General features: G+C 39.1%; 88 protein-coding genes (1 of these 88 running past the window's edge). 41 read left to right on the top strand and 47 right to left on the bottom strand.

The genetic code is table 11. The features are described from left to right. From GD597_RS12165 to GD597_RS12175, 3 genes are all read right to left on the bottom strand, one after another. Positions 1-744 (bottom strand): hypothetical protein (locus GD597_RS12165; protein ID WP_216368579.1); only part of this gene is annotated, 744 nt, incomplete at its 3' end. A gap of 6 nt (positions 745-750) precedes the next feature. Next, positions 751-1,317 (bottom strand): T9SS type A sorting domain-containing protein, encoded by a 567-nt coding sequence (locus GD597_RS12170; protein ID WP_171608144.1) that lies wholly within the window; start codon positions 1,315-1,317, stop codon positions 751-753. A gap of 544 nt (positions 1,318-1,861) precedes the next feature. After that, positions 1,862-2,692, bottom strand: a complete 831-nt coding sequence (locus GD597_RS12175) for a glycerophosphodiester phosphodiesterase family protein (RefSeq protein ID WP_171608145.1) — start codon at positions 2,690-2,692, stop codon at positions 1,862-1,864. Positions 2,693-3,062: 370 nt separating this feature from the next. Here GD597_RS12175 and GD597_RS12180 point away from each other — a divergent pair, with 370 nt between their 5' ends. From GD597_RS12180 to GD597_RS12225, 10 genes are all read left to right on the top strand, one after another. Beyond that, on the top strand, positions 3,063-4,148 hold the full coding sequence (locus GD597_RS12180) for an efflux RND transporter periplasmic adaptor subunit (RefSeq protein ID WP_171608146.1): 1,086 nt from the start codon (positions 3,063-3,065) through the stop codon (positions 4,146-4,148). Beyond that, entirely contained in the window at positions 4,145-5,404 is a 1,260-nt protein-coding gene (locus tag GD597_RS12185) for an ABC transporter permease (protein WP_171608147.1), read from the top strand. Before GD597_RS12180 ends, GD597_RS12185 begins: the two co-directional genes overlap by 4 nt. A gap of 1 nt (position 5,405) precedes the next feature. After that, the gene (locus GD597_RS12190) at positions 5,406-6,083 is read left to right on the top strand and encodes an ABC transporter ATP-binding protein (RefSeq protein WP_171608148.1); all 678 of its coding nucleotides are present in this window, start codon (positions 5,406-5,408) and stop codon (positions 6,081-6,083) included. A 523-nt stretch (positions 6,084-6,606) separates the two neighbouring features. Beyond that, on the top strand, positions 6,607-7,368 hold the full coding sequence (locus tag GD597_RS12195; protein ID WP_171608149.1) for a phosphosulfolactate synthase: 762 nt from the start codon (positions 6,607-6,609) through the stop codon (positions 7,366-7,368). A 9-nt stretch (positions 7,369-7,377) separates the two neighbouring features. Further along, positions 7,378-8,115: a shikimate dehydrogenase family protein gene (locus GD597_RS12200; RefSeq protein ID WP_171608150.1), complete on the top strand. Its 738-nt coding sequence runs from the start codon at positions 7,378-7,380 to the stop codon at positions 8,113-8,115. Between the two features lie 151 nt (positions 8,116-8,266). Beyond that, a complete protein-coding gene (eat, locus tag GD597_RS12205; RefSeq protein ID WP_171608151.1) occupies positions 8,267-9,607 on the top strand; it encodes an ethanolamine permease in 1,341 nt (446 codons plus the stop codon). Then, positions 9,600-10,970, top strand: coding sequence for a glutamine synthetase family protein (locus tag GD597_RS12210; protein ID WP_171608152.1), 1,371 nt, complete (start codon positions 9,600-9,602; stop codon positions 10,968-10,970). Before eat ends, GD597_RS12210 begins: the two co-directional genes overlap by 8 nt. Before the next feature lie 188 nt (positions 10,971-11,158). After that, positions 11,159-12,310, top strand: a complete 1,152-nt coding sequence (locus tag GD597_RS12215; RefSeq protein ID WP_171608153.1) for an iron-containing alcohol dehydrogenase — start codon at positions 11,159-11,161, stop codon at positions 12,308-12,310. Positions 12,311-12,317: 7 nt separating this feature from the next. Further along, positions 12,318-13,031 (top strand): gamma-glutamyl-gamma-aminobutyrate hydrolase family protein, encoded by a 714-nt coding sequence (locus GD597_RS12220; RefSeq protein WP_171608154.1) that lies wholly within the window; start codon positions 12,318-12,320, stop codon positions 13,029-13,031. Then, on the top strand, positions 13,028-14,392 hold the full coding sequence (locus GD597_RS12225; protein WP_171608155.1) for an aldehyde dehydrogenase family protein: 1,365 nt from the start codon (positions 13,028-13,030) through the stop codon (positions 14,390-14,392). The genes GD597_RS12220 and GD597_RS12225 overlap by 4 nt, the downstream gene beginning before the upstream one ends. 115 nt (positions 14,393-14,507) lie before the next feature. Here GD597_RS12225 and GD597_RS12230 read toward each other — a convergent pair whose 3' ends face one another. The 3 genes from GD597_RS12230 to GD597_RS12240 form a co-directional block, all read right to left on the bottom strand. After that, on the bottom strand, positions 14,508-14,945 hold the full coding sequence (locus GD597_RS12230; protein ID WP_171608156.1) for an acyl-CoA thioesterase: 438 nt from the start codon (positions 14,943-14,945) through the stop codon (positions 14,508-14,510). Beyond that, positions 14,926-15,531 carry an RdgB/HAM1 family non-canonical purine NTP pyrophosphatase gene (gene rdgB / locus GD597_RS12235; protein ID WP_171608157.1) on the bottom strand — a complete coding sequence of 202 codons (606 nt, stop codon included), beginning with the start codon at positions 15,529-15,531 and terminating at the stop codon, positions 14,926-14,928. The genes GD597_RS12230 and rdgB overlap by 20 nt, the downstream gene beginning before the upstream one ends. 123 nt (positions 15,532-15,654) lie before the next feature. Next, positions 15,655-16,197, bottom strand: coding sequence for a hypothetical protein (locus GD597_RS12240; RefSeq protein WP_171608158.1), 543 nt, complete (start codon positions 16,195-16,197; stop codon positions 15,655-15,657). 70 nt (positions 16,198-16,267) lie between these two features. Here GD597_RS12240 and GD597_RS12245 point away from each other — a divergent pair, with 70 nt between their 5' ends. The 3 genes from GD597_RS12245 (at position 16,268) to rpsG (ending at position 18,344) form a co-directional block, all read left to right on the top strand. After that, positions 16,268-17,332 (top strand): branched-chain amino acid aminotransferase, encoded by a 1,065-nt coding sequence (locus tag GD597_RS12245; protein WP_171608159.1) that lies wholly within the window; start codon positions 16,268-16,270, stop codon positions 17,330-17,332. 136 nt (positions 17,333-17,468) lie between these two features. Beyond that, positions 17,469-17,852 carry a 30S ribosomal protein S12 gene (gene rpsL, locus GD597_RS12250; protein WP_171608160.1) on the top strand — a complete coding sequence of 128 codons (384 nt, stop codon included), beginning with the start codon at positions 17,469-17,471 and terminating at the stop codon, positions 17,850-17,852. A gap of 24 nt (positions 17,853-17,876) precedes the next feature. Then, on the top strand, positions 17,877-18,344 hold the full coding sequence (rpsG, locus tag GD597_RS12255) for a 30S ribosomal protein S7 (protein WP_171608161.1): 468 nt from the start codon (positions 17,877-17,879) through the stop codon (positions 18,342-18,344). Between the two features lie 401 nt (positions 18,345-18,745). Here rpsG and GD597_RS12260 read toward each other — a convergent pair whose 3' ends face one another. Next, the gene (locus GD597_RS12260) at positions 18,746-20,734 is read right to left on the bottom strand and encodes a choice-of-anchor X domain-containing protein (RefSeq protein WP_171608162.1); all 1,989 of its coding nucleotides are present in this window, start codon (positions 20,732-20,734) and stop codon (positions 18,746-18,748) included. A gap of 536 nt (positions 20,735-21,270) precedes the next feature. After that, positions 21,271-23,487, bottom strand: coding sequence for a DUF4954 family protein (locus tag GD597_RS12265; protein ID WP_171608163.1), 2,217 nt, complete (start codon positions 23,485-23,487; stop codon positions 21,271-21,273). A gap of 263 nt (positions 23,488-23,750) precedes the next feature. On the opposite strand from GD597_RS12265, the gene GD597_RS12270 reads away from it, so the two are divergent. Both GD597_RS12270 and GD597_RS12275 read left to right on the top strand, forming a co-directional pair. Next, entirely contained in the window at positions 23,751-24,332 is a 582-nt protein-coding gene (locus GD597_RS12270; protein ID WP_216368583.1) for a Crp/Fnr family transcriptional regulator, read from the top strand. Between the two features lie 95 nt (positions 24,333-24,427). Beyond that, entirely contained in the window at positions 24,428-25,012 is a 585-nt protein-coding gene (locus tag GD597_RS12275; RefSeq protein ID WP_171608164.1) for a YceI family protein, read from the top strand. 430 nt (positions 25,013-25,442) lie between these two features. On the opposite strand, the gene GD597_RS12280 is transcribed toward GD597_RS12275, so the two are convergent. The 5 genes from GD597_RS12280 to GD597_RS12300 all read right to left on the bottom strand — a co-directional run bounded on the left by GD597_RS12280 (position 25,443) and on the right by GD597_RS12300 (position 38,874). Beyond that, positions 25,443-26,999: a CotH kinase family protein gene (locus GD597_RS12280; protein ID WP_171608165.1), complete on the bottom strand. Its 1,557-nt coding sequence runs from the start codon at positions 26,997-26,999 to the stop codon at positions 25,443-25,445. Positions 27,000-27,185: 186 nt separating this feature from the next. Further along, positions 27,186-30,554 carry a T9SS type B sorting domain-containing protein gene (locus GD597_RS12285; protein ID WP_171608166.1) on the bottom strand — a complete coding sequence of 1,123 codons (3,369 nt, stop codon included), beginning with the start codon at positions 30,552-30,554 and terminating at the stop codon, positions 27,186-27,188. Positions 30,555-30,856: 302 nt separating this feature from the next. Further along, the gene (locus GD597_RS12290; protein WP_171608167.1) at positions 30,857-34,411 is read right to left on the bottom strand and encodes a VCBS repeat-containing protein; all 3,555 of its coding nucleotides are present in this window, start codon (positions 34,409-34,411) and stop codon (positions 30,857-30,859) included. Between the two features lie 243 nt (positions 34,412-34,654). Next, positions 34,655-34,990, bottom strand: coding sequence for an RNA recognition motif domain-containing protein (locus GD597_RS12295; RefSeq protein ID WP_171608168.1), 336 nt, complete (start codon positions 34,988-34,990; stop codon positions 34,655-34,657). A 581-nt stretch (positions 34,991-35,571) separates the two neighbouring features. Next, positions 35,572-38,874 carry a T9SS type B sorting domain-containing protein gene (locus GD597_RS12300; protein ID WP_171608169.1) on the bottom strand — a complete coding sequence of 1,101 codons (3,303 nt, stop codon included), beginning with the start codon at positions 38,872-38,874 and terminating at the stop codon, positions 35,572-35,574. A gap of 243 nt (positions 38,875-39,117) precedes the next feature. On the opposite strand from GD597_RS12300, the gene GD597_RS12305 reads away from it, so the two are divergent. After that, positions 39,118-39,828, top strand: coding sequence for a CPBP family intramembrane glutamic endopeptidase (locus GD597_RS12305; RefSeq protein WP_171608170.1), 711 nt, complete (start codon positions 39,118-39,120; stop codon positions 39,826-39,828). Positions 39,829-39,964: 136 nt separating this feature from the next. Here the strand turns inward: GD597_RS12305 and GD597_RS12310 are convergent, their stop codons facing one another. Beyond that, positions 39,965-41,524: a sensor histidine kinase gene (locus GD597_RS12310; RefSeq protein ID WP_171608171.1), complete on the bottom strand. Its 1,560-nt coding sequence runs from the start codon at positions 41,522-41,524 to the stop codon at positions 39,965-39,967. A gap of 250 nt (positions 41,525-41,774) precedes the next feature. Between GD597_RS12310 and GD597_RS12315 the strand changes: the two genes are divergently transcribed. The 4 genes from GD597_RS12315 to GD597_RS12330 all read left to right on the top strand — a co-directional run bounded on the left by GD597_RS12315 (position 41,775) and on the right by GD597_RS12330 (position 45,636). Then, positions 41,775-43,400, top strand: coding sequence for a CotH kinase family protein (locus GD597_RS12315; protein WP_171608172.1), 1,626 nt, complete (start codon positions 41,775-41,777; stop codon positions 43,398-43,400). 178 nt (positions 43,401-43,578) lie between these two features. Continuing rightward, a complete protein-coding gene (locus GD597_RS12320) occupies positions 43,579-44,352 on the top strand; it encodes a polyphosphate polymerase domain-containing protein (protein WP_171608173.1) in 774 nt (257 codons plus the stop codon). Beyond that, entirely contained in the window at positions 44,327-44,929 is a 603-nt protein-coding gene (locus tag GD597_RS12325; protein ID WP_216368580.1) for a DUF4956 domain-containing protein, read from the top strand. The genes GD597_RS12320 and GD597_RS12325 overlap by 26 nt, the downstream gene beginning before the upstream one ends. Before the next feature lie 5 nt (positions 44,930-44,934). Beyond that, positions 44,935-45,636, top strand: coding sequence for a DUF2490 domain-containing protein (locus GD597_RS12330; protein WP_171608174.1), 702 nt, complete (start codon positions 44,935-44,937; stop codon positions 45,634-45,636). Positions 45,637-45,857: 221 nt separating this feature from the next. Here the strand turns inward: GD597_RS12330 and GD597_RS12335 are convergent, their stop codons facing one another. The 6 genes from GD597_RS12335 to GD597_RS12360 form a co-directional block, all read right to left on the bottom strand. Then, complete coding sequence (locus tag GD597_RS12335) at positions 45,858-46,280, bottom strand: response regulator (protein ID WP_171608175.1); 423 nt, start codon at positions 46,278-46,280, stop codon at positions 45,858-45,860. Further along, on the bottom strand, positions 46,277-50,425 hold the full coding sequence (locus GD597_RS12340; protein WP_171608176.1) for a PAS domain S-box protein: 4,149 nt from the start codon (positions 50,423-50,425) through the stop codon (positions 46,277-46,279). The genes GD597_RS12335 and GD597_RS12340 overlap by 4 nt, the downstream gene beginning before the upstream one ends. A gap of 9 nt (positions 50,426-50,434) precedes the next feature. After that, positions 50,435-50,878, bottom strand: coding sequence for a response regulator (locus tag GD597_RS12345; RefSeq protein ID WP_171608177.1), 444 nt, complete (start codon positions 50,876-50,878; stop codon positions 50,435-50,437). 204 nt (positions 50,879-51,082) lie between these two features. Next, positions 51,083-53,359 carry a PAS domain-containing sensor histidine kinase gene (locus tag GD597_RS12350; RefSeq protein ID WP_171608178.1) on the bottom strand — a complete coding sequence of 759 codons (2,277 nt, stop codon included), beginning with the start codon at positions 53,357-53,359 and terminating at the stop codon, positions 51,083-51,085. A gap of 486 nt (positions 53,360-53,845) precedes the next feature. After that, entirely contained in the window at positions 53,846-55,123 is a 1,278-nt protein-coding gene (locus GD597_RS12355; protein ID WP_171608179.1) for a sugar MFS transporter, read from the bottom strand. 17 nt (positions 55,124-55,140) lie between these two features. Continuing rightward, positions 55,141-55,959, bottom strand: coding sequence for an N-acetylmuramic acid 6-phosphate etherase (locus GD597_RS12360; RefSeq protein ID WP_171608180.1), 819 nt, complete (start codon positions 55,957-55,959; stop codon positions 55,141-55,143). A 356-nt stretch (positions 55,960-56,315) separates the two neighbouring features. Here GD597_RS12360 and GD597_RS12365 point away from each other — a divergent pair, with 356 nt between their 5' ends. After that, entirely contained in the window at positions 56,316-58,346 is a 2,031-nt protein-coding gene (locus tag GD597_RS12365; protein WP_171608181.1) for a beta-N-acetylhexosaminidase, read from the top strand. A gap of 149 nt (positions 58,347-58,495) precedes the next feature. On the opposite strand, the gene GD597_RS12370 is transcribed toward GD597_RS12365, so the two are convergent. Next, a complete protein-coding gene (locus GD597_RS12370) occupies positions 58,496-59,308 on the bottom strand; it encodes an alpha/beta hydrolase (protein WP_171608182.1) in 813 nt (270 codons plus the stop codon). A gap of 124 nt (positions 59,309-59,432) precedes the next feature. Here GD597_RS12370 and GD597_RS12375 point away from each other — a divergent pair, with 124 nt between their 5' ends. Further along, on the top strand, positions 59,433-60,389 hold the full coding sequence (locus tag GD597_RS12375; RefSeq protein WP_171608183.1) for an ATP-grasp domain-containing protein: 957 nt from the start codon (positions 59,433-59,435) through the stop codon (positions 60,387-60,389). A 102-nt stretch (positions 60,390-60,491) separates the two neighbouring features. Next, the gene (locus GD597_RS12380) at positions 60,492-61,598 is read left to right on the top strand and encodes a carboxylate-amine ligase (protein ID WP_171608184.1); all 1,107 of its coding nucleotides are present in this window, start codon (positions 60,492-60,494) and stop codon (positions 61,596-61,598) included. Positions 61,599-61,819: 221 nt separating this feature from the next. Here the strand turns inward: GD597_RS12380 and GD597_RS12385 are convergent, their stop codons facing one another. The 5 genes from GD597_RS12385 to GD597_RS22085 form a co-directional block, all read right to left on the bottom strand. Further along, entirely contained in the window at positions 61,820-66,112 is a 4,293-nt protein-coding gene (locus GD597_RS12385; RefSeq protein ID WP_171608185.1) for a PAS domain S-box protein, read from the bottom strand. Positions 66,113-66,402: 290 nt separating this feature from the next. Further along, positions 66,403-67,689, bottom strand: coding sequence for an MFS transporter (locus GD597_RS12390; RefSeq protein ID WP_171608186.1), 1,287 nt, complete (start codon positions 67,687-67,689; stop codon positions 66,403-66,405). A 128-nt stretch (positions 67,690-67,817) separates the two neighbouring features. Next, the gene (uxaC, locus tag GD597_RS12395; protein WP_171608187.1) at positions 67,818-69,218 is read right to left on the bottom strand and encodes a glucuronate isomerase; all 1,401 of its coding nucleotides are present in this window, start codon (positions 69,216-69,218) and stop codon (positions 67,818-67,820) included. 35 nt (positions 69,219-69,253) lie between these two features. After that, complete coding sequence (uxuA, locus tag GD597_RS12400; RefSeq protein WP_235954286.1) at positions 69,254-70,447, bottom strand: mannonate dehydratase; 1,194 nt, start codon at positions 70,445-70,447, stop codon at positions 69,254-69,256. A 105-nt stretch (positions 70,448-70,552) separates the two neighbouring features. Further along, positions 70,553-70,684 carry a hypothetical protein gene (locus GD597_RS22085; protein WP_262888857.1) on the bottom strand — a complete coding sequence of 44 codons (132 nt, stop codon included), beginning with the start codon at positions 70,682-70,684 and terminating at the stop codon, positions 70,553-70,555. A gap of 131 nt (positions 70,685-70,815) precedes the next feature. Here GD597_RS22085 and bioB point away from each other — a divergent pair, with 131 nt between their 5' ends. After that, positions 70,816-71,814: a biotin synthase BioB gene (bioB, locus tag GD597_RS12405; RefSeq protein WP_235954287.1), complete on the top strand. Its 999-nt coding sequence runs from the start codon at positions 70,816-70,818 to the stop codon at positions 71,812-71,814. 173 nt (positions 71,815-71,987) lie between these two features. On the opposite strand, the gene GD597_RS12410 is transcribed toward bioB, so the two are convergent. Together GD597_RS12410 and GD597_RS12415 are read right to left on the bottom strand one after the other, a co-directional pair. Beyond that, the gene (locus GD597_RS12410) at positions 71,988-72,812 is read right to left on the bottom strand and encodes an energy transducer TonB (protein WP_171608188.1); all 825 of its coding nucleotides are present in this window, start codon (positions 72,810-72,812) and stop codon (positions 71,988-71,990) included. Between the two features lie 322 nt (positions 72,813-73,134). After that, the gene (locus GD597_RS12415) at positions 73,135-73,728 is read right to left on the bottom strand and encodes a hypothetical protein (protein ID WP_171608189.1); all 594 of its coding nucleotides are present in this window, start codon (positions 73,726-73,728) and stop codon (positions 73,135-73,137) included. A gap of 262 nt (positions 73,729-73,990) precedes the next feature. Here GD597_RS12415 and GD597_RS12420 point away from each other — a divergent pair, with 262 nt between their 5' ends. Next, positions 73,991-75,403 (top strand): MBL fold metallo-hydrolase, encoded by a 1,413-nt coding sequence (locus tag GD597_RS12420; protein ID WP_171608190.1) that lies wholly within the window; start codon positions 73,991-73,993, stop codon positions 75,401-75,403. 286 nt (positions 75,404-75,689) lie between these two features. Here GD597_RS12420 and GD597_RS12425 read toward each other — a convergent pair whose 3' ends face one another. Then, positions 75,690-76,571 (bottom strand): lysophospholipid acyltransferase family protein, encoded by an 882-nt coding sequence (locus tag GD597_RS12425; RefSeq protein WP_171608191.1) that lies wholly within the window; start codon positions 76,569-76,571, stop codon positions 75,690-75,692. Positions 76,572-76,770: 199 nt separating this feature from the next. Beyond that, on the bottom strand, positions 76,771-78,396 hold the full coding sequence (gene nadB, locus GD597_RS12430) for an L-aspartate oxidase (protein WP_171608192.1): 1,626 nt from the start codon (positions 78,394-78,396) through the stop codon (positions 76,771-76,773). Between the two features lie 456 nt (positions 78,397-78,852). On the opposite strand from nadB, the gene GD597_RS12435 reads away from it, so the two are divergent. From GD597_RS12435 to GD597_RS12445, 3 genes are all read left to right on the top strand, one after another. Further along, positions 78,853-80,715, top strand: a complete 1,863-nt coding sequence (locus GD597_RS12435) for a carboxypeptidase-like regulatory domain-containing protein (protein ID WP_171608193.1) — start codon at positions 78,853-78,855, stop codon at positions 80,713-80,715. Positions 80,716-80,801: 86 nt separating this feature from the next. After that, a complete protein-coding gene (locus tag GD597_RS12440; protein ID WP_171608194.1) occupies positions 80,802-81,131 on the top strand; it encodes a hypothetical protein in 330 nt (109 codons plus the stop codon). Positions 81,132-81,171: 40 nt separating this feature from the next. Then, positions 81,172-81,426: a hypothetical protein gene (locus GD597_RS12445; protein WP_171608195.1), complete on the top strand. Its 255-nt coding sequence runs from the start codon at positions 81,172-81,174 to the stop codon at positions 81,424-81,426. A gap of 201 nt (positions 81,427-81,627) precedes the next feature. Here the strand turns inward: GD597_RS12445 and ispG are convergent, their stop codons facing one another. The 5 genes from ispG to GD597_RS12470 form a co-directional block, all read right to left on the bottom strand. Next, positions 81,628-83,652 (bottom strand): (E)-4-hydroxy-3-methylbut-2-enyl-diphosphate synthase, encoded by a 2,025-nt coding sequence (gene ispG, locus GD597_RS12450; protein ID WP_171608196.1) that lies wholly within the window; start codon positions 83,650-83,652, stop codon positions 81,628-81,630. A gap of 230 nt (positions 83,653-83,882) precedes the next feature. Beyond that, positions 83,883-84,692 carry a hypothetical protein gene (locus tag GD597_RS12455; RefSeq protein ID WP_171608197.1) on the bottom strand — a complete coding sequence of 270 codons (810 nt, stop codon included), beginning with the start codon at positions 84,690-84,692 and terminating at the stop codon, positions 83,883-83,885. 18 nt (positions 84,693-84,710) lie between these two features. Further along, positions 84,711-85,307, bottom strand: a complete 597-nt coding sequence (locus GD597_RS12460) for a tetratricopeptide repeat protein (protein WP_171608198.1) — start codon at positions 85,305-85,307, stop codon at positions 84,711-84,713. 117 nt (positions 85,308-85,424) lie between these two features. Continuing rightward, complete coding sequence (locus GD597_RS12465; RefSeq protein ID WP_171608199.1) at positions 85,425-86,432, bottom strand: VWA domain-containing protein; 1,008 nt, start codon at positions 86,430-86,432, stop codon at positions 85,425-85,427. A 158-nt stretch (positions 86,433-86,590) separates the two neighbouring features. Beyond that, positions 86,591-87,622 (bottom strand): GntR family transcriptional regulator, encoded by a 1,032-nt coding sequence (locus GD597_RS12470; protein ID WP_171608200.1) that lies wholly within the window; start codon positions 87,620-87,622, stop codon positions 86,591-86,593. 373 nt (positions 87,623-87,995) lie between these two features. On the opposite strand from GD597_RS12470, the gene GD597_RS12475 reads away from it, so the two are divergent. Beyond that, positions 87,996-88,430, top strand: coding sequence for a DUF3592 domain-containing protein (locus GD597_RS12475; protein ID WP_171608201.1), 435 nt, complete (start codon positions 87,996-87,998; stop codon positions 88,428-88,430). Between the two features lie 78 nt (positions 88,431-88,508). On the opposite strand, the gene GD597_RS12480 is transcribed toward GD597_RS12475, so the two are convergent. Next, positions 88,509-89,672: a hypothetical protein gene (locus GD597_RS12480; RefSeq protein ID WP_171608202.1), complete on the bottom strand. Its 1,164-nt coding sequence runs from the start codon at positions 89,670-89,672 to the stop codon at positions 88,509-88,511. A 352-nt stretch (positions 89,673-90,024) separates the two neighbouring features. Here GD597_RS12480 and GD597_RS12485 point away from each other — a divergent pair, with 352 nt between their 5' ends. Then, positions 90,025-91,380: a pyridoxal-phosphate dependent enzyme gene (locus tag GD597_RS12485; RefSeq protein WP_171608203.1), complete on the top strand. Its 1,356-nt coding sequence runs from the start codon at positions 90,025-90,027 to the stop codon at positions 91,378-91,380. Between the two features lie 149 nt (positions 91,381-91,529). Here the strand turns inward: GD597_RS12485 and GD597_RS12490 are convergent, their stop codons facing one another. The 7 genes from GD597_RS12490 to msrA all read right to left on the bottom strand — a co-directional run bounded on the left by GD597_RS12490 (position 91,530) and on the right by msrA (position 98,937). Continuing rightward, entirely contained in the window at positions 91,530-92,552 is a 1,023-nt protein-coding gene (locus tag GD597_RS12490; RefSeq protein ID WP_171608204.1) for a WD40/YVTN/BNR-like repeat-containing protein, read from the bottom strand. Between the two features lie 433 nt (positions 92,553-92,985). Beyond that, positions 92,986-94,065, bottom strand: a complete 1,080-nt coding sequence (locus GD597_RS12495; RefSeq protein ID WP_216368581.1) for an ATP-grasp domain-containing protein — start codon at positions 94,063-94,065, stop codon at positions 92,986-92,988. Between the two features lie 57 nt (positions 94,066-94,122). Further along, complete coding sequence (locus GD597_RS12500) at positions 94,123-95,262, bottom strand: NAD(P)/FAD-dependent oxidoreductase (RefSeq protein WP_171608205.1); 1,140 nt, start codon at positions 95,260-95,262, stop codon at positions 94,123-94,125. A gap of 288 nt (positions 95,263-95,550) precedes the next feature. Continuing rightward, positions 95,551-96,249 (bottom strand): methyltransferase domain-containing protein, encoded by a 699-nt coding sequence (locus GD597_RS12505; RefSeq protein ID WP_171608206.1) that lies wholly within the window; start codon positions 96,247-96,249, stop codon positions 95,551-95,553. Continuing rightward, positions 96,246-97,328, bottom strand: a complete 1,083-nt coding sequence (locus GD597_RS12510) for a type III polyketide synthase (RefSeq protein WP_171608207.1) — start codon at positions 97,326-97,328, stop codon at positions 96,246-96,248. Before GD597_RS12510 ends, GD597_RS12505 begins: the two co-directional genes overlap by 4 nt. Beyond that, positions 97,321-98,184, bottom strand: coding sequence for a UbiA family prenyltransferase (locus tag GD597_RS12515; protein WP_235954288.1), 864 nt, complete (start codon positions 98,182-98,184; stop codon positions 97,321-97,323). Before GD597_RS12515 ends, GD597_RS12510 begins: the two co-directional genes overlap by 8 nt. A gap of 96 nt (positions 98,185-98,280) precedes the next feature. Further along, positions 98,281-98,937, bottom strand: a complete 657-nt coding sequence (msrA, locus tag GD597_RS12520; RefSeq protein WP_171608208.1) for a peptide-methionine (S)-S-oxide reductase MsrA — start codon at positions 98,935-98,937, stop codon at positions 98,281-98,283. A 344-nt stretch (positions 98,938-99,281) separates the two neighbouring features. Here msrA and GD597_RS12525 point away from each other — a divergent pair, with 344 nt between their 5' ends. Further along, positions 99,282-100,181 carry a TraB/GumN family protein gene (locus tag GD597_RS12525; protein ID WP_171608209.1) on the top strand — a complete coding sequence of 300 codons (900 nt, stop codon included), beginning with the start codon at positions 99,282-99,284 and terminating at the stop codon, positions 100,179-100,181. 34 nt (positions 100,182-100,215) lie between these two features. On the opposite strand, the gene GD597_RS12530 is transcribed toward GD597_RS12525, so the two are convergent. Further along, positions 100,216-100,632, bottom strand: a complete 417-nt coding sequence (locus GD597_RS12530; protein WP_171608210.1) for a nucleoside-diphosphate kinase — start codon at positions 100,630-100,632, stop codon at positions 100,216-100,218. Between the two features lie 402 nt (positions 100,633-101,034). Here GD597_RS12530 and GD597_RS12535 point away from each other — a divergent pair, with 402 nt between their 5' ends. The 9 genes from GD597_RS12535 (at position 101,035) to GD597_RS12575 (ending at position 108,456) form a co-directional block, all read left to right on the top strand. Next, entirely contained in the window at positions 101,035-102,042 is a 1,008-nt protein-coding gene (locus GD597_RS12535) for a DHH family phosphoesterase (protein ID WP_171608211.1), read from the top strand. A gap of 6 nt (positions 102,043-102,048) precedes the next feature. Next, positions 102,049-102,981 (top strand): FKBP-type peptidyl-prolyl cis-trans isomerase, encoded by a 933-nt coding sequence (locus GD597_RS12540; RefSeq protein WP_171608212.1) that lies wholly within the window; start codon positions 102,049-102,051, stop codon positions 102,979-102,981. 224 nt (positions 102,982-103,205) lie between these two features. Next, positions 103,206-103,442, top strand: coding sequence for a 50S ribosomal protein L28 (gene rpmB / locus GD597_RS12545; RefSeq protein WP_171608213.1), 237 nt, complete (start codon positions 103,206-103,208; stop codon positions 103,440-103,442). A gap of 27 nt (positions 103,443-103,469) precedes the next feature. Beyond that, complete coding sequence (rpmG, locus tag GD597_RS12550; RefSeq protein WP_171608214.1) at positions 103,470-103,652, top strand: 50S ribosomal protein L33; 183 nt, start codon at positions 103,470-103,472, stop codon at positions 103,650-103,652. 2 nt (positions 103,653-103,654) lie between these two features. Beyond that, the gene (locus GD597_RS12555; protein ID WP_171608215.1) at positions 103,655-103,828 is read left to right on the top strand and encodes a DUF4295 family protein; all 174 of its coding nucleotides are present in this window, start codon (positions 103,655-103,657) and stop codon (positions 103,826-103,828) included. Positions 103,829-104,290: 462 nt separating this feature from the next. Continuing rightward, a complete protein-coding gene (gene ftsY, locus GD597_RS12560; protein WP_171608216.1) occupies positions 104,291-105,256 on the top strand; it encodes a signal recognition particle-docking protein FtsY in 966 nt (321 codons plus the stop codon). 263 nt (positions 105,257-105,519) lie between these two features. After that, on the top strand, positions 105,520-106,347 hold the full coding sequence (locus tag GD597_RS12565; RefSeq protein WP_171608217.1) for a M57 family metalloprotease: 828 nt from the start codon (positions 105,520-105,522) through the stop codon (positions 106,345-106,347). A 252-nt stretch (positions 106,348-106,599) separates the two neighbouring features. Next, complete coding sequence (locus GD597_RS12570; RefSeq protein WP_171608218.1) at positions 106,600-107,421, top strand: M57 family metalloprotease; 822 nt, start codon at positions 106,600-106,602, stop codon at positions 107,419-107,421. 213 nt (positions 107,422-107,634) lie between these two features. Then, positions 107,635-108,456 (top strand): M57 family metalloprotease, encoded by an 822-nt coding sequence (locus GD597_RS12575; protein ID WP_171608219.1) that lies wholly within the window; start codon positions 107,635-107,637, stop codon positions 108,454-108,456. Between the two features lie 324 nt (positions 108,457-108,780). Here GD597_RS12575 and GD597_RS12580 read toward each other — a convergent pair whose 3' ends face one another. Then, a complete protein-coding gene (locus GD597_RS12580) occupies positions 108,781-111,474 on the bottom strand; it encodes an alpha-L-rhamnosidase-related protein (protein ID WP_171608220.1) in 2,694 nt (897 codons plus the stop codon). Positions 111,475-111,766: 292 nt separating this feature from the next. On the opposite strand from GD597_RS12580, the gene GD597_RS12585 reads away from it, so the two are divergent. Continuing rightward, positions 111,767-113,935 carry an outer membrane protein assembly factor BamB family protein gene (locus GD597_RS12585; RefSeq protein ID WP_171608221.1) on the top strand — a complete coding sequence of 723 codons (2,169 nt, stop codon included), beginning with the start codon at positions 111,767-111,769 and terminating at the stop codon, positions 113,933-113,935. A gap of 78 nt (positions 113,936-114,013) precedes the next feature. On the opposite strand, the gene GD597_RS12590 is transcribed toward GD597_RS12585, so the two are convergent. After that, positions 114,014-114,868, bottom strand: a complete 855-nt coding sequence (locus GD597_RS12590) for an MBL fold metallo-hydrolase (protein WP_171608222.1) — start codon at positions 114,866-114,868, stop codon at positions 114,014-114,016. Positions 114,869-114,870: 2 nt separating this feature from the next. Next, positions 114,871-115,343, bottom strand: partial view of a cobalamin-independent methionine synthase II family protein gene (locus tag GD597_RS12595; RefSeq protein ID WP_171608223.1) — the 3' end only. 556 nt of this gene lie beyond the right edge of the window; 473 of the gene's 1,029 nt are visible here — the last part of the coding sequence; its start codon lies off the right edge, out of view; the stop codon is at positions 114,871-114,873.

The raw sequence follows: 115,343 nt of genomic DNA on the forward strand, positions 1-115,343 counted from the left end.
AGCATAAGTGCTAAGCATAGCCGCAGTATCTGAGATGTTCAATTTATTAACTACCAGATTATTAATGCCTGCTGTTTTTGCATAGGGGCTTAACATATCAGCGGTATCGCTGATATTTAATTTGCCCGCAGTGACATTTGCAAGATTTTCTTTAGAAGCATAAGCGCTTAACATGGTTGCTGTATCAGAAGTGTTTAGCTTGCTATTAATTAACGAAACAACCACATCAGTTAATTTTACAAGTCCTACGCTTCCATCAGCTATTTTATTGGAGGTGATAGCATTGTTTGCAATGGTTGGTGCAGGGTAAGTGCCGCTTAAATCGCCGTGTGCATTACCGGATGGCGTTGCACTTAAAGCATAAGCTACACTTTGTAATTGTGTTATACCTGCAAGTCCAAAATTATTTAGCCCATTGGGATCTATTTCCAGCTTAATGTATTTTTTACCGGTAGACCAGTTTACACTTTCAACAGAGCCAATCAAATCTGTGGCGCCGTTGCTGCCTATCACAATATTAAATAGGCCCGCATAATTGGTTAATACCCTCCTTGTTTCACGATATGCAATCTGTCCATTAGTAGCACTGTCAATAATTGACAGTCTAACAGTGATGTTTTGATAGGCAATTGGGCTGCCTGTTGCATTGCGGGCAATGCCCTGGTAATTTAATTGTTGGGGCACCTGCGCTTTTGCAATGACAAAAAAACTCATCATCAAAGCAGTGAATAGGATGTTTTTCATAAGTGGTTATTTGATTTTGTCTACTTTAAATGAACCTTGTTTTAATACATCACCTTTGGGTGACGTTAGGAGTATTTTGAAGTAATATAATCCGGAAGCATAGCTGGTTAAATTCCATGTTACAGTGTTATTGCCACTGTATTGGAAGAATTCTTTTACACCCAGAAACTTGCCATCACGGGAATATAATTGAACAGAAATTTTTCCCGGTGCAACAGTTCTGAAATTAATGGATACAAAGTCTTTGGCAGGTACAGGATATAACCTTATTTCCTGGTTGGTCCAGTTGGGTATCAATGGATTAAAAATAATATGTGTATTATCGTATGGCTGCAATATACCGCTGGTTAAATTCCAACGGTTACCAACAACCGTATTGGGTACTGCATTTAAACCATAAAATGTTTCTATTATGGTAGACTCGCCAATACTCCAGTCTATAATAAAATCTGCAGTAATGGCGTGTGTGCCTCCACCCATATTTACGGTGGATTGGGTATTGGGTGCCACCTGGGTTTGAGCAATTGCCTGCATGCCAAAAAGCATAAATCCGCCTAGTAAAATTTTTCGCATATACCAGTTTTTACGGGGGTAATGATTGTTATGGTTTTTCGAAAATAGCTATGGTGTAGTATGCCTTTTTGTGAGTTAAAGGCATTACATCATTTTACGGGCAGCACAAATTTGCGTTTTGTAAATTGCTCATAGGATAAGGTAGTTTATGTTGTTAGGAATACGGATATTGTACAAACATATATTAATGAAAAATGAATATTTGTAGACTTATTACTACAAATTGCAATATTTAAAAAATTGTAGTTTTTTATACAAAATGCTTAAACAAAAAATTCGATTTATTTGATGCAGTTGTTACAATAATCCATTTAAAATAATAAGTGCTGCATGTGGATATGGCGTACTTGTGTGCAACGTAAGTAAAGCAGATAATTTAACAGAAAGCAGGGCCAATAATATCTTTTAAAAATTTGTTGATCCAGGCATTTAAATTCAATTCAACATCCTTGCGTCGCACACTTCTACTGCAGTAATGCTTTGCAACAAATACAATATAGATTGAGTTTTTGGGTTTGATTTATTTGATAAGATATTTTCAGTATTAACGCAATCCTTTTTTTATAAGAAAGTTAATTAAAGCTTTTGGATGATCTGTTTGCAGACCGGGAAAACCCAATGCCAGTGCCTTGTTCCAGCTTTCTTCATTTTCATTGGCAGATTGTATATCAGCCCAAATGGGAATATGTTTTTCTTTGGCAGCCATAACAGTTGCCGGTGTATAATCATCAGCATCGCCATCTAAAACATCTATTTGCAGCGAGTCTAATAATTGAAACATTTCTTCCTTTGTTTTAACTGCTTTGGGCAAGCTTATCATTAATGGCATTTGCGGTGCTATGTTGCGCCAGCTGCTAAACTGTGCCGGCTGATTGATATATACCACTATGTTTTTTTCCATGCCTGCATTACATATTTCCTGATAAGCTGTTACAACAGCAGCTTCCTTATAATCCAGATAAATATTTATTTTTCCCTTACATAAAGCTAATACCTGTTTAAAGGTGGGAATGGGTTGCGTACCCCATTCGGCATGTTGTGGTTGGGTTAGTTGAATGGTTTGTAATTGGGCAAGTGTAAAATCCTTAACAAGTCCTTTATTGCCTGTCATTCTATCAACAGTGGCATCATGCATTATAACCAGTGCACTGTCTTTAGTAGTGCGTAAATCTATTTCTACAAAATCTGCACCTGCATCAATAGCATTTTGACAGGCAGCCAGACTGTTTTCAGGCGCGTTAGTATGATCTCCACGGTGTGCTATAATTACCATTTTATTTTTGCTGGCGGGCAGGGGGCGTGTTTGTGTAAAAGCATTCATGGAGATTAGAATAAATGCCAATGGCAGGAATAGTGAACTAAGAAAAGCTTTCATAGCATATTTTATTCAGCAAAATAATACAACAATTGTTTGGGTAAATTATTTTTAAATGAAGTTTGTTTTATTATGTTGGTTTTTACGAATATGACCACACTTGCGTGTTAAATGTAGTTGGTGCACCTCCTCAATGGTTTGCAATATGTATGCTGCATTTGGTTGTGTAGTACAAGTGTGCGACGCAAGTAAAGCCCAGTAAGTGATTACGGCCGGGCTTCAAAAATTAAGCATAATAATTTGTATACGCTAATTATGCCGTATCAATGCACCAGGTGGTATAAGTTTGATTAGCTTTAATATGATATTAGTCATAGCCCCCTGGCTAATATATTTGTACTTTCATTTTTTATTATAAGCACAACAGGATATGACACGAACAGCCCTTTGGAGCAGCTTTGTTTTATTAGTGCTCTTCTCTTGCAAAAGCAAACAGGAATCGATACAACCGGTAGAAGAAAAAATAACGGCATCGGTCTATGCTTCTGGGATTGTAAAAAGCAATAACCAGTACCAGGTATTTTCATCGGCGAATGGCATTATTGCAGCAGTGTTGGTTAAAGAAGGCGATGAAGTAAAAAAGGGTGATGCACTTATGCGCCTTACCAATACCACTGCGAGGTTAAATGCCGAAAATGCTACTATTGCCGCAGATTATGCCGCTGTTACCGCTAATACAGAAAAATTACATGAGCTTGTTTTAAATGTTGATTTGGCTAAAACCAAAATGGATAACGATGCTTTATTACTGCAACGCCAACGCAATTTGTGGGATCAGCAAATTGGTACGCGTAATGAGCTGGACCAACGGGAACTGGCATACAAAAGCTCCACAAGCGCCTGGGAGGCCGCTAAACTGCGTTTGGTTGATTTGCAAAAACAAATCAGCTTTCAGGAAAAACAATCCAAAAAGAATGTAGAAATTTCTACCACCATTGCCGGTGATTATACTATAAAAAGTGAGGCAGATGGCAAAGTATATAGCCTGTTGAAAGAAAAGGGCGAAATGGTAAACACCCAAACACCTGTAGCATTAATTGGTGATGCCAGCGTTTTTATGCTGGAATTGCAGGTGGATGAATATGATATTACCAAAATTGTCATCGGACAAACCGTATTGTTAAATATGGATAGTTATAAGGGGCAAGTGTTTGAGGCGGTAGTTACCAAAATAAATCCCAGCATGAATGAGCGCTCAAAATCTTTTACCATTGAAGCAGCTTTTAAACAGGCACCGGCAGCTTTATACCCAAATCTAACATGTGAAGCCAATATTGTTATAAACGAAAAGGCAAAAGCTATTACCATTCCCCGCAACTACCTGCTAAGTGGCGATTATGTGCTTTTGGAGAATAATGAAAAAAGAAAAGTAGTCACGGGTTTAAAAGACTACCAGAAAGTTGAAATAATTAGTGGGTTAACAGTGAACGATCATATTCTTAAGCCCATACAATGAACCTTAGCTTAATTATCAGCATTGCCAAATCACTTTTATTGGCACGGTGGAAACAAACACTGGTGGCCGCTATTGGCGTTACTTTTAGCATTACGATGTTTATTACATTGCTTAGCTTTATGACGGGTTTAAACGACTTACTGGATGGATTAATTTTAAACCGCACACCGCATGTGCGTTTATACAATGATATTAAACCCAGTGAGCACCAACCAATAAATATGGATACTGCTTACAGCGGGGGGCATAATTTTATACAATCCATTAAATCGGGTAATAGCCGGCAGGAGATTTATAACAGTGCCACCATAATGCGCACCCTTAATAATGATACCCGTGTGGCTGGCTATGCGCCAAAGATAATTACGCAGGTGTTTTTTAATGATGGCAGTATAGATATTTCCGGCGTAGTGAATGGTATTGATGTTGAAGCAGAAACCCGGCTTTTTCATTTTGCAGATTATATTATTGCAGGTAATGCGGCTGATATTTCAAGGCAGGCCAACAGTATTGTTTTGGGTAAGGGGCTTGCCGATAAATTACTGGTAAATATTGGAGATGTGGTGCAGGTAACCACTGCTAAGGGCGAATTGTTCCCATTAAAAGTAGTAGGCTATTTTCAATCCGGGTTACAGGAGCTGGATAAGGTGCAGAGCTATGCTTCTATTGCCACCGTACAAAAACTAATGGGTAAACCCGGCAATTTTATAACCGATATTCAAATAAAATTAACCAACCTGGAAATAGCGCCTCCCGTAGCAAAAGAATATGCCAGCCTGTTTAATGTAGATGCCGAAGATATACAAACTGCCAACTCGCAATTTGAAACAGGTAGCTCAATACGTACCCTTATTTCATATGCTGTTGGCATTACTTTATTAATTGTGGCAGGCTTTGGCATTTACAATATTTTAAACATGATGATTTATGAAAAAATGGATTCTATTGCCATTTTAAAAGCTACCGGTTTTTCGGGCCGTGATGTAAAAAGAATTTTTATTGTAATTGCAATTAGCATTGGCTTTTTTGGCGGACTGGTAGGTCTGCTGTTTGGGTTTGGCTTGTCGTATGGCATTGATCAAATTCCATTTAATACAGCATCATTGCCTACAATAAAAACTTATCCTATCAATTACAATCCCATGTTTTATGTAATAGGGTCTTCGTTTTCTTTAATCACTACTTATATGGCCGGTTGGTTTCCATCACGTAAAGCCAGTAAAGTAGATCCTGTAGTAATTATAAGAGGAAAATAAAATGGGCAATACAATACTCGAGGCAAAAAATATCAATAAGGAGTTTCACGATCCCATAACAGTGCAGGTATTAACAGATATAAATTTTTCCGTTAATAAGGGAGATTTTGTTGCCATTACCGGTAAATCGGGTTGCGGTAAGTCTACGCTTTTGTATATCCTTTCTACCATGGATACAGATTATACCGGAGAGTTACATATTGATGGCGAAGCCATGGGCAATAAAAAAGAGGCAGAGCTGGCCCGGGTGCGTAATGAGAAAATTGGTTTTGTATTTCAGTTTCACTATTTGTTAAACGAATTTTCGGTTATTGAAAATGTTATGCTACCCGGCTTAAAACTAAATAAATTTAACAGACAGGAAGTAGAACACCGTGCCATGGAGCGACTAAAGATGCTGGATATTGGCCATCTTGCCCTAAAAAATGCCAATCAGGTTTCTGGCGGTGAAAAACAAAGGGTTGCCATTGCAAGGGCCCTCATCAACGATCCTTTTATCATTATGGGCGATGAGCCAACCGGCAACCTGGATAAAAAAAACAGCGAACTGGTTTTTGATATTTTTAAACGCCTTGCTGAGGAATTTAATCAAACCCTGTTAATTGTAACCCACGACCAAAGTTTTGCCCAGCGTACCCATCGCATCATTCAAATGGAGGATGGTAAAATAATTGCATAACTGTATTTTGTTACCGGCTTTTCTACTACTATATAGCATCGTTGTGTCACTCCCTTGTACTGCATAACCAATTTCAGCAGTCCTCAAACATAGTTGGTAAACAGTTTTTATCGTGTTTAGCTGTTCTGATAAGCAATTATTTTAAAGGTATTGGCGTACGGCCTAACAATGTATTGTGGTTGTCTATTACATCAGTAGACTATTTCCCCAATGGCATATAGCCTATAAAATAATCCGTGTATATTTTGGGGCAAATGCTGCCTTAATGCCGTGTATAGTGTAGTAAATTGTTGTTTTTGCAATTAATGGTTTTATGCTGCTGGTAGCTGCTAAGTGTTATACAGCACAAGTGTGCGACGCAACCGGGATGCCATAAATAACCCTTAGCCGGGCCCATAAAGCACATTTTTCTTCTTAAACTGTGAGAAACTAAAAATGGAGATGTATAATTAGTTTTTACTTTTGCGTGCACAAAATTGGTGGTAATGCTAATTTTGCAATCTTTAACAACAATCATATACAGATGAATTTCAACTTGTCTCAAATGCCGCAAAGGAATGTAAGACCACGTACAGATGGTATTACAATGATCATGGATAAAGGCCTTAGCATAGCAGAAGTACATAATTTCATTAGCGTTGCCGAGCCTCATATTGATATTGTTAAACTGGGTTTTGGTACCTCTTATGTTACGCCCAACCTGCGTGCAAAAATTGAAGCTTATCAGAGTTATGGCATTCCGGTATATTTTGGCGGCACCCTGTTTGAAGCCTTTTTAATACGCAACCAGTTTGAAGATTATATTGCCATGTGTAAAGATTACCAGATTACACATATGGAAGTAAGTGATGGATCTATCATAATACCCCATACCGAAAAATGTGGTTATATAGAAAAACTTACCAAATACGGCACCGTATTAAGCGAAGTAGGTAGTAAAGATGCTGCCCATATAATACCACCCTATAAATGGATTGAATTAATGAAAGCTGAGCTGGAAGCCGGTTCTACCTACGTAATTGCCGAAGCCCGTGAAGCCGGTAATGTTGGTATTTACCGCGGCAGCGGCGAGGTACGCGAAGGACTGGTACAGGAAATACTTACCCAAATACCCGGTGAGAAAATTTTATGGGAAGCGCCACAAAAAGCACAGCAATTATACTTTTTAGAATTACTGGGCTGTAATGTAAACCTGGGTAATATTGCTCCATCAGAAATATTGTCTTTAGAAGCCATGCGTATAGGTTTACGTGGCGATACTTTTGATTTGTACTTAAACAAATAACCCGTTTATATGCGTGAATATGGGTTAATAGGTTATCCTTTATCGCATTCTTTTTCTCAAAAATATTTTACAGAGAAATTTATCCGCGAAGGAATTGCAGATGCTGTTTTTCATGCATTTGCAATTCCTTCTATTACGGATTTGCCGCCTACCCTGCAATCCCATCCTGCCTTACAAGGCTTTGCTATTACTATTCCATATAAGCGGGCTATAATACCCTACCTGCATCAGGCGCATGGCGCAGTAGTAGAAATGGATGCTTGTAACTGCGTAAAAATAATCAATGGCCAATTGTATGGTTATAATACAGATGTAATTGGTTTTGAAAAATCCTTTCTTGAAAAGCGGCTGCCACAACACAATAAAGCCCTGGTTTTAGGTACCGGTGGGGCAGCATCAGCGGTGGCTTTTGTGTTAAACAAGCTGAGTATCCCCTTTCAGTATGTTTCAAGAACAGCAAATATTAGTACCGGCACACTTGCTTATGGTGATATTACTGCTGATATCATGGCCCAGTTTAATATCATCATCAATTGCACGCCATTGGGCACTTATCCGCAAATAGACACTGCGCCGGATTTGCCTTATCATTTATTAAACGCCTCCCATTATTTGTTCGATCTGGTGTATAATCCATCCAAAACCAAATTCCTTCAATTAGGCGAAGCACAGGGTGCCACCATAAAAAACGGCTACGATATGCTAGTATTACAGGCCGAAGAAAACTGGATTATCTGGAATAGTTAAATGTATTGGCCCAGCTTCAAAGCCATAGGCAACTTTACTTGCGTCGCACACTTGTACTTTCTAACAGAAATGCAGCAAATACTATCAAAATTTATGTATAACATCACTACGCATAAATCAAATAGTTATCTTTAAGGCTTAACCAAATTTAATGCAGCAAACTACCAGCTCCGGTTCTTCCACTCCACATTTAGAAAGAACGCTTGGCCCGCTTATGTTATGGGGTTTAGGTGTAGGTTATGTAATCTCAGGTATGTATTTTGGCTGGAACCTGGGCCTAGCCGAAGGTGGTACACTAGGCCTGGCAATAGCCACGGGTTTTATCATCATCATGTACATTACCTTCACTTTTTCTTATACAGAATTGGCCTGTGCCATACCCAAAGCCGGCGGCGTGTTTGATTATGCCACCAGGGCACTGGGCAAAGAATGGGGCTTTATTGCGGGCATGGCCCAAATAATTGAATTTGTGTTTGCACCACCTGCCATTGCTGCTGCTATTGGCGCTTATTTTCATATTTTCTTTCCGGGTATATCCGTTACCACTATTGCTATTGCCGCCTATTTTGTGTTTACTGTGCTCAATATATCCGGTTTAAAAGCCGCCGCCACTTTCGAATTAATCATCACCGTTTTTGCTGTATTTGAATTATTACTTTTTTGCGGGGTAACGCTGCCACATTTTAGCGTGGCTAACTTACAACACAATGCATTTCCAAATGGCTGGGAAGGTGTTTGGGCATCTGTACCATTTGCCATCTGGTTTTTTTTAGGCCTGGAGGGTGTTGCCAATGTGGCCGAAGAAACAGTAAATCCGCAACGCAATGTGCTAATTGGTTTTGGTTCTGCATTGCTTACCTTAATTGTATTATGTGTGCTGGTATTCATAGCTTCTGTAGGTGTTGGTGGTTGGGAAGCAGTGGTTTATCCCAGCCCTGGAGCTGCCCCTTCGGATAGTCCATTGCCCATGGCTTTGGCACAAATCACCGGTAACAGCGGATTGTTATACCATTTGCTTATTACCATCGGACTAATGGGTTTGGTAGCATCATTTCATGGCCTAATTCTGGCCGCCAGCCGGGCTACATACGAGTTTGGCAGAATAAAGTGTATACCTCAGGTATTTGGTAAGGTGCACCCTAAATTTAAAACACCTGCCAATGCATTAATTGTAAATATGGTGGCAGGTATAATTGCTTTGCTTTCGGGTAAAACAGCAGAAATTATTACCATCGCCTGTTTTGGTGCAATTTGCCTGTATATTATTGCTATGGTGGCCATGTTGGTCCTTAGAAAAAAAGCACCCGAAATGCCCAGACCGTTTAAAGTACCTTTTTACCCCTACTTCCCTATAATAGCTTTAGTTATTGCATCGGTAAGTTTGGTGGCAATGGTAAAATTGAATATAAATTTATCGCTCATATATTTTGCAATTCTTGCTGTTGCTTATATTTGGTTTCACTTCTTTGTAAAAAATTCACTCGATGTCTGATAAAAATTATGCCGCCGAAATAGTTCAGTTACTGGCAGATAAAGGAACTGAAAAGGTGAAATTGGCCATTACCGATATTGATGGTATTCTGCGTGGTAAAATGGTAAGCTTTGAAAAATTTGCTTCCATTGTTGAAAAGGGTTTTGGCTTTTGTAATGTGGTTTTTGGATGGGATGCTGCCGATGTAGCCTATGATAATGTAACCATTACCGGCTGGCATTCTGGTTATCCTGATGTGAATGCCGTAATTGATTTAAATACCTTTCGCGAAATACCATGGGAGAATAATGTACCCCTCTTTCTGGCTGATTTCAGAGATGAAAACGGTGGTGATTTACCAGTTTGTCCAAGAAGTTTATTAAAGAAAATTATTCAGCAATGTACCGATGCCGGCTATATTCCTTTTTGTTCGCAGGAGTTTGAGTGGTTTAATGTTGAAAATAATGTAGACCAATTGTATGCCGGTAATTTTCGGAATATAAAACCGATGACGCATGGTATGTTTGGCTACAGCGTGCTGCGTTCCTCACAAAAGAATGATTTTTTCCAGGATCTTTTTGACCAGCTAAAAAAATTCAAAGTACCACTCGAGGGGCTGCATACTGAAACCGGCCCCGGCGTTTACGAAGCTGCCATTACCTACTCAGGCATTTTAGAAGCTGCTGATAGAGCGGTACTCTTTAAAACAGGCACCAAACAAATTGCCCATCAGCATGGTGTAATTGCCACTTTTATGGCAAAGTTTAACGAGAACCTGCCCGGTTGTAGCGGCCATGTACACCAAAGCCTTTGGAGTGCCGATAAAAAGCAAAACCTTTTTTACGATAAAAAATCAAAAACGGGTATCAGCCCTTTAATGCAACAATATATTGCCGGCCAGTTATATTGCCTGCCATATATTTTGCCTATGGTGGCACCCACTATAAACAGTTATAAACGATTGGTAGAAGGCGCATGGGCGCCCACTACTTTAACCTGGGCAATAGATAACAGAACCACTGCATTGCGTGTATTGCCCGGCAGCGCAACTGCCACCAGGTTAGAAACCAGGGTGGTAGGCAGCGATAGTAACCCATACCTTGCCATGGCCGCTTGCCTGGCTGCAGGTTTGTATGGTATAAAAAACAAGTTGAAATTAAAAGTGCCGGCTACTATTGGTAATGGATATGCCGATAAAGGCAATGGCATTTTACCCCGCAATTTATGGGAAGCCACACAGGCTATGAAAGAATCGGCTGTAGCAAAGGAATTGTTTGGAGATGCCTTTGTACAACACTTTACCGCAACCAGGGAATGGGAGTGGAGACAGTTTGCCAAAGTAGTAACCGATTGGGAACTAAAAAGGTATCTGGAAATTATTTAAAACTATTGTCCCGGCAGTAGTATAGGTGGCTGGCTTTACTTGCGTCGCACACTTGTACTGTTGAATAGGGGGCGGCAAAAATAAATTGGAAAAAAGCTTTGCTGCACAAAGCGCCAAACGCACAAGAGTGCGACGCAACGGATGCTTAATTGGAAATAAATAGTTGGGTTCAAAAAATATATAATCGTATGACAGATTTTAATATCGTTAGGCAGTATAATTTCCCCACCGTTATTCGTTTTGGGGCAGGTGCAATAAAAGAATTACCACAGCACCTGGCATCTATGGGTTTTTCTAAGCCGCTATTGGTTACTGATCCTATTGTTGCCGGCCTTGATTTTTTTAAGGACATAAAAAACAGCCTTAGTGCAAAAGGTTTATCGGTAGAAGTATTTGCTGATATTCATAAAAATCCGGTAAAAAGTGATGTATTAAAAGGAGGTGATGTTTTTGCTGAAACGCACCGGGATTGCGTTGTAGGTATTGGTGGTGGTGCTGCCCTGGATGTAGCACGTGCCATTGTGCTAAGGGTAAACCACCGCAGGGATTTATTTGATTATGATGACCTTATTGGTGGCGATCAATATGTAACAGAAGAAGTGCCTTATTTTGTAACGGTACCTACTACCAGTGGTACCGGAAGTGAAGTTGGCCGCAGCGCTATAATTTCTGAAGACGATACACATAGAAAGCGAATTTTATTCGCCCCCAAATTATTGGCTAAAATTGTATTTGCAGATCCATTACTAACTATGGAATTACCTGCTTTTGTTACGGCGGCCACGGGCATGGATGCATTAACGCATAATATGGAAGCCTATATAGCCAAAGGGTTTCATCCAATGGCCGAGGGTATTGCATTGGAAGGTATGGCTTTGATAAACAGTGCCATTGCAGATGCAGTTAACAAACCCGATCTGGCATCTAGAAGCAAGATGATGATTGCATCGCTTATGGGAGCTGTGGCTTTTCAAAAAGGCCTTGGGGTGGTGCATTCACTGGCACATCCATTGTCTTCCTTACTGGACACACATCATGGTTTGGCAAATGCAGTAAATCTGCCCTACGGAATGCGTTACAATGCACCCGGTTTGGAAACACAGTTTAAACGCATGGCTATGGCCATGGATATTACTGATACCACGGGTGAAGGGGTAGTGCAACATTTATTTGCATTAAACCAGCAATTAGGCCTGCCCTTACATTTAAGAGATATTGGGGTTAAGGAGGAACATATAGAAACGCTGAGTGATTTGGCATTGGCAGATTTTTGCCATCCCAATAATCCCAAGCCCGTAAGCAGGGAAGATTTTAAGCAATTGTATCTGGAAGCATTATAAGCCAATTATGAAAATAGGATTAACGCATACAGGTACCGAAGAAAAGCATCAGAATTATATTCGGTGGTTGCAAAGTTCGCCAGGGGTAGAGGTAATTACTTTGTCAGCCGAAACACAGGTGGATGATGAGGTTTTTGGTTCTTTGGATGGTATTGTCATCTCGGGTGGTGTAGATGTGCACCCTTCCTTTTACAAAATGCAAACAGGCTATGCCAACCAACCCGATACATTTAATGAATCAAGAGACCGTTTTGAAACCCGGCTTTTTGAATTTAGTCAGGCAAAGCAGATTCCTTTATTAGGTGTTTGCAGGGCATTACAATTAATCAATTGTATACTGGGTGGTACCTTAATACAGGATATAGGCGAAACCGCAAATGCAATTCACCGGTTTGATGTAAATGATAAAGCGCATGGCGTTTCAATTATCCCTAATACGCTGTTGCATACTATTGCCGGCAAAGAAAGGCTGGTAACCAATAGCGCACATCACCAGGCAATTGGCCGTTTGGGTAGTGGACTAAAAGTTAACTGTACTTCTGATGATGGTTTAATTGAGGGAATTGAATGGGCAGACCCCTTAAACCGAGTTTTTTTTCTCGCAGTACAATGGCACCCGGAACGTTTGTTTAAATGTGGTTTGGAGGACGGGCCATTGTCAAGAAATATCAGGGAGTATTTTATAAAAGTAATTGAACAATCAAAGAAAGCAGATTTATGAAGATAATTAACCCGGCAACTGAGGCCGTTATCACAGAATTAGCCGAAGACACCAGCACCAGCATTAATGAAAAATATCAATTATTAAAGGAGGGGCAGGCCGCCTGGGCAATGGTGCCTTTAGCTGAGCGCATAGCTTGTATTGCAACATTCTACGATTTGCTGGACACAGAGAAAGACGAGCTGGCTAGAACTCTTACCAGCGAAATGGGTAAACCCCTGCAACAGGCCTATAACGAAATTAACGGGGCACGTGGCCGTATAAAATTTTTTATCGACCAATCAGCAAAATACCTGGCAGAAGAATGGATAATCACCGAAGGTGCTACCAAAGAAAAAATTGTTTACGAGCCATTGGGCATAATTGCCAATATATCGGCCTGGAACTATCCTTTTTTGGTTGGGGTAAATGTATTTATTCCTGCATTAATAGGTGGCAATGCTGTTTTTTATAAACCTTCTGAATATTCTACACTTACCGGTTTACACATACAACGCTTATTATTAAAAGCGGGTATTCCCGATAATTGTTTTCAAACAGCAATAGGTAAAGGTGCTGTAGGAGAGCAATTGCTGCAATTGCCTTTAGATGGGTATTTCTTTACAGGCAGTTATCGTACAGGTAAATATATTGCAGAAAGGGTTGCCTCAAAATTAGTGCCCTGCCAGCTGGAACTGGGTGGGAAAGATCCCCTGTATGTAATGGATGATGTGGCAGATATTGCCAATGTAGCCGCCAATGCATTAGAAGGGGTAGTGTATAATAATGGACAAAGCTGTTGCGCGGTAGAGCGTATATATGTACATGAAAAAGTGTATGATGCATTTGTAGCCAGCTATGTAGCGCAATTACAAAAATTGGTGGTGGGCGACCCTTTGGATGCAGCTACCGATATTGGCCCTCTCAGCCGTAAAGAGCAAATGGAATTTTTGATTTCCCAGATAAATGATGCAGAAGATAAGGGCGCTACCGTTTTAGCAGGTGGTAATATGCTCGACAGGGAAGGCTATTTTCTGGAACCAACCGTATTGGTAAACGTAAACCATCATATGAAAATAATGATGGAAGAAAGCTTTGGCCCTGTAGTTGGTATTCAAAAAGTAGCAGATGATGCAGAAGCAATTAGCCTGATGCAGGACACAGAATATGGATTAACCGCTTCTATTTATTCCGCCACCTACGAAAGGGCAGAAGTATTAATGAAACAGCTAAATACAGGTACCGTTTATTGGAACTGTTGCGATAGGGTGAGTGCCAACCTGCCCTGGAGTGGCCGTAAAAGCTCAGGATTGGGAAGTACACTTTCCTATCAGGGCATACGTGCATTTGTACAACCCAAAGCCTATCATATACGAGGCTAATACCAATTACAAAATAGTAGGTAAATTTTATAGACCAGGCTAAAGCCCTATCCCGGGCTTTACTTGCGTCGCACTCTTGTACAGCAACAATACTATGCAGCATTGGAGCTTTACATTATATCGCGGAAGAAAATAGCCCGATAGTTTTCTCAGAAATTGGCATCAATTTCTTATTGTTATAATCATAACAAAGCATGGCAGTTTTTGCTTTGCAGGCTAAAATAATAGTATCAGCTTTGCTTACTTCCAGCTTGTAAAAAATATCAAAACCATATTTGTCAAATCCGTTGGCGGCTACAGATATTTTTACAATATCTCCATAACTTAATTCCTTTTTATATTCAAGGGCGGCATCAGCAAGTATTAAACCATAGCCATCAAAATTTAATTCACTGCAGCCGTAGTGTAATAAAAACTGTTGTCTGGCTTCATGTATTAAAGAAAGAAATACATCATTACCAACATGACCACCATAATTCAAATCGGTAATGCGAATGGCAATTTGGGTGCTAAAGGGGAACGTGGCTGGTAAGTTAACTTTCACTCGGTCCATAAGTGTAATTATTTAAAAATGCGATTAATGCATCGGTAGCTTTACGCCTGTGACTAAATGTATTTTTTTCTTCTATGCTCATTTCAGCAAATGTTTTATCGCTGCCAACAGGTATAAAAACCGGATCGTAACCAAAACCTTGTAAGCCCTGCTGCTTTTCAATAATATAGCCTTCGCAGATGCCTTCAAAAAAATAGGTTTTGCTATTGATGATAAGGGTAATTACCGTTCTAAACCTTGCATTTCTATTGCTGTGCGATGTAAGATTAGCAATAAGTTTATCAATATTTGCCTGAAAATCCCGGCCATCACCAGCATAACGGGCACTTTTAACACCTGGTTCGCCGTTTAAAGCTGCTACTTCCAATCCGGTATCTTCACTAAAACAGTTTTGTTGGGTAAGGTTATAAATGGTTTCAGCTTTTTCCTGTGCGTTGGCTTCCAGGGTATCGTGTGGTTCCGGAATATCAATATCAATACCTGCTTCTTTTAAGGTGATGATGTTGAAATGATCTCCAATTACCGAACGTATTTCTGTTACCTTATGCTGGTTGTTGGTAGCAAAAATGAGTATTGGCTTTTGCATGGTTGGTTAGGTATTTGATTTTTTGGTGGTTGTAATAATTACAGGTTTTTGCTGCCATTGGTTAAGCAGTACAAGAGTGCGACGCAAGTAAAGCCACATATTTAACTGATGCCGGGCTAATAATTAAATATTAAAAATAATTTTTAGTTTATCCCATAGCTTTCTTTTTTCGGCCTTTGTAGCATCGTCTGTGGCTTCGCTAAGCGTATTAGCCTGGGCGGCCATAAAAGTACAGCCTGCATGGTTGTATACCTGATAATCGGGAATTACAAAAGGTAATTGCAGGTCTTTGGCACTTACACTAAACAGGAATACTTTTTGAGGAGCCAATTGTTCTTTTATTTGACTGAAGCTTGCCGGGTTCTGATGCATATTTACGATGGCCACCGCGCCAATATTAAGTTTACAGGCAGATAATAATTTACCTAATGTGGCCAGCCAGGTGTCGTTTATATAGAGTGCAGATGCATCGTTGATAACAATGGTGATATGATTATTATTGTCACCAAAAAACCATTTTTTGGATGGGGTACTGGCTGCGGGTGCTTGTTTTTCTTTTTTGTTTGTAACTTGCTGGCGATTTACGGGTGCAGTGGTATCTTCTATTAATACCAAACTGTTTTTGTACAATCCTGCAATTACAATATCTGGCAATTGTGTTTCCATTTATATAAGAATGAAGTTAACCGTTGTTAGTTTTCTCTATTTATAGTTTATTTGCAACAAATTTAGCGATATGACAGCAGCACTTGACATTAATGTTACGAAGGCAGAACAAAGTAAGCTAAGCAATTTGAATTTGGAGAATTTGCCTTTTGGTAAGTTTTTTACCGATCATATGCTGGAAGCTGATTATGAGGATGGGGAATGGAAAAGTATTGAGATTAAGCCTTACCAGCCTTTGTTGCTGGATCCGTCACTTTCTGCTTTACATTATGGCCAATCTATTTTTGAAGGCATTAAAGCCTATAAGGATGAAAATGGTAATCCATTTATATTCAGGCCATATGATAATTTTAAACGTTTTAATACATCAGCTGCAAGGATGAATATGCCCGAAGTACCCGAGGAGATTTTTATGGAAGGTATGCGCAAGTTAATTGCACTGGATAGTAAGTGGATACCGGCTATAAAGGATCATTCCTTATATATAAGGCCATTTATGTTTGCAACAGATCCTATGCTGGGCGTAAAACCATCCGGCACCTATAAGTTTTTAATTATTCTAAGCCCGTCTGGCCCCTATTATGCTACACCCATGAAGATTGCAGTAGAAGAAACCTATACCAGGGCAGCACCCGGTGGAGTAGGATTTTCCAAGAATGCAGGTAACTATGGTGGCAGCATGCTGGCTGCTACGGTGGCCAAAGAGCATGGATATGATCAGGTATTGTGGACAGATGCTTTTGAGCATAAATGGCTGCAGGAAGTGGGTATGATGAACGTATTTTTTAAAATTGATGATATTATTATCACACCCTCTTTAGAAGAAGGCACCATATTGGCTGGCGTTACCAGAAGCAGCGCTATAACTGGTTTAGAGGAAATGGGATTTAAGGTAGAAGAGCGCAAAATAAGTATTGACGAGTTAGTAGAAGCCCATAAGGCCGGTAAATTGCAGGAAGTTTTTGGAACCGGCACCGCCGCTACCATTGCTTATATAAAAGAATTGAAATATAAAGACTATATCATGGAGTTTGATATTGCAGCTTTAAAAACAGCTACTGCCATTAAAAACTGGTTAGCAGCCATTAGGGAAGGAAAAACCGCCGATAAATATGGCTGGATCTATAAAATTTAAATAGTTAGGTACAAAAACAAAGTTCAAATCATAAAAAAGACGGTTTTCTGGGTAATTCTTGTAAAATTTTTTATTTTAATTTTCCTTTTTACAATATAGACCCTTACCTTTGCCGTCCCAAAATAATTGGTATAGAATGCCTACAATACAACAGTTAGTAAGAAAGGGCCGTGAAATAATCAGGGCAAAAAGTAAATCCAGGGCACTGGATGCATGTCCTCAAAGAAGAGGCGTATGTACAAGGGTGTATACAACAACTCCTAAAAAGCCGAATTCTGCGTTACGTAAAGTAGCCAAAGTTCGTTTAACCAATAAGATTGAGGTTATTGCTTACATTCCGGGAGAAGGTCATAACCTGCAGGAACACTCAATTGTACTTATACGTGGTGGTCGTGTTAAAGATTTACCAGGTGTACGTTATCATATTGTACGTGGTAGCTTAGATACTGCCGGTGTAAAAGACCGTAAAAAGAGCCGTTCTAAATACGGTACCAAGAAAGAAAAAGCAAAGAAAAAATAATTCATAAAAGTAATCTTCTGAGATATGCGTAAAGCGCAAGCCAAAAAACTACCGTTAGCACCGGATCCTCGTTTTAACGACAAACTGGTTACCCGTTTCATTAACAATTTAATGTGGCAGGGTAAAAAAAGTACGGCTATCATCATTTTTTATGATGCAATAGATAAAGTATCAAAAATCACTAATGAGGATGGTTATGAAGTGTGGAAAAAAGCACTTTCTAACGTTACTCCTGGTGTTGAGGTACGTAGCCGCAGAATTGGTGGTGCAACATTCCAGATTCCGTCTGAAGTTCGTCCTGACAGGAAAATTTCCTTAAGTATGAAATGGATGATTCGCTACAGCCGCGATAGGAACGGTAAAACAATGGCTGATAAACTTGCCAACGAAATCATCGCAGCAAGTAAAGGTGAAGGTGCTGCTTTCAAAAAGAAAGAAGATACCCACCGTATGGCTGAAGCTAACAAAGCTTTCTCCCACTTTAAAATCTAATTACAGATTATATAAGTAAAGCCGCTTGTAACAACAAGCGGCTTTTTTGTTTGGCCCAAAGCCATCGTATTTAAATGTTTACCAGAAATGCATTGTTTGGCCAGGCTTGAGGTAATCTATATGGCTTTACTTGCGTCGCACTCTTGTACGTTCATATCCTTACCCGGCAGTGGGTTGCTATGGCTTGTGTTGCAGCTGGTTTGGTAATGCACTATTAATACAATCCATTAAGTATGGTTGTTAATGAATTATGAATTGTATTGCCGGGGATTATTCCGTACCTCAAAGTGTGCGACGCAAGTAAAGCTGCGTTATGTACTATTGCCCGGTACAAAAGAGTATAAATGAAAAAGCCGCTTTATTGGAATAAAGCGGCTTTTTAAATGTAATTATCTTGGCTATTAATGCACCATAGAAGTTGGCTGATACATTAACTGATTTCTAATTGCAAAAGGCGTCGTACAGGTAGTAATAGAGAAATCCTTAAGATCTCTGGCCCTTCTAAGTATATCGTTAAACATACGTAGTGTTGGATTTGATGCGGGTCTTAAAGCTGCATCCCTCATCATAAAGCTATCATTCTCAGGAATAAAATCAAAATCAATAGCACCACCAGCGCCGGCCCTTCCGGATAAGAAACCTGATAAACTTGTTTCTGTACCAAAGAATACAGGATCTACATGGGTGTAATGTGTTTGTAATTCACCAGCATGACAACCTGTGCAGGTATTTAATGAAAATACGTGACGGGCAGTGGTGTTTTTAATAAAGTAAGGTGTATTTCTTTGCTCTGTACCATCCCAGAACCAAAGATTGGTTAAGCCAACAGGCTCTGCCAGTATATGTGCGGCTCCTGCTACAAAAGGCACATTGTTAAATGTATCTGGTACAGTATAGTTATCTTTTATAATGTTTTTTCTTTCCTGGTTAACATAAAGCACCATGGTTGCTACATCAGGATTGCCAACACCCCTTCCATTAAATTTGTCAGCAGGTATTTGAGAACATGTTGTTTCAATAAAATTACCTGTTATTGCATTTAATCTAAACTCCCTGAATTCAGCAGTATCACCAAGTGTTAAAGCCCTGTCATTTGTTCTTACTGTACTTAGAGAGCTTTGGTTGGTTTTATTTCTGTTAGAGCCAGATTTTGAGAACTGATCGGTGATGTTTTGTAAAGCTGCATTGTAGGCAGGTGTTCCCAAATCGTAGTTTTTTAAATTAAACCATTGGTCGGCCCATGAATGTAAAGAATCACATTTGTTGGGTTTAGGAATGGAATATTCCACAATCATAGTGAAATTCTCTTTATCTGTACAGTCGGCATTTATTAAACAGAAAGTAAACCTGCACTCACCTGCGGGAATACCTGCAAATCGGTCTCTTAAATCGAAACGGTTAAGTATAGCCGTTAATTTAAAAGGTGCAAACTTCATATCCAGTTGACCAGTAGGGCCTCCAGCTGCTTCACTTTTGGCAATCCAGGGGTTTAAAATTTTGTCTAATACCAATGGTCTTGGATTTACTGTATCACCATTAATGATTCTTCTAACTGCATAGTTAGTAAGCCATATTTTTATAAAATCTGATAATTCAGCATCGGTAGCTATATTTTGAGGAGTAGTTGAAGCCAACTGCCTGAATATCTCTCCAAAAGTCCATGGACCATTTACTACACCTGTTTGGGTGCAGGGATTCCAGGTTCTTGTGGGGTCCTCTACTACATTTAAATCTGTAATGAAAATACAATTTCTTCTTACAGAGTCAATTAACTCACTATTTAATACAGCGCCGGTGGCTGCTATAGATACTGGTTGAAATGCATCAAATTTGGCTGCATTAAAAGGTTCAGCAGCATCTGCATCAGCAGTAATCATACGATTTACAAATTTGTATGAAGCACCTGTTTTCTTTTGTTCAAGCGCCATTTTTACTGCCTGCTTTCTAAAGTCTGCAACATCAGCATAAATTTTGGCAGTATAAATACCGTCACCAGCTTTTTTATCATCGCCGATGCCATTGTCTTTTAATTCAATCTGGTTTTCGTCATCACCAATTACAATACTTGATTCTTTAAAAGATTCTTTTGAGTAAAAAGCCATTATTAAAATATGACTGTTGTCTCCCGGAATTCTTTGTACCAGCACATCTTCGGCTGCGGGAATCCTTTTTTTATTAGTTTTATCGGTATAGCTATACCAGTCAGCATTTGCTTCCAGGGCACTTAATTCCTGATCTGATAAGTTTTCATTATCATTCCAGTGATGGATAGCCAGCTTATTAGCGGCATTATTGCCGGTAATGGGGAACGCAAATTTGTTCCATGAAAGTAGCAGAGTTGTGAGGGCTACAACTGCAAAGACTGCCAGGGTTTTTGTTGTAAATTTCATAGTTGATGTTTATTACTTTAAAAATGTATTTATTCAATTTGGAAATTAGATCTTAATGAACGTAAATTTTAATGTTTAGGTTTTGAAAAGACTATACTAAAATGAATAATCGCACCGGAAAATTAGTTAAAAAAATGCATTTGGTAGGAATCTGAAAGAGGTATTAATAATAGATTAAACCAATTGAACTTGATTAAGGTATGTTTTTTAATGTCACACCTTTTATTAGGGTAATTAAAACCTCAAATGTGAAATAAGTTAAACTGATTTTAGGCTTATTTATGAAACAGGTTTGATTTTTAGGGCATTAACTTAAACAAAGCGTATTTAAAGTAGTATTATGTTTTTTAGATATTTATAAAATGCAACCCTAAAAATTAAGTAATTTTTAAATGAGATTTTTGGCTATTTTTTTCACTTTTTGGCTTTTCTCTGCCTTATGTGCCTGTATAAATTGATGTTAATTAGACAGTTGTTATGCAGTACAAGTGAGTGACACAACGATGCATCATAGTAGCAAAGCAGCTGATTTACTATTAATCTAACACCTTATGCAACTGGGCTATTTTTTTTGCATAGAGCTTTAATTGCGCCTTTTGTTCTTTTATAAAGCTATTTCCACCAAGATTACCTACTACTTTTTCCATTTCTTCTGGCGTATCATACACCATCTTTCTAAAATGGCTGCTAAAGTCTTTGGCCTTTGAATCGTAAATGCTTTTAACCATCCAGCTTTTGGTATCCAGGGCTTCCTGCAACAAGTCTTTTATTTGCAGGCTGCTCAACTTCTTTAAAGTTTGCCCGTTAATTTCGGCCAAACTGCTTAAGGCATGTTGCCTTTTTTGTTCCTGATAGCTACTTGCTTCTGTTTCATAAATCGCATGCAACATTTCCCATGATTTTATTTTTCCTGCTTTTACCTTAGTTTTTATAATATTTACGGCCGTTTCTTTAATAAGCTGTCCGCCAATATTGATCCAATTGGTTCGCATTTTACGGTTGGGAAGTATTTGCAACAGATGGTTGGCATCTCTTATGGGATTTAATTCCATACAATCTATAAGTGCAGAAATGCCGTAAAAACGGATCATTTGTATAAAAAGGTCATATGATTGCTGAATTTTTATAATTATCGTTTTGCGTTTGGCATTTTCAAAACCATCAGCAATTATTTCCAGTGAATTGATAATAGTGTCTTTATTTGCTAGTAATTGCCGCCCTTTTTCCATACAGGCTTCATCGGAGAACTTTTTGCCGGGATTTTCCCTTGTATAAAATGCTTTGCCGGTAAACAGTTCAAATAAACCAATGGCTGTAAACATTTCATTAATGGTATCGGGCGCCAAATAATCATATTCCATATGTTGAATGGGCTTAATACGTTTATCCCGGTCGGCATATTTCCAAGAGTTTCTTGCCAGCGCATACATATTATACATAAACCAGTAAGCAGGCATAATTACCAGCTTGTCATTGGCAATATCAATACTTACCAGTGAAAAGGGAATGGGAATATCGAGCTCGTAACTATAATCAGCCTTGGCCAAAATGGTAAAACTGGCAAACCTTGAATTGTGTTTTAAGCTAACACATAAGCCTGGCCAAAAGCCCCGGCCGGCAATAATTTCCCCATCGGCACCACGTGAGTTATGGTTAGAGCCAATGGTTGCCCCGGCAGGTATATTACTTTGACCCATTATAAGGGCAGCACATAAAAATGAATTATTATGGTGCTGCTCATGGGCTGGAAAAATCAGGGAGTTAAGCACCTCGCAGCAGGAAATGGTGGCGTTATTGCCCAAATACGAGTTAATTAAACGTGCCCCATATTTTAATTGTGAATTAGAACCCATTATAAACCTTACAGCTTTTACCCCATAAAAAACCCTGCAGCCAAAACCAATAATACCATTTACAATTTCGCAGCCTTCCCCAATTTGAGATTTGCCTTCAGGGCTTGAATTTATAGTGAGGTTCTTAAGTTTGTTAGCACCCTTAATATAGGCATCGCTGCCAATCCACACATCTTTTATAATAGCCGTGTTTTTAATTACGGTGCGATCGCCAATTTTACCGTAATAACCACGTTCTTTTTTAAACTCCTGCTCTGTTAATAACTTAAACTGCTGCAACAGGGCTTCATCATCGCGGTATTTACTCCAAAGCCAGGCATCGCCGGGCAGCATGCCATTAAAAGGAATTACACTGCGGCCACCATTTTCGTTGCATATTTCTAACCAAATACGTAACGATTCGGGTTCCCCTTCCTTAATAATACCATTGCCAAACTTAGCATGATCTGATGTGGCCAATTCATTTACATTAAATATAATTACCTCATTACCAATTACATAATTGGATAAATGGTTTACATTACTAATTACCACATTATCCCCTAAATCGCTGCTAATAATGGTTGAATTGTATAAACCCACAGCCAGTTTTATATCACTAAATTCCAGGCAGTAGGGTTCCAGTTTGCCAATACGTACCAATCCAAAAAACTTACAGCTCTTAACCAGTTCGGGGTTAAATGCATCGCTCACCAAAATTTTATTCCAATCGTCGCTGCTATTATTATTTCTAACCAATAACTCAATTTCGTAAGCAGATAAATGGCGGTAATTAATGCCACTGCGGTTTTGTATATTTCTCAGGTAATATTCATCTTTTCCGGCAGGTAAATATTCAGGCTTTATAAAATTATAGCCCAGCTGGTCTATGGGGCTTTTTTTTATCTGGTTTTCGGCCATATAATACGGATTTTATGTAAAACGAATGTATGTATTAACTTTTATATCAGGCTTATATAACAATTACCCGGTTTAGCCATAGTAGCAAAAGGCAAATTTGTTTATTATTAGCCCGGCTCTGGAAATAATAATTGAGCCCGGTTGCGTCGCACTCTTGTACGCCATAACTTATGGCAGCAAAAAACCACCTGCTGCAAGTATTCCCAAACAGGCTAAGCGAACAATAATCCAACTCTTAGGGTTATTTTTGCGTTGTGGAAAAAATGAATGAGATATTCGATTTGTTGTTTAAAAAAGTAAATGAAAAAGTAAGCCTTTCTGAAGCTGAGCAGGAAATATGTAAGAGCTTTTTTATTTATAAAAAGATACGCAAAAGGCAATACCTGCTGCAGGAGAGTGAGGTATGTAAATACACTGCTTTTGTTGTAAAGGGTAGTTTGCGTTTATATACAGTGAACGAAAAAGGGGCGGAGCATGTACTGCAGTTTGCGCTGGAAGGCTGGATCATTGCCGATTTATATAGCTTTATTACAGGGGAGCCATCATCCTATAATATAGATGCACTGGAAGATACGGAAGTACTTTTATTAAGTAAATCCGCGCAGGAAGAAATGGTGCAGCTGGTACCAGCCATACAACAATACTATTATTTGCTTATGCAAAATGCCTATGTGGCACTGCAAAGGCGTATGACCATTGCCATAAGCCAAACTGCTGACGAAAAATACAATAATCTGCTGGCCACCTACCCCGAGATTATTCAAAGGGTGCCACAGCATATGATCGCTTCTTATCTGGGTTTTAAACCCGAAACACTAAGCCGTATCCGCAGAAAAAATTTATAAGCGTTTTCTTGACAAATGTCAATGCTTTTTCTTGCGTATTCTCAATTGCCTGTAAATTAGATGTATGTACATTTGTATTATAAAATTACAAAACGATGAAAAAAGCACTAGTACTTGCTGTGATAGCATTCATAAGTACCTCAGTATTTGCACAAACAAAATGGACAGTTGATGCAGTACATTCTTCAGTAAAATTTACTGTAACGCACCTGGTTATTTCTGAAGTAGAAGGATCTTTTAAAAAGTTTGATGGTAGCATTACCGCTGCAAAACCCGATTTTACTGATGCCTCAATTAACTTTACTGTTGATGTTAATAGTATTAGTACCGATAACGATATGCGTGACAAGCACCTGAAATCAGACGATTTCTTTAATGCAGAAAAATTTCCGGCCATGACTTTTAAAAGCACTGGCTTTAAAAAACTAACCGCCAATAAATATGCATTAAGTGGTAACCTTACCATTCGCGATGTTACTAAACCTGTTGTGTTTAACGTTGTATATGGCGGTACAGTAAAAGATGGTTATGGTAATACAAAAGCAGGTTTTAAAGCAACTGCAGCTATTAACCGTTTTGATTATAATTTAAAATGGAATGCCTTAACAGAAGCTGGTGGTGCCACTGTAGGTAAAGATATTAATATGGAAATTCGCCTTGAATTTGCACAGGCAAAATAGTTTGGACATGAGAATTGTAAAAGCAGATGCCTGGCATCTGCTTTTTTTGTGGATATAACCCAAAGTTTTACGATTTACCTGCTATTTTAATCAGGCAGAGGTGTATGGGTATAAGTTTTTTTATAAAAATATCCACCGCAAATATTTCCGCAAACGTTACCGGTTTTTAGAAATGGCTTTACCATGTTTTTTATGTGGAACTAATATTATTTTTATTTGAGCAAAGCATTTACAATAATATTATTTACATAATTCTCATAGGCAGGCTTTCATAAAGTTGCTTAACGGGTCTATCTTTCCAGATTGACCCTCATTTTTTTTAAGGCCTTTGCTGCCATGAAAGTGGAACCATGAACCGAGCGTGGCAAGTAAAGCCTAATGGTAGTTCTACTGCTTTGGCCACAAAAAATAGCAATTCTTGTTATTGGTATTATTTAAATCTGTCTCCGTTAAACTGGAAATCTAACCAGGTAATTCTATTGGTGAGAAATGTTTTTAGATAAGCTACTTCTGCCTCGTACGAACCTGCCACCTGAAAATTGAGATACACATTGGTTTGTAAAATTGGCCAGGCAATAAAATTGGTTTTTTGAGAAATGGATAGTTTGGCTGCCAGCTCATCAACATAGGCTGTTATCGTTTTTACCTTATCGGTTTTAACTGCATTCCAACGGTTGCGAATGGCAATGCGAAAAGCGGGGTCTTCCATTAAGCGCCGTATCCATACTTTGGGTTCGTGCGCCACATCTATCATTAAGGCATTTACCACATTACCCAAACGAATATCGTTATTGGCGGCAATATCAAAATCCCATACCGGGCCGGTATATATTTTTGCATTATCCCTGTCTTTATACATATAGGTACTCCAAAACGTATCGGGGTTGGCAATAATTTCATTCACCAGGTACCAGTTAATATAAGAATCAATATCAAAATACTGTTTATAGCCTGTTGCGGCATTATCAAATCCAGCGGAGAATAAGCTGTTTTCGAACATGCCTACATAATTGGTTATATAGTTACGCTGGACATCGTTTATGTCTTCATCATCCGGGTAGTGAACGGTAACCCCCATGCCTAAGGGTGTTAAAAAATTTACCGGCTCTGCATAAGAAAAACCATCCATTTCAAATAAATAACCACCACTAATGCCTGGCAATGTAGTAGTAGCTATATCCTGTTCGGCAATATTTACCTTGTCATCATCTACATCTATTTGTTCCACCAGTTCATAGTTGCCAATATACTTGCCATTTAAAATCACATCGGCATAGCGACTATCGGTAGTATAAGCCAGCCCTAAACGCCGGCTAAGTTCAAATGCCACTTCGTTACGCATTAATGTTTTATCGGCATAGTTGGCCAATAAAACCCATTGTTTACTGGTATGCATTTCCAATAAACCTGCTTTTTTCTCCAGTTTAAATTTATAGGGTTGTTTTGGCATACCCCAGGTTGAGTTGCCTCTGCCTCTTATTTCCAAATTGCCCTGGTATTGTTCTGTACCCGGCATACCGGCTTTAATACTAATATTACCGGCAACATAATCTACTGTACTTACTATGGGTGTATTGTTGGTAGAAATATAAATGGCAGGCAGTTTGGTATCTGTAAAAACAATATAGCAGTTTTTGGTACGCCCATCCTGGGCTGTAATAGTGTACACCACCAGTTTGGTAAAATCCTGAGCGGTTACGCCAGATTGTTGTACAGTATTATTTACGGTAACTTTTATGCCATCGCTGCCAAAGTCGGGGATTAAAGCACTAATATCAGTACCAGAAAAAGTAGCGGCATATACCGTATCGTTTTGAATGGTGCAGGTTATATTTTGGTACAGCGTTTTATTTTTAGCCGTAGTAAATTGAAATGAGGTAATACCTTTAATAGCCGCTGCGGGTGTTACGTCCTTTGTTTTACTGCAACCCAACACCATTAACAAAACCATACACGTAACACCAATTTTACCCAATTGCTTATTCATATTACATTTTAAACTTTAATCAGGAGCTACCTATAAAAAGCAAGGCTGTTTTAATAGAAGCCCTTGAAAAAGTGTTAGAAATTATTTTATCTCAACAATAATAAAAAGCAGGTTTATTAACCCAGCTATATCTAAAGCATACAGCATACTTGCGTCGCACTCTTGTACTGCAACAAATAATGCTGCTTATCTAATCAATGTTACTGTGCCTTTTCCTGTTTGCTTGTTATTATTATAGTCTGTTAAATCAATTATCCAAACATAAGTTCCCATATCCATTTTTACGCCTTTCAAATTACCATCCCATCCGTTTCGGGGATTGGTTGTTTCAAATATTTGCTGCCCCCAGCGGTTAAAAACAACCAGATGAAAGGTTTTTATAAACTCAGGATATTTAACCCTAAATATATCATTAAGCCCATCACCGTTAGGGGTAAAGGCTGTAGGCATTTGCAAAATGCATGCACCTGTTTTAATCAAAATATCATCTGTTGTTGACCCGCATTTATTGGTAGCAGTAACATAATAATACCCTGTATCCTTAATGGTTAACTGAGGCAATACGCTACCGTCTTGCCAAATATAGGTAATGTCGCCTGCTAATGATGGGTGTAAAACCATTTCCTGCCCCAGGCATAGCAGGGTATCATTTCCTAACGTGAAAAATGGTTTTGTAATGTAGTTGATATTAATATCATCAGTTGCAATACACCCGTTTAAATTAACGCTAACATGGTAGCTGCCTGCCTGTTTTACTGTATATTGAGATTGGGAACTATTATCCTGCCATAAATAGGTGGCACCGGTATTAAATGCATTCAAAGTCAACATATCAGTTATACAAAGTGTGGTATCATTGCCCAGCGTTACAATGGGCAATGGCTTATAAGTAACTACAATGGAGTCTTTGGTGGCGCAGCCGTTGGCAGTGGCAATTACAGCATAATTCCCTGGGGAGCTAATAGTATAATTACCCAATGTGTTGCCATCATTCCATAGATAGCTGGTGCCAGCCTGGTTAAAATTAAAACTAAGCACAGTGTTTTGGCAAAGGGTAGTATCGGGGCCTAATTCAATCACCGGCAATGGCGATACGGTAATGGTAATACTGTCTCGGCCTATACAACCATTATTATCTGTAACGCGAACAATATAATTTCCGGTGGTGCTTGCTGTAAAAACGGGTTGTATGCTGTTGTCTTGCCATAAATAACCACTTCCATTTATAATACCGGCATTTAGCAATACATGTTCACCGGTACAAATACCGGTATCGTTTCCTAAATTAATAATGGGTAAGGGAAGATATTGCACCATAATGGTATCCATATTTATGCATCCAGCATACTTGTAATGCACCCAATAGTTGCCTGTTTGCTGCACCTTAAAGCTGCTTGCAGTGGAACCATCCTGCCATATAAAACTTCCTCCGCTTACATTGGGTTGCAATAGTAATTGTTCGCCTGTGCATAATGCTGTATCTGCACCTAACCAAACAGGTACGTGGGCTGCTACTGTAACATGAATCGTATCGTATAAAGTACAGGCACCATTGGTAACCTTTACCCAATAGCTGCCGGTATTTTTCACTATGATTTGTTGGGTGTTGGCTCCGGTGCTCCATAAATAAGTGGCATTGGCAATATTGGGCTTTAACACAATACTATCTCCCTCGCAAATGGTTGTGTCAGCGCCCAGAGAAACTGTTTCTCCACTTACGTAGTTAATGGTAATGGTATCTTTTACTATGCAGCCATTAAAGCTTACCGAACCCCAATAGGTACCCTGCGATTGTATTACCAAACTATCATCGCTACTACCATCACTCCATGTATATTCCGGATTCCAGAAAGAATTTTTTTGCGGCAATAAATGCAAGGCTAACGTGGCGTTATTGCATAAGGTTGTATCTGCCCCAAAATCTGCACTCGGATAATATTGATAGTATACCCCAATGGTATCACTTGTAAAACACCCATTGCTATCATTGGCACTAATAATACAATAGCTGTCTTTGTAAATAAGAGAGTCTTTTGCACTGCTTCCGTTTTGCCAGGCTATATTGGTATAACCATCTGGGATAGTTAATAAATAGGTTGTTTTTGGGCATAGAAAAGTATCTTTTCCCAGATATAGTTTTTTTGCTTTATCCTCAACATTAATATAGCCATATCCATCCGGACAACTAAAGCCGGTGCTGCCAGTTAACACACTATATACGCCAGCTTTTTTAACGGTAATAGATTGTGTGGTATCGCCTGTATTCCATTGGTAACTTTCCCAGCCATCGGGTGCTTTTATGGTAAATGAACCAAAACAAATAGCTGTATCCTTACCTAAATCCAGGGTGGCTATGGCAGCGGCTTTTGGGTCTTTAATAAAATCATTTACAAGATCCGGAAAGCCAGACATTACAATGGGCAAATAGGTAGGGTTTACATTACACGCAAATTTTGGCAGGTTGGGGCACATAACAGCGCCGGTAAATTCCTGGTATTCGCCATCAACCAATTTGGTGTTTTTTGAAATATAGATTTTCCCATCTGGTGCCAGCTGCATGGTAAACATAATGCCATTGGGTTCGCTATACACTTTTGTTAAGGAGGCACCCACATCTGCTTCATTTAAATCGTATTGGTAAAGGCTTTCCCAGTTTAAATAATAAAGTTTGCTATCGTCTGGCGAAAACTGGATTTTTGAAACTGATTCCTTTGCCGGCAGTGTACGATAATTACTAATAATGCCTGTGGCATTATCAAAATTAAATAGCTGTATTACATTAGGTGTTACGGCGGAATATCCTGCCAGTCTATCACCGGTATGCGATGCGGTTAATGTACCTTGTACACTGTAAAATCCACCATTTACAACGGGACCAATATTACTATACACAGCCGGCTGTACCCCATTGGAAGTAAATAAAAATGCCATATAAGTATTGGATGAATACCCATGTACAATTACCCAAACATCTTTTCCATTGGCATGTTTTACAGTGGTAATTTGCCCGGTAAACCCGGCTGTAATTTGGTTGTTTATTTCTGCAAAATCTCCTAAGCCATTATTTAGGGTAAGGTCTACAATAGAGTATCCCAACCCAATGGCATTGGGGCAACGTACCTGCAAACCGGTTTCCTGTTGTAACAAATCAGCACCTGCATCCTGAAACTGAACCACATAAAATTTATTCGGGTTATCACCAAATGGTATAATATGGTACGAATATTCATCCGGGCAGGATCGTAAAAAATAATCGTTTGGGAAAGATTCGAAATTTTTACTAAACGCCAAACGATTGGCTACCAAAAACCGCATTTCACCGGTTGCGGGGTCGGAGTAGGAGATGCCTGCATTTCCGAAACTCCAATAATAATAGTTAAAAAAATCAGTTTCTGGCGGTACCGGGTTTATATAATCATAAAAAATTTCCGGGTGCCCGGTTTTAAAACTAATCATGGAGTTACGGCCATTATACCAATTTGTCCACTCCTTTTGTGCATGGGTACAAAAAGGCAAATAACAAAATATTATGCCGTATAACAACCATTTTTTCATGTGGTACAAAGTAATAGTTTATAATGGTTGATACAGCACCATTTATATAATTTTATGTAGCCGGCTATAGATTATTAATGCAGCTTTTCTTGCCACGCTCGGTTCAGGGTTCGGGTTACATGGCAGCTAATTAATTACATGCTTATTATGCCTGTGTGTTTATAATAAACCCTTTCCGTAACTAAAAGTTTTGCAGCAATATTTGTTACAGTACAAGAGTGCGACGCAAGTGCAGCTGATTGATGAACTGCTGTTTGGTTCAAAAAATTGCTTCCTAATTTGTATGGTGGAATGGCTTTATCTTATTGGTTTTGTATGGTTCTGGTTAATACACTTCCGTTATAGAATTGTACCATTTTTACCGATGTATTTAATTGTACAAACCTGGCGCTCTGCGATAAGAATGAACTGCCAAAATAAAATTCCTCCTTTCTTTTGTTGCCATTTTGTAAAGTAATAAAAGCCATTGTTTCCTGTGGTTGCAAAGGAATATTTTTAGCCGTATTATTATTGCGGAAAACCTGCAAAGGCCCCTGATTTTGTGCGCCTACAATAGCTGTTTGCTGATTGATGCTCAGGGTTAACAGGCCCTTGCCATTGCCGGGGATAAATATGCCGCTTTTAGCTGCTTTTATAACGGTAAAATTGCCCTTGCCATCACCCGCAAGCAATAAACCATTCAATGCATCATTTCTACCCAAATCTGGCGACATCGAAAATTCGTTGCCGTTTAATGCAATATCTATATTGCCATCGGCATTAAAATCTTTTGCTACTATACCATATACCGGCGACCATTGTGCCTGTGCCGGTAAAGCATGTAGAATAAATTCGTTGTTGCCCTTATTTTCTATCCATGAACTGGAAAAGTTGGTGGCACTCAAATGCAATTCATTATCCCTGTTTAGTGGCTTCAATACATCGCTCATAGTGGCTTTGCCGTAGAGCGAATAATTATTGAATTGTTTTTTAATCAAAGGCATTTGCTCGGCCAGCTGGTCACGGGATGCAGCAGGAAATTCCTCCTTTTCTCCATGTGGCTTTATAGCCCTTTTAAAGCTTAACAGCACGTCAAATCCATTATTGCCATCATAGTCTTTTGCATACAAATTTACAGGCTCAGTTTCACTGGCTTTATATAAGCCGTTTAAACCATAATTGCCTGCAATAAAGTCCATATCGCCATCATTATCTATATCAGCGGAAGTAATACTGTTCCACCAGCCAATGGCTTTGCCGGCAGGCGTTTCGAGCGGTATAAAATGGCCCTTGTTGTTAGTGAAAAAACGAATACCCATCCATTCGCCGGTAATAATTAAATCAGGGTCGTTATCATTATCAATGTCAGAAAAAACGGCATCCGTTATCATGCCAATATTTTCCAAATCTGGTGCCAATGATTGTGTAGCTAAGGAAAATTGTACTTTGCCATTGCTGCTATTATTTACCAACAAATAGCCTGATTCAGGTTTGGGATATTCGCCGGGAATAACCCTGCCGCCAACAAATAAATCCAGGTCTCCATCGGCATCAATATCTGCAGCCTTAACGCAACTTTTACTGCCAGGCAATGCAGGTATGGCAAGTGTATCTGCCACAAAATTACCCTTGCCATCATTCAGGTAAAGTTTATCGGCATAGGCTGCATTTCCTTTGGCCAAAGCAAAGCCTGATTTTGTGATATAAACATCAGGGTCAGTATCATTATCTGCATCAAAAATACAGATGCCACCATCCTCTGTTTGCTGCTGTTGCATTAACTGGGTAAATAACTGAAGGCCAAATTTTCCATCTGCTTTTTGTATAAATAATAATGGGGGTTGTTTGGTACCGCCGGCAGTTATTATGTCATCCAGGCCATCGGCATTTACATCAGCTGCTGCAATGGCCGGGCCATAGGAGGTAAATTTATGAGGTATAAGCCGTTGGCTATTAAAGTCAACAAAATCATTTTGTTCATGTAAAAAGCCAAGCCCGGTTTTACTGGTAATATTGCTAAACCAATTGCCTGTTGCCAATGCAGGTGGAATAATGCCATTTTGTTTTTGTGAAGTTGCATAATTTACCAATAAAGTTTGATTGGTATTTACCTGCTGTTGAACTGTTTTCTTCCCATCAGGCCATGTAATAACCAGGGAATCGATGATAGTAGTATTGCCAGTGCCAAAATGCAACACCTGCTCCATGGTTGACATATAGCCCCGAAATGGTGAATACTCAGCCTGTTGGTGATTGCCCTTGTAAAATATATCAGCCGTGGCACCAATGGCATTTCTATTGCTGCTATCGCCTTGTAGTTGAATACGTAAAAAATTAGGTGGGTTTTTCTGTTGGTTAATGGTGTTTTCTAAAATAGAAGCCGGCATATTGGTATTGTTAATTACTACATCCATATCCCCATCTCCGTCAAAATCTGCATAGGCAATCCCAGATGAAAAAGTGGGCATATCCCAACCCCATTGTGTTGTTTTATCAGTAAATGTGGCATCGCCGTTATTGCGATAAATATAATTGCTTAATTGTACTGCAGGTAATTTTTGCAAAAGTTCTTCGGGCTTTAAGTTGCTGTTTTGTTCCCGGTAAGCAATAAAATCAAGATCTGTAATATCTTTTGGTAAACCATTGGTTACCATCAGGTCTTTAAACCCATCCTGGTCTACATCCAGCAACAATGGGGCCCAGCTCCAGTCAGTAAATGCAATGCCGCTATAATATCCTGTTTCGCTAAAATAGGGGTTGGTTAAACTATCCCCTTCAATAATGCCCGGGCCCATATTTATTTGTAGGGTATTGCGCACTGTTTGATAGGGAAACCCAAATTGTTTTGTATATAAATACCAATTATAATCTACCGGGTTCATCATCATTTTGCTTCGGTAATTATCTTCGGCGGCCATATCGGTTTCAATAATATCTACCAATCCGTCATTATTAATATCACCCGCATCATTTCCCATGGCGTTTAAACTGGTATGTTTAAAATATTGTTGCACCCTGTTGGTAAATGTGCCGTTTTTATTGTTGATGTAAAGAATATCTCCTGATAAATAATCGTTGCTTACCAGCACATCTTTCCATCCATCTTTATTAATATCCAGAACATTAACGCCCAATCCATAGCCTTCCCATGTTATACCAGCCTGTTTTGAAACGTTGGTAAAATAAGCATGTTTTAAAGTGGGGTTATAATCATTTCTGTACAATCGGTCGGTTGTTGGTGCGCTTCCATCGCTTCTTGGTGTACGAAAAGTATTGGGTCGTTCCTGATTTAAATCGTTTACCAATAAGTATACATCCAGGTCGCCATCATTATCATAATCAAAAAAATTGGCCATATGGGTACTGGTAGTATCTGCAAGGCCATATTCAGCAGCCATATCTTTAAAAAATGGTAGTCCGGTATTGCCTTTAAAACCCTGATTGATATATAATAAATTTTTACGCTGCTCCGGGTTTTGCCAGGTAGATGCACAAACATACATATCCAGTAAACCATCATTGTTAATATCTACAATGGCCACACCGCGGCACCAGCGTTTATCTCCACCTACGCCGGCTTGCTCTGTAATATCTTCAAAATGAAAATTGCCCCGGTTAAGGTATAATTTATTACCGCTAAGGCTGGCTGTAAAATATATATCCGCCATGCCATCATGATTAAAATCGCCAATACCCACGCCACCTCCATTGTACAGGTATTCGTAATTCAACATGTTAATCATGCTATTCTCGGTAATAGAATTACTAAAACTAATGCCGCTTTCTTCGGCAGAAATAGCTTTAAATAGCACAGGGCTATTGGTATTACAGGCAGAAGCTATAAAAATTAAAATAGTACAAGCAATGGCTATACGCATAAACAACTTTTATTGGAGAATTAAAAGTAAAGATTCCTCTTTTAATCAGTTCATGCATAATTAACACATGAAAGTAAAATGGGGATAAAGGCGTGTATTGATGTATTATGGGCCCGGCTATTAGTAATGCATCGGGCTTTACTTGCGTCGCACACTTGTACTTAGGGTTAAGGGGCAGCTAAAAGACAATAGGTTGCTATTAAATAAAAAACGCCGCAGTAAAACTGCAGCGTTTGAATATAATTAATATCTGTTTCTGTCTCGGTTGGGATATCCACCACCACTGTTTCCGCCACCTCCACGGTAACCACCACCGCCACCACCACTTGGTTTTTTGGGGCGATCTTCAGCTTGTTTAACAACTAATGGTTTTTTACCCAGTGCAATATCATTTAAGCCATCAATGGCTTCTTTGGCTTCATCATCATTTTCCATTTCTACAAAACCAAATCCCCGGCTTTTACCGGTTTCTTTATCAATAGCCACTTTTGCAGAGTTGATCTTACCAAATTTCTCGAAGATTTCTTCTAATTCGGCGTCATCTAGGTCGTATGGAAGGCCAGCAACAAATAAATTCATAGTGATGTTTTTTGTAAAGGTACAAAACAAAAATGGCTTTGCTTTGGTGTTTTAGGTAATTTATATGTCATAAAACCAGCTCACTGTAATTTCTTGTGCTGTAATTATGGCCTTAGATGCTGCTTATTGTAGACATTATCTAAAATATTGCATTTAATGCAACTGCTAAAGCGGTAAAATAAACCACGATAAATACCAGCAGATTTTTTTTGCCAGCCAATTTAGATTTTGCCCTTTGCTTTACCGGGCTGTAGCTACTGTTGCTATACAAAAAATTAGCTGAGTAACCTGCGTTCATCTGTGTTGTGGTAAATGCTTGCTGCATAGGATTGATGTTTTGGATATTAATTGATATTGGTGACCTGCTGGTTAAACAGGAAGACTAAATTAGTTTACCTGTGTTTAGGTATTGAGCACAAATACCTTAATGAATAGCCGTATCAGACAAACTTTTAATGTGTGTTTTTATTGGGAGCAAACCATGTACTGGTATGTTTATGAATTTGCTGCCATTTTGTTGCCGCACAAGAGTGCGACGCAAGCGGTGTTGCATTTGGAATTTACTGCCGGGTTCAAAAAAATTATCTGAGCAGTTGTACCCAACCAGAGATAGGCTCTTTTCTATAGCCGTCGTTTAAATGCAGCACATAATAATAAGTGCCTGTGGGTAATGGCTTATTGTTATAAGTGCCATCCCATGGTGTGGGATAGCCTGTAGTGCTGAATACAATTTGCCCGTTGCGGTTAAATACTTCCAGTTTGGCTGCGGCGAAAGAGTACAAGCCATCTAATTGCCATTTATCGTTTATGCCATCTCCATTTGGAGAGAATGCATTTGGAATGCCTATTTTTTTAAGCACTCTTATATAAATAGCATCTGTGGCAGTACAATCATCTGTAGTAGTTACGGTTAGCGTGTAAGTGATATCCAGTTTTGGACTTGCCACAGGCTGTTGGGCACCTGAATTATTTAAGCCGGTAATGGGAGCCCATGCATATGTTTTAATATCGCCGGTGGTAATGGGAGATAAAATTATGCTGCTGCCTTCGATAATCACCTGATCCTCGCCTGCATTGGCAGATGGGGTTGGGTAAACGGTAATAGGCTGTTCCGCATAGCTAATACATCCATTAAAAGCAGTATATGTATAGCGAATGGTATGTGTGCCAATACCCGCTGTAGTAGGCGAGAAGTAGCCAATGCTGCTGACACCTTCACCGGTAAATTCACCTGCACCATTTATGCCCGAAGTTTCAGTAGCGGTATTGATAGTAAAGCCGGGCTTTTCTAAACAAATATTTTGTACTGGCGTAAATACCACTACCGGACTTGGATTAATTGACACATCCAGCGAGTCACTATCTATACATCCATTAGCTGTAATGGTAAGAATAAACCTGCCTGCATCAGCATAATTAGCACTTGTAATGGAAGGGCTTTGCTGTGTTGAGGAGAAATTATTGGGTCCGCTCCAGGCATAAAAACTATTGGGTGCTGTATTGTTATTGGTAAACTGGAACAGCTGGTCAACACAGCCAAAAACCTTTGCACTTATACTGGCATCCGGAGCCTGATAAACAATGGTATTAACCGTATCTGCACTACTGCAATTAAGCAAAGATGTGGTTAAAATATAAGTGCCTGTTGCTGCGGTAGCGGGCTGATTGATGATTATGTTTTGCTGATTGCTATTAAGGTTATTGGGGCCTTTCCAATTATAACTGGTACCCGGTAATGTTGTGGCGGCATTTAGGGTAAGAATGGTATTGGTACAAGCGGTGTTGCTAATGGTAGCCTGCGCCTGTGGAATGGGGTTTACAGTAACCTGTACACTGCCCACAGAATCGCCACAGGCAGGGGCGTTTACGGTTAAAGTGTACTGGCCGGTTAATGAAAGATCTGCATTATATAATACGTTACGTTGTTTGTTACTGGTGAAACCGTTGGGGCCAAGCCAGGAAAATGCTGCTGTATTGTCTAAAGCCCAGGCAGGAATTGGTGTATCTAACACGATAGAATCGCCGGTGCAAAAGGGGCTTGCTGTAAATGGGTGTGCACCCGGATTAACATCTACCCGAATAGTTACTGAATCTTTTATAATACAACTGTTTCTGGCAATGGTTACATTGTATTGACCGGTGTTTTTGCCAAATGCAGTAAAGGACGGATTTCTTAAAGTGCTGCTAAATCCAGCAGGTCCGCTCCAGTTATAGGTAACTCCGGCTCCTGCATCGGTTGCATTTAATTGCAAAAGCTGTCCAGCACACAAACTGTCTGGTGCGGTTACAGTGCTAACTGGTATATCACTTACTAAAACCGTAATACTGGTGGTATCTATTTTACAGCCGGCCTTGGTGGCAATACAGGTATATATACCAGAGTAGGCCGGTATAGCATTGCCAAGCACAGGGTTTTGATCAGTAGAACTAAAACCCTGCGGTCCGTTCCATTGAAAGGTAACATCGTTGGTGGCGCCCACATCGCAGGTAAGGTTTAAATCCTGACCCGTACATAATGACCCATTTAATGGTGTATTACTACCGGCAACTGCAGTTAAACTATTATAATCGCTAAAATAGCCATACCTGCAGCCCGTTTGTGCATCACCATGAATTATACTTAATTGAAATGCCTGCAGGTTGTTTTTTACAATAGCGGCAGCACCGGCAGCTAATTGTGCCGTACTAAGCTGGATGCGGGCATATTTCCAGGCACCATTGGTATTTGATACATCGGTAAATTGGCTAGAATTAATGGTGCTGGTATTGCCATTAAATGTAAAACCTGCTTCTCCACCTTTTGGCACAAGAATATTCATAAACAAAGGCTCCGTAGTTGCCCTGGTAAAGCCCACTGTTTTAGAACCGGTACATTCAATTTGTGGCAATAATGCTTCTGCCACTTCGCAGCCAAAGCCAGATAATTGAAATACATAGGTAGGCTTGCTGGTTTCTATATAAAATACGTTATTATAAGATTTTTGTAAAAAGGTTTCTCCTTTTTGTACATTTCTTGTTAATGCGCCGTTTACATAAATGTCAGTATTGTCTTCGGTACCTAAAATAAAAATATTATCAGTAGGCTGGCCTAATGGAATGTTTAAATAACCGGGTAGGGTAATATACTTGGTACCAATCAGATTAAGAGGTACAATTTGGTCGCCCCCAATATCATAGCAGCCTCCATAACCGCCACCGGTAATTGAATCATCTTTTACAGTTATGGCAATGGGTTTATCTGCAGTTACTACAGAGCCCATCAGGTGTTGATTGCCCGTAAGCCCGCTGGCTACTGCCGAATAGGTTTCGCCCTTATTTAAAACAATGGTAAATGGTACACCTGCCTGATGACCCGTTATGCCATTCTTGGGAGTAATGGTAACTGTGGTATTATTTTCGGTGGCAACAATATCAAATGATGAATTGGCGGGTGGCGTAAATACCACATTATCCATAATGTTTTGCGATGGAATCATAAAACTCTTACCCAACGCATTTCGCCCTTTTAGCGAGAATATATCTGTATTATTGGTTCTGCCTGTTTCGTAATAAGCCGTTATAAAGGCAGATGATCGAATATATATGCCGTATTTTAATTTTTGGTCGGCGGGTTTGTTCTCAATAATATCTATAGAGGAAGTAAGGTCCAGTGTTCTGGAGCTATTGGCGTTTAAACTTATGGTAATGGGTGCAAAACTGCTATTGGCCGGTTGCGATACCACAATAGTAGCTGGTTTGTCCAAAGAGGTAAAGCGAAGAAATATCGGTCTGTCGCCATGGGTGCTGGTTACCTCGGGTGCCACAAACCAAAAACTGGTATCTGTTTGGGCAAATATTTTAAAACTGCATAGCAGGCAAATAGCAACCGTACATATTTTTTTCATCAAACCTCTTTTCTTTTGCACGAAAGGTAATTAATACTCTTAAGAAACTACTTTTCCGGTTTATTGTTGTGTGTAAAATTTCTTTGTAATAAATAATTTGGGCGTTCCCCTGCGGGGCCGGGCTTTTCGCTGCAAGTCCTCGCCACCAGTGGTGGCTGCGGGCTTTACGCTGCAATCCCTAACGCATTTTATAGTATACACTTACGCTATTGTAAAACAATATTTTTAATGTTAATTTTAGCCATGGCAATAACAACTCCAGTTTATACAAAAAAATCTTTGCTGGCTGGTATACTATTTTGTTTGGCATTGGTTTTTGGTGCACTTTTATTGTCGGCCGTATATTTAATGCCTTTTTTAAAAGCGCATCAGGTGGCGGCCGATTTGGTATTTCTTTCCTCCAGGTTATTATTATGGCTGGTGTTGCTGCTTTTGTATTTGTATGTTATAAAAACGGAGGCTGGTCCATTTTTGATTTGGGGTAATACCACTTTAACAATAAAGAAATCCATTATGCTGGTTGCAGGCATATTATTGGGTATTTTTTGCTGTGGTATGCTGTCGGCTATAATTGCCAAAGTATTTGGATGGAATATGCAAAGTGCCAGATTTAATGAGGCTGTAAAATTATTTATTCATTATCCTTATCTGGTATATTTTACTGCTATAACCGCTGGTATTACTGAGGAATTGTTGTTTAGGGGGTATTTGTTACCCAGGTTGCAATTGCTGGTAAATAATTCAATGTTTTCTATACTGCTTTCTTCCTTGCTTTTTGGACTTTTACATTTTGGCTATGGCACTTTGTTTAATATGCTGGGGCCCTTTTTTATGGGAATTGTATTTGCTTTTTTTTATAATAAATACAGGCATATGGGTATTTTAATTATTGCACATAGTTTATGGGATATATTGGCCATTCTTGCCAAAACATCGGTAGCTCCATTGAAATAGAGGCGAGTGGCAGGTGATAAAATCTTTGCTGCATATAGGCCCGAACGTACAAGAGTGCGACGCAAGAATGCATCATGTATAGGTTACTGCCTGGCACAAAAAATGGTTAACTATAGCGTATTAGTGCAATGCGTATTTAAACCGTTGTTTCGTTGAAATGAATAATAAATGTAGTGCCCTTATCTACTTCGCTTATGGCATGTATGTTTCCACCAAGTGATTCTATTTGGTTGCGGGTTATAAATAGGCCCACGCCTCTGGCATCTGGATGATTATGAAATGTTTTGTGCAAGGAGAACAATTTATTGCCATGTTTAATCATGTCAATGCCTTGTCCGTTATCGGTACAAACCAAAGTAATAAGGCCAGTTTCGCTTATATTAGTTTCGAAATATATCTCTGGAATACGATTGGGTGATGCATATTTAAGTGCATTGGTTAACAGGTTTAACATAATGCTTTCCAGATAAACTTTGGGATATTGTACCTGAGGGCAACTGGTAAAATTGTAAGTAATTTTTGCTTTTGCATCTGTTATTTGTGCATATAAACTTTCTATTAAATGGAACAACATGTCTTCGAAACTAAGGTTGGTTCGTTCAATATCAGTATTGGTAGTAATGTTTACAACCTGGGTAAGTTCCTGCACTGTGGTGGATAATTGCGCCTGCACATCAAATATTTTCTGCATCACAAATGTTTTTACTCCATCATTTTTTTCTTTCTTGTATAAGGCTGTTAGGGCATGCAAATTGGCAATAGGTGAACGCAGGTTATGCGATACCATGTAAGAAAAATCCTGTAACCTTTTTCTTTTTAATTCAAGCCTTTTGGTTAACTGGTTTAATTCCTCAATGGTTTGAATTAGTTTAATTTCATTGTTTTTACTTTCACTAATATTTTTTGTAATAGTTAAAACCGATTCAACTTCGTTATTGGATTGATTGATTAAAGGAATCATTTGAACAGCAAAAAAGGCAATACCCTGTTTTTCTGTAACACTTTCTATTTCATATTGTAAAGAAGTGGCTGTACTAAACACTTTTTTTATGCTTTCGGTAAATTGGTGGGTATGCGGGTGATTGGGCAATACTTCGTACGGGGTTTTACCCAGGTAAAAATCCAGGCTGGTTGAAGTAAGTGTTTGCATAGATTCGTTAATGAATTCGTATTGCAAATGTTTATTAAAGCGAGTAATAATATCGGGATTGTTGTTTACCAATGCCTTAAACCTGAGTTCACTTTCCTGTAATGCGGCATTGGCTTTGGTAAGTTGTAAGGTTTGTTCTTCAATTATTTTTTTTAGTTGTGCCGGTGTTTTTAATTCCAATGCTTTTGGAATATTTTTTATAAGTACGTAAACAGTAATCCAGGATATAATGGCTGTAATAAATAAGAACAGCGCATTTAAACGATATACCGGAAACCAAAACATAATGGCATCGGTAAAATGGGTGATGCCACAGCCTATTATAAAAAGATTAAACCATGTGAAAATATTTAGAAAGGGCAGGTCCTTCTTTTTTCTTATAAAGGAGAATATGAGAAAGGGTATAGTAAAATAGGCTGCCCAAATAGCCAAATTGGAAATAATGTACAACCAGCCATGCATTTCGGTCCATTTCCCACACATCCATCTGGGCATAAATCCGCTTGTGTCGAAAAGGGTTTTAAAAAAATCTTCAATTGATTGCATAGTTGTTTGTTTACAAAAAATGATGGATAAAACAAATGTTGAACTTTGCCAAATTTGGCTAAACTAAAAAGCAATTCTTAAGAAATTGGAATGGCTTTTTTGGGTATTGAATTCTTTTTAGAAATATAAATCTACACTAAAATGGAAGTTTTTTAAACCTTACCAAATTACACAAATTAGTTTGAATTGTTATATGTGAATTATATAAAGTAGGAGATTTATTGTAGCTTGCATTAAATCTCAGTCCTTAATGTTGAAACGATTGCTTGTATCCATTATCTTATGGTTAGCTATGCCTGTTTTAAAGGCACAGGTAAATTTTACATCCTCTAATTTGCCGGTTTTTGTTATAAATACCCATGGTCAGTATATTCCCGACGAGCCAAAAATTACGGCCGATTTAGGTGTAATCAATAATGGCGCAGGTAAACGCAATAACCTTGGCGATGCATTTAATGAGTATAATGGAAAAGTGGGTATAGAAATGCGTGGACAATCCTCACAAGGTTTCCCTATGAATTCGTATACCATTGAGCTTAGAAACGATACCGGTGCCGAAGTAAAAACCACTTTGCTGGGTATGCCCGAAGAAAGCGACTGGGTGCTGTATGCGCCTTATACCGATAAAACTTTAATGCACAATTTTTTGGCCTATACCTTTTCGGCCAGTCTGGGCCATTGGGCGCCGCGTTGCCGTTTTGTAGAAGTAATGCTTAATAACCAATATATTGGTGTATATGTTTGCATGGAAAAAATAAAACGCGATAAAAACCGGGTAGACATAAAAAAGCTTGAATCACCGGATATTGCAGGTGATGCACTCACAGGGGGATATATTTTTAGTATTGACAAAGAAGCCAATGCCTGGTTTTCGCCCTATCATCCAAATAATAACCCCAATGCTTACCTGCAATACTCCTATGTTTATCCAAAGCCAGAGGATATAGTAGCACCGCAACAACAATATATTCAACAGTATGTAGACAGCTTCGAAAATGCTTTGGCGGGGCCTACTTTCCAAAGCCCCGCTACCGGTTTTAGAAAATATGCTGATGAGAACTCTTTTATTGACTATCTTATTGTAAACGAAATAAGCCGTAACGTAGATGGCTACCGGTTAAGCAGTTATTTCCATAAAGATCAAAGTAGTATTAACGGTAAAATTGTTGCCGGTCCTGTTTGGGATTATGATCTGGCCTTTAGAAATGCAGATTATTGCGATGGCTCGCTTACCCATGGATGGGCCTATAATTTTAACCAGGTTTGCCCGGGCGATTATTACCAAATGCCATTTTGGTGGCAGCGTTTTATGCAGGATACCACCTTTCAGGCAAATCTCTACTGCCGTTGGCAACAGGTAAGGCAAACAGTATTGAGCAATACAAGAATTTTTGCCATTATAGATTCTGCGTACAACGTAGTACAGGAGGCCCAGCAAAGGCATTTTACACAATGGCCTATTTTGGGGCAATATGTATGGCCAAATCCCCAACCTATACCCACCAGTTACGACGGGGAAATAAGCACCCTTAAAACCTGGCTTACCCAACGGCTAAGTTGGTTAGATGATAATATGCCCAAAACAGGCATATGTGTAAACTGGCCAGCCACTAATAAGGGCACTATAATATTAAAAATACCCAATCCGGTTATTAATTTTTACCTGGGCAATATACAATCCAAACAATCGCAAACATTGTATGTACGCGTAATAGATATGCTGGGTAGGGTAGTGTATGCAAACACTATGCAGGCGCAGGCGGGGGCAAATGCTTTCCCTGGTGCAGCTGGCTTAAATAGCTTGCAAACAGGAATATATTTTATACAAATTATTAGCGAAACTGGTGAAAAAGTAGTGATGAAAGTGTTACGTTAAAGCAGGCTGTAAACAATAGCAGTAAAGCAATGGTGGGCCGGGCTATTGCACTACCATTTAGCAGCCGTTGCGTCGCACTCTTGTACGTTCAACGCTACAGGCAGCAATAGTAAGGGTGCAATTTACGTTCATTACATACTGCAAAGCCAATATTCAACTTTAAAAATTTTATTAGATTTTGTATACGCAACTAACAGCAGGTTTTGAAATACTATCTCTTGAAAGCTTAAACGAACGGGCTTTATTACAAAACAGGCACGATATAAAATATGTATTTCCTATAAGCATGCTAAACAATATCCTGGCAGCATTAAAGCAGGATTATGCAGTATTAAGCATCAATAATAATTGCGTATTTGAATATGAAACCATGTATTACGATACACCGGAATTATATTTTTACCAACAGCACCACCTGGGCAGAACTAACCGAATTAAGGTGCGTAAAAGAACTTATGTAGATGCCAATACCCATTACCTGGAAGTAAAAATTAAAAACAATAAAGGCCTTACAGAAAAGTTCAGAGAACCTATCTCCATGGAAGAAAGCAAGGCACCGCCTGCTGCATATAATCGCTTTTTTAGCAGGTTTATACCCGGCACCATAACCAATTTGCAGGAAATACTTACCGTGCATTATAACCGCATAACGCTGTTGCATAAAACCAATATCGAAAAAGTAACACTAGATATTGCACCATGTTTTATGCACGATAACCAAAAAGCAGTTTATCAGCAATTGGTAATTGCAGAAGTAAAGGTAGAAACAAAAGAAAATGCCAGCTTTTGCGCACTAATGAAAGCGCATCATATAAAAGCAAGATCGTTAAGCAAATACTGTTTGGGTGTTATATCATTAAATAAAACCATAAAGTATAATAATTTTAAAAAGCAGTTTACTCATATCATAAAAACCAATAACCAAAATGAACTTGTTACAGATATTGAATAATTTTTCCTTCACTGAACTTAATGCAGCCATGGGCTTTAGGTATGTTATTAATATGGTGGCAGTTTTTGTATTAATAAGAGGTATCTATTACAATACCTATCATCGTAAAGATTTATTTCTAACTTTTTTCTCTTTTAATACCATCATTTTCTTTGTTACTTATTTGCTTAATAAGGTAGAAATGACAACAGGTGCAGCTTTTGGTTTATTTGCAGTGTTCTCTATACTCCGGTATCGTACAGAAGGTATTTCTGCAAAAGATATGACCTATGTTTTTTTATGTATTGCTATTGGTTTGTTAACCGCTGTAAGCAATGGTTCATGGCTAGATGAATTGCTTATTTGCGCTTTAATAATTATACTTACCTATTTATTGGAAAGTAGTAAATGGGTTAAAAAAGAAAGTAGTAAAACGGTGTATTACGATAACATTCAACTGGTACACGAAAGCAATAAAGAAAAATTGTTGCAAGATCTTATCTTGCGCACCGGACTTACCATACACCGTATTGAAATTGTAGATATCGACTTTTTAAAAGATTCCAGTAAAATAATTGTTTTTTATTTTGAAAAATAACTGCCATGACATTCAAGTATAATAAAGGGTACTATTTTTTAATCCTGCTTTTTTTGGGCAACACAGTATTTGCGCAAACCACTAAAGAAGATCCGGTTGACTGGCAGGGATGGTATGGTGCTTCTTTAGATGCTGACCTGCCAAATAAATGGGCTGCCAGCCTGGAATATCAGGCCCGCTATTTTAATAACCTGCAAACTTACAACGGTTCTTATATTAGCCTGGGTGGTTCTAAAAAAGTAGCTGAGTATTTAAAAATTTTGGGACAGTACAGGATTTCTTTTGTACAAAATGGCACTTATCAGCGGTTTACAATTGGCGCAGAAGCCAGTACAAAAATTAACGCCTTTGAGTTAAGTGGTCGTGCCCTTTTGCAAAATAGTGTGCAGGATTTTGACGATAATACCAAAGCAACAGATCAAAGCACGTCCTGGCGGGTAAGGGCGCAAACAAAGTATCGCATTTCAAAGGGTTTATCGGCTTATGCTTCGGTAGAACCCATTATGCAATTTGGTGGCCGCCATTTTGTAGATAACCTTCGTAATACTGTAGGACTAAAGGCTAAAATTGCCAAAAATACAAAGCTGGATGTATATTATATTCTACGTGCAGATTACGCTAAAAAATACAACCGCACATTTAATATTATAGGTGTTGATTTTAATTATACCCTTAAGTTTAAGAATCAAAAGGCAAATTCAAAATAGCCCAATGGCTGTTAATGGGTAATTGGTTATTCTAATACCAGCTGTTGATTAAATGGCATCGCCTGTTGCGTCGCAAGCACTTTATCGTTCAATTCTTTATTGGGCAAATGCGAGTTTTTGATTGCCGTTTTTTTGCTGCATGTATTGGTGAAAGTACAAGTGTGCGACGCAAGTAAAGCTGCATTTTGTACTTAGGCCCGGCCAATAATGATTAGGATAGATTAATGAAAGTAATTTGCTACCGCCGGATGGTTTTTAAGCGTTTCAAGATACTCGATAGTTAGTGGCTTTGGCACAAAGCTTAGTACCAGTGGATGGTTATTGGCTTTGGCTTCGTCTAAAGGGTTAACGCTGGAAGAAAGCACAATAATTTTTATTTGCTGATGAAGCGATTGGTAGTCGTTGGCAAATACATCCAAAAATTCCCAGCCATCCATTACCGGCATATTAATATCTAAAAAAATGAGTTGGGGCATTTCTCTTTCGGCTGCTGGTTTTGCCATTTGCTCAACAAAATAATCGCAGGCAAATTTGCCGTCCTGCAGCTGAATGATTTTACTGCAGAATTGTGTATCATTAAGCATTATTTCGCTTAATACCTGCACCATATCATCATCGTCTACACACATTACAACAGGTATCATGCTTCGGTTTGTTTGAAGGTTATTGTAAATGTGGTTCCTTTATTTTCTTCGCTATCTATTTCAATTTTACCACCCAGTGATGTAATTTGAGCATGTACCAGATAAAGGCCAATTCCTTTACTGTCTGGGTGGCGGTGAAATTTTTGATGTAAGCCGAAAATTTTATTTTTCACCTTATCCATGTTTAAGCCGGAACCATTATCTGCAAATATAAGTTGTATATGGCCATTGTGAATATGTGTAGAGATATTTAATATTAATGCCCTGCCTGGTTGTGCATATTTGATGGCATTGGTTATTAAATTAAGAAATATACTTTCCATATACTGTTTATTAAACAATACTATGTTGGCTGCACTGAAATTGGCATTTATGCTGCCTTTTGAAGCTTTTATTAGCGATTTAATAGAATTGGTTACGCTGGCAAAAGTATTGGTAAGGTTAACTTCTACATATTCATGTGTAGTATTTTTTTTGATGATGAGGATATCAATTAAATCATTTAGTGTTTCATTTAGCTGGTAGGTAGAGTTTTTAAAGCCTGAAATGAGCTTTTTGCTTCTGTCGTCAGTAATTTTTTCTATATCCAGCAGGTTTACAAATGAAATTAAATTGGTAAGTGGCGCCCTTAAATTATGGGAGGTGATATAGGAGAATTGCTGCAATTCATTGTTGTTTTTAAGCAATTCTGTTATCAGCTGTTTTCTTTCTTCTTCGCTTTTCTTTTTATCGGTAACATCCTGTAATGCGCCAATCATTCTAACGGCTTTGCCTTCGGGGTCTCTAATTACAATCCCTTTGTTTTGCACGTAGGCATAGCTGCGATCTGTTTTTCTAAAGCGATACTCATCTGTCCAGCTATTTTCTTTGCTTTTTATAAGTGCTTTTATTTTATTGATTACCCCCTCTGCATCTTCAGGGTGAATGTTTTTTAACCAAATGGCAATGTTTTTTGCACTATCAGTGGTGTCGTATCCAAACAAAATAGTGAAATTTTCTCCGCAATATAAATTGCCGGTTTGTATATCCCAATCCCAAATAGCATCCGATGTAGCTTTGGTGGCATATTCGTAGCGCTCATTACTTATTCTAAGCTCATTTTCTGCTATTTTTCTTTCGGTAATATCTCTGCCAATACCCAACAATCCAATAATTTCACCTGAAGTATTATACAGGGGCAATTTAGAGGTAAGTAAGTAGCCTGGTTTACCGGTTTTTCGGTTTATAAAAACATCTTCCTGATTAAGAATAGGTATTCCGCTGTGCAAAATCTGCATATCATGCCAGTATCCTTCTCTTCCATTGGCATCTTTAAATATTTCAATATCTGTTTTGCCAATTATTTCATACTCATCCTTAACGCCCATAATTTCCATGTCAACCGGATTGGTAATTATTTTACGGCCCTTAATGTCTTTAATATAAATGGCATCGGGTAAATTATTAATTAGGGTACGTAACTGGTTTCGTTCTTCTTTAATGGCTTCGTCTGCCTGCTTGCGTGCTGTAACATCACGTGAGCTAATTATAATTGCTTTTATGGCAGGATTTTTTAACTGGTTATTTCCCTGCGCTTCCATATACAGGTATTTCCCACTTTTGCTTCTATATTTAAACTCCACAATAGGAGAGTAGCCGTGTTCTTTTACTAAACTTTTAAATTCATTAGCTGTTTTAACAATATCATCAGGATGTAGCATGTCAAAAACATTAGTACCAATTAATTCATATTCCGTATAACCAAGTACTTGCTGAATTGAGGAGCTTTCATACAGTATTAATCCGTTTTCATCAACAAGGGTAATAATATCAGAAATGTTATGAATTAATGACCTGAATTTTTCTTCGCTGTTTCTAATATCTTCTTCAGCTTTTTTTCTGGCATCAACATCAACCCATGTAAGTGCTACACCTATAACATTTTTTAACTTATCCTGTATGGGGACAACCGAGAAATTTACCCAGCCATTATTTTTTTCAAAGGGCAATTGATATTCTTTTTGAACAATACTTCCATTTAGTGCAGCTTGTATATCCTTGTGAAAGTCAATAAGGCTTGTTGAGTGTATATATTTTCTTATATCATCACCAATTGTTACCTGTATGTCAAATAGATGCTTAACAAATCTTTCGTACACCTTATTAAAAGTGAGTATGGTGTATTCATTGCTGATAAGCACAATCGAATCAGACGAGCTATTAAAATATGCTGATAATTTGTTTTCTGATTCTGTAATTCTGGCTTCATCTTTTTTACGTTCGGTAATATCTGTAGCCATTCCACAAATAGCAGTAGGCTTTCCTTCTTCATCAGGTATAACAAACTTAATAATGTTTAAATCGTACGAAACACCCTGAATACATAAGGTTTGTTCATAGGTTACCGGAGTTTGAAAATCAATTACCTCATTGTCTGTTTCAACAGAAATGGCAGCAATGTCAGCAGGTAAAATCTCATCATCAGTTTTGCCAAGCAAATCCAACTCCTGCAGTTTCATTATATTCTGATAGGAGTAATTGGCCATTAGATATTTTCTGTTCAGGTCTTTTATCCAAATGCTAAATGGTGCATTGTTTAATACAGATTGCAGCCGGTTTTCACTTTCCCTTAGCTTGTCTTCAGCAGCTTTTAGTTGGGTAATATTGGTGCCAATACCAAGTAACCCTGAAATGTTTTTTTGCTCATCATAAAGTGGCACTTTCGAAGTCAGTAGCCATTGTGTAAATCCCTTATTATTAATAAAAACTTCTTCTTTGTTTATAATTCTTTCTCCATTTTGTAATACCCTTAAATCATCGTTGTAAAAACTGTTTCCGGCTTCTTCATTAAATATTTCCGTGTCTTTTTTTCCAATCATATCAGCCTCACTGCTTACACCTGCAAAAGATAAGTCAACGGGGTTGGCCATAATTTTCCGGCCTTTAATATCTTTAACATAAATAGAATTTGGTAAATGATCAATCAGTGTTTTTAACAGGTTACGTTCTTTTTTTATTGATTCTTCGGCTAGTTTATTTTTTATTTCAGCCAGTTTGTTTTCGGTTATATCCAAACAGGCCCCAAACATCTTAACTGGCTGACCAAACTCGTCAAGGGTAACCAATCCCCATGATTTTAAATGGCGTATTTCCCCATTTGGTCTTATAATACGTTCTTCAAAATCAATCTGCTCCTTTTTCTCTATGGCAACCTGCAATAGCCGTTTCACCCTATCCTTATCTTCCTCATGTACCAAGTTCAAATACCCGACAAATGAAGGATTGAAATTGGTTTTGTCAAGGCCAAAAATATTAAATAACTCTTCCGACCATGTAACGGCATCTGATGTTAAATCCCATTGCCAATTACCCATATGAGACATTTTTTGGGCCTGCAACATCAAAATACTGCTTTCTTTCAAAGCCTCATCGGTAAGTATTCTGGTGGTAATATCCCTGCCCACACAGTAAAAAGAATCTCCGGAAGGAGTCGCATTCCATTCAATAAACTTATAACTCCCATTCTTGGCCTGATAACGGTTAATAAACGATTCAATAATGGATCCTTTAAACAATTTTTCAGCAATGATAGTGGTGGCAGCTTTATCATCCGGGTGAACAAATTGAATATAGGGGATGGCATAAATATCTTTTTCTGTATAGCCTAGCGTATTGGTAAAGGCTTTATTTACTTTTAAAAAATAGCCCTTCTCGTTGGTAATGCCAATAATGTCAATGGTAGTATTTAAAAAAGTGTTTAGGTCGTGTTCCGTTTTTCTGCGCATCTTTCTGTCTGCGGCATCTTCCAGTTCTCTTTTTACCACAGCTCCTAATCTAAGCAGGTTGCCCTTCATTAGGTAATCATTAGCACCAGCTTTCATCATGCTAACAGCAATTTCTTCCCCTACCGTACCCGATACCAATATAAAAGGAGTGTCTTCATCCACCTGCTTCAGCGTATTCAATATATCAGAACCATTAAAACCTGGCAGCCTGTAATCAGAAATAATAATATCCCATTTTTCACCTATCGCTGCTTCAAATAGGGCCATCGATTCTACCCGTGTAAAGGTTACGTCGTAATTAGACTTTTCCAATTGTCTAATTAATAGCGCTGCATCGCTTTCATTATCTTCAATAAGTAATAATTTCAAGGGTTGTTTCATGGTTGTACTTTAAAGTGGTTGAGGTGGAGCTTCATTCAATACTAGCCAATACAACCCAAGTTGTCTAATAACTTCTGCAAATTGGGTAAAATCTACAGGTTTTCTTATATAACTATTCACGCCCAAATCATAGCTTATGGCTAAATCCATTTCCTCCTTAGATGATGTTAGTACTACAACAGGCAATCTTTTGGTAAGTATATTGCCTCTAATCGCTTTTAATACTTCTAAGCCATCCACTATCGGTAATTTAAGGTCAAGTAATACAATGGTAGGTAAATCATTTTTATCTCTTTGGCTAAATGGCCCTTCAGCAAATAAATAATCCAGTGCTTCCTGACCATCTTCTGCCACCTGCAATGGGTTTGCAATATTGGCTTTTTTAAAAGCTCTTTTGGTTAATGCAATATCACTTTGGTTATCTTCTACCAAAAGAATTGTTTTATTATTCATTGTAAACTATTTTATGGCAGCAGTCTTCTCTAAGTTAAATCATTTAAAAAACAACTACGCCTATCTTATATAATTTAAAACCAAACTGCTTAATTTTTAACATTGGCCACACAGCAAAAATGCTATTAAGCTTTACTTGCGTCGCACACTTGTACGTCAGAATGAATGTCAGCAAAAATCAATTCAAACCAATCCCAATCCTTGCTACTCATGTAAAGTAAAAAAGAAAGTAGCTCCATTATTTATTTCAGCTTCTGCCCAAACAGTACCCTGATGCATACTTATAATTCTTTGCACTGTGGCAAGGCCAATTCCAGTACCTTCAAAATCTGATTGCTTATGCATTCTCTGAAAAGCCCCAAATAGTTTTTTACTCTTATCCATATTAAAACCAACACCTCTGTCTTTAATGTAAAATGTAGCTTTTCCTTCAATAGCAATTTTTCCAAAATAAATAGTTACTTCCTCCTTTTTGCCAGAAAACTTTACTGCATTATGAATTAGGTTAGTAAGCATAATTTCCAATAAATTGGCATCTCCCTCTGTTATAAGATTATCTGAAATATGGGCAATAATCGGTGGGGTATTGCCTAAATCCCTTATTCGGTTAATAATGCTGTTGGCAATAACACTCATATTTACTAATTCCCTTTTTAATGCCGTTCTGGCAATTTGAGATAGTTTCAACATCTCATCTATAAGAACACCCATTCTTTGGGTTTCGGTACGTACCCTTTCTAAATAGGCCATGGCAGTTTCATCCAGTAAATGACCATAATCTTCCAGTAAAGCAAGGCTCCATCCATCAATGCCCCTAAGAGGTGCTCTTAAGTCGTGCGATACGGAATAAGAAAATGCCTCCAGTTCTTTTTTGCTTTTTTCCAGCCTCAATTCCAAACTTTTTTGATTGGTAATATCCCAGTTCATGCCAATCAATCTTATAGGAGCCCCCATTTCGTTTTTTTGCACAAATCCGTAACCTTTAATAAAATGAATACTTTTATCGGGCCAAATAATTCTAAAATCAAAATCAAGTTCATTGCCGCTTTCAAGTGCCTCCTGTACCTTTTTATTACTAATGTCTTTGTCGTCTGGGTGTACGGTCGCTTCCCATGCCTCATAAGCGCCGGTAAATTTGTTGGAAGGCACATTAAATACCTCATACATCTCCTCATCCCATACCAAAATATTATTCACCACATCCCAGTCAAATACACCAATATGGGCTGCCTTTTTTGCCATGGAAAAGCGTTCTGTCATCACCTTCAAATCCCTGGTACGTTCATTTACTTTAAACTCGAGCTCTTCATTTAGTTTTTTTATTTGTTCGTCGGCTTTCTTGCGGTTATTAATATTCATTACCATAGCCAGTGCGCCGTCATATTCACCGTTCTTGTACATGGGGCCGGTTTCAATCAACACCCATAGCGGCGTATTGTTTTTGGTAATGAAGCAAAACTCGTGTTGCTCAGGAATACCTTTTTTTCTTTTCTCTAAATTCTCCAGTGCCAGTTTTCTTCCTGCCTCATCCATAAAATAAAAAAGCTCCTTTCGCATCATCTCATCTACCGAATAGCCCAGCATGTTTGCCATTGCACCATTTACAAAAGTGGTGCAATCTTGTTTATCAATCATCCAAATACCTTCCTGGGCTGTCTCAACTATAAGCCTGTATTTTTCTTCACTATTTCTAACTTTTTCTTCTGCTTTTTTTCTATCCGTAATATCCTGAGATGTACCCCTTAAAAACATTTGCCCTGTTGTATCATTTCTGTCAACAACAGATTGTGTGTTAATCCATCTAATACTGCCGTCCTTAAGTATAATCCGGTGGTCAATTTGAAATGAGGTTTCACCGGCAATAATATTCTCCCGGGTTTCTGCAAGCTTACCTAAATCATCAGGATGAATGATGCCCATAAACATAGCATAGCTGCCATCAAAGTCATTGTCAAACCCAAAAATGCGTAAACACTCTTTAGAAAAATTGTATTTTTCTGTTTGCGGGTCAAAAGTCCAATGCCCGGTTTTAGCTACTTTTTGTGCCAGTTCTAATTGCAGATTAGCTTCTATTAATGCCCCCTCTGTTTTTTTATATGTGGCATCTTCAGGGGTTATTTTTGTAGCGGTGGTGCGGATAAGTATTATATTTTCAGTTTCATCCCTGCAAACATCGCTGTTTAATATTAGGGTAATAGTGTTTGTATTTGGTAGTCTAAGGGTTATTATAAAATCTTTTATAAATCCTGTCGAAAATAAAGGGGGTAAATAAAAATCAGTAAAGTGATGAAGTGTTTCTTCGCTAAAAAAGTCAGATAGTTTTTTATCTCCTTCTTTTAAATCGGTAGTAGAATCTATCCAATGTGAAAAAGTGGTGTTGGCGCTTATTAATACCAAATCCTTATCGCAGCAGAAATAGCCGAATGGCGCATTATTAAAAAGCGCTTTTGCATTTTCATACAAAAAGTCTTTTGGTTCCATAAGTCTGCATTAAAGCGTACGGAGATAATCTGTATAAGGTATGGTTATTTATTCCAGATACATATAAATATCCGTTGCACGGGTTAAGTGTTGCTCACAAAATTTAATCAAATAGCCAATCCTAAGTTAGCTAAAAATTACATACAATAAAATTATATATTTTGGTAGGTGCTGGAGTTTTTGTTTAAAAAAATCTGCTTAAAATTGCTTTTTTATATATGATCTTCTGAATAGCTGATTATTTAATTTTCGGCTGCAATTGAAACTTGGGATTGTTTTTTTTGTTTAAATAATTTTCGATCGAAAAGAAAGTAAAGAATTGAATTCAGGTTGAATAGTGTCTTTTAATTTTTATTGCCAGAAATTAAATCATTAAGAAACACAATGATCTAAAAATTTACTTGACATTAGCCCTTCTGTAAATACCAAGCATTTTGGATCATTTTTGTACAAATTAAATGCAATACTAGTTGTAGGTATTATTCTTTACGCCTTTCCAGCCTTCCACTTATGTCCTTTGATGGCATAAAATAAAATGCAGCAATAACCGGGTATTACCAGCCAGTAGGCTTGTTGTGGAGAATAGTTTTCTGCAAGTCTGCCGTATAACAAGGGTAGAATGGCGCCGCCGCCAATGGCCATGATTAATAATGAGGATCCTTGTTTGGTAAACCTGCCCAGTCCATTAATAGCCAATGGCCAAATGGAGGGCCAGCACAACGCATTGGCCAGGCCCAATAAGCCAATAAAAATTACAGATACAATCCCACTGCTGCTTAAGGCCACCAACGCAAACACCATACCGGCAATAGCAGATATTTGCAAGGCCTTTTGTTGTTGTATAAACCTGGGTACACAAATAATCCCTATCAGGTAACCCAATAACATATTTAAAATGGTGAAGCTGGCAAAAAACCTTGCCACCGAAAGCGATATGCCAATGCTGGCGGCATAACTGGTAATGGTGTCTACCGCAATTACTTCTACGCCCACATATAAAAATAGGGTAAGCACACCCATTAACAGGTGTGGAAATTGAAATATGCTCCTGGCTTCAATGGATGTATCTGTATCATCGCCTTTTGTTTCCGGATCTGCATCTACCTCGGGCAGGCCCGATTTATAAATCCATACCGCCATAACTACCAGTAAAAGTGCAATTACCAGGTAAGGTACAATTACCCTGTTAGCAAGCACCTGCAATTCGGCAGCTTTTGCCATTGCTGTTAATCCACCCAACGATTGCTGCAAATGGTCTGCATCCTGTAAAATAATACTACCCAATATTAATGGGGCGGTAACTCCGGCAATGCCATTGCAAATACCCATTACACTAATACGTTTAGCTGCACTTTCGGGTGGACCTAATAAAACAATATAGGGGTTAGATGCCGTTTGCAAAATGGTAAGTCCGGCACCTTGTATAAATAGGCCCAATAAAAAAACCGGGTAAAACCTGGCATAGGCCGCCGGAATAAACAATAAAGCGCCAACAGCCATTAACAGCAGGCCCAGCATCATCCCTTTTTTAAACCCTGTTTTTTGTAATACCCAGCCAGCTGGTAAAGCCATTAATGCATAGGAAATATAAAATGCAAATGCTACAAAATAAGAGGCAAAAGTATTTAACTCACAGGCAATTTTTAAATAAGGTATCAGCACCGAGCCCAACCAGGTAACAAACCCAAAAATAAAAAACAAAGCACCAATAATTATGATGCTTCCATTGTTTTCGCTTGCCGCAGGGAATGGCTTTTCAGGCATATTGCTGGTGGTTATTTTTAGTTGTTTGCTGCGCTAATATGTTCTAAGGCTTTTTGTACACTTCCTTTTTCCAACAGCAAGGTTTTGGCCGCCTCATAATCGGTTATGGCTCCCTTGTCCATTAGCATGCGTACTGCCCTGTCGGTAATTTTATTGTTGATAAGTTGCACATGCACCATCTGATTATCCAATACCCTGCCCAGTTGTATCATGGTGGTGGTACTGATCATATCAAAAATCATTTTTTGTGCAGTGCCGCATTTCATGCGGGTGCTGCCGGTAATAAACTCCGGACCGGTAATTACTTCTACAGGTATGGTGGCAGCCGCAGCAATGGGCGATTGCGGGTTGCTTACTATACAGCCCGTAGTAATACCATGTATGGCGCACTGTTCCAAAGCGCCTAATACAAATGGAGTTGTACCACTGGCGCTAATACCCAGCACAATATCCTTTGAGTTTATTTGTTTCTCTTCAAGTGCCTGCCAGCCTGCATTAGGGTCATCCTCCATTTGCTCCATGGCATCTATTAATTTATCTACACCACCTGCCAGCACTACGTTTACAATTCCTTTTTCTATACCATAAGTTGTAGGCAATTCAATGGCATCCAATACCGATAGTCTGCCGCCACTGCCAGCGCCCAAATAAAACAAACGCCCACCAGATCTAAGCGCATGGGTAATATGTGCAATCAGCAGGTTTAATTGGGGCAATGCTTTTTCTATGGCCAGTGCTACGGTTTTGTCTTCATGGTTTATAAGTGCCGTAATTTCCTGTATCGATTTTTGTTCCAGGTGCCTGTGGTGCGATGGTTGCTCAGTAATCTTATTCATATTTATGCAAAGTGTTTGAACCGTTTTAAAACAAATGAAAGATATTTGATAAGCTTGATAAACTGCCATAAACCGGCAGCATAGATAAAATTACTTTAAAGAATGGTAATCCTATGCATCATTTCGGCCAGGGATTGCAGTGGAAAGCCCGCAGCGAACAAAGTGAGTGAGGACTTGTAACGAAAAGCCCGGTGCTGCCCCGCAGCAGGCCGCTTGTAAATGGGTAAACGCAACTATGCAAATAGTATATTTATGTTACGGGCAAGGGTTCTTCGAGCATCGGCACTTGCCACGCTCGGTTCATCGTTCCAGCCTTGTGGCACCATTTAAAACAGCAAAAAATGGAATTTGATTTTATGAGAAAAATATATTTCCTGCTTTTTTTGGTGTGGTGCACTAATGCAGTAAACGCGCAAAATAATGTGCTAAATGGTATGCCCATGCCGGCACATGTACAAACAAATAATGCAAAGTGCAGGGTAGTAAAATCTTTTAGTGCCGCTGTGGTGGGCCATCCTGGCCAAAGAGTGTATAGCGCAACTACCCGTACGTTAAGAAGGCTGGATGAGCGAGTTGGACTTTTTTTTAAACAAGGGAATATTGCCAATATTGATACCAGCCACAATGCCACATTATTAGTGCAAGTGCACCAACCTGCCCAACTACAATTGTATGAAGATGAAAGCTACCAGCTGCAAATAAGTGATACCCAAATTCGCATTACAGCACCAACCGATCTTGGTGCTTTACATGCCATGGAAACCTTATTACAAATATTAAGTGTAGATGCGCAGGGCTATTATTTTCCCGGTGTAAATATTACCGATACACCTCGTTTTGCCTGGCGCGGACTATTACTGGATGTTTGCCTGCACTGGATGCCAATGGATGTTATAAAACGCACACTGGATGGAATGGCCGCAGTAAAACTAAATGTGTTTCATTTTCATTTTAGCGAAGACCAGGCTTTTAGGGTAGAATCGAAAGTATACCCGCTGTTAACGCAGCTGGGAGCCGAGGGCAATTTTTTTACACAGGATGAAGTAAAAGAAATCATTGCCTATGCCAGCGATAGAGGCATTAGGGTAGTGCCCGAAATAGATGTGCCCGGCCATGCTACCGCCATGATAAAAGCCTATCCTGCATTGGCCAGTATACCCCGAAAATATGAATTGCAACGCTATTATGGTGTTTTTGACCCCACCCTGGATGTAACCAAAGAATACACCTACCAATTTCTGGATACTTTATTTGGCGAAATGGCAGCCTTGTTTCCGGATGCTTATTTTCATATTGGCGGAGATGAGAATACGGGGAAAGATTGGGAGAACAGCCCATCTATACAAGCATATATGCAGCAGCATGGCATTGCCAATGGCCACGATTTACAAACAGCTTTTAACAGCCGCCTATTACCAATACTTAATAAATACCATAAAAAGGTAATGGGCTGGGATGAAATATTACAGCCGGGTGTGCCTAAGGATATTGTTATACAATCCTGGCGAGGTGGCGATCCATTTTATGCGTCAATAAAACAGGGATATACCGCCCTGTTATCAACCGGTTATTATATTGATTTAATACAGCCGGCTGATTATCATTATCTGGTAGATCCGGCACCGGATAGTATTTTACTTAGCGATGAAGAACGTAAACGTATTTTGGGCGGAGAAGCCACCATGTGGACGGAACATACGACAGCCGAAACAGTAGATTCGCGTATTTGGCCCAGAACGGCTGCTATTGCAGAAAGGTTATGGTCGGCAAAAGAGATACGGGATGTAAATGATATGTACAGGCGTTTGGATATAATTAGCCTTAGGCTGGAAGAATTGGGTAGCACCCACCTGAAAAATAAAGCCATGCTGATGCGTCGCCTTTCCAACGGCTATGATACCAAAGCCCTGGAAGTATTGGTAGATGTGATTGAGCCATTGAAAATTTACGAACGTAACGAAGGTGATACCATGTACAATGTATTTTCGCCCTATACCAAGATTGCTGATGTAGCTACCCCCGACCAAAAAGTGGCCCGTTCCTTCAGGAATTTGGTGGATGCTTATTTGGTTAACCCGCAAGTTTCCGTGCAAAAGGAAATTACCGGGCATTTACAATTGTGGCAGGAAAATGATGCAGCATTTATGCAGCTGGTGCAACGGTCTCCGGTATTACAGGAGGCGGTGATATTGTCTAAAAACTTATCTATTATTGCAGGTTATGGTTTGCAGGCCATGCAATATTTGAATGGAAAAGCACAGCCTACTACCCAATGGAAGGCAGCGGCAACCACAGCCCTAAAAAAAGCCAGCACACAGGGTGGCCGTTGCGATTTACAGGTGGTTACTGCTATTGAAAAATTGGTGAATGCCGTTAAAGTCAAATAGCTCATTTTTATTGCAACTGCTGATGGGCTGCGGGATAGGAGCGGAAAGCCCGGACTGAGCGCAGCGAAGGAGGACTTGCAGCGTATAGCCCGATATACAGCTGATGCATGATGTACTGTATATAGCCCCAAGAGGTATTTTTACTTATTTTATTTACCCCAGCCCCATTGCAAAAATGCAGGTAGTGCCCTGCCCCAGGTTTCTACATTGTGCTGCCCATCGGGTAATTCCAGGTATTTAATTTGCTCATCGGTATAGCCCTTTGTTTTTAGCATACTGATGAGATCCAGCACATCATCAATAGAATCGATGATGCCGTTATTATTACGGTCTTTGGTTTCGTCTAAAGCACCGCACTGGAAAAAGAAACGCAATTGAGGGGAGTAGTTACCCAGTTTTACCTGCTGGTGCATAATGCGGTCTGTGTCATCGTTGTAGCCATCTTCGTATGCTTTACTGCGCCACCAGAAAGAGCCACTGAATAAACCCAGTTTACTAAAAGTGTGTGGGTGGTTCCAGCCAATATCCATAGCGCTTAAAGCACCCAGGGAAAAACCAGCAAAAGACTTTTCTTTAAAACTGTTAAGGGCATAGGTTTTCTGTATAAAGGGTATAAGTTCTTCAAAAATAAAATTGGTATATGCGGTGGCTTTACCGCCGCGGCCCAGGTAATCGGGGGTATTGGCGGTGCCATATTCCATTCTGCGGTCTTCGCCGCAATGAATGCCAATACAAACCAGTGGTTCAATGGCATTTTGCAATAACAATTGCCCGAGAATATTGGCAAAAGGCATTTTTGGCAAATCCTGCCCGTCGTTAATTAATAGTAAACTTAGTTGCGATGGGTTGGCAATATTGGTGGGTAAATACGCATCAATTAAAACGGTTCTTTCCAAATAAGTTGAGGTGATGCTGCTACGTTCAACCAAAACACTGCTTACATTCAAATTCTCCTGCGCCATATTTTCAAAAATAAGGAAACTGGTTTTTGTAAGGCAAAAAGAATTTTTTTAGGGTGTTGCGGTTTATTTCATTTTAGTTCTCTATATTGTAATTCTATTTTAAAACACTTAATCCGGTTTTAGTATGAAAAAAATTGGCATCTTACACGGTCAGGAACGCACGTTTCCGCAGGCATTTGTAGAAAGAGTAAATAGTAAGAATATCGAGGGTATTACTGCCGAGTCGGTAAGTATTGATAAGGTAATGCAAGGCGAACCTACCGAGTATGCGGTAATTTTCGACCGTATTAGCCAGGATATCCCTTTTTACCGGGCCTATCTTAAAAATGCGGCAATTTGTGGTACAGCAGTGATCAACAATCCTTTTTGGTGGAGCGCAGATGAAAAGTTTTTTAATAACTGTTTGGCTACAAAAATTGGTGTGCCGGTACCAAAAACAGTAATTCTGCCTTCCCGTGATTTACCGGATGATACCACCGAAAAATCTTTTTCAAATCTGGCATATCCGCTGGATTGGGAATCGATTTTTGGCTATACCGGTTTCCCCACTTACATGAAACCATTTGCCGGTGGCGGATGGAAAAACGTATATAAGCTCAACAGCATAGAAGAGTTTTTTGATAAGCATGCCGAAACCGGTCAGCTGGTTATGATGCTGCAGGAAGAAATTATTTTTACCGAGTATTACCGTTGCTATTGCATTGGTGGTAAATATGTACGCATCATGCCTTACGAGCCACGTAACCCGCATCATCTGCGTTATGTGGCCGATTTCTCTCCATCGCCTGAAAGGTTGAAAGAGATGGAAGACATTGTATTGCGCATAAACAAATACCTCGGTTACGATTTTAATACTGTAGAACTGGCCATTCGCGATGGTGTACCTTATGCCATTGATTTTTGTAACCCTGCACCCGATGCCGACCGCAACAGTGTAGGCGAAGAGAATTTTGCATGGGTGGTAGAAACCGCTGCCAACTACGCTATTGAAAAAGCGCTGGCACATGTAGACAATGCAGATAATCTTACCTGGGGCGAGTACATAAAACGCAGTGCTTTAAAACAGGCATTGTACCCATAGGTTGGTTAGTATACAGGTGTTACCGGCAAAACAATAAAGCCCGGCACCGCTTGTGTCACTCACTTGTACGGCAACAATACTATTCAGCAATAATATAAGGCTATGGCAAATCTTAGTTATAAACATTTTACATTAGGGGTAGAAGAAGAGTACATGGTTATAGACCCTGTTACACGTGAATTAAAAAGCCATGAACAAAAAATTGTAACCGAAGGGCAAAAAATAATAAAAGACAAAGTAAAGGCCGAAATGCACCAGGCCGTGGTAGAAGTAGGTACCGATATTTGTCAGAATATTGAAGAAGCCTATAAAGATGTTTCTACCTTACGCAGTACTATTTCGCAAATAGCCGGTGATTTGGGTTTATGGGTTGGTGCCAGCGGTACACACCCTTTTAGCCACTGGCAAAGCCAGCTAATTACCGATCATGCCCGTTACAACGAAATAGTAAACGAATTGCAGGAAGCTGCCCGAAGCAACCTTATTTTTGGCTTGCATGTGCACGTTGGTATGGAAGACCGTAAAATGGGTATTCATATTGCCAACTCGGCCCGTTATTTTTTGCCACACGTGTATGCTTTAAGTACCAACTCGCCTTTTTGGATTGGCAGAAATACCGGGTACAAATCTTTTAGAACCAAAGTATTTGATAAGTTTCCACGTACAGGTATACCAGATTATTTTGAAAGCATAGAAGCATATGAAAATTATGTAAACCTGCTTATAAAAACCAACTGTATTGATAACGCCAAAAAAATATGGTGGGATTTAAGGGTGCATCCCTTCTTTAATACGGTAGAGTTTCGTATTTGCGATATACCAATGACGATTGATGAAACCATTACCATTGCGGCATTGTTTCAGGCAATTTGTGCCAAGCTATATAAACTACGCAGCCAGAATATGAATTTTATGATGTACCAACGTGCATTATTAAATGAAAATAAATGGCGGGCCAGCCGTTATGGTATTGATGGAACCTTAATTGACTTTGGTAAAGAATCTGAAGTAAATACCCGGGTATTAATTTATGAATTGCTGGATTTTGTTGATGATGTAGTGGATGAATTGGGTAGCCGTCATGTTTTAAATAATGTACACAATATGCTGGAGAAAGGTACAGGTGCCGACAGGCAATTGGCCGTATATAAAGAAACCAATAATCTTATTGATGTGGTGGATTATATACACAACCAGTTTTTGGGCTAATAAGAAAAAGAGAAATAAAACAATGCCTGCCATACAACCATATGGCAGGCATTGTTTTTTATAAAATTGTTTGCTGATTAATATGATACAGCTGAATGGCTGCGGGATTGCAGTGGAAAGCCCGCAGCGAACGCAGTGAGCGAGGACTTGCAACGAAAAGCCCGGACTTTATTTGATTAGATTGATATAGCCGGAAGCCCCAAAGATTTATACCATTAATTTTAGTTTGAAGCTACAATAGTAAGATGAGGCAACCATTTTTTAACTGCATTTTCAATGGTTTCAATCAGCACGGGTTTGGTGATATAATCGTCCATACCGGCTTCTATGCATTTTTCTCTTTCACCCTTTACGGTACCTGCGGTAAGTGCAATAATGGGAATGCGGCTGCCATTTTCCATTGCCCTAATTTCTGTGGCGGCTTCGTAGCCATTTTTTTCGGGCATTTGCACATCCATAAAAATAATATCTGGTTGTTCTTTTAAATAAATATCAATTGCCTGATTACCATTTTCGGCTTCAAACAATGTTGCATAAGGTAGCATGCCCTGCAAAATAATGGTGGCCAGCATCATGTTTACAGGGCTATCGTCTGTAACCAGAATTTTTACAGGGGTATGATCTTCGGTAACAACAGGTTTTTCTGCAATGACAATAGGGGTGTTTTCCTTTTTGGTTTGAAGCCTGGAAAGGGCATCGTATAACTGCTGAATTTTAATAGGTTTTACCATTTTGTGAGGCACATTTAATTCTATGCAAGCTGCATTAATTTTTTCATCATCGGCAGAACTGTATAACAAAATAATATGCTGATGGTGCATTTCCAGTTCATTTCTTATAATGCGTATGGTTTCAATTCCATCCAGGCCGGGCATTGTAAAGTCGAGCAGTATTACATCGAATGCGTGGCCTGATTGTAACATGGCTATCGCTTCGCGGCCATCGGCTGCTTCCAGTGAACGGATATTTTTTAGTGCCAGCATATCGCGTAATATGCGGCGGTTATTGGTATTGTCGTCAACAATAAGCACTGATTCAATATGATCGATTGCTTCCCATTCTACTGCTTCGCCCTGCATATCGCGAACGCTAATATCAAAATAGAAGGTAGAGCCATGGCCTGGTTCGCTTATTAGCACCAGTTTGCTACCCATTAATGATAATAACTTATTGGATATGGTGAGTCCTAAGCCAGTACCACCAAATTTTCTTGTGGTAGAAGCATCTTCTTGTGAAAAGGCCTCAAATATTTTTTGTTGATTTTTTGGATCAATTCCCAGACCGGTATCCCGAACAGAGAAGCGAAGCTGTGACTGATCGGGCTCTGTATTACCAAGCAATTCAATTTTTAATTCTATTTCACCATCTTGTGTAAACTTAACCGCATTACTTAATAGGTTAACCATGATTTGCCTGATACGAATGGTATCAGCCCAAATATAGCGGGGTACATTGTGGGCAATGTTGAGCAGCATTTCCAGTTTTTTCTTATGCGCCTGGAATTTGATCATATCTGCAACCTGACCACATACTTCGTAAATATCTGTTTGCTCGAAGGATAGTTCCAGCTTGCCTGCTTCTATTTTAGAAAAATCAAGTATATCGTTAATGATATCCAATAATGAATTGGCAGATTGGAATACCGTAGACATGTATTGCTGCTGCGTTTCATCCAATTTTGTTTTCATTAATAAATCAGTAAAACCAATAACACCATTTAGTGGTGTACGAATTTCGTGGCTCATATTAGCCAGAAATTCTGATTTGGATTTGCTGGCGGCAATGGCCAATTCCCTGGCTTCCAGAATTTCTTTTTCGGTTTGTTTTCTTTTTGAGATATCGCGAACAACAATCTGTACAACAATTTCCTCGTTTAATAAAAAGGTATTTAATAAAACCTCGGCAGGGAAAGTTTCGTTGGTATCAATTCTTTTTTGCAGCCATTCAAATTGCATGGTTCCCGAAGCACGGGCTTTAACCATGTATTTTTTTATCAGTTCTTCTGATTTTTCTCCATTAAACTGGAATTCAGGTGTTACATCAATGGGTTTTAAACTACATAATTGCTTTTTGGAGCTACAGCCAAAAAGCTTAACTGCCGCGCTGTTACAATCAAAGAAACCTGTTTCGTTAACCAGTAATACCGCATCGCTGGTTGAATCGTATAGTGTTCTGAATTTTAATTCAGATTTGATAATAGATTCTTCCATTTTCTTCTGTTCTGTAATATCGTATGTTACACCTGTCATGCTTACGGGGTAGCCTTTTTCATTTTTGGCTACCCTGGCAAAGGCTTTTAAATAGCGTACCTCACCGTTTTTCCAGATGATGCGATATTCTTCATTCAGGTCGTGATCATTCATCACAGCCGCCTGAATACTTTTTATAGCCATTTCCAAATCCATTGGATGCACCCTTGCTCTCCAGGCATCTGTAACATCAGTATATTCATCCGGGGATGTGTCGTATAATTTATACATCATATCATCCCACACATTATTTTTATCTGTAAGCGATATGGTCCAAACGCCAAAACCAGCTGCATCGGCTGCTAAAGAGAACTGATCGTTGGCGTGTTTTATTTGGAGCTCTGATGCTTTGTGGCCGGTAATATCCTGAATGTATCCATGAAATATAATGCTGTTAGTGGCTTTTTCGGGTAATGCTTCTGCCCTTACCCAAATTTCTCCTTTTAAAGGAGCTACAATCCTGAATTCCTGATGCCACTGGCTCATTTCCCTTGCAGCAGTATTCATTGATGCTATTACCCCTTCCAGATCGTCAGGATGTACCCTTTGGAAAATTACCGATGTGTTAGAGATAATATCTTCATCAGTTATTTCCAGGATTTTTTTCAAACCATCTGAGGCAAATGGCAAACTGAATGTATTGTCTTTATACAGATTGTATTGGAATAATCCACCCGGTAATTGTTGGGAAAGTTTCTTTAATAAATCGGAAGCTTTTTTAACTTCCAGTTCAGCAAATTTAAGATCGTTTATATCCTGCAAAGTGCCATAAACCCTGGTGCATTGCCCATTGATGATTTCGCTTTTTGCAATGGTTCTTACCCATTTCTCTTGTCCATTTGCGGCAATAAGTAGTAGTTCCACGTCAAAAGCTGTACCCATAGTAATAGCTTCTTGCATTAATTGGGTAATGGTATTTCTGTTTTCGCCTTCTTTGTAAAATTGAATACCTGTTTCAATGCAGGGATTAAAGTCATCTGCCACTTCGTGTATGGCTTTTGTTACTGTTGACCAGAATACTGTATTGGTAATCAGGTTAACTTCCCATCCACCAACTTTGGCTACTTCATTGGTTTGCTCCAGCATTTCCTTAATAAACCGTATTTCATTTTCTTCATTCTGCCTTTGGGTAATATCTCTTTCTACCGCAATAAAATTGGTAAGGATACCATTGTCGTTAAATACCGGATTAATTGTAAGGTCCAGCCAATATTTTTCTCCGTGTTTAGTATAGTTGATAATGCGCTCTGTAACAGAAGCTTTATTGCTTAATGCAGCACTGATTCTTTTCACAGTTTCCTGATCAGTTTCGGGGCCCTGTAATAATTCTCCGGGTTTTTTACCCAGGATTTCCTCATAAGAAAATTTGGTAAGTTGCTGATAGGCATCATTGGCCCAGGTTACCTTTCCTTCTGCATTGGCAATAACAATAGCATCGGTGGCTTTTGATGCTACCAATGCCAGTTCCTGTAATTTTCTTTCGTCTTTTTTCTTGGTAGTAATATCTCTAATTACGCAAATAACATCAATGGTGTTGATGGCAATATTTTTTACTGCAGATACTGTTGCGGCAAACCAATATGTATTGCCATTAATGCTAAGAAAATACTCTGCCTGATTACGTTTCCAGGTTTGTAATGCACCGTCAATTGCATTTTTTAAAATGGTAGTTACCTGTTCCGGAAATCCACTTTCAAAAAGGGATTTACCCATTAAAGATTCTGCAGAGCCAAAGAGTAATTCATCTTCTGCACTTTGGTAATATTCCTTGTATACATAGTTGGGGTCGAGTATGAACACCATATTACCCGAGTTGCCCAAAATCTCTTTATAGCGGTTAGAAGTATTGATTAACTCAATTTCTTTTTCTTTATGTTGGGTTATGTTAACATGTGCACCCAACATACGTGTTATATTGCCATATTTATCCTTTATAGCTTTTGCCCTGAATTTTGTCCAAATGGTAGAACCGTTATTATGCAGGTATTTTATGATGGCTTCAAAAGGAGTATCAGCTGTTTTAAAATGCTCGGGTGCCTGTTCGTTAACAATGGCAAGATCTTCAGGAAATATTCTGCTTTGCCAGGTAATAATACTGTCTATAGGAAAACCTAGTGTTTGAGTGAATTTTGGATTTACCCATACGTTATTGGTATCCTGCATATCCTGATACCAAAATCCATCAAGGGATGACTCCTGAATGAAATCAAAGATAGCTTCATGCTCGATGATGTGAATGTAAAATTCCTGTTTGAGGTTATTCATAAGAACGGACTACATTTAATCATTTGCCAGTACTCTAAAACAAGGAGGGTTGTTTTAAAATGCCGTAAAAATTAATGAAACAGATACCGGATTAATAGCCTGAACATTGGATTTAATGATGTTCAAGCGAATAAAGTTAAAAAAAAATGCGTAAAAGCCAAATTTGTTCTATAAAAATTTATAGTTGTATGCAAATTTTATTCTATATAAAACATTTTGCTGCCATAAAAGTGGAACCCTGAACCGAGCGTGGCAAGTAAAGCCAAATATATATTGTGTTGCCGGCTACATTATTTTTTAACCACTACCGCATTTTTTGTAAGCCAGTGCATAATACACCAGGCCAGTAAATAGGCACAACCACATACTACAAAAAGCAGGTTATACCCGGTAGTAATATTGCCCAGTGTTTTAAAATGGTCTAACACTATGCCAATAATTAAAGGGAATATAATACCACCTACTGCACCGCTCATGCCCGCAATGCCTATTACCGAACTTACCATTTGTTTGGGAAAATAATCAGACGCTACCGTATATATATTGGCACTCCAGGCCTGATGCGCTGCCACAGCTAGGCTTATTATGGCAACAACTACCCACATATTGTTGGTAAACTGCGCAAATATTACCGGTATTACACAGCAGGCAAATAATAACATGGCTGTTTTACGGGCTTTGGGTATGGCCATGCCTTTTTGTATAAAATACGAGGATAAATATCCTCCACCAATACTGCCAATGGTGGTGGCAGAATAAATTATTACCAGTGGCCAGCCGGGATGCGTAAGATCTATTTTAAACGTACTGGAAAAATAGGAGGGAAGCCAAAACAGCATAAACCACCAAATCGGATCGGTAAAAAACTTGCCAGCTATTAATGCCCAGGTTTGTTTAATGGTGAATAGTTGGTGCCAGGCAATTGAGGTTGCTTGTGTATTACTGCTGTCAGTTTCGTCGCTGTGGATATAGGCAAACTCTGCTGCCGATAGTTTTTTTTGACGGGCCGGAACCTCGTAATAATATATCCAAAATATCAACCATATAAAACCTATGGCACCGGTAATAATAAATGCTTCCTGCCATCCATAGGCACCTAAAATGGCCGGCACCATAATGGGTGCTACCACCGCGCCTATATTGGAACCCGAATTAAAAATACCCGTTGCAAATGCCCTTTCTTTTTTGGGAAACCATTCTGCCACTGTTTTTATAGCTGCAGGAAAATTACCAGCTTCGCCAATACCTAAAAGTGCCCTGGCCATTCCAAAGCCCAATGTGCTTTTTACCAACGCATGCAGCATGGCGGCAATACTCCATACTATTACAGAAATAGTATAGCCCAGTTTGGTGCCAATCCTGTCAATTACCCGTCCAATAAGCATTAGCCCAAGCGCATAGGTGGCCGAAAATGCCATTACTATATAGCTGTAATCTTTTTCTGTCCATGCAAATTCTTTTTCCAATGTGGGCTTTAGTAAACCCAGCACCTGCCTGTCTAAGTAATTAATGGTAGTGGCAAAGAATAGCAGTGTTACTACTGTCCAGCGATATTTTCCTATGGCATTTGTTTGCATGCAGCGTTATTTTTACAAAATGTATGAGCCGAATTATTGTATTTCAATTGGGCATTCTTGCGTCGCACTCTTGTACGTTTGGTTCAATGCGCAGCAAATAAAAAACTATAACAATTTACTGTATCTTATTACACATCAAAATATTGTTTTGCATTATAATAGCATATGTCCTGTACAATTTTTCCTGTCCATGCCATATCATTGGGCAGTTCGCCATTTTCAATCTCAGTACCCAGCAAATTGCACAATACCCTTCTAAAATATTCATGTCTTGGATACGATAAAAAGCTTCTTGAATCAGTAAGCATGCCTACAAATTTGCTTAACAAACCCATATTGGATAATGTGTTTATCTGCTCCGTCATACCTTCTTTTTGGTCTAAAAACCACCAGGAGCTGCCCCACTGAATTTTACCGGCACTGCCACCGTCATTAAAATTGCCAATCATGGTAGCCATCATGGCATTATCGGCGGGATTAAGATTGTATATTATTGTTTTGGCCAATACATCATCCGCATCCAGATTATCTAAAAATGCAGCGCAGGCATTGGCATTGATACTATTCCCAATTGAATCCCAGCCAGTATCGGGGCCCAGTTGCAGCATGCGCCGGGTATTATTATTTCTAATCGCTCCTATGTGAAATTGTTGCACCCAGCCTTTGGCATAATGCATTTTGGATAATTCAGTTAACAGTGCAGTTTTTAATTGCTTTTGCTCAATTGGTTGTAACGTTTTACCAACTCTTATCAAATCAAAATAATTACAGGCTTCTTCGTAGGTGCAGCGGGCATAATCCATTTGTTCAAGGCCATTATCTGCAATGGTGCAGCCCATGGTGGCAAAAAAATCGTGGCGCTGCTGTAAAGCATTACAATAACTGTCGTAACTATTGATATTGATATCAGTAACTACTTCCAATTTATCAATATAGGTATTAAATGCAGATGTATCGGCTGTTTGAAGAGCTTTATCAGGCCGGAAACCCGGTGTAATTTTTATATCACTGCAATTGGCTTGTATTATTTTGTGAGACTGTAAATCATCGGTTGGGTCATCGGTGGTACAAAGCATTTCCACCTTCATCTTCCTTAACAGGTTAAGTACAGAAAATGACCTGGTTTGTAAAAGTGCTGATGATTGCGCGTAAATTGATTTTGCTGTAGCCGGTGATAGCAATTCCTGAATATTAAAATAGCGTTGCAGCTCCAAATGTGTCCAATGATATAAAGGATTACGTAAAGTATATGGCACTGTAGCAGCCCATTGTTCAAATTTTTCAAAATCGGTTTTTGTACCGGTGCAATAGCTTTCATCAACGCCATTGGTGCGCATTGCCCGCCATTTATAATGGTCTCCATATAACCAGGCCTGGGTAATATTTTCAAAACATACATCTTCTGCCATTAACTGCGGGGAAAGATGATTGTGATAATCAATAACAGGTAACTCTTTCGCATAATCATGGTATAAGCGCTGTGCTGTTTTGCTTTGTAACAAAAAATCATCGTCTAAAAATTGTTTCATGTGGCCTGGTGGTTATAATATGTTTTGTAGCAAGGTTAATTCCGGGGTAATAATCCAAATTCTAAACCCCTTAGTTCGGCCAATCCTTTTAGCCTGCCAATGGCTGAGTAGCCGGGGTTGGTTTTTTTATGCAGGTCATCCAGCATTTGGTGACCATGGTCCGGCCGCATAGGCAGGCTTTCCTGTCTTTGCTGCATAATGGTTAAAATATTCTTTACCACCTGATACATATCTACATCGCCTTCAAGATGGTTGTCTTCATAAAAGTCTCCATATTCATTTCGGCGGGTACTGCGCAAATGTAAAAAGTGAATACGTTCAGCAAACTGCAATACCATTTCTGGCAGTTTGTTATCTGGCCTTACCCCAAAAGATCCTGTACAAAAGCATAAGCCATTATGCAGGGAGGGTACGGCATCAAATAATTGCTGTACCTGCCGGGCAGTACATACAACTCTTGGTAATCCCAGAATACTGTAAGGCGGGTCATCAGGGTGTATCGCCATGCGTATGCCTACTTCTTCGGCAACAGGTATGATATTGTTTAAAAAATAAATCAGGTTTTGTTGAAGTTGTTTTGTCTCAATACCATCATAGCGTGCAATGGCTTTTTTAAAATCTTCCAGGGTAAAACTCTCTTCGCTGCCCGGCAATCCGGCAATAATATTTTTTTGCAGCAGGCTAATATCTTCGTCGCTAGCCGATTCATACCAACTTTTGGCACGGGTCATTTCTTCCCAGGTATAATCTTTTTCAGCATTATTTCTTTGTAAAACATATACATCAAATGCGGCAAATGCTGCGCGTTCAAACGCAAGGGCTTTGCTGCCATCGGGTAATTCCAAGGCCAGGTTGGTGCGTGTCCAATCCAGCACCGGCATAAAATTATATGTTACGGTTTTAATGCCACAGGCAGCTAAATTATACAGGCTGTGTTTATAGTGCTCTATGTATATTTCGTAATTGCCGGATTGTGTTTTAATGTCTTCATGTACAGGTACACTTTCTACAACTTCCCAATCTAAACCGGCAGCGACTATTTCATTTTTACGTTGTAAAATATCTTCTACCTGCCAAACTTGTCCATTAGGTATATGATGCAGGGCAGTAACTACACCACTGCAGCCTGCCTGACGAATATCTGCAAGGCTTACGGGATCAGTTGGACCAAACCATCGCATGGTTTGTGTCATACAATAAACGGGGGCTATATTGGCGGATATTGACATGTTTTTTAAATTATAATAAGCTATGCAATGTAACTAAGTTATTGCTTTTGTTGGTAGCATACTACTACAATATTGTTTAAAATGTGTAATGTTTAGGCTAGGGTTTTAGCCCATTTCTTTTACCTGATTACAACGGTTGAGTTTGCTTTTTTTAATTACATCTATTTCAAATGCGGCCGATAATGCATCTTCACTATCTGATTTTGTATTTGCAATTAATTTATGCCCAGTTAACAATCAGTACTTGTTTTGCTGCCATAAAAGTTGAAAGTACAAGAGTGCGACGCAAGAAAAGCTTTATTACTAACCTGTAGTTTGGCACATAATAGCGCTCAACTCCCTATTTTTGTCATTCCAAAAAATTATATATGGAGAATATGATTAGAAATAACTGGACACTGGAAGAGATACACAATATCTATAATACTCCTTTACTGGAACTGATATATAAAGCTGCCACCATACACCGCGACTTTAACGATACTGCCGAAGTACAGGTTTGTACCTTACTTAGTATTAAAACCGGTGGTTGTAGCGAAGATTGCTCTTACTGCCCGCAGGCCGCCCGTTATAACACCGGCATAGATGTGCAGGCACTTATGAAAAAAGAGGAAGTGCTGGCATACGCCCAAAAGGCTAAAGATGCCGGCAGTACCCGTTTTTGTATGGGCGCCGCCTGGCGTGAAGTACGCGATAACCGCGACTTTGACCGCGTACTGGATATGGTAAAAGGCGTAAACGAAATGGGCATGGAAGTTTGCTGTACATTGGGCATGCTTACCGAACATCAGGCAGAGAAACTGGCCGAAGCCGGTTTATATGCTTACAACCATAACCTGGATACCAGCAAAGAACATTATAACGAAATTATTACTACCCGCACTTACGATGATCGTTTACAAACGCTTGATAATGTGCGCAAAGCCGGCGTTACCGTTTGTTGCGGCGGTATTATTGGTTTGGGCGAAACACATGCCGACCGTATTAAAATGCTGCACACCCTGGTAACCATGCCACAGCACCCCGAAAGTGTACCCATTAATGCATTGGTAGCTATTAAAGGCACCCCTTTAGAAAATAATAAAAAGGTAGACATTTGGGATATGGTGCGCATGATAGCCACCGCCCGTATTATAATGCCCAAAACCATGGTACGCTTAAGTGCCGGCCGCACCGATATGAGCGTTGCCGAGCAGGCTTTGTGTTTTATGGCCGGCGCCAACAGTATTTTTGCCGGCGATAAATTATTAACTACACCCAATCCATCTTTTGATGAGGATAATATCATGTTTCAACTATTGGGTTTAAAACCACGCGAATCTTTTAAAGCAGAAAAAGAGAAGTTGAAGGATATGGTAGAAGCGTAAAGCTTTTTTGGCCTGGCATTTGAATAAGTATGAGCTTTACTTGCGTCGCACACTTGTGCGGCTATAACTTAACCGGGCTTTTTAAAGGCAAATAATTTACAATAAAAAGAGTGGCAACAACGCCACTCTTTTTTTGTACTGCCGCCAAACATAATCACATTTACTGCGCTGCATTATCCTTCCTCAGTAACTACAAAAGTGATGGCTTGTTTTTGCCTGTAATTTACATTGCGGCCATTTTGTACGGCTGGTAACCATTGCTTACTTTTCTTAATTACTTTAATAGCTTCTGCCACAGTGCCATAACCGGGATCGTTTAAAGCCTGCACATCAGATACATTGCCTTCTTTATCAACAATAAAAGAAAGTACAACAGTATACTTGCCCGTAGGTGCACCATTATCAATTGGGGTAGAGGTGTTTAGTGTTCTTTCCAGGTATTTACTCCAGGCACCAATTCCGCCGGGAAATTTAGCTTCAATTTGTACAATTGCGGGAAAGTCATCTTCCTCTTCTTTATTGCCCGGTAATTCTACCTTGCCTGTACCTATGTTTTCGGGAGGTATTCCTACATTATCAATATTGTCGCCCTCTTTATTTTGGGTGCCAATTTTAATATTGTCTACTGCTTCATCAGTGGGTACTTCGGGTTTAGTAACCAGTTCATCTTCTACAATTACCGGAGGGGTAAAGCTGATGGTTTTAATTTCTACAGGTTTGGGTTTTGGCTGTTCAATAATAACTTCCTTTTTATCTTCAGTTGGTACGCTGGAGAGTACTACATCCTTAACTGCCATTTGGATATGGTCGTTTTTTTTAACGGCATTGGCCATTAAAATACCTGTAATAAATAGCAGGCAAACTGCCAGCATGCCTGCAATAGATTGTTTGATGCGCTTATTATAAGTGCTGCGCAAATCGTAAGCACCATAGAGTTTGTTTCTGCCTTCGAAAATAATGTCGAGCAGGTTGCTTTGTAAAATGTTGTTCGCGTTCATAGTTGTAAATTTTCTTCTATGACACGCTATGCAGGCTATTTCCATAAAAATAAAGTTTTATGGAAAATGAGGAAAACTGCATCTTAAGGCCAGTTGTTTTGTTCCTTTTTTTTTTGTTTGAAAGTATCGTTGTTATTGAGTTTGCTAAAATTATAAATTAATTTTTTAATAAATTCTATGCTGCATGCAATTGCTACAGTACAAGAGTGCGACGCAAGAGGCGATGAGTAGAATTGGGTAGCCTGGTTACAAACAATTGTATTATTTGGCTTTGCTGCAGCTATTACCATAAAAAAGCAGGAAAATGTTCCTGCTTTTATTATTATTTTTTGGATGACTTCTTTTTCTTTCCTTTTTCTCCAAAGAAGGTAAGTTGAATTTCTGCATCTTTTTGTACCCAGTTTTTGCAACCTTCCACCCCCGCAATAGCAATTAATTCTTTGATATTGTTGGAAAAATGAAACGGATGATTGGGGCCGGGAGGAATACACATCCACTCAACCGGAATGTCAACCATGCTTTTGCCTATAATTTGTGAACTGTTGTTAAGCAATGCATCTTTTATATAGCCAATAATATGGTTATTGTAAAAACGTAGGGTAACGGTGGACATGATTTCTACCCCTTCATCAGTAATATTGGTAGCTTGAAATTCTTCTTTAAATCCAAGAATTGCATCGGGCGATAAATGTTTTATGCGGCTATACATATCGCCTGGCAATTTGCAGGCTTCCAATGTAGTAATGGTAGGTATGCCGTTGTTTACCGCTTTAAAGGCCGAGTCTTTGCCTCCAAATGCAAAAGCACTTTGCATATTGGTTCCCATAACCATTAATATCAGCAGCATGGGTAAAAGCGCCTTTTGGCGTAAAACAGAAGAAGTATGTAAACACAGTTTAGTATAAATCCAATTCATAAGCAAACCACTTTATGGCAATTAAAAATAGTGGTGAATTCAGCTAGCTGGTCTTTTAAAGAATTGGATTTGAATGCGATGCAAGATGAAACATTATTGGCATTTGTAAAAATAAAAATTGCTTGCAAGTATTAAATTTTGCAAAAGAAGCAGGCAGGAATCCTGAAAATTTGCTTAACAACAAGTTTTCAAAATGCAAAAATGGAACTGAAAGATGGAGCTGGCTAGCCTCAATCAAATATATTTGCAAAAAAGTGATGATATGTATATTCAGCAATTATATACGGGTTGCCTAAGCGAAGCAGCATATTTTATTGAAAGTGAAGGCGAGGCTGCCGTGATTGACCCCATGCGTGATATAGAAGCGTATTTGCAATTAGCCGCAGAAAGAAAAGCTACCATTAAATATATTTTCGAAACCCATTTTCATGCAGATTTTGTTAGTGGACATATAGATTTAGCCTCTGCAACAGGTGCCCCCATTATTTACGGTCCAGATACAAAAGCACTTTTTAAAGTGCATATTGCGGCGGATGGGGAGGAGTTTGCCCTGGGTAAAGTAAAAATTAAAGTATTGCATACCCCAGGCCATACGCTGGAAAGTACCTGCTATTTATTACAGGATGAGGCTGGAAAGGATAATGCAGTATTTACAGGTGATACCTTATTTGTTGGGGATGTTGGCCGGCCAGATCTTTCGCAGCAGGGTGAAACACTTACTATGAATGATTTAGCCGGTATGCTGTATGAAAGTCTGCAAAAGAAAATTATGCCTTTGGCAGATGATGTGGTGGTTTATCCGGCCCATGGGGCAGGCAGCAGCTGTGGTAAAAATCTCGGCCCAAAAAGTTATAGCACCATTGGCGATGAAAAGCAATCCAACTATGCATTGCTGGCAAAAACCAAAGAAGCATTTATTCAATCTGTTACTGATGGGTTGGCCAACCCGCCATTGTATTTTCCTATTAATGCTGCCATGAATCAAAAAGGGTATAGTAGTATGGAAGAGGTATTGGCCAACGGCATGGTAGCCATTGCAGCAGATGCTTTTGAAGCCTTACTGGAGGATGATAATTATGTGATCTTAGATACAAGGCCCGGTAATTTGTTTACAGTTGGTTTTGTGCCCGGCAGTATTTTTATTGGTTTAGAAGGCCGCTTTGCAGAATGGGCAGGCTCACTACTACCTTTTGATAAAAAAATTGTGCTGGTAACAGAGCCGGGAAAACAAAAAGAATCCATCACCCGTTTGGCGAGGGTTGGTTTTGAGCTTTTTGGAGGCTATCTGGATGGCGGTTTTGAAGCATGGCAAAAAGCCGGCAAAACCATTGACTTAATTATTGATGTAGAACCAGATGAACTAGCCATGGATTTGCCTTTTGACGACAGGATTGTAGTGGTTGATGTACGCAAGGAAACCGAATTTGCCGATGGCCATGTAGCTGGTGCTGTAAACATTCCCCTAAGTAATTTAACCGATCCCGGTAGTATGGCTAATATAGACGATACAGATAATTTATATGTGCATTGCGCCAGTGGTTACCGCAGTGTAATTGCCAGCTCTTTAATAAAACGCCAGGGAATTCATAACCTGCGAAATATTGCAGGTGGCTGGGCCAAAATACAGGAAGAGGAAAGAATAGAAAAAGAAAAAAGCCCTGAAGTATTGAATTAATGGCAATCACAATTTGGTGCTTGTAAGCTATAATCATCTACCATAAATAAAGCCTGTAATATAATAAAGCATATTACAGGCTTTTTACTTTACCATATCACATCTTAAGTTTATACTAAAAATTGAAGTACATTTTTTTAGCCCGGCAAAAGATGTATATGGCATCTTTTCTTGCGTCGTACACTTGTACTGTGGAATATATCGGGGCTTTAAACAGCCCAAACGCATAACTGCAAAGCCTGGATTAAAAAATAAATCTTGCAATGGCAATGCAAATGCCCCCTATTTATATAACCAGTTTCTGGTATTTTTCCGGTTCAAATTCCCATTTCCAGCGGCGGTGGCTCCATAAATAATTAGCCGGGTGTTTGCGGATAGTATCTTCTACAAATGCTACCATTTTTTTTGTTATTTCTCCTGCCGGCAGGTCGCGTGGTTCGGTGGTAAGTAATACCATATCGGTTTTATAGTAACCACGTTTTACCTTATAAAAATTGCACATTACAATGGCGGTATTAGCCACTTTGGCACCGCGTTCGGGTCCTTTTACTATGGGCGTCATTTTGCCAAAGAAATTTGTCCAGTAAGCCTGACTTGGGTTGCCGGGGTTTTGATCTCCTACCAGTGCAAGGCAATATTGCTGTTTGCTGTATCCGGCAAATTTTGTTGAGAATTCGGTGGCAGCAATTAACTGGGCCCCAAATCTTTTACGCATATGTATAAAAATGCGGTCCATAATTTTATTGCTGATAGGCATATACACTGTTAACAGTGGATATTTAAAATTATTGCTATAGCCCAGGTTGGCAAATTCCCAATTAAAAAAATGGCCGGAGTGTAATTGCACTTTTTTGCCGGTAGCATACAAATTGTTTACTACTTCAAAATTGCCTGCAAAACGTTTGTTCATTTCTTCGCTGGAAATGGAGAAGAGTTTAATGGTTTCAATAAAATTATCAATAAAACCTTTGTAAAACTCTTTCATTATAGCAGTACGTTCTTCCATTGATTTTTCGGGAAAGGCAATGGCCAGGTTTTCTGACACAACATCCCTGCGATACCGTACTATATGATACAGTATAAAAGAAACACCATCGCTTATAATATATAGTAAACGCCAGGGTAATAAAGAAACCAAATATAAAAAGCCATACACAATAGAATACATGCAGCTATAAATTAAAATGGTAGCAAAGATAATACATCGTGTTGCTTTGAATTTGTTTATACATTAACCGGGTTGAAAGTATGGCTGGGTGCAGCAATTAACAGGCTGTTTACAGCTGCATAAAATTACTGCCGTACAAGAGTGCGACGCAACGGATGCTTAATTTTTAGGTATTAGCCCGGTACATAAAAACCTGGCTTTACAGTATTATGTTTTGTATTAGCTCTTGTTTACCCAAATGATCTGTGTTAAAATGCAATCCGCGGCTTTCTTTTCTAAATTCGGCGCCTTTTACAATTAAATAACCTACAGTAATAAGGTTTCTTAACTCGCAAAGCTGCGGCGATACACGGGTAGATTTGTATAAGGTTTCTGTTTCTTCGTACAGGAGGTCCAACCTTTTCATGGCGCGGTTTAAACGTACATCGGTACGTACAATGCCCACATAATCACTCATTATTTGTTGCAGTTCTTTAAGGCTTTGGGTAATAAGAATCATTTCTTTGGGGTCCGTGGTGCCTTTGGCATTCCAGTCCGGAATATCAACGCCTTCCAGTCCGCCGCCGGTTGGGCTCGCCTCAGTTACGGTATTAATTCTTTTAACTGAATCCAAAAAAGCCCGGTGACTAAAAACCATGGCTTCCAGCAGGCTGTTGCTGGCAAGCCGGTTGGCGCCATGCAGTCCGCTGCTGGCACATTCGCCGCAAGCATACAGGTTTAGTATAGAGGTACGGCCCCATTCATCGGCCTTAATACCGCCACAGCTATAATGGGCTGCCGGTGCTACGGGTATCATTTGCTGCATCACATCTATACCAATGCTTTTACATTTTTCATAAATATTGGGAAAGTGATGTACAAATTTTTCTACGCTCATATGCCTGCAATCCAGGTACACATGTTCTGTACCGGTACGTTTCATTTCACTGTCTATGGCACGGGCAACAATATCACGTGGGGCAAGGTCTTTACGGGGGTCGTATTTTTCCATAAAAGCTTCGCCATCCTTATTGCGTAAAATACCCCCATCGCCACGTACGGCTTCGGTTATAAGAAATGAAGGCGATACACCCGGTTCGTATAAAGCGGTGGGGTGAAACTGAATAAACTCCATATTTTCTATCCTGCCTTTGGCGCGGTATACCATGGCAATACCATCGCCGGTAGCAATTTTGGGGTTGGTGGTAGTGCGGTATGCCTGGCCACAACCGCCACTGGCTAAAATGGTAATATTCGATAGAATTTTTTCTATTTTATTGGTTTGCAGGTTTAAAATGTAAACGCCATAACAGGTAATATCCTGTGTTGATTTAGTAACCAAATAACCCAGGTGATGCTGTGTAATAATATCTACCACAAAGCAATGGTTTATAAGCGTAATGTTTTTATAACTGGCAACAGTATCTAACAGGGCTCTTTCCATTTCTTTGCCGGTAACATCTTTATGATGCAGTATGCGGTGTTCACTATGACCGCCTTCCATACCCAGGGCATAATCTCCGGTGGCGGTTTTGTCAAAACGGGCACCATATTCAATAATTTCTCTTATGCGTTCGGGGCCTTCGGTTACCACAATTTCTACAATTTTTTTATTGCAAAGTCCATCGCCGGCAATAAGGGTATCTTCTATATGTTTTTCAAAACTGTCGTTGTCTTCGTCCCACACACCGGCTACACCGCCCTGGGCATATTTTGTGTTGGTTTCATCGGCCTGCGTTTTGGTTATTACAGTAATTTTTTTTTCGGGGAAATAAGCTGCTGTTTTTAGGGCGTAGGTTAAACCGGCAATACCCGAACCAATAACTAAAAAATCTGTTTGCGGCATATGATGTTCTTATTTGATGCATAAAGTTATACAGCACAAGAGTGCGACGCAACAAAAGTTTAACAGCAATACAATAGCCGGGTACAAAAAATAAACCCGGTCCAATTTTATTAGTGTATTTGTTATACGGGCAGTGGTTTTTTATGGCATCGCCGCTTGCGTCGCAATCACTTCATCGTTCGGGTTTTATGGCAGCTGCAAACAACCTGAAATTTTTTTAAAAGCTTTGTTTCCCTTTTGTTTCTGGGTACGACAAATATCTCATTACACCGCATCTGCGCAACAAAAAACAACTTGTTGGCCGTTGCTAACCTTACTTGTATACTGGTTTTTGCCGGCCACAAAGGCCAACTATACAAGTGCTTACCATACAACTGCAACTATAAACTGTAAAGCCAGCCGGCAACAGTAGGTAGCTGTGGTAAAAAATTTTAAAAAAATTAAAAAAACACTACAATGGAATTTATTCTCAAAGGAAATTTACTAGGCTATATATGCGACGATTGCATAGAAGCCATTAGTGGCGCCGAGGTATTAATTTACCTGCCATGGAAAGAGCAGCGCATCACCGCCAACGCTGTTGCCAGCACAAAAGATACTTTCAGGCTGGTAGAAGCCGCCGAAAAAGAACAAAGAGCTTCTTTATTAATTGCCAAAGGCATTACAGATGAGGCCGGCAATTTTAGTATTGGCATTGATGAAAAATACAGCGATAGCGCTTTTGATATTGATTTTACCTGTGTTACAGTGCCTCATGGTCCACATATTCCTCATAGAAATCCTCCCCAGTTTCACTTAACCACGGTATACCCACAATGGAAAATGACTGATAAAAGAGATGGCTACAGCTATTTCTGGAGTTATAGTATTACCAACAGATGGTGGTGTTATATTCGCGGCTATTATTTTGATGCATGGGTTATTTGCGGCCATTTGGTAAACTGCAAAACCGGTGCGCCAATTGGCGGTGCAACTGTTAGGGCTTATGATGCCGATTTACTTACCGATGATTTGCTTGGCACAGTTACTACAGATGCAGACGGGCATTTCAGGATTGACTATTCCAGTGCAGATTTTAGGGTAAACTTTTTTCCATTAAACCTGGAAACAGATATTGAAGCGCCATTTTTTAGCAGTGGCCCGGATGTATATTTTAAAGCTGAACTGGCAGGCGTACAACTGGTAGATGAAACAGCCGCCAATAGAAGAAAAAATGTAGGTTACTGTCTTTGTGTACGCTTATGCTCTGAAGTAAATGTAATAACAGGTGGTGGTGATGAAGGTTTCCCAAGTGCCTGGACAAGCATTGGCTCTAGCTTTGATATTCCTACAGGCCCAATATTAAACAGTTTTGATGCCGATGGTTATGCCAGTGCCGCCAAATATGCCATTACAGGTCAGATTCGTTTAACAGGTCAGGCAGCGCCTAAAATTGCTGGTCATCGTGTTGAATATCGTTTTTTGGTAAGCCATGTTACCACGCCCAATGGCGGTGCAGCACCTGCCATAGCCAACTTTACCAAAATTATTGGCGTAACACCTAATCTTTTTGTAGCAAGTGTGGTGGCAAAGCTTAGAAAAAACAGCTTTCCATTTAATATAATGAATGTGATCAGCGATCAATCTGACTTTGATGCAGATGGTTGGTTTGATATTAATAACGCTATTGAACGCACCCTTACCAATGCAGGCATTCCATTAGCAGATATTAATAACTACGATTTTATTGATGAAGATACGTTGATGATGCTGGATACCAGCGCTTTAACCACTGCACCCAATGTACCTTTAAATGTTGCCAATGCCGGCCAGCCGGTACCTGCGGCCAATAAAATTCCAATTGAAAAAATTGCTATACGTTTTGAAATACGCGAAGTAATTAATAAAGCTACCAATTCCTTTGTGCCGGTATTGGGTACAGGCCAAACGCTTAACTCAATGATTGTAAACAATAACCCCATTTTTGTTAAATACTCGGTGGCAGAATTGGAAACATTGGGTGATTGCTCTCCTTTGAATGGCACCGTACATGCAAAATATACTGTGTACCATCCGCACCTGCAGTCGGCCAGTATTAATGTGCATAGCAATGGGTATGCAATTAATAAAAATTTGTCCGACGGATTTATAACGCTTTCTGGCAATACTAATGCCGCAGTAGATGGTGGTAATAATAATAGTTTGCAAATCAACGCCACACCAAACGATCTGATTCGTTGTACCTACATACTCACCTTTGGAGCTCAGGTACGTATGCATACAGGCGATTCGCAGGTGTATAACAGTTTTGCACCACTGGCATTCTTTTACGATATATAAGCCTACATAAATCCGGCGAGTTAGATGGTTAATTGCCGGATTTACCCTTTACCCTTAAAAATCTATTTGTTTAAACCGCATAAACAATGGAAATAACAAGCACTTATTTTATTATAGCCTCTTTAGCAGTATGGCGGTTAACGCATTTACTTGCAAAGGAAGATGGTCCTTTCGATATAATTTTTCTCATGCGGCAAAAAGCAGGAGCAGGTTTCTTTGGAAGCCTGCTCGACTGCTTTTATTGTGTTAGTGTATGGATAGCTTTTCCTTTTGGATGCTGGCTGGGAGCAGATTGGCCCCAACGTTTGCTTTTGTGGCTGGCCTTATCTGGTGCAGCCTGCCTGGCAGAGCAATGTACCGCACCCAAAAAAAGTAAGCCGGAAATACCTGTATTTTTTGAAGAACCAGCTGAATAGTAATACATAATTCTACCCTCATAATTAAAACAAAACAAAGATGTGTAATTGCGGAAGTAAAAGAGATAACTATACCAATCAGGTACATTCCAATGCTACCAGCCGTTTTGAAACTGTGCAGGAAAAAGCCGCTGTACAGCAGGTGCAGTTTCAATATAATGGTAAAACATCTTTAACTGTAATAGGCAATATAACAGGCACCCGGTACCGTTTTACTGTGCCAGGTGTTATTTTGGCCGTAGATTTAAAAGATGCGGCAGGCATGTCGTATATTCAAATGCTATGCAAAATATAGTAGTTGCTAAAATCAGTTATTTTTTAGCCGGGCATGATTGCAATGGGCGGCTTTACTTGCGTCGCACTCTTGTGCGGCCGGATAGATTATGCAGCTGTTTAAAAATGTATTTTTGCTTTGCCGGGTTATATCACCGAACCCCGCAGTGTGCGACGCAACGGCTGCTGCCATTGGTTTTGCTGCCGGGTCCATACATGTGTATTACATTACAGGTTCAATCCAGGCTTCGTTTTCTTTAAGCAGGTTTATTAATTCATCTACCGCAATAGCACTGTCTACATTGCGCTTTACTATTTCTTTTCCCTTATATAAAGTTATTTTGCCGGGGCCGCTGCCTACATAACCAAAATCTGCATCGGCCATTTCTCCGGGGCCATTTACAATACAACCCATAATGGCTATTTTAACACCTTTCAGGTGGTTGGTGCGGGAACGTATTTTCGCGGTAGTTTCCTGCAAATCGAATAAGGTTCTGCCACAGGATGGGCAGGATATATATTCTGTTTTTGAAATACGGGTACGGGTAGCCTGCAGTATGGTAAATGCGGTAGCGTTTATAAACTGCTCAACCGTAGAATTGCTTAAATAATTTCTGCCGCTGGCATTTTGTGCATTATTGTTGTTGGTGGCGGTATAGCTTTTTTGAGACATGCCCAAACACAAGCCATCTCCAAAACCATCCAACAGTAAAGCGCCGCATTCTGTTGCAAAATGTATCAAATGTTCATCTGCCGTTTGCCAGTTACTATCGCACATAATTACTACCGGATTATGGATATTTCTTTGTAATAACTCCATAAACATACGGCGTACCGAAGGCATTGCCTGCTGATTGGTGCTGCTAAGGCAAATAACTACCGTATTGTCGTTCGCCAGCTCATTTAAATTGGTAAAATCGTTTAGTGAGGTTTGATCGTTAAAACAATCAATCATCACAAAATTAAGTGTATCGCTTTTCCAGGTGCCGTTAAGGTAGGCGCCGCTATCATAAAGGGGAAAATATTTTTCTTTATCATTAGACAGGTGCCAGGTGGCAGGGTAAACAATTACTTTCAGCGTACCAGGCAAGGCAAAATCAAGCAACTCATTGCCTGTAAAAATATAATCTGCCGCCGCATCGCTTATGTTCCATTTATCGCTATTGGAATCATATGTATATCCAACGCTTTCTAAATGGGCGGGACTAATTTTATTTATTTTGCTTAAGTCGGCAATTACCACCGGTACCTGATTACCGCCAATATTATTAATGGCAAAACTGGACCGTTTTTTATAAACAAAAGGTGAGTATGGTATTTTTTCAATGGCCGGTACCGAGCCATTTGTATGCTTGTTGTTTACGGTACCCTGATAACGCTTAACCAGGTCTTTACAAACGGGCACTTCAAATTCGGGGTCTTCGGTTAAACTAACGCGTATGGTATCGCCAATACCATCCTCCAGCAGGGTGCCAATACCTGCGGCACTTTTTACACGGCCATCTTCGCCATCACCAGCTTCGGTAACGCCAAGGTGCAGGGGGTAACATTCGCCAAATTCTGCATCCATTTGTTGTATAAGCAAGCGATAAGCCTGTACCATTACCTGCGGATTACTGCTCTTCATGCTAAGCAATATATTGTGGTAATTTTCATGGCGTGCTACCCGTAAAAATTCCATGGCACTTTCTACCATGCCCATGGGTGTATCTCCATAACGGCTCATGATTCTATCACTAAGACTGCCGTGGTTGGTGCCAATGCGCATTGCCGTGCCATATTCTTTGCAGATTTTTATAAGAGGTGTAAAGCGATCTCTTATACGGTCTATTTCCTCTGCATATTCAGCATCGGAATATTCCAGTTGCTCAAATTTTTTCTTGTCGATATAATTCCCCGGGTTTACACGTACTTTTTCTACTATGCGTGCTGCAATTTCTGCTGCATTGGGTGTAAAATGTATATCGGCAATAATCGGGGTAGTATAACCACGTGCACGTAGTTCGTTTTTTATATTGAGTAAATTCTCTGCTTCTTTTTTACTGGGTGCTGTAATACGTACCATTTCGGCGCCGGCTTCTATACAGCGGATACATTGTTCAACAGTGGCAATGGTATCCATGGTATCTGTTGTGGTCATGGTTTGCACCCTAATTGGGTTGAAATTACCCAATAAAAGATCGCCCACTTTTACTTCTTTGGTTTTTAGTCTGCTGTATTGCGTAAGTGAATTACAATATAATTGCATAGTAAATGTTGTATTGCTTGTTTGCGTTACCGCAAATGATTTGCAAAAATAACAATTAAAATACAGCATGGTTTAATGTGTATACTGTTATTATATGCTATTGCCTGCCGCTAGCTTATTTTGCGTTAGGGATTGCAGTGAAAAGCCCGCAGCCATGCGTAGTGCAACGCAGCCTGGCGAGGACTTGTAACGGAAAGCCCGGCCCTGTAAAGGGCAACGCCCAATTGGTATTAATAAATTACTTCATACTCCATCGAGGAGGGGCTTCCGAACATATCGGTTATATTGTTGGTAAAGCTGATGGTTTTTTTATCGGCTGATACTACGGAATTGCCGCCCTTGTAAGACTTAACCGGGTTGGGCAATACATAGGTGCTTTTGTAACTAATACTGCCCATCATTGGGGCCAGTTGTTGCAGCATTTGCAGCGAACTGTTTTCGCTAACCATGGAATTAATGATAGTGCTATCTGTTAAAACATTAGAAATTTTGTTGCCCTGCACACTAAAGGTAAATGCGGATGAAAATGGATTCCTGGTATTAGACAACTGGCTGAACTGGCCACCTGCACCTGCAAGATCTTCGGGTAAATCGGCAGAGGCATCTTTATTCATTAACTTATCAGTAAAGCGCATTTTTTTCAGGGCTGCGGCAAATTCTTTTTTGAGCTGGGGCAACTGACTGATATTTTTAAAGGGTACTGACAAGTTTATTTTTACTTCATCGCTCATTTCATCCAAATGCAGCCATAATTTGCCATCGTGCAGCATGGCTTTTTCCTCATCGCTTAATGTAGTTGCTGTATCAGTAAAGCTTTTGAAATAAATGGTAGTGTCTTTTTGTTGTTTTTCGCGGCCATCAGTTTCAAGGCTTTTACCAGTAAGCATTTGCATTTGAGACATAAACCCATCCATCGCAATATTGATGGAATATTCGCCAGAGTTATCTTTATTAATTACTACTTTTTCTTCTGTATCCAGGCAGGAAACCCATACCAAAGAAATCAAAACTGTAATAACGGGATACCCTAATTTTTTCATTGTTATTTTTTTAAAAATTTACCAATCTTTTTCAGGTTGCTGGCGGTTGGTTTTTTGCTGCAGCCTTTTTTGTAATTGTTTTTCTTTATCTCTTAATTCGTTTAGCTTTTGTTCAATAAGGTCTTTATTCAGCGGCTTATTTTTCTGTTGTTGCTTTTTATTATTTGCCGGTGGTGGCGGTGCAGCTTGTTGTTGTTTTCTAAGTTCTATCAGCGCTTTTTGCAAATTTTCTCTTGCTTCCTCATCTGTTGGGTCTAGTAATAAAGACTGCTTAAAAGAGCCAATGGCATCCTGAAGTTTTTGCTGCGCTACCTGTACCACTCCCTTATTGTACAAGGCTTTTGCCTTAAGATTATTGTCGGTGCTAACTGCCGCATCGTCAAATAATTTTTCTGCATCTGCATTGTTATTTAAGCGGCTATAGGCATTGCCCATATTAAAAGTGGCGGCCTTGTTCTTTGCATCGGTAGCCAGGGCGGTTTTGTATAATTCGATGGCATTTTTATAATCACCTTTACGATAACTATCATTGCCCTTATTTACAGTTGTATTAGGATCCTGTGCCAAGGCAAATTGGCAAAAACAAATAGTTAATATGATAAATAAATATTTCATTTTTTTGAGCCCGGCAGCAAAACTATTTGCTAATTTACTTGCGTCGCACTCTTGTACTTTCAGTTATTTATGCAGCCAAAAGAATTTTAATAATAGATTCAACTCAAAAACCCATCATTAAGCCAATTGTTTGTTTTTTATTTCAGAGATAAACACTTCGGCAACTAACAAAATAATTGCCAAAGCCAATATAAAAGGTGTAAATGAAAAATAAGTTTTACCTCCATTTGCACCTTCGATTAATTTTTTTTCAATGCTATCCAAAGCAGTGTTTAATGCTTTGGTAGTAGTTGGTACATCTTCCATATGAAAATAGCTGCCTCCGGTTTTTGCAGCAATTTGCTGTAACTCCAGTTCGTTTAATTTACTAATTACAGTTTTGCCATTTGCATCTGTTTTATAGGTGCCTGCGCCGGGCTCAATAATGGGTGCACCATCTGCAGTACCTAAACCTACCGTGTAAATAATAATGCCATTATCTATTGCATCCTGAATGGCTTTATCCACATTGGCATCATGGTCTTCACCATCGGTGATAAGCACAATGGCTTTGTGTTTTTTTTCGTTGGTAGTTAATCCGGTAATGCATCTTTCCAATGCATCGCTTATATTGGTGCCTTGTAAAGGAACGGCATCTGGATTGGCATTAGAAACAAAAAGTTTTGCTTCAGAAAGATCCGGTGTTAAGGGCATTTGTAAAAAAGCTTGTCCTGCAAATACCACCAATCCAAGCCGGTTGTTTTCCAGATTTTCTATCATTAGGCTTACCAGTTGTTTGGCCCTTTCTAACCGACTGGGTTTAACATCTGCACTTAACATGCTTTTACTTACATCCAGGGCAATCATAACATCAATACCGGCAGTTTTTTCGCCTTCTCCGTTTTGGGTACTACGAAAATTAGTGGTTGCAATAATGCAAAATGAGAGTGCCACCAGGGTTATAATAAATTTAAAGCGGTATTTATTTGCTGAATAATTGCCCATTAACTGGTTTACGAGAGCCGTATCGCCCAGCTTCCTTTTTGCTTCGGCTTTTTTGCGTAATACCCACACAAACAACAATAACAATGGTATTAACAACAATAGGCCCAGCCAAAATTCAGTATGTTCAAATGAGAAGGTCATTATGGGCTGCAATGTACAAGCATCGGGCCAAATAAAAATGCAAAAAATGATGGCTTAGTTTTGTAGCTAAAACTTAATTTTTGGATTGGCCATCGGGTTGTTGTTTGCGATATTTTTATATTTCTACTCTTTGGGCTATAAAAAGCCATTTGGATGGCTTATACTGAGTTTCTGAGGGTGAGTTTAAATGGTACTTCTACATGCTGCCTTTTTTGTTGCAAGATTAATTGAGCGGCCATTTTACCCATTTCATTAAAGTCGGTAGAAATAGTTGTAATGCCATCCAGTATTATTTTTTTTATGGGTGTTTCGTTATAGGAGATAACACCCACATCAGTACCGGCTTTTAGGGTAAGCTGCATTAGTTTTTCAATAAGCTTTACCAGATCGTCTTCCATTACGGTAATATAGGTTTCGCCCGGCTGAATATCTTCTTTGGCAATATTGCTGATTACTTTGTAATTAAATGCATAATCCTGGCAAAAACGATTAAAGCCATCAAGGATTTCCTGAGGGTAATAGCTGTTATCGGGAAAGATGATTTTTATGGTATGGTATTTACTTAACCTGTCGGCCGCCTGTTCCAATGCCTGATAAATATCTTTGGAGAAATTTTCATAAACGGCGGCATAATCGCCGGTAATACCGTTGATTTGTTTATCGAGCAATATGAGTTTATCCTTTGGTATGGTATTAATTATTTCATGGGCCTTTTCACCGCCCTCAATAAAATGCGGAATGATGACATAGTGGGTATAATCTTCTGTTTTGTTGCTTACTAGTTTTCTAAATAAGGTATAATCGTTGTTATACACATAAAAATCTATTGCGGCATTGGCACCCATGGCTGCCACAAAAGCATCGTAAATAATTTTTTTGTGGGCACTAAGTTTATTAAACAGCAAGCAAATATTATAGGCTTGCTCAAACTCCGTATTTTTTATAAAATATCCCTTACCAGGTACTGAGCCAAGTACACCAATTTTTTTTAGATAACGATAGCCTTTTTCTGCGGTATCTCTGGATACATCCAGCTCGTAGCTTAGATCGTTGATGGAAGGTAGGGTGTCTTGTTGTTTAAACCTGCCATGCTCAATACCCTTTAGTATACAATTGATAAGTTGCTGGTATTTGGGGGTGGCAGAGAACTCATCAATACGTATTATATCATAAATACCCACAGGTTTCATATGCTGATATTGTATTTGGCAAATATCTGCTTTTAGCAGGTATAATTAACCAGGGCATTTTGAAAAGGATAATGTGGATTTTTTGACTAAAACTACTTTTTTAATACCTGCCCGGACGTTTTTGCTGCTGTACAAACCATTTTTTGTGTACATTTTTGCTGCCACAAAGGAGGAACCCTGAACCGAGCGTGGCAAGCGCAGCCACATATATAAACTATTGCCGGTAACAAAAAAATAGATAGCAAAGCTTAGCGGGTAATGTTTTAGCAGCGTTTTATGGCATGGTTTATTTATTTATAGGCAGCAGAATGTAATTTCTTTGCGGAAAAGTTTTAATTTCAGCGCATCAAGCATAAAACTCAATACTTATAATATGATAGCATTTCTGATCTTTAAGCTGGTGATTTTTATTGGACTGTTCTTTTTTCTTGGCTATTTCTTTGTGTACAAAACCATTTTAAAGTTGCTGAAAAGAAGCAAAGTTTATAAAGCCGGAGAGCATACAGCTGCTACAATTATGGATTATAAAGTAACCAAAGACTCATCTGGCGCCAAGCGGTATTACCCAATTATACAATACATTACCCAAAAAGGGGAAGCCATTACTGCACAGTCAAGAAAAGAGCGCTATAAGAAATACGATGTAGGTAAACAATTGAAAGTGTATTATATGGCCGATGACCCTAAGAATTTTTATATTGAAGGTATTTTACCTATCATTAAAATTGCCGGTATAGTATTAGGATTTGCGGGTTGTTTGGTTTTGCTGGTAGAAGTGGGCAGAACCATTAATAAATTGATAGCTTAACAACCTTTCTGTATAATTATATTTAAGCCGTTTACATTAGTTGCTGTGTAGCTGCTGATGCAAACGGCTTTTTTATGTTTAATTGGCTTTTACCCTTTTGTTTAATGGCTCTAATTGGTTACCCAATAATTCGCGAAATTGTTTGGGTCCGGTGGGTAATTCAATATATGCGGCACCATATTTTATGCCTTCCTCAATTACAGGAGAAAGCTCGCTGCCGGAGCGTTTGGTAGTGGAAGTTTGAAAATATATGGTAACTCCCTTTTCTTCTTTTAGCTTTTTGAAATAGTTATATAGCTTATACCTTTCACCGCCTTCTGCAAAATCTTCGCCATGGCTGCCGGCTGTTGTTCTTAAACCATTATTACCTACCACTGCTTGCTTGCCATACATATTTACAAAGCTGTTGATAAACGGAATGGTACCCTCTGCCGTTTCGTATGCATTGCCTTTACTATCAAGATACTGATAGGAAGAAAAACAAACACTAATAAGGGTATGTTTCCATGGTTTCATGGCCTGATAGCTTTTTATGATGGCTAACGAATCGTTTTGTTTGGTATAACCAGCCTGTAAGAAAATATCACCCACCTGCTGTTTACGGGCATTATCGCCAAATGGGCGTATCAGGTTTTCGGCGCTTTTTAAACCGGTTGCACCATCTACTACTTCACTAATTTCTGGAATATTATCATAAATGGCAGCCAATTTTTGTTGTACATCAGCAAAAGCTGTTAAAAAAGCGGGCTCCCAATATTTAGGTAGTTTTTCATCCAATATGGTAAAACTGCCTTTTTTTATTAACCAGTCCGGCGAGTAAACGCCGCAGTATAACCGCACTTTAATAGGTATTTCAATACCATATTTGGCTTTAAACTTACGGGCCCAGTCAATAGCCTGGTCAACACGGTTACCCCTTACAATCGCCCCGTTTTCTGTGGGTTGAATATCTTTCCAGTACAACTGAATAATTACGCCATTGGTAATTTTCATCATATTATCATCACTGCCTGCAGGGTCAATCCGGTCATAGTCACGGCATACAAGGCCCTTTAAGGGTTGCTTTAACCCATCAAAATTGGATGGTGTTTCTATTTTAACATTGGGGTCTACCGTTCCCGAAGTTTGTAATACCTGTGCACTTTTGGCTGTTTTATTTGGGTTTTTGCCCTTTCTTGTTTTGTTTTGTTGTGCCGGTGCACAAGAGCTGATAAGCAAAACTGCGAATAGTAATTTTTTCATGTTCTAAGATTGTACTTTACAAAATGCAATAGTCGTGCCGTTAAAAAAATCTATTGCTGGGTTAAAGAATAATTTATATCGTTTAACAATTAGGATAGTAGTTTATATATAAAGTTTAATGCAAATATAAATCACCATATAATGACCCATAAAAAATGCCATTATTGGCCCGGCATTATTTATCTATTAAGCTTTACTTGCGTCGCACACTTGAACGTTCTGTTCATAACCCGGCAAAGGAACCCCCATTGCGTAATTTGAGTGCTTCTTCAGCGGGTACATGCAATATTTTCATCATACTAAATGCTGGCAGCAGGCTAACCCTTACCTTTGCCCAAACATTTGTTAGTTTATGTGGTTAAATAATATTCTGGAAACAATTGGCAATACCCCGTTAATAAAACTCAATAAGGTTGCCAAAGAGCTGCCTTGCACAGTACTGGCTAAAGTAGATTATTTCAACCCCGGAAATTCTATTAAAGACCGCATGGCTTTAAAAATGGTAGAAGTGGCCGAGCAGGAAGGCCGTTTAAAACCCGGCGGCACTATTATTGAAGGCACCAGTGGTAATACCGGTATGGGGCTTGCATTGGCTGCATGTGTAAAAGGCTATAAATGTATTTTTGTAACCACAGATAAACAAAGCAAAGAAAAGGCCGATATTTTAAAAGCCGTTGGCGCCGAAGTAATAGTGTGCCCCACCAATGTACTACCTGAAGACCCACGCAGTTATTATAGTGTAGCCAAACGACTGGGTAAAGAAGTGCCCAATTCTGTGTACATGAATCAGTATGATAACCTCGCCAACCGCCAGGCACATTACGAAAGTACCGGACCGGAGATATGGCAGCAAACAGAAGGCAAAATAACACACCTGGTGTGTACTGCAGGTACCGGCGGTACTATTACGGGTACAGCCATGTATTTAAAAGAGCAAAACCCCAATATAAAAATTTGGGCCATAGATGTATATGGTTCATTATTAACCAAATACTACCGCACCGGCGAAATTGATATGAACCAGGTGCACCCATATATCAGCGAAGGTTTTGGAGAAGATTTTGTTCCCCAGAATTACGATATGAGTGTGATAGATTATTTTGAACAGGTTACCGATAAAGACGGTGCCATTATGGCCCGCCGACTGGCAAAAGAAGAAGGCCTGTTTTGTGGCTACAGTGCCGGAAGTTGTTTACAGGGCCTTATGCAATTAAAAGCCAGCCTTACCCCCAACGATCTGGTAGTTTGTATACTGCACGATCATGGCAGCCGTTATGTAGGTAAAATTTATAACGATCAATGGATGATGGAAAGGGGCTTTCTCGAAGTAAAAACCTTTAAAGACATTGTTAGTGGCCGTATAGGTAAAAAGCTAATTACCGTAGAACCTGCCCATACAGTAGCACATGCGGTTGAGTTAATGAAAAAATACGATATTGAGCAAATTCCTGTAATGCTAAATGGTAATATGGTTGGCGCTTTAAGCGAGGGTGGGCTTTTTCAAAAAATATTCAGTAATCCCGAAATTAAAAATGCACTGGTAGAAACAGTGATGGAGCATCCTTACCCCATTGTAGATTTTGAAACACCTGTTGAAAGACTTGGCAGTTTAATTAACAAAGAAAATGGTGCCGTTTTAGCAAAAGATGAAACCGGTCATTTTCATATTGTTACCAAATACGATGTTATCCAAAGCCTGGCCAAATAAAGTGCCATCCTATTAATATTTCAAACCTCCTGTTGCAGGAGGTTTTTTTATGAGCCAGGCAACAGATTTTTAATTGGGCTTTACTTGCGTCGCACACTGCAGGGTTCGGTTTTTATGGCAGCAAATACATAGGCATTGATTATAATAACCTAATACTGTAGTCTGGCAATTACGCCATTGGCACCGGCCAGAAAAACGGCATTTCCATTTTTTGCTTTTTGGCAAACATGGAAACTATGTCCTGATATTAACTGCCAATTTTTGCCACCATCAGCGGATATGTCAACCCCACTGGTACCGCAACTAATCAGCTGTTTATTATTGATGTAGGCCACACAGCTCCTGTAACCATGTGGTCCTGTTTCCGGTACGGTAAAAACAGGTTGCTTGTTCAGTTGTACCAAAATACAATTCTGTTCTGCGTTTTTATCATCGGCAAAATCGCCACCGACTACAATAGCATTTTTGCCATCTGGTGCTAGGGCTATAGAGTTGGCGCCGGTGCTTTCTTTATTGCTTAATAAATTAAGATTATAAAAAGCATCTTTATAAATTAACCGGGAAGTTTTACCTCCTGTAGTATAAATAAATGGGTTGTTTTTATTATTGGTAGCAACCACATTGGTGCCGCTTGATGCAAAAAAGGCTTCGCCATCTTTTAATTGCATGCCGGGATCTACCATATGCAGACTTATCCATGAGTTACCATAATCAACAGTAAAAGCTTTAAATAGGTTATTGTTTATGGGATCGCCAATTACAACGCCATAACCTTTGTTATTAAAATCCATGGCATCAAGAAACATGCCTTTTGTAGTATCTTCAAATACCTTTTTCCAGGTTTGTCCGCCATCTTTTGTACGTAAAATAATGGCTGGTTCTGCTACCGCAATTATTACTGCGTTGTTGCTGTCAAAAGCTGCAATATCCCTGAAATCCCTTTGCTCATAACCTTTTACTGTATACCACTCAAAGTTGGTGCCGCCATTGGTTGATTTGGCAACACTGCCTTTACTGCCACTTACCCAAATGGTATTATTATCCACCACACTTAAACCACGAATAGAAATTGCGTGGGTGGAATCAAGTATTTGTATGGTATACTGTTGCGCATGGCTATTTACCGAAAAAAGGCTAAAGGCTATTAAAAATAAAAGTGTAATACGGCGCATAAAAATGATTTGTGCTATGAAAGTAATTAAACCTTTTGAAGCTCACCCAATTTTGTAAGGGATGTTGCTGGCTGCGATACTTGTTGCAGTACAAGTGTGGGACGCAAGTAAAGTTGAATAGCCAACTTGAGCTGGGTTAATACATATACTTATCCAAAGTTTAAAAAGAGTTGGTTCACCACATTCATCCCAATTAAAGTAAACTGATTAATCAGTTGATTTGCCGGTGCCTGTTTTTATTTCAATAAGTGCATTGCAGGAATTCTATAAAAAACGAACTATTACAAGTTGGGGTGTTGGAAATACTCTATTTCGCTTTCGCTGAGTTTTGTGATTGTTTAAATGCTAAGTTTTGGTTTCACAAAAAGCCAAAGGATAACATTTTGAAGTTGCAAATAATTGAGTGCTTGGCAAAGGCTATGATTTGAATAATTTACAGGGTTTGGTTTGAGTTATTATTACTGGTTTTTTTCAGGTGTTCGGTATCGCTTTTAAGCATTTGCAATCCTTCTTTTAATGTCATATAGGGAACGCCAAATGTTTTGTGATTGATAATACTGATGCGTTGCATTATTTTCCAATGTCTGATGATTTCTTTCCAGGCAAAGAAAACAGAATGTGCAGGATCGTATATATGTGTGGGCTCGCTTCCGGAACCATTGAGCTCGATAATAGAAAGGTTTTTACCTTGTTTTAATTCTTCCCAGGAATTAAATTTTATGTCCATTCTGCCAAAATAAAACCCTGGAATTTGTGTACAAATATCATCAATTGCCTTTGTAAGTGCCTCATCAATTTTATTACTGGCATCAATAAATTTTGATCCTCTTGCGTGATTGCCGAATGGTACCAGCACTTCTGTAATGCCTGCCGGCATTACTTCATACATACGTTTGCCATATATTTTATGCAGGGCCGGAATTTGCAGAATAAACCTTTTTTCCTGCTGTAATAATTGCAGCATGGTATTTTTACCATTGCCGGTAATAGATAAAAATTCTTTAGCCACAATTCCCGAAATATGCCCCTTTGCCTCATTAGGATAACGGTAATAGAATATGCCTGCTTCGTTTTTCCAATGTACCATTTCCTGTAGCAGATAATCTTCCTGCACTATATTCAAATATTCCATCAGCTCGGCTTCTGTGTTTATTTTAGCTACCATGCGGCCGCGGCCACCAATATCCGGCTTGGCAATAAATGGATATTCAATGCCTGCTTGTTGTATTTGGCTTAAAGCCTCTGATAGTTTAGCTGCTTTGGGCAAATACACAGTACGAGGGTAAAACTGATTTGGGATAATGTCGTATATCTCTTTTTTTGATTCCATTAAAAATCCACCATTAAGTATACCGGGATTGGCCGCATTAACAAAAAATATAGCCCTTGGTTTTAGTCCAAGCCAAATAAAATACAAATAAATGGGGCTGTATACTGCATTGAATGACCAATATTCCCAGTGTGTAATTTTTATAACCGATGGATGATATGCTATACGTTTAAAAAAGTTCAAAATGAATATTTTATCAATTAAAATAAGTTTGTGGATTGTTGTTTTAAACCAACCAAATTAGTAGGTATTCCCATGTGTAGCACTAATAATTTTACTTGCCAGCCAGGGCATTTTGTGCATGGCCGATAAAAAAATCGCGGTGCTGGTATTGTTGCCAAATAAGCGTTGCACATTTCGCCCAATCCATAACCGCCTGCTAAATTGTTGCTGCCAGTTGGCAGTATAGTTGTTTTCCATATGTTGCAGTGTAATTGCACCCTTCAGGTAATTGTTTATTTGTTCAAAAGCCAGTTTCCCCGCATGCATGGCCATGCTCATACCGTTACCACATAGTGGGGTAATAGAACCAGCCGCATCGCCAATCATAAGCACATGATTTTCTACCTGTTGCTTTTTGGCAAAACTTATTTGCGATATTGCCAGCGGTTCATTATATAGCATGGTTGCATTGGTAAAAATTGTTTTTAATGCAGGGTTTTGCCATAACAATTGTTCTTCCATCTGTTGTATAGAATTGTTATGTTGTTTTAAATTATCAGCTGTTGTTAAATAGCAAAGACAGCAGGTATCGTTTTCAATATTTGAAATACCACAGTAGCCGTTTTTAAAATTGTGCAAGGCAATTGTATTTGAGGGAAAAGCATACTTTATATGATATTTTACACCCACATAATTATTTAACTTATCAGGTTTTTGGGTGGTAAAATTTCTTTTCCATTTAACATCTAAATTACTGCGTTTGCCAAATGCCCCGGCGGCCACCTTACTGGTAAATATGCCTGCAGTGGTTTGTAGGGTAAAGAAATTATTATAGGTAATATCTGTCACTTTTGTATTGGTGCATATTTCAACACCTTTATTAATTGCTATTTGGTACAAAGCATTATCTAGCGTATATCGGCTAATGCCAAAACCACCAAGCGGCAATGTAAACGAATAGATATGCCCGCCTACATCAGTTAATTGTAATGCATTAATATGGGGTACCTGATACTGTTGTAAATCAACGCCACAGCGCTCCAGAAACTGATAGCTTTCCATGCTAATGTATTCGCCACAAACCTTATGAAAAGGGTATTGCTCTTTTTCAAATAGTATTACGCTGTAACCCGCATCAGCACATTGTATGGCAAGTGTAAGGCCTGCCAGGCCACCACCGGTTATGGCTACATCGTATACATTGTTTGCGTTAGGCATTGTACAAATATCTATATAAAATTTTCAAAAAGGCAATAGCTGTTGTATGTACCGGACTTTTGTAATGTATGTTGGCTGCCGTTGCGTCGCACTCTTGTACTTTAGCACCATATGCAGCTAATAAATACAGTATTATTTAGACAATTAGTAAAGTGCTTACGCCATACAATTTTATTGCCCCCATAATAGAGGAACCCTGAACCGAGCGTGGCAAGCGCCGATGCCATAATAATCTGTTGTTGGTAACATAATATTTTTTATTGCTGATACGGCCATTGTAGAAATTCCTTACAAGGTTTTTTTACAAATGGCTAAATATCTGAAAGCCCATTTCCAGAAAATTTGGTAAGTGGTTATATCTGCTGATTGGAATATGGCAATTAATTCATTTTTATGAAAGCCCCTGGCAACACTTAATGGTGCATCGTTCTTAACAAGGTAGGATGATGAAAATAAACGTGTAAGCCATTTGATGGCAATATAGGCAATGCTGTTACGTTGTAAATCGTTAATAAAAAAACCCGTTTTGCAATTATTATACATCCATTGGAATTGGCTACTGAGGCTTTCTTCAGAAAAATGATGACAAAACAAACTTGAGAAAATAATATCTGGTTGCACTGCAAAATTTACCGCCGCATAATCGCTTGCAATCCATTCTGTATTGGCTGATAAAGCTTTGTTCTGTCGGGCAAAATCGATGCATTCCTGTTTTATATCAATGCCAATACAATGTATTTCAATATTATTTTTTTTACACCAGTTTGAAATTGCTGCCAGATTATCGCCACCACCACAACCAATTTCGCAAACTGTGATTTTGGTGTTTGCTGTAATAAGTTGCTGTAAACCTTTAATAGTAATTTGATGACCACCGAGCCAGGTATTAATAAAATTAAGTTCCTGCATATTCCTTTGGATATCCTGAAATGGAATATCATCGTTGTCTAACAACTCTTTGGTATATGATCTTTGTTGCAGTTTCATGATTTTTCAGCATGAAAAGTTTCCATGGTTAAACCTGGCCCGAATGCCACCCCAAAAATGGTAGAGTTCACTTTCATGTCAAGCATCATTTCTTTTAATACAAATAAAATAGTAGGAGACGACATATTACCGTATTGCGACAATATTTTTCGGGAACAATCAAGATCAGTTGGATGCAATGCCAGCTTTTGTTCAATTACCTGTAAAATTTTTTTGCCACCCGGATGTATGCACCAATGCGTAACAGTATCTTTTTCTATTTGATAATGTTGAAGTGAAGCATTTACCAGGCTTTCAATATCTTCTTCAATTAGTTGAGGAATGTAGCCGCTTAAGCGCATTTGAAAGCCCTGGCTGCTTAGTTCCCAGCTCATATCGTTTTTACCTTTAAATGCAACCTGAGAATAAAATCCTTTCAGGCTTATTGAGGCAGCAGAAGATATATTGTTGGAGACCAGAACAGCTGCACAGCCATCGGCAAAAAGCATACTGCTGGCAGCATTATCCAGTGTGTATTTTTTTTGAAAATGTAAGGTACATAACTCCGTATCCACAATAATTACATTGGCGTTTGGTGTGGTATTGCAGATCATTTTCGCCAGCTTTAATGCATGTATAGCGGCATAGCAGCCCATAAAATTTATGGAGGTGCGAAAGATGTTTGGTGATAATTCCATAGTCTCAGTAATCTGTAAATCAAGTCCGGGTGCACTCATTCCGGTACAGCTTACGGTAATCAAATGTGTAATACTTGACGGCTGTATAAACCCATTAATACAATTGTTGATGGCTTTAATGGAAAGTGCCAGTGCTTCTTTGCTAAAAATGTCCATCCTTTGTTCCAGTAATGGAAAATCTTCCTCATGGTTTTGTGGCAAAAATGTCCATTCAGTTTTGGGTAAGCTGTAATCAGGCACCACCGAATAGCGGGTTTTAATACCACTATGTTTATACAGGAAATTTAGTTTTCTGTGTTCGGTACTGTCGAGCTCGTACATCTGAGACATTAACAGGATGATATCATCTTGTTGATGGCAGAAAGCGGGTAAGGCAGTTCCTATAGATATAATGTCAGCCAAAATAGTGTAGTAGTATTAGTGTTATAAAAGCAAGATTTGTACAGGTACTAGCCAACATGTTCATCCGCATCGTATTGGAGAAATTGGCCAGCGACTCGTTTTTCCAAACCTGTAAAAACCATCGCAAAAAATATACGATAACCGGTATAAAGAAGATTTGTAATACAAAAAAGGATTGTATTTTGTTTTGTTCGCTGAAATAAACAAATAGCAAGGCAAAAGCAATAGCATACATAGTAGCACAAAAAATAAAAGTGCCTCTTTTACCCAATAAAATGCTCATGGTTTTTACACCATCATTTTTATCCGAATCGTGCTGATAAATCTGGGTAATAGGGTAGAAGCCTCCTATTAAGAAGGCTGCAGCTAATAATCCTATAACCGGAATATTGTCCAAACTATTATTGTTGGCAGCGTAATATACCATGGCAAAAATAAGTGTACCCTGATTTAATATTACTGTAATATATCCCGCCACCGGAAAGCGTTTTAACCTTACTCCCCTGTAACTATATAATCTTGAACATATAATGTAAAAAAGATAAGCCATTGCAAACTGCCAGGATATAAATAAGCTTAATAGGGTGCCCAAAATATCTAATATAAGTGTGGTATAAAAAAGCTGTTTTGTGGGTTGCAAAGGATTTTTAATACCTCCAATGCTTTCTGTATCCCTGTCCATATAACTATTATAACCATTACTTGCCGGGTAAAGCAAAGCATGAATTAGTACAAATGCAAGTATGGTTTGCGGCCAGTTAATGGGTTCTACAAAACTGAGGGCAAAACAAAATACCGGCATTAAAAAATATGAAAAGGGAAAACGAAGTAATTGTATGGTAGATTTTTGTAGCAATATGTTGTCTAAGATGTTTATTATAAACTTGAAATATTCCGTTAACAAAATAGGAGTGCAGATAACACTCCTATTTTGTTTGGCAAAAACGAAACACTATTCAGTTTCTGCTTTTTTAAGTTTGTCTTTAAAAACTTTTTCAAACTTTTCGATTTTAGGCACAATCACATACCGGCAATACATTTGATTTGAATTGTTATTAAAGTAATTCTGGTGATACCCTTCAGCACTGAAAAATGGTTTTGCAGGCTCAATTGTAGTAACAATCGGGTCTTTAAAAGCACCGCTAGAATCTAGTTCTGCTTTATACAATTCCGCAAGTTCTTTCTGACTTTCCGAATGGTAAAACACTACGCTTCTGTATTGTGGGCCCACATCATTTCCCTGCCTGTTTAAAGTGGTAGGATCATGTGTTTTCCAGAATATTTTTAACAACTCATCAACGCTAACAATAGTAGAGTCGTAAATTATTTGGCAGCATTCCGCATGCCCTGTAGTGCCTGTGCAAACCTCTTCATAGGTAGGATTAACAACTGTTCCTCCCATATACCCACTTGTTACCTTGCTTACCCCTTTAACCCGTTGAAAAATTGCCTCTGTGCACCAGAAGCAACCTGTTGCAAATGTAATTGTATCATAGTGCGCATTTGGCGCTGTTCTTTCTTCTGTTATATCCATAGATTGACTTTTATGCTCTGCGCAAGAGGTTAATGATAGTACGCTTAATAAAGTTCCTGCTACCCAGTGTATCATTGTTCCTATATTTTTAAATTCAAGTTTCATATACGCAAATAGCAATGCTTAGTTTAGGCAAACAAGTTAATTAACATTTTTCTTTGTTCTAATACTTTAACAAAATAGGATAATTTTTTAAAAAATTCCATCCATTCTTTAAAATTACTTTACACAGAGGGTAAGTGCAAAATACAAACAAATGTGCTAATAATACCTATGCTATGCGTAGCTATTGTAACGGCTAATTAAAAAATACCTTACAGTAATAATTACCGTTTTTTGTTAAAAAAATCTATAAATATCAATAGCTAAAACCAGAAGTTGTAATATGCATTTATTGTTTTGCAACAAATCATCAAAATATGAAGTATCGCCTTATAAAATATACTACGCTATTACTTACCTTAACAGGTATTTTATCTTGCGAATCTAAAAGCCAGTTTAATACTGCGGCCAACAATAAAAGTCTTTTATGGGAAGTTACCGGCAATGGTTTACAAAAACCAGCTTACCTGTATGGTACTATGCATTTACTATGTAAGGAGGATGCAAAAGTTAGCAAAAACCTGTCATCTGTTATACAATCAGTAGATGAAATCTATTTTGAAATAGATATGGACGATATGGGCCAGCTGCTTAGCGGATTAACCCTGGGCACCATGAAGCATGATACCACGCTTATGAAATTATATACCCCGGAAGAATACAACCGTATAAAAGCCTTTTTTAATGCACATGGCATGGGACTGCAATTAACCATGTTTAATAAAATGCAACCCATGCTGGTATCTTCATTGGTATATGAAGCTATTTTGCCATGTACGGTAATGGGTGGAATAGAAATGAGCATTATGCAACAGGCCCACACAGCTAAAAAGGAAATAAAAGGATTGGAAACCGCTGCTTTTCAGGCGGCCATATTAGATAGCATACCTTATGCAACCCAGGCTAAAGAATTACTGTATAGTATAGATCATATAACTGATTCGGAAAAAGAAACGGCAGATATGATGGCTTTATACAAACAACAGGATCTGGAAAAGCTGCTGGATTTTACCTTGAAAACCGATGGCGGTACCACTGAAGAAGCCCAGGATATTATGATTAATCAAAGAAATAAAAACTGGGTAGCGCAGTTCCCCGCTATTACAAATAAAAAAAGCCTGCTTATTGCGGTGGGTGCCGGGCATTTGGGCGGGCAAAACGGGGTATTAAATCTGCTTCAACAAAAAGGATATCAAATAAGGGCCATAGAAAATTAGCAACCCCGCCAAAAAGCAGGGTTGCCTATCTGCATTAAAATCTTTCTAGGCCTGAGAAGAAAAATGAGCCTTCTATAATGGCATTTTCATCACTATCACTGCCATGTACTGCATTTTCTCCAACAGAGGAGGCAAAGTTTTTCCTAATGGTACCTTCTTCTGCCTGTGCAGGATTGGTAGCACCAATTAATTTTCTAAAATCGGCCACGGCATTTTCTTTTTCTAAAATAGCCGCTACAATTGGTCCGCTGCTCATAAACTCTACCAACTCACCATAAAAGGGTCTTTCTTTATGAATGGCATAAAATTCACCTGCTTGTTCTGGGGTTAACCTTGTCCACTTCATGGCTTTAATCGCAAAACCACCTTTAATCATTTGGTCTAAAATGGCGCCGGTATAACCTTTTCCGGTAGCGTCAGGCTTAACCATTGTAAATGTTCTGTTGCTCATAATAGCTAAAATTTGCTGCAAAAGTAATACAAGAATGGTAGTTAAGCTAACCATCTGTATAAAACACATAAAATCAATCTCCATTTTTGTGGGCCGGGCTATATTTCACAGGGCTACACCGCTTGCGTCGCACTCTTGTACTATAGTAATGCTATGCAGCTGGGAGAGAAATTTAATATAAATAAAACGTTATTGCTGTTTATAATGCTGCCATAAATTGTTTGTATTTTTTTGATGCCATGAAACCCGAACCCTGAACCGAGCGTGGCAAGTAAAGCCCAATTTATATGGTGCGGCCGGCTACCAAAAGGGTTTTATTATTAGAATTTTAACAGCCCACGCAGCCAAAAAGGTAAAATGATTTGCCCAAATGACCTGAAACCCTGAATTTTGCCGCCACCAATGCAATCAATAGAGCAAGTTTATCCAATTTTAGAGCAAAAAAAGAGAATTGTTATTACCATGCATCAAAAGCCCGATGGCGATGCAATGGGCGCTGCGCTTGGATTATATCATTATTTAATTCAGCTGCAGCATGAAGTAACCGTAATTTCGCCAACCAATTGGGCAGGCTTTTTAGATTGGATGCCAGGTGTACAAACTGTAATAGATTACGATTATAGCAGGGAGCAGGCAGAACATATTATACATCATGCAGAAATGCTTTTTTGTCTTGACTTTAATATTATGTACCGCACCAAACATATGGAGCGTATTTTAACGGAAGCCAAATGCATTAAGGTGTTAATAGATCATCATCAGGAGCCCCAAACCACGGCCTTTGATTTTGGCGAAAGTGATACCAGCAAGAGTTCTACCTGTGAAATGATTTATGATTTTATCATGTCATCTCCGCATAAATCGTTATTAAATACTGATATTGCTACTTGTATTTTTACAGGAATAATGACGGATACAGGCTCATTTCGTTTTCCATCGGCTGGCGCTGATGTACACCGGAAAGTGGCAGTTTTAAAAGAAACAGGTATTAATCATAGCGAGATATTTGAAAATATTTACGATAATTCTACTGAGGGGCGTTTACGTTTTATAGGTAATGCACTCTTAAACCGGTTAGAAGTTTTGTACGAATACAATACGGCGATGATGGTAATTTCTAAAAAAGATATTTTAAAATACCATATTCAAACCGGTGATACTGAAGGGTTAGTAAATTATTTATTGGGAATTACCGGTATAAAACTTGGTGCTTTGCTAATAGATAGAAATGAGGAGCGTAAATGGAGCTTTAGAAGCAAGGGTAGTTTTGATGTAAATGCCTTTGCCCGTAACCATTTTGAAGGTGGCGGACATAAAAATGCAGCCGGCGGACGAAGCAGTGAAACACTGGAGAAAACGGCACAGGATTTTAAAGAAATACTTAAACAATACGAACAACAATTACAATAACAAAAAATGAAAAGAATCATCTTAGCTGCTGCATCAGCAGTACTTTTACTGGCTTCCTGCCAGTCGGATTTTAATAAAACGGCTACCGGGCTGGTATATACCATTTTCCCTGGTAAAGGCGGAGACAGTGTAAAACCCGGAGAGTTTGTAAAATACAATGTAGAATACTCCTTAACCGAAAGAAGCGGTAAAAAAGATAGTTTACTACAAAGCTCTTTTGATAAAATGCCAGGCTTTGGCCAGGTAGATACAGGTGCCCGTGCCGCTTACAGCATTTTGGAAATTATGCCAAAATTAAGGGCTGGTGATAGCGCAACTGTAGTGTTAAGCTGCGATACATTAAAGAAAAAGAACATGCTTGATCCTACTGACAGCGTGATTTTCACCAAGGGTAGCACCATTTTGTGTAAAATCAAAATCATTGCAACATTCAAAAATCAGGCTGATGCAATGGCTGATTATACCAAAGAAATAGATAAGCAAAATGCAAGAGAGATTAAAATGGTAGAAGATTATATGGCCAAAAAAGGCGTAAAAGGTGTAAAAACCAAAAGTGGCGCTTTTGTTACCATCGATAATCCCGGCGATCAATCTAATAAAGCTGACTCTGGTATGTTGGCCTCTATCAAATACAAGGGTTACTTACAATCGGATGGTACCGTATTTGATACCAATCTGGATTCTTCTAAAGGTCATTTAGATCCTTTGAACGTAACTGTTGGTGCACATCAGGTAATTCCAGGTTGGGAAGAAGCTTTACCATATTTTGGTAAAGGTGGTAGCGGAAAAATCTATGTTCCATCATTCCTTGGTTTTGGTTTACAGGGTTCACCTCCTGTTATTCCTCCATCTGCCAACCTGGTATTTGAAATTCAGGTATTGGATGTTAAACCAGCACCTCCTGTAACAGCTGGCCCAGCTATGCCGCCTACAAGATAAAATAAACACATTTGTGTTAATAAATTAAGCCTGTTGACAAAAGCAACAGGCTTATTTATTATTAAAAACAAAGGGTAAACGTTCTAAAAAGCAGTATTTAATTGGCGAATAGGGTTATTTAAGGCAAGGAATAAAAAATATGTTCAATTAATTTTAAAAAAAGAACATTTTCTTTTGGTAGTTCGCCGAATTTCCCGACCTTCGCCGTCCGAAAAAAAAGTGTTATGGCGAGAGTATGTCAGATTACAGGAAAAAAGCCGATTACTGGAAACAGTGTATCGCATTCTAATATTAAAACCAAGCGTAGATTTTTACCAAATTTACAAACAAAGCGTTTCTTCTTTGCCGAAGAAGACCGTTGGGTAACGCTTAAGGTTTCTACAGAAGCTATCCGCACCATCAACAAAAAAGGGTTAGCAATAGTAATTAAAGAACTAAGAGCAGCCGGCACAAAAATCTAATTGATTAAAAGTTAAATTGCTTAAACAATGGCAAAGAAAGGAAACAGGGTTCAGGTTATTTTGGAATGTACCGAGCATAAAACCAGCGGTATGCCAGGCATGAGCCGTTATATTACCAAAAAGAACAAGAAAAATACTCCTGAGCGTTTGGAGTTGAAAAAGTATAACTCAATTTTGAAAAAAGTAACCGTTCATAAAGAAATTAAATAGTCATGGCAAAAGCAGCTAAAACCGCGATTAAAACCAAAGACCAGAAAGCAGCCGCTGAAGCTAAAAACTGGACCAAAGTAATTAAACCTGTTCGCAGTCCTAAAACAGGTGCATATACTTTCAAGGAAGCCATCATTCACAAAGACAAAGTGAAAGATTTCTTGGCAGGTAAATAATTACCCGCACTTGTATAGTATTCATATATTTCAAGCTGTTCCTAACCGGAACGGCTTTTCTTTTTTCTATATGCCACACTTTACCATTTTAAATGCCTGATAAAAACTGCTTTTAATACCATATTGGCCCAGCTGTAATACTGCCATCAGGCATTCTTGCGTCGCACTCTTGTACTGCATCAATCCATGCAGCTATAATAATGTTGATAGGGAATCATTGGGCATAAAAAATTACCTGCCATACACCGTTAACTAATTCAATTTTTGCCGCCACAAAGGGCGAACCCTGAAGTGTGCGACGCAAGCAAAGCTGAGCATTGGTTGATGGCCGGGTACATAATGAATACCAAAATGAATTACTTATAATAACAATAGCACAGTTTATACATAAGATGCAGAAACTAGTGTATTTTTATTTTTCAATTCATTATTACATTTTTTGAATCATAATAAATAAGGGACATGAGTTTTTTGGGAAAGCTTTTCGGAAAAAAAGAAAAAGAGAGTTTAGATGAAGGATTACAAAAAACCAAAGAAGGATTTTTATCTAAATTAACCAAAGCCATTGCCGGCAAAAGTACGGTAGATGAAGAAGTGCTGGATAACCTGGAAGATGCCCTGGTAAGCGCCGATGTAGGTATAGATACTACTGTAGCCATTATTGCCCGAATTGAGAAAAGGGTGGCAAAAGACAAGTATATCAGCACCAGTGAACTAAATAAAATTCTACAGGAAGAAATTGAAGCCATACTTACAGATGCTACCGACAATAACTACAAAAGCTTTGATACGCCAGCCGGCAAAAAGCCCTATGTAATTTTAGTTGTTGGTGTAAATGGGGTTGGCAAAACCACCACCATTGGTAAGTTGGCCAATAATTACAAAGCTGCCGGAAAATCGGTGTTATTAGGTGCTGCAGATACGTTTAGGGCGGCAGCAGTAGATCAGCTAACCATATGGAGTGAAAGGGTTGGCGTGCCAATTGTAAAACAGGCAATGGGATCAGATCCGGCTGCTGTGGCATTTGATGCCATTCAAAGTGCTGCTGCCCGTGGTACTGATGTATTAATAATTGATACCGCAGGTCGTTTGCATAACAAAACGCATTTAATGGAAGAGCTGGGTAAAATAAAGCGTGTACTAAGTAAAGTAATACCCGATGCGCCACATGAAGTGTTGTTAATATTGGATGGGTCTACAGGGCAAAATGCCTTAGAACAAGCCAAACATTTTACTGCTGCAACCGATGTAACTGCTATGATAATTACCAAGCTGGATGGCACTGCCAAGGGTGGTGTAGTACTCGCAATAGCCAACCAGTTTAATATACCAGTAAAATATATAGGCGTAGGCGAAAAAATGAGCGATTTAATTGTGTTTGATAAGCATGAATTTGTTGACTCTTTGTTTAACCTGGAAAAAAAATAAGCTTGCCTAATTTGGCTTTAATCCGAATTTAATAAAGCTTTAATGATGTTTATTTTCTAAAGAATGGTTGAATTGATTAAAAAAAATTCAGCAATTTATTGGTCTTATTAAATAAAAAATCTGGGCTGAGGAATTTGAATTTTTTAATTGTTACAAGGTTGCAATTTCAGTTTTTACTTTTTTATGAACGGGGTTGTTCGTAATTTTTTTTCTCCTAATTTGGATTTGTCATTTTACAAAAAACGTAATTAAAAATTCACATTATGAGATTCAGCATCAAAACTGTAGCTGCCTGCCTCGCCTTTAGTTCTTTGGTTGTGTCTTGTCAAAAATCTGACAAAACATCTACACCATCCAGCACTAGTACCATTCCTTCTGAAGTAATCAGTCAAATACAAGCTCAGGGCTTTAGCACTGAAGGCGTTGTTGCTGCAGATGGTGGTTATGTTGTAGAAGGCGATATATTCCTTTCTAACGAAGCATTGGCAAAAGGTGCTTCTAATGGTCCATTGTTAAGAATTGCCGAAGAAGAGCAATACCGCACTACTTTATTAGTTACCGGTTTACCACGTGTTATTACTATTGCTGTTACCAATTTGGATCCAATTTGGACAGTAGCAACAGACTCAGCTATTGCCCGATACAATGCAATGGGTTTACGTTTAACCTTCCAGCGTGTAGCGTCTGGCGCATCTATTACTATTACTGGTGCAGACCTTGGCGGTGGCGGTGTTCTTGGCCGTTCTTCTGGTTTCCCTGATGCAAATGGTAATCCTCCGTCTGCCATCACTATTAACAACCGTGCAGGTACTTTTGGTACAAACCCAAGTGTACAGTGGTTAGCTACTATTGTTGCACATGAAGTAGGTCATACTATTGGTTTCCGTCATACTGATTACAAAAACCGTAATTACAGTTGTGGATTTTCTATTCCAAGAAATGAAGGTGATGCTGGTGTAGGTGCTATCTGGATTCCTGGTACGCCAACTGGTCCAAAAGATCCTAAAAGCTGGATGTTAGCTTGTACTGATGGTACTGACCGTCCGTTTAACGCTAATGATAAAACTGCTTTAAACTATTTGTATAAATAACAGTATTTATCTATTTCAAAAAGGGCCTGCAATACATTGCAGGCCCTTTTTGTTGTAATACAAATTGGCTGAAGAAATATAGTTGTTGCAGTTGAATATCATTTGTGTTTAAACATAGGCAAGTTTTATGAATTAAAATTGCTTCTTGCTGCATATTGAAAATAAATATGGTAAATATGATGGTAGTTCTACTGTTTAATCATTAGATTTAGAAAACAAATTTTTTTACCAAAACTTTAATCTGATTAATGTATGAAGAACGTTTTAAAAACAATTACGCTTAGTGCTGCTTTATCTGTTGTGCTTTTCTCCTGTCAAAAATCCGACAAGTCTGCACCTGCTAACACTTCCACAGTTTCCAGTGAGGTATTAGGCCAGATACAATCAAAAGGCTTTAGCACTGAAGGGGTTGTAGCAGTAAATGGAGGTTACCTTGTTGAAGGCGATATATTTTTAACCAATAAAGATTTGATAACGCCATTGGCTAACGGTCCGGTTTTACGCATAGGAGAGGAAGAACAATACAGAACTACTAATTTGGTAACGGGCTTGCCAAGAGTAATTACTATATCTATTTCAGGATTTTCCGACCCCGTTTTTTCCAATGCTACTGATTCTGCAATTGCACGCTATAACGCAATGGCATTAAGACTTACTTTTCAAAGAGTAGCTTCTAATGGTAATATCCAGATTGTTGGGGCTGACTTAGGAGGTACCGGTGTACTTGGTCAATCGGCAGGTTTCCCAACTTCAGCAGGTAACCCTGCTTCTCCTATTACTTTAAATAACAGGGCAGGCACATTTGGTACAAATCCAAGTGTACAATGGATGGCAACAATTATCGCACACGAAATTGGACATGCCATTGGGTTTAGGCATACAGATTATGCAAACAGGGCATATAGCTGCGGTGGCCGTAAATCAAATGAAGGTTCTGCAGGTGTAGGTGCTATTTATATTCCCGGAACTGCAACAGCTGGTGATCCAAAAAGCTGGATGCTAGCCTGTACTGATGGCACTAACCGTCCGTTTAACAATAATGATAAAACTGCATTAAACTACTTGTACCGCTAATTGTATATTTTTTTTGGAAAAAGCCTCCGTTTTATACGGAGGCTTTTTTATTATCTAACTAGCCCAAATCAACTTGTTCCATTGTACAATTCGCTTTAAAAGGATTTTATAGGAAATCTTATACCCCTTTAAGCAGTTTCTAAGGTAGAGCTATCTTCCTAATGCTGTTATTTTGTATCCGAAACAATAACCCAAATCTTTAAAAAAAGAATTATGAAATTCAACTTCAGAAGTTTATTCATTTGCACAGCACTTTCTACCGTTTTATTTTCTTGTCAAAAAACAGATAAAACTGTACCATCTTCAACCAATGTTATTTCATCAGAAGTATTGGCTAAAATTGCCGATAAGGGCTTTAGTACCGATGGTGTTATGGTTGCCAATGGCGGATATATTGTAGAGAATGATATCTTTCTTTCTAATGAAGATTTAGCTAAGCCTTTAGCACAAGGCCCTAACTTAAGAGTAGGCGATGAAGAGCAATACCACACTACTTTATTGGTAACCCGTTTACCACGTGTTATTACTGTTTCTATTTCAGGTTTTGCTGATCCTGTTTTTTCATTGGCTACTGATTCTGCTATTGCCCGTTATAATAAACTGGGTTTAAAACTAACTTTCCAAAGAGTTGCTTCTGGTGGTAATATACAAATCATTGGTGCCGATCTTGGTGGCGGTGGTGTATTGGGCCAGTCTTCTGGTTTCCCAACTGCAGCCGGCAACCCTGCTTCTCCAATAACTTTAAATAGCCGTGCAGGTACTTTTGGTACAAATCCAAGTGTACAATGGATGACAACTATTATTGCTCACGAATTGGGACATACCATTGGTTTCAGACATACTGATTATAAGAACCGTAAATACAGTTGTGGTGGTTTTAAATACAACGAAGGTCAATCAACTGTAGGTGCTATCTGGATTCCTGGAACACCAAAAACAGGTGACCCTAATAGCTGGATGCTGGCCTGTACCGATGGTACCAACCGCCCTTTTAATGCCAACGATATAATTGCGCTTAATTACTTATACAAATAAAAAATTACCTCCCTTCTCGTAAATCGCTCCACTTATTGGGGCGATTTTTTTTGGTGCCCGGCTAGGGAATATTTATGCAGCTTTACTTGCGTCGCACACTTGAACGTTTGGTTCTTTGCGCAGCAATTATTTAGCCGCTAACAAATCACATGGTCGTATTTAAAATTGTGTGATTCAATAGGCATTTAACAAAAAGCGTGTACCAAAAATAGGGCGCACACCGCTACATAATAAATGATGCCATGAAAACAGAACCTTGAACCGAGCGTGGCAAGTACAGCTGCCATTTGTACCAATGCCGGCTACCAAAATATTTGTATTGATTTATGGTAAGGCAATCATTCGCATAGCATCAATCATGGCCTGATTAATGGCCAGGTTCATATTGTCGTTTGCTTCTGTAAAGTGCAGCCCAATTTGGTGACTGCCCGCAGTGAGGTATAGTTTTACCGCATTGCTATATCCCCAGTTACTCCATTCGTTGGTACCACGTTGTGGGAAAACCACAGCAGCTTTATTTGCGCCATCTAACAATACTGTTCTAATAGCACATTTGTTTTCGGTATTGGTTGGTCCATTGCCATTGGCATAACGAAAATCAATGGTATACCAAGCCGATTTTGCCACCATTACAGGGATATTGATGTTAGGGTTAATGGTATTGTTTATTTCTATAAACCCTGTTCCATTAAAACCTTTATAGTTGTAGTTGGCGGCTGGTGCAAATTCTTCAGCCTGATAAATGGTGGTAACAGCATCTGCATACATTGCCAAAGGCTCGCTGGCAAATGAAGCCATATTGTTTTTATCAATGGCTATTACCTGGTAATAAGCTGTCTTGCTTTTTGGGGGCGCAAATTGGGTTTTTGTAGTTTGCAATATGGTTTTTCCATTTTGTATTATCTGGTATAGTACTGCATTAGCTATGGGTTGCCATTGTAAGTTGCTATTGTTAATAGTAACAATGGGCGTAGCTGGGGTAAATACTACCGGAACATTATTTAGTTTTTTGGGAGTTATCATCTTATTTGCTAACTGTATTACAATGCTATGCTCACCTGTAATATTGGCTGGTAGTATGGGTGTAGACTGGGGCTTGCCATCAACAGTAATACGCTGAATGATATTGCCAAAGCCATTCATTTCTATGTTTAAAACAGCACTCCTGTAAGTGAAATTGGTAAGGGTTCTTTTACCATCAAATACTTTTGGTACAAATGGTTGAAAGGTGATACCATTGGTGTTAAATCGAATGCCAAAAAGTAGTTTTTGTACCAAACTAATATTGCCGGACAAACTCCATAACATATTGCTTGAGTTGATTTGAGTTCCGGAGAAATCGCCATTGGAGGCTACAAAATTTTCTTTATTGGTTAAGAACATGGCAGCAGGCCTGTATATATCACCAATGCTTTTTAATACGGCTGTTTCGTTGCCCGCTTTTGCAGCGGCCCACATCCAATAGGTTTGTACAAATGGCCATACAGCATTATTATGATAGGGTGGAATGCCAGGTATTTGCGGGTAAATACAAGGTATACCAAAATTGGTAACCGGTGTATTGGCTATAATTTGCTGTTGTTGCGTAGGGCTGGCAATATCCCATAAAACGCATAGCGCTTCGCCCAGTGCTTCTGAACGGGGAGAAATTATTTTATGATTACGCCCATATAAGTATTGGGCATAATAACCTTTCTCAGGCATCCATAAATAGGTATTGATAGCTTTTTTTATATTGGCTGCTATAGCATAATGTTTAGTAGCAACTACAGGCTCGTTTACAATAGAAGCCATTTGTGCTAATACCATGTTTGCGCGGTAATGTACGGCATTGGTACCCAAGCATTCGCTTTCAAAAATATCGGCAGGCTGCATCCATTTTGGGTAGGTTTGTTCGCGCCAATCTAAAAAGGAGGATTCGCCTTTTACCAGACCGGTAAAAGCATCATAGGCAATCTGCTCATCATCTTCAATAGAATTTTTAATAATCAGGTAGGCTTGTTTAAGCCAGTCTTCATCACCGGTAGCAGTATATATTTCCCAGGCGGCTGCGGCCCATATCATACGGTCGGTAGAGCAAGGGTAGGCGCCACCGGTACCTGTATCCTGAATGATGCAATTTTTCTTATTCACCTTGCGAAGCAGGCTGTTTATAGCAACTCTAGGTTGCAGGTGCGCCATTGCTAAAATAATGCTGTAACTAACATCTCTTGTCCAAACACCAGCCCATTCCTTTCCTGTTCTAAAAGTGCTGTCGGGCTCAATGGCTTTGGTCATTTCTTCCAGCGATAGGTTGTATAAAGCATCTGCAATTGGAAAAGTGGAACTGTATTGCGGAAAGGCGCTGGTATTTTTTGTTAATTGCCATTGCGCCTCGGTTTGTTTTTCGTCTGCACTGGTATTTAACAGTAAAGTAGTTTCGTAAATATGCTGGCCGGTATTATCTTTTAATTGTAGTTGGGGGTGGTTTACCAGATTGTCAAAATCCCATATTAAAGGGGCCGTATTGCCTGCTACATATACACCTTTAAAATCCTCCTTATATAATTTATTGCCATTAAAAGTGGTATAATAACCCTGTTGATTAAAGGCAGTAAAAACCTCGTTTAAATCTACCCTTATGGTAAGGGAAGTATTGGGTGCCAGATAAGTATTGTCAGCCTTATTGGTGCTGGCTTTTAGCTGCTTGCCAAAGCTGATAACCGGAGTAGTATAATTACCGTTTTGTCCGCTACAAATAAAATGATGATCGGTGCCGGAGAGCATTTCATTATCCTTGCCGTTAATGCTGAATTTAAATATGATTTCGGGGCTTTTAAATTGATTGGCCGGGCTTTTATAATTTGATATAATACTGGTAGCAGAAAGCACTTTGGCTGTAAAATTACCTTGCACAACACTATCGCTATACAGGCTATATTCTTTGGTAACCAATAATGGTTTTTGCTGGGCTTTCACTTGTGATACAGGTAATAGATTGATGATGGCAATGCAACAGATGATATAACTATGTTTCATTTGAAGCGGATTTAAAAATACTGAAAAGCGGTATAGATTTCACTTGTAAAAGTACTTACTAAAATGCATTATTGTTTGGTGTTCTATGGCTGAAAAGTGTTATGGAGTACAAGAGTGCGACGCAAGAATGATGAGATAATAATACAACAGCCGGGATTATAATTATAAACTACAACAGTGGTTTACTTTTAAGGAGTAAACAGTTAATTAGGGTTGTGCTATTGTTTAATTTCATAATTTAGAAAAGTATAAAGTTTGCATTACACTTCTTTAGTCATTTTAAAACTGTTGTATGAGATTGCCTGCCATTATAGTTATTGCATGTTTGTATGTTGGTTGTACCATTTCCGGCGAAAAAGATAATTATGCCAACTGGGGTGTATATGGAGGCAATAAAGAAAATAACCGCTATTCTTCTTTAACACAAATTGATACGGGGAACGTAGCCCTTTTACAACCTGCATGGGTGTATCATACCGGCGATGCAGACAGCAATTTGACACAGATACAGGTAAACCCGATTATTGTTGATGAGATATTATACGGGGTGTCGCCCAAATTAAAATTATTTGCTTTGGATGCTGCCAGTGGAAAAGAAAAATGGGTATTTGATCCTGTGGCGTTTTTATCAACCGATGTAAAAATCAACGGTTATTTTATGATGAACGTTTGCCGCGGGGTAAGTTATTACACCGATGGGAAGGAGGATAAACGCCTCTTTTACTCGGCCAGCGCACAATTATTTTGTATAGATGCTGTAACCGGCAAACCCATTGCCAGCTTTGGCGATAAAGGTCATATAGATTTGCATAATGATTTAGGTTTAGATGCCAGTAACCTGTTTTTGGCGTCTACCACACCGGGTATGGTTTATAAAGACATGATTATTGTTGGTGCCCGCTTATCAGAAGATATGCCCGCCGCACCCGGCCATATACGTGCCTACGATGTACATTCAGGTAAATTAAGATGGATATTTCATACCATACCACAGCCCGGTGAGCCCGGATACGAAAGCTGGGACGACAGCACTGCCTATAACCATGTGGGTGGCGCTAATGCCTGGGCGGGTTTTAGCCTGGATGAAAAAAGAGGAATTCTTTATGCACCCATCGGCTCTGCCGTGTATGATTTTTATGGCGGCAAAAGAACCGGCACCAATTTATACGCTAATTCACTCCTGGCATTAGATGCCAATACCGGTAAAAAAATATGGCATTTTCAAACAGTGCACCACGATATTTGGGACAGGGATTTACCCACTGCACCGGCATTGGTAACCATTACCAATAACGGTAAATTAATTGATGCCGTTGCGCAGCCAACAAAAAGTGGTTTTGTTTTTTTATTCGATCGTACCAACGGTACACCGGTTTTCCCTATTGAAGAAAAGCCGGTACCCACCGTTTCTGATCTTGTGGGAGAAAAACCACATCCTACACAGCCTTTCCCTACCTGGCCTAAACCATTTGTAAGACAGTCGTTAACCACTGCCGATCTTAATACGCTGGTGCCGGATAGTTCTTACCAGGATATCAAACAAAAACTCGCAGGCTATTCCACAGGTTTTATATTTAATACGCCCTCCAAAAGGGGTACAGTTATTTTTCCAGGTTATGATGGCGGTGCCGAATGGGGCGGCCCAGCAGTAGACCCCACCACTGGCATTAAGTATGTAAATGCCAGTGAAATGCCCTGGATACTTACCATGATAGATAACAAGGATGAAACTCCTTTGCATGAAACCAATCTGGAAGCCGGTAAGCGCTTATATATGACCACCTGCATAGCCTGCCATGGGCCCGAAAGAAAAGGTGGTGGTAATTACCCTTCATTGATAGGAATTGAGAAAAAATATAATGAAGACAGTGTGCTGCAACTGCTATCCTCGGGCCGTAGAATGATGCCTGCTTTTAACCAGTTATCGCTTACTGAAAAACAGGCCATCGCTTCTTTTGTGCTGGATTTAAAAGCCAAACAATCACTTGCTTTTATTGCACCCGTACGCAAAGATGATGGTTGGAGCCATATGCCGTATACTTCTACAGGCTATAATAAATTTCTTACAAAAGAAGGCTACCCGGCCGTTATGCCACCCTGGGGTACTTTAAATGCCATCGATTTAAATACAGGTGAATTACTATGGAAAGATACACTGGGCGATTATCCTGAATTAAAAGCCAAAGGCTTGCATACAGGTACCGAAAACTATGGCGGTCCTGCAGTTACTGCTGGCGGACTGGTATTTATAGCCGCTACCCGTGATGCTAAAATAAGGGCATTTAATAAACGCACCGGCACATTGTTATGGGAGTATAGTTTGCCTGCTGCTGGTTTTGCAACGCCCTCTGTTTATGCGGTTAATGGCAAACAATACCTGGTAATTGCCTGTGGTGGAGGAAAGCTACGTCAGCCATCCGGTGATAGCTATATGGCGTTTGCCTTACCGGATAATAAGTAATTGTATTAGCCCGGCAATAGTAGTTAATGCGGCTTTACTTGCGTCGCACACTGCGGCGTTTGGTTCGGTATTCAGCTTTTAATACAATTGCTCACTGCTAAAATGTCCGCCATTTTCCATAATATAAAATGGCTGTTGAATAGCGGTGGCTTCTTTGGCAAAATCCTGTACATCGGCCGTATTAAAACTAAACATATCGTAATGGCAGGGTATTACCAGCCGGGCTCCAATGGCTTTGCCTAAAGCCGCTGCTTCAGCAACATTTAGGTTGCCGGCTACTCCTCTTGCAGGGTCGTTGCCATTTATGGGTAAAATGGCAATATCTACATTAAAGGGTTTTAATAAGGCTACCATGCCATCGAATAAAAGGGTATCTCCGCTGTGGTAAATATTCCATTGGCCAAAAGAAATAATAAAGCCCATGCATTTGCAATTACCCTTTTCATCACGTTCAATAGTATTATGTGCGGCAGGAATGCCATAAAAACTTATTTCACCAATTGTAACAGAAGAATTGTCGTTCAGTCCAATTGGATATTCCAGCGGAATTTTGGCTCTTTCTGTAACAAAATAGCGGTTAGCTTCCGGAATAATAAACTGTATACCTGGATTGTTTTGTAAAACCGGGATAATGGTTTCCGCATCCAGGTGATCTGTATGGTTATGGCTGGAACTGAGTATATCAATATTTTTTAAAAGTGCAGGGTTTACAACCCTTTCACTCATACGAATATGCGGCTTGTTGGTGGCCGCATATTTGGTGGTTAGCGAATCTGATAAATAGGGGTCTAATAACAATCGCCTGTTATTCCATTGCAATAAATAACCACTTTGCCCCAACCACCATAAATCAAAATGAGAAGTATCTGTTTTACACAGTTTGGTTTCCTGTATAAAAGCTTCGTCTTTAATGCGGGCTGCAATTAGTGGCATTATTATAAATTTTCTCTTACCATTTTAGCACCTTTTACCATATTGGCCAGTTTTTGCCTGGATGCCCAACGCGCTGTTTGGCTAAGTCCGCAATCGGGGGCAACAGCCAATTTTTCAGCAGGAATATATTGCAGGCATTGTTTAATTCGTTTTGCTACATCTTCCGGCGTTTCTATATAGTAATTCTTAACATCTACAATACCTACAGCCACATCCATTTTTTCGGCAAATACCTGCAGTAATTCAATCTCTGCAAATTCGCGGTTGGCCATTTCTATGTGTACTTCATTTACATTAAAGTCAAGGAAATCGGGTATCATTGGTTTTATACTGCGGTAGCCAACAGGGCGCCCTTTAAAGTTGCCAAAACATAAATGGGTAGATAACCTGCATTTGCCAACAATAGGCGCTACAGTGCGGTTAAAAATGTCTGTAAAGCGCTTTGTGTCCTCTTTATAGGCATAGCAACTCATAG

This window comes from Limnovirga soli, from assembly GCF_013106755.1.
Taxonomy (GTDB): domain Bacteria; phylum Bacteroidota; class Bacteroidia; order Chitinophagales; family Chitinophagaceae; genus Limnovirga; species Limnovirga soli.

Coding starts and splice junctions, on each gene's coding strand:
- GD597_RS12425 (WP_171608191.1), bottom strand. CDS start 76,571: ATGTATTCTATTGTGTATGGCTTTTTATATTTGGTTTCTTTATTACCC.
- GD597_RS12340 (WP_171608176.1), bottom strand. CDS start 50,425: ATGAAACAACCCTTGAAATTATTACTTATTGAAGATAATGAAAGCGAT.
- GD597_RS12180 (WP_171608146.1), top strand. CDS start 3,063: ATGACACGAACAGCCCTTTGGAGCAGCTTTGTTTTATTAGTGCTCTTC.
- GD597_RS12470 (WP_171608200.1), bottom strand. CDS start 87,622: ATGAAACCTGTGGGTATTTATGATATAATACGTATTGATGAGTTCTCT.
- GD597_RS12215 (WP_171608153.1), top strand. CDS start 11,159: ATGACAGATTTTAATATCGTTAGGCAGTATAATTTCCCCACCGTTATT.
- GD597_RS12345 (WP_171608177.1), bottom strand. CDS start 50,878: ATGAATAATAAAACAATTCTTTTGGTAGAAGATAACCAAAGTGATATT.
- GD597_RS12265 (WP_171608163.1), bottom strand. CDS start 23,487: ATGGCCGAAAACCAGATAAAAAAAAGCCCCATAGACCAGCTGGGCTAT.
- GD597_RS12200 (WP_171608150.1), top strand. CDS start 7,378: ATGCGTGAATATGGGTTAATAGGTTATCCTTTATCGCATTCTTTTTCT.
- GD597_RS12225 (WP_171608155.1), top strand. CDS start 13,028: ATGAAGATAATTAACCCGGCAACTGAGGCCGTTATCACAGAATTAGCC.
- GD597_RS12220 (WP_171608154.1), top strand. CDS start 12,318: ATGAAAATAGGATTAACGCATACAGGTACCGAAGAAAAGCATCAGAAT.
- GD597_RS12420 (WP_171608190.1), top strand. CDS start 73,991: ATGTATATTCAGCAATTATATACGGGTTGCCTAAGCGAAGCAGCATAT.
- GD597_RS12455 (WP_171608197.1), bottom strand. CDS start 84,692: ATGAAAAAATTAGGGTATCCCGTTATTACAGTTTTGATTTCTTTGGTA.
- GD597_RS12415 (WP_171608189.1), bottom strand. CDS start 73,728: ATGAATTGGATTTATACTAAACTGTGTTTACATACTTCTTCTGTTTTA.
- GD597_RS12525 (WP_171608209.1), top strand. CDS start 99,282: ATGAAGTATCGCCTTATAAAATATACTACGCTATTACTTACCTTAACA.
- ftsY (WP_171608216.1), top strand. CDS start 104,291: ATGAGTTTTTTGGGAAAGCTTTTCGGAAAAAAAGAAAAAGAGAGTTTA.
- GD597_RS12475 (WP_171608201.1), top strand. CDS start 87,996: ATGATAGCATTTCTGATCTTTAAGCTGGTGATTTTTATTGGACTGTTC.
- GD597_RS12325 (WP_216368580.1), top strand. CDS start 44,327: ATGAACTTGTTACAGATATTGAATAATTTTTCCTTCACTGAACTTAAT.
- GD597_RS12570 (WP_171608218.1), top strand. CDS start 106,600: ATGAAGAACGTTTTAAAAACAATTACGCTTAGTGCTGCTTTATCTGTT.
- rpsL (WP_171608160.1), top strand. CDS start 17,469: ATGCCTACAATACAACAGTTAGTAAGAAAGGGCCGTGAAATAATCAGG.
- GD597_RS12185 (WP_171608147.1), top strand. CDS start 4,145: ATGAACCTTAGCTTAATTATCAGCATTGCCAAATCACTTTTATTGGCA.
- GD597_RS12485 (WP_171608203.1), top strand. CDS start 90,025: ATGTGGTTAAATAATATTCTGGAAACAATTGGCAATACCCCGTTAATA.
- GD597_RS12585 (WP_171608221.1), top strand. CDS start 111,767: ATGAGATTGCCTGCCATTATAGTTATTGCATGTTTGTATGTTGGTTGT.
- GD597_RS12385 (WP_171608185.1), bottom strand. CDS start 66,112: ATGAATAACCTCAAACAGGAATTTTACATTCACATCATCGAGCATGAA.
- GD597_RS12370 (WP_171608182.1), bottom strand. CDS start 59,308: ATGGCGCAGGAGAATTTGAATGTAAGCAGTGTTTTGGTTGAACGTAGC.
- GD597_RS12375 (WP_171608183.1), top strand. CDS start 59,433: ATGAAAAAAATTGGCATCTTACACGGTCAGGAACGCACGTTTCCGCAG.
- GD597_RS12355 (WP_171608179.1), bottom strand. CDS start 55,123: ATGCCTGAAAAGCCATTCCCTGCGGCAAGCGAAAACAATGGAAGCATC.
- GD597_RS12500 (WP_171608205.1), bottom strand. CDS start 95,262: ATGCCTAACGCAAACAATGTATACGATGTAGCCATAACCGGTGGTGGC.
- GD597_RS12530 (WP_171608210.1), bottom strand. CDS start 100,632: ATGAGCAACAGAACATTTACAATGGTTAAGCCTGACGCTACCGGAAAA.
- GD597_RS12555 (WP_171608215.1), top strand. CDS start 103,655: ATGGCAAAAGCAGCTAAAACCGCGATTAAAACCAAAGACCAGAAAGCA.
- GD597_RS12270 (WP_216368583.1), top strand. CDS start 23,751: ATGAATGAGATATTCGATTTGTTGTTTAAAAAAGTAAATGAAAAAGTA.
- GD597_RS12540 (WP_171608212.1), top strand. CDS start 102,049: ATGAAAAGAATCATCTTAGCTGCTGCATCAGCAGTACTTTTACTGGCT.
- GD597_RS12305 (WP_171608170.1), top strand. CDS start 39,118: ATGGCAATAACAACTCCAGTTTATACAAAAAAATCTTTGCTGGCTGGT.
- GD597_RS12445 (WP_171608195.1), top strand. CDS start 81,172: ATGTGTAATTGCGGAAGTAAAAGAGATAACTATACCAATCAGGTACAT.
- GD597_RS12210 (WP_171608152.1), top strand. CDS start 9,600: ATGTCTGATAAAAATTATGCCGCCGAAATAGTTCAGTTACTGGCAGAT.
- GD597_RS12465 (WP_171608199.1), bottom strand. CDS start 86,432: ATGACCTTCTCATTTGAACATACTGAATTTTGGCTGGGCCTATTGTTG.
- rpsG (WP_171608161.1), top strand. CDS start 17,877: ATGCGTAAAGCGCAAGCCAAAAAACTACCGTTAGCACCGGATCCTCGT.
- GD597_RS12460 (WP_171608198.1), bottom strand. CDS start 85,307: ATGAAATATTTATTTATCATATTAACTATTTGTTTTTGCCAATTTGCC.
- GD597_RS12490 (WP_171608204.1), bottom strand. CDS start 92,552: ATGCGCCGTATTACACTTTTATTTTTAATAGCCTTTAGCCTTTTTTCG.
- eat (WP_171608151.1), top strand. CDS start 8,267: ATGCAGCAAACTACCAGCTCCGGTTCTTCCACTCCACATTTAGAAAGA.
- GD597_RS12240 (WP_171608158.1), bottom strand. CDS start 16,197: ATGGAAACACAATTGCCAGATATTGTAATTGCAGGATTGTACAAAAAC.
- rpmG (WP_171608214.1), top strand. CDS start 103,470: ATGGCAAAGAAAGGAAACAGGGTTCAGGTTATTTTGGAATGTACCGAG.
- GD597_RS12365 (WP_171608181.1), top strand. CDS start 56,316: ATGAGAAAAATATATTTCCTGCTTTTTTTGGTGTGGTGCACTAATGCA.
- ispG (WP_171608196.1), bottom strand. CDS start 83,652: ATGCAATTATATTGTAATTCACTTACGCAATACAGCAGACTAAAAACC.
- GD597_RS12280 (WP_171608165.1), bottom strand. CDS start 26,999: ATGAATAAGCAATTGGGTAAAATTGGTGTTACGTGTATGGTTTTGTTA.
- GD597_RS12380 (WP_171608184.1), top strand. CDS start 60,492: ATGGCAAATCTTAGTTATAAACATTTTACATTAGGGGTAGAAGAAGAG.
- GD597_RS12175 (WP_171608145.1), bottom strand. CDS start 2,692: ATGAAAGCTTTTCTTAGTTCACTATTCCTGCCATTGGCATTTATTCTA.
- GD597_RS12245 (WP_171608159.1), top strand. CDS start 16,268: ATGACAGCAGCACTTGACATTAATGTTACGAAGGCAGAACAAAGTAAG.
- GD597_RS12565 (WP_171608217.1), top strand. CDS start 105,520: ATGAGATTCAGCATCAAAACTGTAGCTGCCTGCCTCGCCTTTAGTTCT.
- bioB (WP_235954287.1), top strand. CDS start 70,816: ATGGAGAATATGATTAGAAATAACTGGACACTGGAAGAGATACACAAT.
- GD597_RS12410 (WP_171608188.1), bottom strand. CDS start 72,812: ATGAACGCGAACAACATTTTACAAAGCAACCTGCTCGACATTATTTTC.
- GD597_RS12285 (WP_171608166.1), bottom strand. CDS start 30,554: ATGAAAAAATGGTTGTTATACGGCATAATATTTTGTTATTTGCCTTTT.
- GD597_RS12505 (WP_171608206.1), bottom strand. CDS start 96,249: ATGAAACTGCAACAAAGATCATATACCAAAGAGTTGTTAGACAACGAT.
- GD597_RS12360 (WP_171608180.1), bottom strand. CDS start 55,959: ATGAATAAGATTACTGAGCAACCATCGCACCACAGGCACCTGGAACAA.
- GD597_RS12575 (WP_171608219.1), top strand. CDS start 107,635: ATGAAATTCAACTTCAGAAGTTTATTCATTTGCACAGCACTTTCTACC.
- rdgB (WP_171608157.1), bottom strand. CDS start 15,531: ATGCAAAAGCCAATACTCATTTTTGCTACCAACAACCAGCATAAGGTA.
- GD597_RS12535 (WP_171608211.1), top strand. CDS start 101,035: ATGCAATCAATAGAGCAAGTTTATCCAATTTTAGAGCAAAAAAAGAGA.
- GD597_RS12195 (WP_171608149.1), top strand. CDS start 6,607: ATGAATTTCAACTTGTCTCAAATGCCGCAAAGGAATGTAAGACCACGT.
- GD597_RS12330 (WP_171608174.1), top strand. CDS start 44,935: ATGACATTCAAGTATAATAAAGGGTACTATTTTTTAATCCTGCTTTTT.
- GD597_RS12315 (WP_171608172.1), top strand. CDS start 41,775: ATGTTGAAACGATTGCTTGTATCCATTATCTTATGGTTAGCTATGCCT.
- uxuA (WP_235954286.1), bottom strand. CDS start 70,447: ATGTCAATATCCGCCAATATAGCCCCCGTTTATTGTATGACACAAACC.
- GD597_RS12480 (WP_171608202.1), bottom strand. CDS start 89,672: ATGAAAAAATTACTATTCGCAGTTTTGCTTATCAGCTCTTGTGCACCG.
- GD597_RS12230 (WP_171608156.1), bottom strand. CDS start 14,945: ATGGACCGAGTGAAAGTTAACTTACCAGCCACGTTCCCCTTTAGCACC.
- GD597_RS12590 (WP_171608222.1), bottom strand. CDS start 114,868: ATGCCACTAATTGCAGCCCGCATTAAAGACGAAGCTTTTATACAGGAA.
- GD597_RS12295 (WP_171608168.1), bottom strand. CDS start 34,990: ATGAATTTATTTGTTGCTGGCCTTCCATACGACCTAGATGACGCCGAA.
- GD597_RS12260 (WP_171608162.1), bottom strand. CDS start 20,734: ATGAAATTTACAACAAAAACCCTGGCAGTCTTTGCAGTTGTAGCCCTC.
- msrA (WP_171608208.1), bottom strand. CDS start 98,937: ATGATACACTGGGTAGCAGGAACTTTATTAAGCGTACTATCATTAACC.
- GD597_RS12440 (WP_171608194.1), top strand. CDS start 80,802: ATGGAAATAACAAGCACTTATTTTATTATAGCCTCTTTAGCAGTATGG.
- GD597_RS12290 (WP_171608167.1), bottom strand. CDS start 34,411: ATGCGTATAGCCATTGCTTGTACTATTTTAATTTTTATAGCTTCTGCC.
- GD597_RS12170 (WP_171608144.1), bottom strand. CDS start 1,317: ATGCGAAAAATTTTACTAGGCGGATTTATGCTTTTTGGCATGCAGGCA.
- GD597_RS12275 (WP_171608164.1), top strand. CDS start 24,428: ATGAAAAAAGCACTAGTACTTGCTGTGATAGCATTCATAAGTACCTCA.
- GD597_RS12190 (WP_171608148.1), top strand. CDS start 5,406: ATGGGCAATACAATACTCGAGGCAAAAAATATCAATAAGGAGTTTCAC.
- rpmB (WP_171608213.1), top strand. CDS start 103,206: ATGGCGAGAGTATGTCAGATTACAGGAAAAAAGCCGATTACTGGAAAC.
- nadB (WP_171608192.1), bottom strand. CDS start 78,396: ATGCCGCAAACAGATTTTTTAGTTATTGGTTCGGGTATTGCCGGTTTA.
- GD597_RS12435 (WP_171608193.1), top strand. CDS start 78,853: ATGGAATTTATTCTCAAAGGAAATTTACTAGGCTATATATGCGACGAT.
- GD597_RS12390 (WP_171608186.1), bottom strand. CDS start 67,689: ATGCAAACAAATGCCATAGGAAAATATCGCTGGACAGTAGTAACACTG.
- GD597_RS12350 (WP_171608178.1), bottom strand. CDS start 53,359: ATGGAACCAAAAGACTTTTTGTATGAAAATGCAAAAGCGCTTTTTAAT.
- GD597_RS12580 (WP_171608220.1), bottom strand. CDS start 111,474: ATGAAACATAGTTATATCATCTGTTGCATTGCCATCATCAATCTATTA.
- GD597_RS12300 (WP_171608169.1), bottom strand. CDS start 38,874: ATGAAAAAAATATGTACGGTTGCTATTTGCCTGCTATGCAGTTTTAAA.
- GD597_RS12310 (WP_171608171.1), bottom strand. CDS start 41,524: ATGCAATCAATTGAAGATTTTTTTAAAACCCTTTTCGACACAAGCGGA.
- uxaC (WP_171608187.1), bottom strand. CDS start 69,218: ATGAAACAATTTTTAGACGATGATTTTTTGTTACAAAGCAAAACAGCA.
- GD597_RS12335 (WP_171608175.1), bottom strand. CDS start 46,280: ATGATACCTGTTGTAATGTGTGTAGACGATGATGATATGGTGCAGGTA.